The sequence below is a fragment of the Alteromonas gracilis genome (assembly GCF_002993325.1).
Classification (GTDB): domain Bacteria; phylum Pseudomonadota; class Gammaproteobacteria; order Enterobacterales; family Alteromonadaceae; genus Alteromonas; species Alteromonas gracilis.
In genome coordinates this window covers 57672-173014 of record NZ_PVNO01000031.1, presented here as the reverse complement: position 1 = coordinate 173014, position 115343 = coordinate 57672, and the positions used below count along the sequence as shown (strand labels likewise).

105 protein-coding genes (2 of these 105 cut by a window edge) are annotated in these 115343 nt (G+C 45.1%); 49 read left to right on the top strand and 56 right to left on the bottom strand.

What is annotated here, in order from left to right; genetic code table 11:
• From gspG to C6Y39_RS17395, 9 genes are all read left to right on the top strand, one after another.
• A protein-coding gene (gene gspG, locus C6Y39_RS17435; RefSeq protein WP_012520130.1) for a type II secretion system major pseudopilin GspG crosses the window boundary here: on the top strand, window positions 1-137 show its final stretch. The gene continues 301 nt to the left of window position 1, outside the view; the window shows 137 of its 438 coding nt (coding positions 302-438); the start codon falls outside the window, past its left edge; it ends in the stop codon at window positions 135-137.
• A gap of 5 nt (window positions 138-142) precedes the next feature.
• Entirely contained in the window at window positions 143-769 is a 627-nt protein-coding gene (gene gspH, locus C6Y39_RS17430) for a type II secretion system minor pseudopilin GspH (protein ID WP_105932493.1), read from the top strand.
• Window positions 766-1176, top strand: coding sequence for a type II secretion system minor pseudopilin GspI (gene gspI, locus C6Y39_RS17425; RefSeq protein WP_105932492.1), 411 nt, complete (start codon window positions 766-768; stop codon window positions 1174-1176). The genes gspH and gspI overlap by 4 nt, the downstream gene beginning before the upstream one ends.
• Window position 1177: 1 nt before the next feature.
• Window positions 1178-1804 (top strand): type II secretion system minor pseudopilin GspJ, encoded by a 627-nt coding sequence (gene gspJ, locus C6Y39_RS17420; protein ID WP_105932491.1) that lies wholly within the window; start codon window positions 1178-1180, stop codon window positions 1802-1804.
• Complete coding sequence (gene gspK, locus C6Y39_RS17415; RefSeq protein ID WP_276309309.1) at window positions 1801-2877, top strand: type II secretion system minor pseudopilin GspK; 1077 nt, start codon at window positions 1801-1803, stop codon at window positions 2875-2877. The genes gspJ and gspK overlap by 4 nt, the downstream gene beginning before the upstream one ends.
• Window positions 2877-4076 (top strand): type II secretion system protein GspL, encoded by a 1200-nt coding sequence (gene gspL / locus C6Y39_RS17410; RefSeq protein WP_105932490.1) that lies wholly within the window; start codon window positions 2877-2879, stop codon window positions 4074-4076. The genes gspK and gspL overlap by 1 nt, the downstream gene beginning before the upstream one ends.
• A complete protein-coding gene (gene gspM / locus C6Y39_RS17405) occupies window positions 4073-4552 on the top strand; it encodes a type II secretion system protein GspM (protein ID WP_105932489.1) in 480 nt (159 codons plus the stop codon). Before gspL ends, gspM begins: the two co-directional genes overlap by 4 nt.
• Complete coding sequence (locus C6Y39_RS17400; protein ID WP_105932488.1) at window positions 4549-5304, top strand: type II secretion system protein N; 756 nt, start codon at window positions 4549-4551, stop codon at window positions 5302-5304. The genes gspM and C6Y39_RS17400 overlap by 4 nt, the downstream gene beginning before the upstream one ends.
• A 93-nt stretch (window positions 5305-5397) precedes the next feature.
• Entirely contained in the window at window positions 5398-6831 is a 1434-nt protein-coding gene (locus C6Y39_RS17395) for a YdgA family protein (protein WP_105932487.1), read from the top strand.
• Between the two features lie 167 nt (window positions 6832-6998).
• Here C6Y39_RS17395 and C6Y39_RS17390 read toward each other — a convergent pair whose 3' ends face one another.
• From C6Y39_RS17390 to yrfG, 4 genes are all read right to left on the bottom strand, one after another.
• A complete protein-coding gene (locus C6Y39_RS17390) occupies window positions 6999-8048 on the bottom strand; it encodes an MBL fold metallo-hydrolase (RefSeq protein WP_105932486.1) in 1050 nt (349 codons plus the stop codon).
• A 276-nt stretch (window positions 8049-8324) separates the two neighbouring features.
• Entirely contained in the window at window positions 8325-9713 is a 1389-nt protein-coding gene (locus C6Y39_RS17385; protein ID WP_105932485.1) for an NAD-dependent succinate-semialdehyde dehydrogenase, read from the bottom strand.
• Between the two features lie 391 nt (window positions 9714-10104).
• Window positions 10105-10650 (bottom strand): inosine/xanthosine triphosphatase, encoded by a 546-nt coding sequence (gene yjjX, locus C6Y39_RS17380; protein WP_105932484.1) that lies wholly within the window; start codon window positions 10648-10650, stop codon window positions 10105-10107.
• Between the two features lie 13 nt (window positions 10651-10663).
• A complete protein-coding gene (gene yrfG / locus C6Y39_RS17375; protein WP_105932483.1) occupies window positions 10664-11377 on the bottom strand; it encodes a GMP/IMP nucleotidase in 714 nt (237 codons plus the stop codon).
• 71 nt (window positions 11378-11448) lie between these two features.
• Between yrfG and nudE the strand changes: the two genes are divergently transcribed.
• From nudE to C6Y39_RS17360, 3 genes are all read left to right on the top strand, one after another.
• Window positions 11449-12012 carry an ADP compounds hydrolase NudE gene (gene nudE / locus C6Y39_RS17370; protein ID WP_105932482.1) on the top strand — a complete coding sequence of 188 codons (564 nt, stop codon included), beginning with the start codon at window positions 11449-11451 and terminating at the stop codon, window positions 12010-12012.
• A gap of 3 nt (window positions 12013-12015) precedes the next feature.
• Window positions 12016-12861, top strand: coding sequence for a 3'(2'),5'-bisphosphate nucleotidase CysQ (cysQ, locus tag C6Y39_RS17365; protein ID WP_105932481.1), 846 nt, complete (start codon window positions 12016-12018; stop codon window positions 12859-12861).
• A gap of 126 nt (window positions 12862-12987) precedes the next feature.
• Window positions 12988-13572, top strand: a complete 585-nt coding sequence (locus C6Y39_RS17360) for a YceI family protein (protein ID WP_105932480.1) — start codon at window positions 12988-12990, stop codon at window positions 13570-13572.
• 140 nt (window positions 13573-13712) lie between these two features.
• On the opposite strand, the gene mdoH is transcribed toward C6Y39_RS17360, so the two are convergent.
• Both mdoH and C6Y39_RS17350 read right to left on the bottom strand, forming a co-directional pair.
• Window positions 13713-15704, bottom strand: coding sequence for a glucans biosynthesis glucosyltransferase MdoH (gene mdoH, locus C6Y39_RS17355; RefSeq protein WP_105932479.1), 1992 nt, complete (start codon window positions 15702-15704; stop codon window positions 13713-13715).
• Window positions 15685-17316 (bottom strand): OpgD/OpgG family glucan biosynthesis protein, encoded by a 1632-nt coding sequence (locus tag C6Y39_RS17350; protein ID WP_105932478.1) that lies wholly within the window; start codon window positions 17314-17316, stop codon window positions 15685-15687. Before C6Y39_RS17350 ends, mdoH begins: the two co-directional genes overlap by 20 nt.
• Before the next feature lie 745 nt (window positions 17317-18061).
• Here C6Y39_RS17350 and C6Y39_RS17345 point away from each other — a divergent pair.
• Window positions 18062-18616, top strand: a complete 555-nt coding sequence (locus tag C6Y39_RS17345; RefSeq protein WP_105932477.1) for an outer membrane beta-barrel protein — start codon at window positions 18062-18064, stop codon at window positions 18614-18616.
• 51 nt (window positions 18617-18667) lie between these two features.
• Here C6Y39_RS17345 and C6Y39_RS17340 read toward each other — a convergent pair whose 3' ends face one another.
• Genes C6Y39_RS17340 through C6Y39_RS17325 form a run of 4 tightly spaced genes read right to left on the bottom strand, consistent with a single transcriptional unit; the run spans window position 18668 to window position 22472 of the window.
• Window positions 18668-18901, bottom strand: a complete 234-nt coding sequence (locus C6Y39_RS17340) for a YheU family protein (RefSeq protein WP_105932476.1) — start codon at window positions 18899-18901, stop codon at window positions 18668-18670.
• Between the two features lie 55 nt (window positions 18902-18956).
• Window positions 18957-19991: a hydrolase gene (locus C6Y39_RS17335; protein WP_105932475.1), complete on the bottom strand. Its 1035-nt coding sequence runs from the start codon at window positions 19989-19991 to the stop codon at window positions 18957-18959.
• 17 nt (window positions 19992-20008) lie between these two features.
• Window positions 20009-20512, bottom strand: coding sequence for a TIGR02444 family protein (locus tag C6Y39_RS17330; RefSeq protein WP_105932712.1), 504 nt, complete (start codon window positions 20510-20512; stop codon window positions 20009-20011).
• Window positions 20499-22472, bottom strand: a complete 1974-nt coding sequence (locus C6Y39_RS17325) for an ATP-binding cassette domain-containing protein (RefSeq protein WP_105932474.1) — start codon at window positions 22470-22472, stop codon at window positions 20499-20501. The genes C6Y39_RS17330 and C6Y39_RS17325 overlap by 14 nt, the downstream gene beginning before the upstream one ends.
• A 118-nt stretch (window positions 22473-22590) precedes the next feature.
• Here C6Y39_RS17325 and C6Y39_RS17320 point away from each other — a divergent pair, with 118 nt between their 5' ends.
• Together C6Y39_RS17320 and C6Y39_RS17315 are read left to right on the top strand one after the other, a co-directional pair.
• Window positions 22591-22797 (top strand): YheV family putative zinc ribbon protein, encoded by a 207-nt coding sequence (locus tag C6Y39_RS17320; RefSeq protein WP_105932473.1) that lies wholly within the window; start codon window positions 22591-22593, stop codon window positions 22795-22797.
• A gap of 178 nt (window positions 22798-22975) precedes the next feature.
• Complete coding sequence (locus C6Y39_RS17315; RefSeq protein WP_105932472.1) at window positions 22976-24076, top strand: DUF748 domain-containing protein; 1101 nt, start codon at window positions 22976-22978, stop codon at window positions 24074-24076.
• Window positions 24077-24140: 64 nt separating this feature from the next.
• Here the strand turns inward: C6Y39_RS17315 and C6Y39_RS18825 are convergent, their stop codons facing one another.
• From C6Y39_RS18825 to C6Y39_RS17305, 3 genes are all read right to left on the bottom strand, one after another.
• Window positions 24141-24299, bottom strand: a complete 159-nt coding sequence (locus C6Y39_RS18825) for a hypothetical protein (RefSeq protein WP_167390680.1) — start codon at window positions 24297-24299, stop codon at window positions 24141-24143.
• Between the two features lie 167 nt (window positions 24300-24466).
• Window positions 24467-24715: a SlyX family protein gene (locus C6Y39_RS17310; RefSeq protein WP_105932471.1), complete on the bottom strand. Its 249-nt coding sequence runs from the start codon at window positions 24713-24715 to the stop codon at window positions 24467-24469.
• 9 nt (window positions 24716-24724) lie between these two features.
• The gene (locus C6Y39_RS17305) at window positions 24725-25657 is read right to left on the bottom strand and encodes a WD40 repeat domain-containing protein (protein ID WP_105932711.1); all 933 of its coding nucleotides are present in this window, start codon (window positions 25655-25657) and stop codon (window positions 24725-24727) included.
• A 197-nt stretch (window positions 25658-25854) separates the two neighbouring features.
• On the opposite strand from C6Y39_RS17305, the gene fkpA reads away from it, so the two are divergent.
• Window positions 25855-26640: an FKBP-type peptidyl-prolyl cis-trans isomerase gene (gene fkpA, locus C6Y39_RS17300; protein WP_105932710.1), complete on the top strand. Its 786-nt coding sequence runs from the start codon at window positions 25855-25857 to the stop codon at window positions 26638-26640.
• 264 nt (window positions 26641-26904) lie between these two features.
• Here the strand turns inward: fkpA and C6Y39_RS17295 are convergent, their stop codons facing one another.
• The gene (locus tag C6Y39_RS17295; RefSeq protein WP_183043327.1) at window positions 26905-27174 is read right to left on the bottom strand and encodes a hypothetical protein; all 270 of its coding nucleotides are present in this window, start codon (window positions 27172-27174) and stop codon (window positions 26905-26907) included.
• 174 nt (window positions 27175-27348) lie between these two features.
• On the opposite strand from C6Y39_RS17295, the gene greB reads away from it, so the two are divergent.
• The 3 genes from greB (at window position 27349) to C6Y39_RS17280 (ending at window position 32561) form a co-directional block, all read left to right on the top strand.
• On the top strand, window positions 27349-27834 hold the full coding sequence (gene greB, locus C6Y39_RS17290; RefSeq protein WP_105932470.1) for a transcription elongation factor GreB: 486 nt from the start codon (window positions 27349-27351) through the stop codon (window positions 27832-27834).
• Between the two features lie 177 nt (window positions 27835-28011).
• Window positions 28012-30381 carry a Tex family protein gene (locus C6Y39_RS17285; RefSeq protein WP_105932469.1) on the top strand — a complete coding sequence of 790 codons (2370 nt, stop codon included), beginning with the start codon at window positions 28012-28014 and terminating at the stop codon, window positions 30379-30381.
• Between the two features lie 401 nt (window positions 30382-30782).
• Complete coding sequence (locus tag C6Y39_RS17280; RefSeq protein ID WP_105932468.1) at window positions 30783-32561, top strand: C1 family peptidase; 1779 nt, start codon at window positions 30783-30785, stop codon at window positions 32559-32561.
• Between the two features lie 25 nt (window positions 32562-32586).
• Here C6Y39_RS17280 and C6Y39_RS17275 read toward each other — a convergent pair whose 3' ends face one another.
• The 3 genes from C6Y39_RS17275 to bioH form a co-directional block, all read right to left on the bottom strand.
• A complete protein-coding gene (locus C6Y39_RS17275; protein ID WP_105932467.1) occupies window positions 32587-33525 on the bottom strand; it encodes a putative metalloprotease CJM1_0395 family protein in 939 nt (312 codons plus the stop codon).
• 14 nt (window positions 33526-33539) lie between these two features.
• On the bottom strand, window positions 33540-33851 hold the full coding sequence (locus C6Y39_RS17270) for a hypothetical protein (RefSeq protein WP_105932466.1): 312 nt from the start codon (window positions 33849-33851) through the stop codon (window positions 33540-33542).
• A gap of 177 nt (window positions 33852-34028) precedes the next feature.
• Window positions 34029-34838 carry a pimeloyl-ACP methyl ester esterase BioH gene (gene bioH, locus C6Y39_RS17265; protein WP_105932465.1) on the bottom strand — a complete coding sequence of 270 codons (810 nt, stop codon included), beginning with the start codon at window positions 34836-34838 and terminating at the stop codon, window positions 34029-34031.
• A gap of 98 nt (window positions 34839-34936) precedes the next feature.
• On the opposite strand from bioH, the gene C6Y39_RS17260 reads away from it, so the two are divergent.
• Complete coding sequence (locus tag C6Y39_RS17260; RefSeq protein ID WP_105932464.1) at window positions 34937-35650, top strand: ComF family protein; 714 nt, start codon at window positions 34937-34939, stop codon at window positions 35648-35650.
• A gap of 84 nt (window positions 35651-35734) precedes the next feature.
• On the opposite strand, the gene C6Y39_RS17255 is transcribed toward C6Y39_RS17260, so the two are convergent.
• Window positions 35735-38392: a M14 family zinc carboxypeptidase gene (locus C6Y39_RS17255; protein WP_105932463.1), complete on the bottom strand. Its 2658-nt coding sequence runs from the start codon at window positions 38390-38392 to the stop codon at window positions 35735-35737.
• A gap of 161 nt (window positions 38393-38553) precedes the next feature.
• On the opposite strand from C6Y39_RS17255, the gene nfuA reads away from it, so the two are divergent.
• From nfuA to C6Y39_RS17230, 4 genes are all read left to right on the top strand, one after another.
• On the top strand, window positions 38554-39132 hold the full coding sequence (gene nfuA / locus C6Y39_RS17250) for a Fe-S biogenesis protein NfuA (RefSeq protein ID WP_105932462.1): 579 nt from the start codon (window positions 38554-38556) through the stop codon (window positions 39130-39132).
• A gap of 500 nt (window positions 39133-39632) precedes the next feature.
• Window positions 39633-40337, top strand: coding sequence for an aspartate/glutamate racemase family protein (locus tag C6Y39_RS17240; protein ID WP_105932708.1), 705 nt, complete (start codon window positions 39633-39635; stop codon window positions 40335-40337).
• Window positions 40338-40399: 62 nt separating this feature from the next.
• Window positions 40400-40783 (top strand): VOC family protein, encoded by a 384-nt coding sequence (locus C6Y39_RS17235; protein WP_105932460.1) that lies wholly within the window; start codon window positions 40400-40402, stop codon window positions 40781-40783.
• Window positions 40784-41025: 242 nt separating this feature from the next.
• Complete coding sequence (locus tag C6Y39_RS17230; RefSeq protein ID WP_105932459.1) at window positions 41026-41694, top strand: class I SAM-dependent methyltransferase; 669 nt, start codon at window positions 41026-41028, stop codon at window positions 41692-41694.
• A 126-nt stretch (window positions 41695-41820) separates the two neighbouring features.
• Here C6Y39_RS17230 and C6Y39_RS17225 read toward each other — a convergent pair whose 3' ends face one another.
• Window positions 41821-43161: an MATE family efflux transporter gene (locus C6Y39_RS17225; protein ID WP_105932458.1), complete on the bottom strand. Its 1341-nt coding sequence runs from the start codon at window positions 43159-43161 to the stop codon at window positions 41821-41823.
• A 124-nt stretch (window positions 43162-43285) separates the two neighbouring features.
• Here C6Y39_RS17225 and C6Y39_RS17220 point away from each other — a divergent pair, with 124 nt between their 5' ends.
• The gene (locus tag C6Y39_RS17220) at window positions 43286-44524 is read left to right on the top strand and encodes a polysaccharide deacetylase family protein (RefSeq protein ID WP_105932457.1); all 1239 of its coding nucleotides are present in this window, start codon (window positions 43286-43288) and stop codon (window positions 44522-44524) included.
• A gap of 77 nt (window positions 44525-44601) precedes the next feature.
• On the opposite strand, the gene C6Y39_RS17215 is transcribed toward C6Y39_RS17220, so the two are convergent.
• The 6 genes from C6Y39_RS17215 to C6Y39_RS17190 are packed head-to-tail and all read right to left on the bottom strand — an operon-like array spanning window position 44602 to window position 49192.
• The gene (locus C6Y39_RS17215; RefSeq protein ID WP_105932456.1) at window positions 44602-45189 is read right to left on the bottom strand and encodes a GNAT family N-acetyltransferase; all 588 of its coding nucleotides are present in this window, start codon (window positions 45187-45189) and stop codon (window positions 44602-44604) included.
• A 1-nt stretch (window position 45190) separates the two neighbouring features.
• A complete protein-coding gene (locus C6Y39_RS17210; protein WP_105932455.1) occupies window positions 45191-45835 on the bottom strand; it encodes an SCO family protein in 645 nt (214 codons plus the stop codon).
• A complete protein-coding gene (cyoE, locus tag C6Y39_RS17205) occupies window positions 45832-46749 on the bottom strand; it encodes a heme o synthase (protein WP_105932454.1) in 918 nt (305 codons plus the stop codon). The genes C6Y39_RS17210 and cyoE overlap by 4 nt, the downstream gene beginning before the upstream one ends.
• Window positions 46742-47950, bottom strand: coding sequence for a COX15/CtaA family protein (locus C6Y39_RS17200; RefSeq protein WP_105932453.1), 1209 nt, complete (start codon window positions 47948-47950; stop codon window positions 46742-46744). Before C6Y39_RS17200 ends, cyoE begins: the two co-directional genes overlap by 8 nt.
• 5 nt (window positions 47951-47955) lie before the next feature.
• Window positions 47956-48495 (bottom strand): hypothetical protein, encoded by a 540-nt coding sequence (locus tag C6Y39_RS17195; protein WP_105932452.1) that lies wholly within the window; start codon window positions 48493-48495, stop codon window positions 47956-47958.
• Window positions 48488-49192, bottom strand: coding sequence for an SURF1 family protein (locus C6Y39_RS17190; protein WP_105932451.1), 705 nt, complete (start codon window positions 49190-49192; stop codon window positions 48488-48490). Before C6Y39_RS17190 ends, C6Y39_RS17195 begins: the two co-directional genes overlap by 8 nt.
• A gap of 45 nt (window positions 49193-49237) precedes the next feature.
• Here C6Y39_RS17190 and C6Y39_RS17185 point away from each other — a divergent pair, with 45 nt between their 5' ends.
• The gene (locus tag C6Y39_RS17185; RefSeq protein WP_105932450.1) at window positions 49238-49447 is read left to right on the top strand and encodes a DUF2909 domain-containing protein; all 210 of its coding nucleotides are present in this window, start codon (window positions 49238-49240) and stop codon (window positions 49445-49447) included.
• 14 nt (window positions 49448-49461) lie between these two features.
• Here the strand turns inward: C6Y39_RS17185 and C6Y39_RS17180 are convergent, their stop codons facing one another.
• The 6 genes from C6Y39_RS17180 to C6Y39_RS17155 all read right to left on the bottom strand — a co-directional run bounded on the left by C6Y39_RS17180 (window position 49462) and on the right by C6Y39_RS17155 (window position 57477).
• On the bottom strand, window positions 49462-50355 hold the full coding sequence (locus C6Y39_RS17180) for a cytochrome c oxidase subunit 3 (protein WP_205664219.1): 894 nt from the start codon (window positions 50353-50355) through the stop codon (window positions 49462-49464).
• Between the two features lie 23 nt (window positions 50356-50378).
• Window positions 50379-50966, bottom strand: a complete 588-nt coding sequence (locus C6Y39_RS17175) for a cytochrome c oxidase assembly protein (protein ID WP_105932449.1) — start codon at window positions 50964-50966, stop codon at window positions 50379-50381.
• Between the two features lie 129 nt (window positions 50967-51095).
• Window positions 51096-52730, bottom strand: a complete 1635-nt coding sequence (gene ctaD / locus C6Y39_RS17170; RefSeq protein WP_105932448.1) for a cytochrome c oxidase subunit I — start codon at window positions 52728-52730, stop codon at window positions 51096-51098.
• 9 nt (window positions 52731-52739) lie between these two features.
• Window positions 52740-53903, bottom strand: coding sequence for a cytochrome c oxidase subunit II (gene coxB, locus C6Y39_RS17165; RefSeq protein WP_105932447.1), 1164 nt, complete (start codon window positions 53901-53903; stop codon window positions 52740-52742).
• Window positions 53904-54483: 580 nt separating this feature from the next.
• Window positions 54484-55110 (bottom strand): transcriptional repressor LexA, encoded by a 627-nt coding sequence (gene lexA, locus C6Y39_RS17160; RefSeq protein ID WP_105932446.1) that lies wholly within the window; start codon window positions 55108-55110, stop codon window positions 54484-54486.
• A gap of 81 nt (window positions 55111-55191) precedes the next feature.
• The gene (locus C6Y39_RS17155) at window positions 55192-57477 is read right to left on the bottom strand and encodes a sensor domain-containing diguanylate cyclase (RefSeq protein ID WP_105932445.1); all 2286 of its coding nucleotides are present in this window, start codon (window positions 57475-57477) and stop codon (window positions 55192-55194) included.
• 257 nt (window positions 57478-57734) lie between these two features.
• On the opposite strand from C6Y39_RS17155, the gene plsB reads away from it, so the two are divergent.
• A complete protein-coding gene (gene plsB, locus C6Y39_RS17150; protein ID WP_105932444.1) occupies window positions 57735-60191 on the top strand; it encodes a glycerol-3-phosphate 1-O-acyltransferase PlsB in 2457 nt (818 codons plus the stop codon).
• 229 nt (window positions 60192-60420) lie between these two features.
• Here the strand turns inward: plsB and ilvA are convergent, their stop codons facing one another.
• The gene (gene ilvA, locus C6Y39_RS17145; RefSeq protein ID WP_105932443.1) at window positions 60421-61968 is read right to left on the bottom strand and encodes a threonine ammonia-lyase, biosynthetic; all 1548 of its coding nucleotides are present in this window, start codon (window positions 61966-61968) and stop codon (window positions 60421-60423) included.
• Window positions 61968-63818 (bottom strand): dihydroxy-acid dehydratase, encoded by a 1851-nt coding sequence (gene ilvD / locus C6Y39_RS17140; protein ID WP_105932442.1) that lies wholly within the window; start codon window positions 63816-63818, stop codon window positions 61968-61970. The genes ilvA and ilvD overlap by 1 nt, the downstream gene beginning before the upstream one ends.
• Before the next feature lie 430 nt (window positions 63819-64248).
• Here ilvD and C6Y39_RS17135 point away from each other — a divergent pair, with 430 nt between their 5' ends.
• Both C6Y39_RS17135 and C6Y39_RS17130 read left to right on the top strand, forming a co-directional pair.
• Window positions 64249-64866: a trimeric intracellular cation channel family protein gene (locus C6Y39_RS17135; protein WP_105932441.1), complete on the top strand. Its 618-nt coding sequence runs from the start codon at window positions 64249-64251 to the stop codon at window positions 64864-64866.
• A 205-nt stretch (window positions 64867-65071) separates the two neighbouring features.
• Window positions 65072-66586: a YifB family Mg chelatase-like AAA ATPase gene (locus tag C6Y39_RS17130; RefSeq protein ID WP_105932440.1), complete on the top strand. Its 1515-nt coding sequence runs from the start codon at window positions 65072-65074 to the stop codon at window positions 66584-66586.
• A 16-nt stretch (window positions 66587-66602) separates the two neighbouring features.
• Here C6Y39_RS17130 and ilvY read toward each other — a convergent pair whose 3' ends face one another.
• Window positions 66603-67463, bottom strand: a complete 861-nt coding sequence (gene ilvY, locus C6Y39_RS17125; RefSeq protein WP_105932706.1) for an HTH-type transcriptional activator IlvY — start codon at window positions 67461-67463, stop codon at window positions 66603-66605.
• 157 nt (window positions 67464-67620) lie between these two features.
• Here ilvY and ilvC point away from each other — a divergent pair, with 157 nt between their 5' ends.
• Window positions 67621-69099, top strand: a complete 1479-nt coding sequence (gene ilvC, locus C6Y39_RS17120) for a ketol-acid reductoisomerase (protein WP_105932705.1) — start codon at window positions 67621-67623, stop codon at window positions 69097-69099.
• Between the two features lie 157 nt (window positions 69100-69256).
• Here the strand turns inward: ilvC and C6Y39_RS17115 are convergent, their stop codons facing one another.
• Together C6Y39_RS17115 and C6Y39_RS17110 are read right to left on the bottom strand one after the other, a co-directional pair.
• Entirely contained in the window at window positions 69257-70504 is a 1248-nt protein-coding gene (locus C6Y39_RS17115) for a multidrug effflux MFS transporter (RefSeq protein ID WP_205664218.1), read from the bottom strand.
• A gap of 139 nt (window positions 70505-70643) precedes the next feature.
• A complete protein-coding gene (locus C6Y39_RS17110; RefSeq protein ID WP_105932439.1) occupies window positions 70644-72632 on the bottom strand; it encodes an alpha/beta hydrolase family protein in 1989 nt (662 codons plus the stop codon).
• A 277-nt stretch (window positions 72633-72909) separates the two neighbouring features.
• Here C6Y39_RS17110 and C6Y39_RS17105 point away from each other — a divergent pair, with 277 nt between their 5' ends.
• Window positions 72910-74748: an autotransporter assembly complex protein TamA gene (locus C6Y39_RS17105; protein ID WP_105932438.1), complete on the top strand. Its 1839-nt coding sequence runs from the start codon at window positions 72910-72912 to the stop codon at window positions 74746-74748.
• A complete protein-coding gene (locus C6Y39_RS17100) occupies window positions 74745-78623 on the top strand; it encodes a translocation/assembly module TamB domain-containing protein (protein WP_105932437.1) in 3879 nt (1292 codons plus the stop codon). Before C6Y39_RS17105 ends, C6Y39_RS17100 begins: the two co-directional genes overlap by 4 nt.
• A gap of 66 nt (window positions 78624-78689) precedes the next feature.
• Here C6Y39_RS17100 and C6Y39_RS17095 read toward each other — a convergent pair whose 3' ends face one another.
• On the bottom strand, window positions 78690-79310 hold the full coding sequence (locus C6Y39_RS17095) for a hypothetical protein (protein ID WP_105932436.1): 621 nt from the start codon (window positions 79308-79310) through the stop codon (window positions 78690-78692).
• A complete protein-coding gene (locus C6Y39_RS17090) occupies window positions 79303-79809 on the bottom strand; it encodes an RNA polymerase sigma factor (RefSeq protein ID WP_105932435.1) in 507 nt (168 codons plus the stop codon). Before C6Y39_RS17090 ends, C6Y39_RS17095 begins: the two co-directional genes overlap by 8 nt.
• A 245-nt stretch (window positions 79810-80054) precedes the next feature.
• Here C6Y39_RS17090 and C6Y39_RS17085 point away from each other — a divergent pair, with 245 nt between their 5' ends.
• Window positions 80055-80330: a hypothetical protein gene (locus tag C6Y39_RS17085; RefSeq protein WP_105932434.1), complete on the top strand. Its 276-nt coding sequence runs from the start codon at window positions 80055-80057 to the stop codon at window positions 80328-80330.
• A gap of 40 nt (window positions 80331-80370) precedes the next feature.
• On the opposite strand, the gene C6Y39_RS17080 is transcribed toward C6Y39_RS17085, so the two are convergent.
• From C6Y39_RS17080 to proB, 4 genes are all read right to left on the bottom strand, one after another.
• Complete coding sequence (locus tag C6Y39_RS17080) at window positions 80371-81273, bottom strand: DMT family transporter (RefSeq protein WP_105932433.1); 903 nt, start codon at window positions 81271-81273, stop codon at window positions 80371-80373.
• 10 nt (window positions 81274-81283) lie between these two features.
• On the bottom strand, window positions 81284-82216 hold the full coding sequence (locus tag C6Y39_RS17075; protein ID WP_105932432.1) for a D-2-hydroxyacid dehydrogenase: 933 nt from the start codon (window positions 82214-82216) through the stop codon (window positions 81284-81286).
• An 11-nt stretch (window positions 82217-82227) separates the two neighbouring features.
• Window positions 82228-82665: an acyl-CoA thioesterase gene (locus tag C6Y39_RS17070; protein ID WP_105932431.1), complete on the bottom strand. Its 438-nt coding sequence runs from the start codon at window positions 82663-82665 to the stop codon at window positions 82228-82230.
• A gap of 128 nt (window positions 82666-82793) precedes the next feature.
• A complete protein-coding gene (gene proB / locus C6Y39_RS17065; protein ID WP_105932430.1) occupies window positions 82794-83891 on the bottom strand; it encodes a glutamate 5-kinase in 1098 nt (365 codons plus the stop codon).
• Window positions 83892-84087: 196 nt separating this feature from the next.
• Here proB and C6Y39_RS17060 point away from each other — a divergent pair, with 196 nt between their 5' ends.
• The 4 genes from C6Y39_RS17060 (at window position 84088) to C6Y39_RS17045 (ending at window position 89409) form a co-directional block, all read left to right on the top strand.
• Window positions 84088-86550 carry a M1 family metallopeptidase gene (locus tag C6Y39_RS17060; protein WP_105932429.1) on the top strand — a complete coding sequence of 821 codons (2463 nt, stop codon included), beginning with the start codon at window positions 84088-84090 and terminating at the stop codon, window positions 86548-86550.
• Entirely contained in the window at window positions 86540-87124 is a 585-nt protein-coding gene (locus C6Y39_RS17055; RefSeq protein ID WP_105932428.1) for a DUF6702 family protein, read from the top strand. The genes C6Y39_RS17060 and C6Y39_RS17055 overlap by 11 nt, the downstream gene beginning before the upstream one ends.
• Before the next feature lie 266 nt (window positions 87125-87390).
• The gene (locus C6Y39_RS17050) at window positions 87391-87810 is read left to right on the top strand and encodes a hypothetical protein (protein WP_105932427.1); all 420 of its coding nucleotides are present in this window, start codon (window positions 87391-87393) and stop codon (window positions 87808-87810) included.
• Between the two features lie 231 nt (window positions 87811-88041).
• Complete coding sequence (locus tag C6Y39_RS17045; RefSeq protein WP_105932426.1) at window positions 88042-89409, top strand: ABC1 kinase family protein; 1368 nt, start codon at window positions 88042-88044, stop codon at window positions 89407-89409.
• A 12-nt stretch (window positions 89410-89421) separates the two neighbouring features.
• On the opposite strand, the gene C6Y39_RS17040 is transcribed toward C6Y39_RS17045, so the two are convergent.
• Together C6Y39_RS17040 and C6Y39_RS17035 are read right to left on the bottom strand one after the other, a co-directional pair.
• The gene (locus C6Y39_RS17040; RefSeq protein ID WP_105932425.1) at window positions 89422-89730 is read right to left on the bottom strand and encodes a DUF6482 family protein; all 309 of its coding nucleotides are present in this window, start codon (window positions 89728-89730) and stop codon (window positions 89422-89424) included.
• A gap of 137 nt (window positions 89731-89867) precedes the next feature.
• Window positions 89868-90260, bottom strand: a complete 393-nt coding sequence (locus C6Y39_RS17035; RefSeq protein WP_105932424.1) for a hypothetical protein — start codon at window positions 90258-90260, stop codon at window positions 89868-89870.
• A gap of 370 nt (window positions 90261-90630) precedes the next feature.
• On the opposite strand from C6Y39_RS17035, the gene C6Y39_RS17030 reads away from it, so the two are divergent.
• Together C6Y39_RS17030 and C6Y39_RS17025 are read left to right on the top strand one after the other, a co-directional pair.
• A complete protein-coding gene (locus tag C6Y39_RS17030; protein WP_105932423.1) occupies window positions 90631-91491 on the top strand; it encodes a DUF3014 domain-containing protein in 861 nt (286 codons plus the stop codon).
• Window positions 91478-92062: a DUF1285 domain-containing protein gene (locus C6Y39_RS17025; RefSeq protein WP_105932422.1), complete on the top strand. Its 585-nt coding sequence runs from the start codon at window positions 91478-91480 to the stop codon at window positions 92060-92062. The genes C6Y39_RS17030 and C6Y39_RS17025 overlap by 14 nt, the downstream gene beginning before the upstream one ends.
• A 153-nt stretch (window positions 92063-92215) precedes the next feature.
• Here the strand turns inward: C6Y39_RS17025 and C6Y39_RS19000 are convergent, their stop codons facing one another.
• A complete protein-coding gene (locus tag C6Y39_RS19000; protein WP_276309308.1) occupies window positions 92216-92341 on the bottom strand; it encodes a hypothetical protein in 126 nt (41 codons plus the stop codon).
• Window positions 92342-92476: 135 nt separating this feature from the next.
• Between C6Y39_RS19000 and C6Y39_RS17020 the strand changes: the two genes are divergently transcribed.
• From C6Y39_RS17020 to C6Y39_RS17000, 4 genes are all read left to right on the top strand, one after another.
• Window positions 92477-93769 (top strand): metal-dependent hydrolase family protein, encoded by a 1293-nt coding sequence (locus tag C6Y39_RS17020; protein ID WP_105932421.1) that lies wholly within the window; start codon window positions 92477-92479, stop codon window positions 93767-93769.
• A gap of 24 nt (window positions 93770-93793) precedes the next feature.
• Window positions 93794-94381, top strand: a complete 588-nt coding sequence (locus tag C6Y39_RS17015) for a YqaA family protein (RefSeq protein WP_105932420.1) — start codon at window positions 93794-93796, stop codon at window positions 94379-94381.
• Between the two features lie 153 nt (window positions 94382-94534).
• A complete protein-coding gene (locus C6Y39_RS17010; RefSeq protein WP_105932419.1) occupies window positions 94535-94996 on the top strand; it encodes a hypothetical protein in 462 nt (153 codons plus the stop codon).
• A gap of 288 nt (window positions 94997-95284) precedes the next feature.
• Window positions 95285-96088 (top strand): DUF1206 domain-containing protein, encoded by an 804-nt coding sequence (locus C6Y39_RS17000; RefSeq protein ID WP_105932417.1) that lies wholly within the window; start codon window positions 95285-95287, stop codon window positions 96086-96088.
• Between the two features lie 51 nt (window positions 96089-96139).
• Here the strand turns inward: C6Y39_RS17000 and tusA are convergent, their stop codons facing one another.
• The 3 genes from tusA to rph are packed head-to-tail and all read right to left on the bottom strand — an operon-like array spanning window position 96140 to window position 97765.
• A complete protein-coding gene (gene tusA / locus C6Y39_RS16995) occupies window positions 96140-96400 on the bottom strand; it encodes a sulfurtransferase TusA (protein WP_105932416.1) in 261 nt (86 codons plus the stop codon).
• The gene (gene pyrE / locus C6Y39_RS16990) at window positions 96390-97031 is read right to left on the bottom strand and encodes an orotate phosphoribosyltransferase (protein ID WP_105932415.1); all 642 of its coding nucleotides are present in this window, start codon (window positions 97029-97031) and stop codon (window positions 96390-96392) included. Before pyrE ends, tusA begins: the two co-directional genes overlap by 11 nt.
• Before the next feature lie 20 nt (window positions 97032-97051).
• A complete protein-coding gene (rph, locus tag C6Y39_RS16985) occupies window positions 97052-97765 on the bottom strand; it encodes a ribonuclease PH (RefSeq protein ID WP_105932414.1) in 714 nt (237 codons plus the stop codon).
• A 283-nt stretch (window positions 97766-98048) separates the two neighbouring features.
• Here rph and C6Y39_RS16980 point away from each other — a divergent pair, with 283 nt between their 5' ends.
• A complete protein-coding gene (locus tag C6Y39_RS16980; protein ID WP_105932703.1) occupies window positions 98049-98912 on the top strand; it encodes a YicC/YloC family endoribonuclease in 864 nt (287 codons plus the stop codon).
• A 158-nt stretch (window positions 98913-99070) separates the two neighbouring features.
• Here the strand turns inward: C6Y39_RS16980 and C6Y39_RS16975 are convergent, their stop codons facing one another.
• The 3 genes from C6Y39_RS16975 to C6Y39_RS16965 all read right to left on the bottom strand — a co-directional run bounded on the left by C6Y39_RS16975 (window position 99071) and on the right by C6Y39_RS16965 (window position 105301).
• Complete coding sequence (locus tag C6Y39_RS16975; RefSeq protein WP_105932413.1) at window positions 99071-100576, bottom strand: tryptophan halogenase family protein; 1506 nt, start codon at window positions 100574-100576, stop codon at window positions 99071-99073.
• Window positions 100554-102227 carry a tryptophan halogenase family protein gene (locus C6Y39_RS16970; RefSeq protein ID WP_105932412.1) on the bottom strand — a complete coding sequence of 558 codons (1674 nt, stop codon included), beginning with the start codon at window positions 102225-102227 and terminating at the stop codon, window positions 100554-100556. The genes C6Y39_RS16975 and C6Y39_RS16970 overlap by 23 nt, the downstream gene beginning before the upstream one ends.
• 143 nt (window positions 102228-102370) lie before the next feature.
• Window positions 102371-105301, bottom strand: coding sequence for a TonB-dependent receptor (locus C6Y39_RS16965; RefSeq protein ID WP_240618938.1), 2931 nt, complete (start codon window positions 105299-105301; stop codon window positions 102371-102373).
• A gap of 525 nt (window positions 105302-105826) precedes the next feature.
• On the opposite strand from C6Y39_RS16965, the gene C6Y39_RS16960 reads away from it, so the two are divergent.
• From C6Y39_RS16960 to C6Y39_RS16945, 4 genes are all read left to right on the top strand, one after another.
• Entirely contained in the window at window positions 105827-107164 is a 1338-nt protein-coding gene (locus tag C6Y39_RS16960) for a GH1 family beta-glucosidase (RefSeq protein ID WP_105932410.1), read from the top strand.
• 17 nt (window positions 107165-107181) lie between these two features.
• Window positions 107182-108789 carry an MFS transporter gene (locus C6Y39_RS16955; RefSeq protein WP_105932702.1) on the top strand — a complete coding sequence of 536 codons (1608 nt, stop codon included), beginning with the start codon at window positions 107182-107184 and terminating at the stop codon, window positions 108787-108789.
• Between the two features lie 45 nt (window positions 108790-108834).
• On the top strand, window positions 108835-109836 hold the full coding sequence (locus C6Y39_RS16950; protein ID WP_105932409.1) for a LacI family DNA-binding transcriptional regulator: 1002 nt from the start codon (window positions 108835-108837) through the stop codon (window positions 109834-109836).
• 299 nt (window positions 109837-110135) lie between these two features.
• Complete coding sequence (locus C6Y39_RS16945) at window positions 110136-110600, top strand: nuclear transport factor 2 family protein (protein WP_105932408.1); 465 nt, start codon at window positions 110136-110138, stop codon at window positions 110598-110600.
• Between the two features lie 48 nt (window positions 110601-110648).
• Here the strand turns inward: C6Y39_RS16945 and C6Y39_RS16940 are convergent, their stop codons facing one another.
• From C6Y39_RS16940 to C6Y39_RS16930, 3 genes are all read right to left on the bottom strand, one after another.
• Window positions 110649-111290, bottom strand: a complete 642-nt coding sequence (locus tag C6Y39_RS16940) for a YiaD family glycine zipper/OmpA-like lipoprotein (protein ID WP_039221278.1) — start codon at window positions 111288-111290, stop codon at window positions 110649-110651.
• A 385-nt stretch (window positions 111291-111675) separates the two neighbouring features.
• Entirely contained in the window at window positions 111676-112878 is a 1203-nt protein-coding gene (locus C6Y39_RS16935) for a cyclic di-GMP phosphodiesterase (RefSeq protein ID WP_105932407.1), read from the bottom strand.
• A gap of 49 nt (window positions 112879-112927) precedes the next feature.
• Window positions 112928-113269 carry an MGMT family protein gene (locus C6Y39_RS16930; RefSeq protein ID WP_390609520.1) on the bottom strand — a complete coding sequence of 114 codons (342 nt, stop codon included), beginning with the start codon at window positions 113267-113269 and terminating at the stop codon, window positions 112928-112930.
• 80 nt (window positions 113270-113349) lie between these two features.
• Between C6Y39_RS16930 and C6Y39_RS16925 the strand changes: the two genes are divergently transcribed.
• Window positions 113350-113934 (top strand): tRNA-uridine aminocarboxypropyltransferase, encoded by a 585-nt coding sequence (locus C6Y39_RS16925; RefSeq protein WP_105932406.1) that lies wholly within the window; start codon window positions 113350-113352, stop codon window positions 113932-113934.
• Window positions 113935-113952: 18 nt separating this feature from the next.
• Here C6Y39_RS16925 and C6Y39_RS16920 read toward each other — a convergent pair whose 3' ends face one another.
• On the bottom strand, window positions 113953-114552 hold the full coding sequence (locus C6Y39_RS16920; protein ID WP_105932405.1) for a glutathione S-transferase family protein: 600 nt from the start codon (window positions 114550-114552) through the stop codon (window positions 113953-113955).
• Window positions 114553-114660: 108 nt separating this feature from the next.
• Window positions 114661-115343, bottom strand: partial view of a hypothetical protein gene (locus C6Y39_RS16915; RefSeq protein ID WP_146128616.1) — the 3' portion only. Its footprint extends 94 nt past the window's final position; only the last 683 of its 777 coding nucleotides appear in the window; the start codon falls outside the window, past its right edge — the gene reads right to left on this strand; it ends in the stop codon at window positions 114661-114663.

The window sequence follows — 115343 nt, the reverse complement described above, 5'->3', positions numbered from 1 at the left end:
ATCCGTGGGGCAATCCATACGCGCTTATCAGCCCAGGAGAGCTAGGCGTAGTTGATATTTTCTCAAACGGTCCAGACGGTGAACCAGGTACTGATGATGACATCGGTAACTGGAACATTAACGAATACCTGAACTAGCCTTTATGCGCTACCGCAGCAGTACATCGTTTAATGAAGCAGGCTTTACCCTATTGGAAGTCATGCTTGTACTGCTGCTTATGGGCTTGGCAGCCGGGTACGTTATGTTCAACGCCTTCGGCGCAAGCAAGTCTGATTTATTAAAAAGCCAAGCACAGCGTCTGCAAGTTATCGTCGATATGGCTAGCGACTTTGCCGTGCTGAATCAGCAGCAGCTTGGCGTGCGCTTCGAAGCTGATAAAAACCAATATTACTTTGTTTACTTGGATGACGATGATGAATGGCAGCGTATCGAGGGTGAAAAAACCTATGAGCCCTACACTTTGCCCGAACCATTTTCGTTCACATTAAATTTAGACGACCTACCATGGGACGTTGAAGACCGGCTATTTGACAGAGACATCTTTGACGAAAATTTAAGTGTTGCTAACGAGGGCGTTGAGATAGGTAAGGAAGAAGAGAAAAAGCTACCTCCCCCGCAAATACTTATCATGTCGAGCGGCGAAATCACGCCATTTACCTTATCGTTTAATTATGAAGGCGATGACGGCGACGCCCCAGTCTATTACAGCCTGCAAAACCAAGATCTACCACCTTTGGTACTTGAAGGACCGGCGGAGCGCCCATTATGAGCAGCCCCACTTCAAACGTGTCTAGTGCACTTCGTTACCAACGCGGATTAACCCTACTTGAAGTCATGGTGGCCCTGCTTATTTTCGCACTCACAGGTACGGCAGTACTTAAAGCGGCAGGTGAGCATCTCTCGAGCGTAGGTCAAATTGAAGCTGTCACGTTTGCCAACTGGGTAGCGAGTAACCGCTTGAATCAGCTTCAGCTAGATACCACTTGGCCGCCCAAAAACAATTTAAAAGGCACCATGGAAATGGCCGACCGTACTTGGTATTGGCAACAAACGGTAGCGAAAACAAATGATAACGACTTACGGGCCGTTACTGTTTCTGTAGGTGAAGACGAAAGCTACGGTAGCTCGGTCACTTCCGTCACCACATTTGTGGCTAAGCCAACGGCGGACAATTAGTATGCAGCGCGGCTTTACGCTTATAGAAATATTGATAGCCATGGCCATTTTCACGCTCATTGGCCTTGCGTCTACCGGTTTGCTCACTACGGTTATTGACAGTAACGATATTTCAGAAGAGCGCTTTGCAAAGCTTCAACTCTTGCAGCGCGCAATGATCACGATTGAGCGAGATCTTCAGCAAGCCGTACCTCGAGCAGCTCGGGTGAACGGTGAAAAGCAAGATGTTGTGATGGCCGGTGGCGAGGTTGATAATAGTGACGATGACGGCATTGGCTTCGTGCGGGGAGGCTGGCACAACCCTCAGCTTATGCTGCCACGAAGTACGCTTCAATATGTTGCCTACCGCCTTAATGAAAATAGGCTAGAACGACTATACAGCAACTATGTTGATAACGTCATTGGCTATGAACCGAAGGTACGCGTACTGTTAGAGGACATAGAAAGTCTTAAGATAGAGTTTCTTGCTACATCTAGTAACGAATCCTTAGACGAAGATAACGACCTTTCTTGGAATGAAAGTTATAAGGGAACCGCGCTTCCCCGCGCCGTGGCAATAGAGTTTGTCAGTAAAGACTTCGGAAAAATCCGCAGAGAGTTCACCTTGACCACAGGGGGAGCGTCATGAAGACTCACATCGCTTCACTCCGCTATCCCAAGTCTAAAAGTGTCAACCGCAAAGCGGTTGTTAGTGCTTTTCGCTCGCCGCCAAGTAAGCAGAAAGGCGTGGCGCTGATGATTGTGCTTATGATTGTTGCACTAGTGGCAGTACTCGCTACTGAAATGGGCACACGCTTACAACTTCAGGTTCAGCGCACAATGAACCTAAAAGATAATAACCAAGCCTATTGGTACGCCATGGGCGCAGAAGCTTTTGCACGAAAATCTATTCAGTCGTTAATGAAGGAAAGTGAAGAGGTTATTTCCATTGACCAACCCTGGGCGCAAGAATTTAAGTATCCGTTAGAAAACGGTGGCCTTACCGCTAACTTAGAAGATTTGCAGGCGTGCTTCAATCTTAACGCTATTGTCTCTGGTAGCGCGTCAGGAAACACAAACAGTAGCGGCTCCAGTAACACCACCGAAGCTATGGAAGCCTTCCACACTATGCTGCTCTCGCTTAGCGTAGATGGGCTAGATAACTTTACAGCAGATACACTTCGAGACAGTTTGGCCGACTGGGTAGATGAAGATGACAGTATGCGACCTTACGGTGCTGAAGATAGTGAATACGAGTCCAGAGAGTTTCCTTATCTTGCCGCTAACGGGCCGCTGGCATCGAAAAGTGAATTGCGTATTATTAACGGTGCATCGCCAGAATGGCTCGATGAAGTGTTACCTTTAGTTTGCGTTATACCGGATTACAATGAGTTGAAAATTAACGTCAACACGTTAGAAGAAGAAGATGCGCCATTATTAGCAGGATTGACGGGGCTAGATATGCAACAAGCCGCCAGTTTGATAGGCAGCCGCCCGCAAAACGGATGGGACGATACCAATGCTTTTTTAAGCGAGCCTTCTATTCAAGCGCTTAATTTGACAAGTACTCGACAAGCATGGTTTTCAGTTAAAACCGAATATTTTATGTTGCACACAAAAACACAGTACAACAAAGCAACCTTTAAGCTTTCCACCGTGTTTCACGCCAGCGCTGATAGTGGCGTACGTGTAGTGAACCGCGAGTTTGGGGGAACCTATTAATGGAACAATTACTGGTGCGTTTAGGCGCCAATCACACCGATCCGATAAGCTGGCTCGTTTATTCGAAAACAGAAGATGAAATCATTGCTTCTGGCGAACTTCCCAGTGCAGAAGACTTATCTACGCTCACTGAACGCGCTGGACAGCGAGGCGTTATCGCATTAGCGCCTAGTAGTGACATCTTGCTCAAGTGGGTTGAACTTCCGCCTAAAGCGGGTCGTAAAATCATTTCTGCTATTCCGTTTATGCTTGAAGACGAGCTTGCAACCGACATAAGCCAACAGTTTTTTGCCATTGGCCCAAGGCGAGGCGACAGGCAAGCGGTAGCTGTGGTCAGTCATGAAAAAATGCAAATGTGGCAAACATGGCTAAGCGAAGCAGGTCTATTTTGCGACACCATTATTCCTGACGTGCTTGCCGTTCCAGTGACGCAAGACGGATGGTCAGTGCTAACGCTTGGGGAACAACTTTTAGTACGCCAAGATACCTTTAAAGGTGTGCAGGGCGAACAAGCATGGTTACTGCCAACGCTTATCCACTTTACCGCTCAGCAAGACAGCCCTGTGGTAATTACTAATTACGCCGGCATTGATTTGAGCAGCTTGCCAAATATTGAAGAAGCACAAGCGCCGCTAGAACTACCTATGCAGGTACTGGCTAAAGAAGCAATGCAAAGTAGCTTTAACCTGTGCCAAGGCGAATACAAGATTAAACGCAAGCGCAGCGGAGTATTAAGTCAGTGGCGTGTGGCAGCCGTTCTTGCTGTGCTGGCCTTATGTACCAGCCTGATTGACAAGGGCGTTTCTCTCTACCATCTTAAAGCGCAAAATCAAGCGCTAAGCAGCGAAATTAACGCGGCGGTAAAAGCAGGGTTCCCCAATATTGGTACCTATCGCAACGTGAAGTTAAAGCTTCAAAGTGAATTAGCTAAGTTAGAACAAGGTGGCGGCGATGCCTCAATGCTCGTTATGCTCGATCAGCTAGCGCCTGCGTTTTCGGCCACTGACGTGAAACCGCAAACACTAAGGTTCGACGCGGCGCGCACTGAAATTCGCATTCAGGCTCAAGGTAAAAACTTTGAAGCACTAGAACAATTTAAACGTACCGCAGAAAACGCGGGGTTTGTAGTTGAACAAGGTGCTATAAACAATCGAGACGATGGTGTTGTCGGAACTGTGTCGGTAAGGAGTACCTTATGAACGCACTTTTAGAAAAGTATAAAGCGCTGACTGAACGCGAGCAGAAACTTGTGTTAATTTCAGCGGTTATGATTGTGATAGCGCTATTTTATTTTGTAATTTGGTCTCCGCTTAACGCCGCATTAGACAAGCAAAAGCAACTGCTTGATAACCAGCAATCCTTATTGGTTTGGGTAAAAGACAGTGCAGCAAGAGCACAGCAGTTGCGCCGCGTAAGTGGCGGTAAGCGAGCCTTTTCTGGTTCATTACCACAAGCGGTAAACCGCACTACTGCACAGCACGACATTGCCATTTCACGTATGCAGCCACAGGGCGACGAGCTGCAAGTATGGGTAGATCAAGCCCCATTCAACAGTGTTTTAGATTGGCTTAAGGCCATGGAAAACATGGGAGTGGTTATCCTTCAAGCCGATATTGCCGAGGCCGATGCGCCAGGCTATATCAAAATTCGCCGACTACAGTTAGGTAAAGCATGAAGTCGAAAGTTAGTTGGATTATAGGCGGCGTTATCGCCTTCTTATTGTTTGCTGTAGCCTACATGCCTGCTACTCAGGTAATAGGCCGCGTATCGTTGCCGAGTAATATTGCAATTAGTGGCGTAACCGGCACTCTGTTCTCAGGCAAAGCGCAAACTGTGGTAGCCAATGGCTTAGCAATTTATAACGTTAGATGGGAACTAAGCCCGCTGCACATGTTAGTGGGGAAAATTAAATTAGATCTCAAAGCGGGAAACATTCGCGATAAAAACGAGGTAGCGTTTGAAGGGCCTATTACAACAGGCCTGTTTAGCCAGAATACGGTAAGCACCGAAAATTTCACCCTTTATCTACCAGTAGACAGGGTGATTGCTCAAGTTCGCTTGCCGTTGCCAGTAAACGCTGGTGGACGCTTTAAAGTAACGCTGGACGATTTAACGTTCGGTCCTGCGTGTCGGTCGTTAAGCGGCTCTGGAGACTGGCTAAATGCGACAGTAGCGGGAACCCAAGGGCCTATTGATTTTGGCACCTACTCTGCAAAACTGCGCTGCGAGGGCGAGCATATTGGTATAACGGTGAGCGAGCCTAATCTACTTAATTTGTCTATGGATGCCATTATTCCCACCAGCATGAAGAATATTCGTGTTAGTGGTAAATTTAAACCAGATGAAAGCTTACCTGATGAGGTACAGCAGGCATCCCGTTTATTTGGCACACCTAACAACAACGGCTACATTGCTATACAGCTTTGACCCGCTCAATAGTGATAGTAACTACAGCAACGTATACGTCTTGGTATCGACTTATCAGGGCCAACTGGAACACACTCAACAAAGGATTGTAAAATGAACAAACCTCTTCTAGCCGGCGTCGGCGCCACATTAGTTGCGCTCGGCGTTGCCCCTTATTTCATTGGAAATAGCGTACAAGACAACGTCATGTCAGCTATCGACGAAATAAATCAGCAGGCAATGTATTCTGCCGACGTTCTGTCTTATAAAAAGGGCTGGTTTTCTACCACCGCTGAAATAAAGCTTGCCGTTGATTTTCAAGCATTGATAAATGCGCAGAATGCTGCACCTAGTGAAATGCCTTTTGAAGAAAACCCCAGTGTTGTTGCAACGCTTGTTGCACATCACGGACCAGTCTATTTTGGCGACGGCGTTGGTCTAGGTCGCATCCAATACTCCGTCTCTGTTGATGGCGATGAACTAAGAGAGTACGTACAGTGGGACGCTCAAAAGCCAATTTATCAAAATGACGGGGTAGTGGGCTTATTCGGTGGTTTGCACTACGCAGATGTTATTCCTGCCCTTAGCGCAACCAGTGAAGAAGAGGGTTTCACCCTGCTATTCTCGGGTTACAAAGGCGAAGCAGAGCCCGAAGGTAGTGAGACGGTATATACCTCTTTTGGTGAATCACTTAGCATTGATGCTGAAGATGTTTCAATGACATTGTCTAATCTATCAATGGACGTAAGCTATCACGGCAGTATTGTAGAAGCGTTAAAAGGCGACCTGTTTGAGTCCAAAGTAAAAGCGCTTATTGAAAGCATGGAAATCACTGGTATAGAACCAGGCACAAAAGTACAGTTAGACAACATCGCACTCATTACAGATACCAATGTAAACGAAGATGAAAATACTGCTGATGTATATGTGGAGTATGGGATTGATAAAGTCGTTGGCCCTGAGATCGAGGCCACCGATATGGTGCTTGGTGTTGCTATCAATAATCTAGACATAGATTTCATCAAAGCCTATCAAGAATTCAGCAATACCTCATTGCTATTGCCTGCTGAAGAGGTACCAGCCAAAATGATGGAGTTTGTCGAAGCAAACTTACTCCCACAGCTTAAAGCTGAGCCTGAATTAAACATAACAAAACTGAAAGCGACATTACCAGAAGGGTCATTTAATGCTCATGCTAGTACGAAGTTAGTTGGCATTGATGCGCTGCCAGGCACCATGGAAGATGTGGCTTACTGGGTAACCCATTTGTTAGCAGACGCGCAAATTACTGCCGACAAAGCCTTTGCAGAGAGCATGGCATCTGGCTACATGATGGGCCAGCTTTTAGCCACGCCACAGGCGCAGAACATGACAGAAGAAGAACTTCAAGCTGCCGTAGACCAGCAAACACCTATGATGTTGAGTACTTTTGCGCAACAGGGTTTAATAAAAGAAACTGAAAGCGGTTATGAAACTAAACTAACGTTAAAAGATGGAAAAGCCAGCGTAAACGGAACACCTATTCCGCTGCCTTTTGCCCCGCAGTAACGTATTAGCAACAGTATCAAATAAAAAATGCAGAGCCGCATGCTCTGCATTTTTATTTGTCGCGACAGTATTAGCCTTATACCAATCCGCATAGATAATTGCCCACTCAGGAGGCACTGACTAGTTTCCAAGCGAAGCGTAACGCCCGCGAGTTACCTTTGTAGCCCTCACTCGTTCAGCGTAATATTCATTAAATCCTGAGCCGCATACACACGACCCGGGGCAATAACCGTCATCGCCTCAGTGAGTGCATCGATACCGGGTTCACTTCGTTGCATAAAGTGCGACAATACTATTCGCTTAGCTTCAGAGCGCTTTGCAATGTCTATGAGTTGAGTAGGCGTCATGTGAAGATTTTTTGCTGCTTGAGGAGCAGAATCGTCAATTGCGTTATGCAGCACAAGCAGGTCAGCGTTTTTCGCAAACTTTGCAAGGTGGCCTTCTTCATCGTTAGTGTCTCCCGAAAACACGAGCTCACAGCCTTTTGCATTTACTTTCCAAGCAAGCGCTGGAATGGGACCATGATTTACCGCAATGGCTTCAATACTAACCTCATTATCTATCTTGTGGTCGAAAGGCGTTTTAAGAAACGCATTATTGACAGATTTTGGCAAAATAGCGTAGTCGTCTTTCCCTTTAATGGTGTAAGAAGATAGATACCTAAAGGCGCCTTCTTTTCCCAATAATGAGGCAATGTAATCCTCGGTTGATGGCATAACGTCGTTTCCATCAGGCCCAATTACCAATAAATCGGTATCTCGCTCCGTGAAGTACCCCCCTTTGATAAAGCTAGGCAAATCCGCCGCATGATCAGTATGTAAATGAGAAAGCAAGATAGCATTCAGCGTTTCAAATTGAGCGCCAGAAGCGCCAAACTGCACGCTACTTCCGCTTCCCGCATCAATCAAAACCCGCGCCTTTTCGTCTATCCAAATAAGATAAGCGCTAGAGCTTCGGCCGTCATCGAGTTCGGGGCCGCCAGAGCCTAATACTTGAAGCGATACGTCTTTACACAAACGCGGGGATACCTCAGCGCTCGCCGTATTATTGGCATTGTTACGCTCTTCATGCGAAGCAGAGTTTGCGTGGGCAACAGATGGAAGTGGAAGGGAGAGCACGACCGCAGTTAAAAAAGTACGTAACGCGAAACGGCGAATAACCGGTCGATTATTCAAACCAACACTCAATGTCTCTTTTTGTCTAGTTAGAGCCTTCATCACATTCTCCTTGTTTTGACGCCCAATTCTTTATACACAATTGTTTTACGAAAGGACCGTCACAGTAATGAAATTAGTTCAGCAAGATCAGAACAATTGCCTGAATTGCCATAAAGGGTAAAAAGATGAGCCGATTACACCAAGCATCGCCCAGAAATACATGATGAAAGACGCGCTTAATGATAACTGCAAAAATGAGGGGGCTAGCCTTTGCATTTTAGACACAAAAAAGGCGGGCAATTGCCCGCCTTCTAACGCTAAGTAGCTTGCTGGTGATTAGTCTGCAGTATTTTCCGCTACCATAATGGTTTTGATGTTAACGAATTCACGCATACCATAACCACCGTGTTCACGACCATAGCCGCTATCTTTTACTCCACCAAACGGTAGATTAGGCTGTGCTAACGAATAACCGTTAATATTTACCATACCTGTATCAAACTCATCTTTCGCAAGCGCAATGGCTTTATCAGTGTCGGTACTGAAAATACCGCCGCCCAATCCATAGCGCGAATCATTCGCTACTTCCATCGCCTGCTTGTCATCTCGAGCTCTAATCAAAGACGCTACTGGGCCAAATAGTTCATCATCATAAGCAGGCATACCAGGCGATACATCTTCAAGAATAGTTACAGGATAAAAATAACCGTTTGAATCTGGTACTTCTCCGCCTAGGGTTAGTGTAGCACCGGCTTCCAGTGATTTTTTTACCTGTTCGTGTAATTCGTCACGTAGATCTTCGCGCGCCATTGGGCCTAAATCTGTGTTTTCGTCAGTAGGGTCACCCACTTTCAACTTCTTACACTGCGCAACAAATTTATCTCTAAATTCATCATACACGCTATCAACTACAACAAAACGCTTGGCTGCTACGCAAGTTTCACCATTATTTATTACTCGACCTTGAATACACATTTCTACCGCGTTATCGATATCCGCATCTTCAAGTACGACAAAGGCGTCGTTACTGCCAAGTTCCATTACCGTTTTTTTCGATAAGCTTGCTGCTTCTTTCGCTACTTGTTTACCTACTTCATCACTACCAGTAAAGGTTACGCCGCGAACATGCTTATGTTTAATCAAATCGCTTGCCGTACTGCCATCTATTAACAGCGACTGGTATACATTTTTCGGGAATCCTGCATCTTCATACATTTGTTGGATAGCCTGCGCCATACCGAATACGTTTTTAGCGTGCTTAAGTACAGTCGTGTTGCCTGCCATAATATTTGAAACGCTATAACGAATAACTTGGTAAAGCGGGAAGTTCCAAGGCTGAATACCTAGAATCACGCCGATTGGCTGATAAGTGATAATGGCGCGACCACCCTCAAAAATACGATGTTCATCTTCTAAAATAGATGCACCGTGCTCGGCAGTGTAGCGACATATTTCCGCACACAGCTGCACTTCTTGCTTTCCTTGAGCCGTTACTTTACCCATTTCCCTTGTCATTAGGCTGGCTAAATCATCAATTCGCTCTTCCATTAAGTCAGCAAGGTTGTTTAACAAGTCTGCACGGGTTTCAAATGATGTACGACGCCAGTTCAAATACGCTTCTTGCGAACGCGTTACGGCTTGCTCTGCGTCTTCAGCTGACATCAAATGATAATGATCGATTTTTTCACCTGTAGCAGGGTTGTAGGTATTAATTGTCTCACTCATTGTCACTCTCCTTAATCCTTTTGGAATGAGAGTGGTGCAACTAGAAAGCCAAGGTGACAATTGAATTATTTTCAAGTTAATTCAATACCTTGCAGAGATAAAAAGAAACTGATTATAAAAAAATAACGCCGTAGATCAGAAAAGATTACTTAACGCGGTAAAGATTTCAGAGCAACGCAGTAGACGATATTAGTATCAATACATGCGGTAACACGCCGCAATTGCGAACACGTTAAGTCTCGCTGGGTGGGTGATTATCTAGGCGTACTGGTACAACAAGGTAAGTTAATCAAATATTTCGACCAAGGCTCACAATAAATCGCTATCCTTTGTGAGCGCTCAGTACTTAGCTATAAGATGCCAATTGCATAACAAAGTTATGATGCAGCGACTAATCGGTGTAGAGATCGGGAAAGTGAAATTTAGCCATGGCCAACGTTAATGCGACTTCATACACACTTTGGCGTGTGGCGTGATTCAACGTAAGCAGACCGATTGCACCACCTTTTTGCTTAACATTCGTCATATCAAACAGTTTGTCCATTACCGGCCCTAGTTCTTCGCCTCGCTGAAGCGCCTGATAAACGCTAACCGGAAGGGGCAAACTGGCACTTCTTGTTACTGACCAATGACCCTCATGGTATATAGCGACATAAGCGAATGTTGCAGGGCCATCTTCAAAAACATCCACTCCCCCTTCGATAGCCACATACCAGGCATCGGTCAACCCACCTTGGTGATGAGCTAGCATAGCTTTAACCCGATTTATCGCCCCCAAACGGGTTTCGTCCTCACTCATTGGCTGGTCTGGCACGCCACTTGGAACTGCCATACCTTGCGCATCGAAATCATGTTCTAGGGTGTCAGATAGGGTATTTAATGCAGCATTAATCTTAACAGGGTTTATTGAGCCAACATAAATTGTATCGGAGACCATTTACTTTCTTCCTTTAAAAACGTTTTTTTGCAGCATTACTCACTGGATTTGCTTCGATATCTTCAAGCATCAAACGATAATCGCGCACCGCAGGGAACTCACTAATGTTTCTATTTGGCAGGGTGCTGTCAGGATTATCAACGGCCAATAAATGTTTAATTCCGTAGGTTTTTGCCGCATTCAATATCGGCAGTGAATCATCAACAAATAACGTTCTGTTGGCATCAAACTTCACCCGCTTTTGTAAACGTTCCCATAACAGCTGAGACTCTTTGGTAACCCCAAACTCATGGGTAGAAATCAGATTATCAATGTGGGCGTCAAGCTGAGTATGCTCTATCTTGAGAGCCAAACTATTGGGATGGGCATTAGTTACCAGCACGACTTCTCTACCAGATGCATGCAGAGCATCTAGAAAAGGGATGGTATCTTCTCGAAGTGCAAGTAAATGAGCGAGCTCCCGTTTCAACGGCATAAATTCATTTTCTAAGTCTAAAGCCAGTGACTCAGCCCAATAATCTAAGCAATACCACTGTATTTGACCAAACACTGCTTCATAACGCTCTGACATTTCCTGTTGGCTTTGTGCTTCTGAAATGCCTCGCAACTCCGCTAAACGCTTAGGTAAATGGTGCAGCCAGAACTGATTATCATAATGGAGGTCCAACAGAGTTCCATCCATATCGAGTAGTACAGTATCTATTTCATTCCAGGGCAGAAAGGGCAAGCGATTTTCCTTATAATGAAGTAAGCTAATAAATTGTATACAAGTATGATAACAAAGTTGTAGCGAGAGACATGCCGAAAATTGATCCGAACAAACCGTTACCACAAATTCATTCTCGTGAAATCGTTGCCCAGAGTAAACTCTTTAGGGTAGAGCGCCTAGACTTAGAGTTTTCCAATGGTGCCACCCGTGAGTTTGAGCGCATGGCTGGGGGTAACAGAGGCGCGGTGATGATTGTGCCAATGCTAGATGAAAACACCATGGTGTTAATTCGTGAATATGCCGCTGGAACGCACTCGTATCAACTTGGTTTTCCGAAAGGTTTAATTGACCCGGGCGAAACCGCCATTGAAGCAGCTAATCGCGAGCTTCAAGAAGAAGCAGGCTTTGCTGCCAACGACCTTATTGAGCTTCATAAAGTGAGTATGGCACCAACCTTCTTTAATGCCAACATGACCATCGTACTAGCCCGCGACTTGTATCCTAAGCAACTAGAAGGTGATGAGCCTGAACCTCTCGAGGTGATTCATTGGCCTTTAGATGAAGCAGATGCTTTACTTGCTAGAGAAGACTTTATAGAAGCACGCTGCATAGCTGCGCTGTTTTTAGCTCAAAAGTGGTTTAAGGAACAATAAACTATGCCCGATGACGCCCATGCCGACCTACTAGAACTTGCAAAAAAAATTGCCGTTGAAGCTGGCGAAGCCGTATTAGAAGTGTACGACAAAGGTGAGTTTGACGCTTACCAGAAAGAAGACGAATCCCCTGTCACCAGCGCAGACTACCTGGCAAACGATATCATTAACAAGCGCCTAAAAGCCGCTACACCTGATATCCCCATTCTTTCTGAAGAAAATAAACACGCAAGTTTAGAAGAGCGAAAGCATTGGCCGCGATATTGGCTCATAGACCCGATCGACGGCACTCAAGAGTTTATTGCACGAAGCGGCGACTTTGCCGTAAATATTGCCTTGATCGAAAATAACGAACCAACCATTGGCGTTATATTTTGGCCTCCCGGACAATCACTGTATTACGCTCAAAAAGGCAAGGGCGCATTTAAGTCATCGCCAGATGGTGATCACCCGATCAAAGTGCGTAAGTTAGACGACCCTAAAAATAGCGTTGTTATGATCGCTATCAGTCGTCGTCAGTCGCGAGAAAAAGTACTCAGTAGAATGTGCGCAAAACGGGTATATCAAACCCTCCCCCTTGGAAGTTGTTCGCTGAAAGCGTGCTTTATCGCAGAAGGTAAAGCAGACGTGTTTATGCGCATTGGCATCACTGGCGAATGGGACACGGGGGCATCTCAGTGTATTGTTTCTGAAGCAGGCGGCAGTATTGCAGCTGCAAATTTTGAACCTCTCACCTATAACCAACGTCATTCGCTAGAGAACCCAGATTTTGTGGTAATGGGCGATCAACGGGTGCCATGGCAAGATGTTGTCCAGTATAATGATTTTGTAAACCCGCATCGGCATTAGCGCGTATCAAACTGATAGCGCAGCGTGCTAACCAACGTATAATAGCGTGGTAATGTTGCTGGGCCTCATTACTCTGGTCGTGGTTAAATCAAGCCAGATGGAACCCAATAGTAGAAGGAGTAACCTATGATGATTACACGTATTCGCACGTTATCGGCAGCACTGCTGACTTGTGGGCTAGCGTTCCCTGCTGCAGCTGATTGGTCAATTGACGGCGAAACCAGTGTGCTGCATTTTTTATCAACGAAAAACGCCCAAGTTACAGAAATTCATAAATTTGATAGCTTCGAGGGATCGTTGTCTGATAGCGGTAAACTCAGCGTCGCTGTGGATTTGTCGTCGGTTAATACGGCAATTGATATTCGTAACGAGCGGATGCAGGAGATGCTGTTTAACGTAACGAAATTTGCACAAGCGACCTTTGAAGCAAGCTTACCTGAATCGATGATGAATCTTCAGACAGGTGATGTAGTTAACGGAAAAGTGAACGGTATACTAACGCTACATGGTAAAGCGGTACCTACTTCATTTTCTGTGCAAGCCAGTAAGGTCAGTGACGATATGTTATCAGTATCAACGACTGCACCTACGCTTATCAAAGCTGAATCTTTCGGTCTTGCTGATGGCGTAGCTGCACTTCAAAAAATTGCTGGCCTCAAAAGCATCACAACAACGGTTCCTGTGACATTTTCAGTAACATTTGAACAGTAACAGGTTGGCAAATTGGGGGAAGAAACCCAGCTTTTGCCTGCACTACTTTCAGTTAAGGTTGTTGATGCCTAATACCAGTCCGCATAGATAAAAAAAACCGCACGTTAAGTGCGGTTTTTTATGTTCGTATTACTCAACACTTAGTGGGCGCTATTTGGTAATCTGTAACGCATAGGTAAAGGCTTTTCACCAAGCGCCTGCACCGGCATACTTTGCCATACATTATCTGGCAGTGTGGGCACCTCTGCTTTATGCTGTGTAATTGCAAAATAGTGCATCGCTACGCGTAGACGCTTGAGGGCTTTGCACTCGTAAACCTCTTGATCGATAACGAATACTCCCCACTTCCGCATAATTACGCCTAGCTTGTCACTGCTGGTTAAACGAATAACAGGCGCAGCCAACACCATGCCTACTAACACAGGTAGCAGCCACATAAACAGCGAGGGCGTAAAGTAGAATGTGGTGACTCCCCACGCTACTGCTAGACAACTCATGATTTGCGTATGTTTAATTGCAACGCTCCAAGGTACCTTACGTCCTTCACGCTCTTGCGCTTCCCACTTAACAGAATGACCAACAAAAACACTGATCACAAAATAGCTGTGGTAGAACATCATAAGGGGGGCAATAAGCACAGCCATGGCCAGTTCAACAACGGCGCCTTTGATCAATGACCACGCTCCGCCAAACTCGCTGCGACGCTTTATTAACGCTAATGCAATACCCAGCACTTTCGGTAAAAAGAGAAGCGCTGCGGTTCCCCACATCGTCACCATCATCATGTCTTGACGAGCCACTTGCCAACTTGGGAAAAGTTGATACTCAGAGACGAAAAACTCAGGTACTGACGTTGCACGTATTAACGCATCGGCCGTGCCCAACGCCAACATGCAAAATAAAATGAGTGAAGAAATATAAGCGAAAGCACCAAATAAAAAGTGCAGACGGTTCGCCATTTTAAGGCCTTTCACATTAAGCAGCCCCAAATGCTGTATATTGCCCTGCACCCAGCGGCGGTCGCGAATGGCGTAATCAACAATATTGCTTGGTACTTCTTCGTAGCTGCCTGTTGTATCGGTAAGCAAGTAGGCCTGCCACCCAGCACGGCGCAATAAAGCGGCTTCTACAAAGTCATGACTTAATATTTCGCCACCAAATGGGGCTCGCCCTTCAAGTGTAGGAAGCCCGCAATGCTGCATGAAAGGAGCAATACGAATAATGGCATTGTGCCCCCAGTAGTTGGCGCTATCGGTTTGCCAGAATGACAATCCAGTGGCAAGCATTGGGCTATATAAATGGGCCGCAAACTGTACAAAGCGACCAAAAAATGTGTTCTGGCGCACCGGCATTGGAATAGTTTGCACTAGCGCGGTATCTGGATTTTGTTCTATACGACGAGCAAGATCTTGCATCCGTTCTCCGGTCATAACGCTGTCCGCGTCAAGCACAATCATTGACTCGTAATTAGCCCCCCAGCGTTCGCAAAACTCTTTTAGATTGCCCACTTTTCTATGAAGATTTTGCTCGCGGCGACGGTAAAAAACCTGATTTGAGAACGCACCTAAGCGTTTCTTTAGACGGGTAAAAGCGCGCAGTTCAGCATCGGCCTTTTCCATATCACGGGTATCACTTAGCATGTAAAAATCGAACTGAGCGCTATTTTTGCTTTCCATCAACTCGCGAATACAGGCCTCGAACCCCACCATAATACGACGGGTATCTTCATTATACACCGGCATTACGATAGCGTGTTTCTGCGTCAGTGGCATATCAGCACTAGGCTGCGCTTGTTTTTTCCGTAAGCTAAGCGGGTCGATATTAAAAAGTTGTAGAAAGAAACCGATTATACCGGTCCAAAAAGCCATACATAGCCATGCAAACAGGGTAAGCCCTAATCCTAACTGCGCAATTTCTAAATTAGTCAGCCCATTAGGTAAAAATATTTCGTACAAACTCCAACCGGCCAGCGCCGTACTTGGAATAACCAGCATTGCCATGATGAACAAACGCATATGCTCTCCTTTTAAGATGAAATGTGATTGACGCACCGCGCCGTCACTTTTAACCTGAGGTACGGCTTTAGCCTCGTTAGATGATGTGTTCACGGGGTTATTTTGGTTGATAGACATAGTTCCAAACCTCGCTTACACGTTTACCGTCGTGCTCAATATATGCACGCATATCAACGGTTTGCTTCTCTTTAGGTTTTACGAAAAACGTGGCACGCCATTCTTGACCATCAGCAACAGGATAAAGACGCTGCTTTGAAATTGTGCCGTTAGTGCCCTGCACAATAAGTTTCATTGACTTGTCATCAAAAGACACTGAAGAAGGAGCGCTGAAGTCTACACTGAACTGTCTAGTAGTATTTAAACTGTCGTTTTTGAACTCGTCGCCGGGTAGCACAGCTTTGCCCTGACGGGTACGTACTACAGACGCGAGTTTACTTACAAATGGATTCTGCTCTACGGTCTTCAATTCATAAGCGAAGTAGAGGGACTCTCCTGACTTAAACGGCTTTTCGGGGGTCCAAAAGGCGACGATATTATCGTGAATCTCAGACTTAGTGGGAATTTCTACCACTTCTAACCGGCCTTTCTCAAAACCAGCTTCAGGTGTTACCCAAAGGCCTGGACGTAGATGATAATTGGCTTCGGCATCTAGATAATTATCCCATTCACCATCGCGTTGAAGCATCCCAAACCCCTTAGGATTTGCATCGCTTAAAGAGGTAACCTGCAAGCGGGCTGGGTTAGTAAGCGGTCGCCAAATTTCTTCATCTGCGTGAGTGACCATAAGCACACCATCGCTATCGTGTACTTCGGGGCGATAGTCATCATGACGCTTTTCAGTGTTCTCGCCATACAAGAACATACTAGTAAACGGTGCAATACCAAGCTTACTCACATCATCTCTAGCAAATAGCCAGCTTTCCACTTTTACACTAGTGTCAATATCTGGCTGAATGACAAATTTATACGCGCCAGCTACTGAGGGGCTTTCAAGACGTGCATAAATTGTTATGGGCTTACCTTCGCTAGGCTCAATTATCCAAAACTCGGTGAAATGAGGGAATTCTTCGCCTTTCGCCAACGCCGTATCAATAGCCAAGCCTCGAGCTGAAATGCCATAAACCTGATTTTTCCCCACAAGGCGAAAGTATGACGCGCCTAAGAATACCGCGAATTCATCTTTGTACTCTTCACTCTTAATTGGATAATGAACGCGAAATCCCGCAAAACCCGACTTTTCGTCGGTCAATCCAGCCAAGTTCGATGCAGAACCATCGTAGTTAAACATCTCACTATTAAACGCAAGTCGCTCTGGTTTGTTATCCCCACCAATAGTGTGAATAGTGACTGGGTATTCATATAAAAAGCCAGGGTGAAAAAACTGCAGTTCATAATCGTTCTCGCCGTGCCATAAACTTTGTTCTGGCTTAAAGCGGATCGACCGATAGGTAGTGTAATCTATCTCTTTTAACTTACTGTTTAATCCATGATCATCCTGTTCATAGCTTTGCGTTGCCGAATCGCGCGCAGCATCGATAACTGACTGTAAAACCGGTGACGTTTTTTGAGGCTGGTTGCTGTCGTTAACCTCGATTGCCATGACTTGCTGAAAATTAACGAATGCGATAACACTGGTCATCGCTAAAAGAATGCGTGATAGCACGTGTTTACGTGAATGCTTTGCACTCTTTTGTGAAACGTGGTCGAAAAATAAAACTGGCTTAGCCATTTGTCCTCTCCTTTTGAAAACAATAGTCATCCAAGTGATGGTGAACGTAAGTGTGGTTCGTCGCTTCCCAGCGGATAAGTGCACAAAACCAACGTGGTTACTTCTGCTCACACTCGAAAAGGTGCTCTACTCCTTTCCTTCAACCCTCGTGATTACCTGCTTTTTAATCACGAATTCCATGCCGAAATGGCAAAGGTGAAAATTGGATAACTCGTAGGCACATCAGCAAAAGGCGTTCCAACACGATAGTGTGAGTGCTAGGAGTGATTTTTTGCTTTTACTTACAACAATTTGCGGAAAAACTAATTTTAAACTTGGTCCAATTACTAGTGTGTAAGAACGTCCGATGACCTATACGAAAGGATAACTGTTGTTTTTTAGAGACAGTTAGTCATGCCAAAATGTATCTAGAATGCACAATCTATTAGCTTCCTTAAATCAATCTATGGCGTGCCCCCTTAAACTACAGAATATTTTTTATATTTTGATCAATTACTTATGAAAATTTCACACAAAGAATTCTGAGCAACATGCTGCTGTTGGCAAAGCCTTTGCAAAGTTTCTAGTGAACGTCATCTTGATGATTAAATCTGATGCGAGTTCTTTATGGAAAGAATAACGATGTCACAAAAGGAAATTTGTTTTTTGTGTTCATCAATCCGGCAGTTCGTAACGTCCGGTTTAGGGCGTGCTAAACACGCTTTTCAATATTAAGCGGACTGCTGAACATTTAAGGAGTTATCACATGCGCAAAGCAATCACACTTATCACGGCAGCACTGACTGCAGCTACACTTCCTCTTTCAGCTATGGCAGACAAGCCAGACTGGCGTTATGTAGAAGGTGGTTATACTAAGATGGACTTTGATGACAACGAGTCATTCGAGCCAGATGGTTTGACCGTTAACGGTAAGTACCTTTTAAACAGCAACTGGTACCTTAACGGTGAATACAGCTTCTTTGAAGAGGGTAACTTCGACTTCGATATGTTAACCCTTGGCGCCGGCTATCGTTTACCTGTAAATGCCACTACCGACGCGTATTTCGGCGCAAACTTAGAGCGCATTGACGGTGATGTAAACGACGAAACAGGCTACAGCATTAACGCAGGTCTTCGCTCAATGATTACAGAGCAGGTAGAGCTAGCGGGTGAAGTGGGTTACTACGATGTTGATGACGGTGAGGTTACATTCAGAGTAGGCGCTAACTACTATATCACCCCTCAATGGGCAGTCGGTGCGAATTACCGCATTATTGATGATTTGGATATTATGCAGGTCACTGCACGATACGCGTTTTAAGCCTCCCTCTCCTCAGGAAGGTTGCCGGGTTGCTCGACCCGGCTTTTTTGTTTATTCAGTCTCGTCACTCGGCTGAATATCTTCTTTTCTTTTTATGTCCACGCTTTCATGAAGTTCTGAGTAAACTAACACGGCTTCACCTGACTTAAGTCTCTCTAAGACTTGTTGGACTTTAACGTCTAAAGACACTTCTTCTTCGCCATAGTCGGTTCCTTCGCGCAGTACAAAAGATTCGGCCAAGCTGTAAAGCGTATCGGCTTCTAGCGCGTCGATGGGAACTATCATTAAAACTCCTCGTTAAGAACGTCGGTTGCAATTTTTACGACAAAAACATCGCGATTTAGCGGCTTACATAACTACAGGTGGAATTAACGGGCAACGCTTCGCTGACAAAGCGTTTCACACGCTCGTGCAGCCACACTTTCGGGTTCAGTATTGAGCCTTGCATAAACCCTACATGTCCACCACGCTCGCTCAGCTCTACCGTTACATTGCGGGCAAGCTCTTCTTCTTTGGGCACAATTAGATGGTTCATGAACGGATCATCAATACTATGCAGTACTAACGTGGGACAGTGAATTGCACTTAAGAAATGATAAGCGCTACACTTTTCATAATAATCTTGGGCGTCAGCAAAACCGTGAAGGGGTGCCGTGATTTTTTCATCAAACTGGGTAAAGCTGTTAATATTATCTACATCACTTTTCGTTAGCTGAATCAGTTTACGATAGTCGATGTACTCCATCTTTTTGCGCAGTGTGTCTTTCATACTGGTAAGCAGATACTTCTGATATACCCTTGAAAAGCCCTGGTTAATAGACTTTGCACACTCGGAAAGCTTGAGCGGAGAAGATATAGCAACAGCGGCCTTCAGCCATTTTTGTGCTGGATGCTCACCGAGTAACTTCAGCAACATGTTTCCGCCAAGAGAAAAACCAATAGCCACTTTGGGTATCCGTGGGAATTTCTCGTGCAGCCACTCTAAGAAAAAGCTCGGGTCTTCCGTTTCACCACTGTGATACGCTCTTGCTTTAAGATTCGGTACGCCGCTGCAGCCACGATAGTGCATCATCACCACCTGCCACCCATTGACTGATAGCTGCGCCATCATATCGTTAGCGTAATGCGACCGTATACTGCCTTCGAGACCGTGAAACATAACAACGATCCCCGAGGTTTCTTGTGGCTTAGGCCCCCAAGCGACATCGACAAAATCATCGTCAGGTAGTGTTAATCGCTCCATGTGGTAAGACAAAGGTAAACGCTTTTGAATAAAGCGCGGCCAAATCGTCTGCACATGGCGGTTCTTGGCCCATCTAGGCACCTTAAAGCTACTTTTTATAATCTTTCCATGTGAAAGCGCTGATTTACTCATTCTATTTTCTTATTCTTTTACGATAATTCTTTAATCACAAGGCTGACAAGACGACGGGCTTCAGCATTATCGCGAAGACCATATGCATTGATAAACGCGGCCACAGACGCGTTAAATACCGATCCTGTTGTCAACTGGGCTTGCCCTAGATGAGCCACTGATTGTTCATTAAAAGCAGCTACGATATCGCGCTGCTGCTGGCGCTCAAGCTCAAGCTCTTCAGCTTTCAGCGCAGCGTAAACGGCCGGGTCTGCCCCCTTGTCAGGGTGAGCCGCTTTGCGTTTAGCTCTATGAACCTTAAGTTTTTCTTCAACGGAACTTGAGGCCTCTATTACTGCCTTAAGTTGAGGCAAGTTTATAATGAAGTTGTTCTCAAGACACCAGCCTACTAGCAGTAATACGTTTACATTAACGTTGTGATTGTCTTGCAGTAAGATTGCAAGTGGCGCCATATCTCCCTTGGTGTAGCGGGACACGCTGTAGTCCCAAAACACACCTGGTTCGAGATTAAGCGATTGCATTGTCATACTCTTCTCGCTTTAGCTCAATTTGTTCTTGGGCATCTAACCAAGCCATCTCTTCCTCTTCAAGCTGCTGCTTGAGTTGAGTTTGTTTGTCGAGCAAGGCTAAAAGCTCCGCTTTTTTATCATCGCTGTAAAGGGATGTATCGCTTAAAGACTGTTCGACTTCCGCAAGTGCTGCACTGTATTTTTCCATCGCTTTTTCGTGTTTCTCAATGGCTTTTTTAAGCGGCGCGACACTTTGCCTAAACTCGGCTTCACGACGTTTTTCTTCCTTACGGTCTACTTTACGTTCCGGCTTATTTTGTACGCCGTTTTCTTGCTGCGCTGCTTTTTTATCATCGCTGTTTGCACTTTTCGCTTCGCTGTTAGCTTTGGCTTTTTCTGCTGCTTGCTGCTTTAAAATCCAGTCTCGATAATCATCTAAATCACCTGTAAAGGGCTCTACTTCGCCGCTATCTACCAAGTAGAAATCTTCACACACCGATGAAAGCAAGAAGCGGTCATGCGATACCAGTACCATGGCACCCTCAAAACCCTGAAGGGCGATATTAAGTGCATGGCGCATTTCCAGGTCTAAATGGTTTGTAGGCTCATCCAGCAACAGCAAATTTGGCTTTTGATAAACAATTAATGCCAGCACAAGACGCGCTTTTTCACCGCCCGACATGGGTGCTACAGGGGCTAACGCTTCATCACCATTAAACCCAAAGCCGCCCAAATAGTCGCGTAATTGTTGCTCTGTTGCTTTTTCATCAATACGCTGCAAATGCAAAAGCGGCGTAGCATTCGCATCCAATGTTTCTAATTGATGCTGTGCAAAGTAACCAATTTTTAGACCCTTAGCAGTATTGAAAATACCTTGCTTAGGCGAGTGTACACCAGCAAGTAGTTTAATAAGCGTCGATTTACCTTGTCCATTGCGCCCTAGAAGCCCAATCCGGCTGCCTGGCACTAAGTTTAATTTCACTTGCTGCAGTACGATATGATCATCATACCCCAGCTGAATCTTTTCCATTTGCACGAGCGGATTGGGCAACGCAGTAGGTGGGGCGAAAGAGAAGCTAAAGGGGCTAGCCATATGCGCAGGCAATAAAGTTTCCATTTTTTCTAACTGCTTAATACGACTTTGCGCCTGCTTTGCTTTACTCGCCTTCGCTTTAAATCGCGTAATAAACGAATTCAAGTGTGCTACTTTTTGCTGCTGCTTTTCATACTCTAGGTTCTGCAAGCGAATACGCTCTGCACGCTGGGTCTCATAGGCTGAGTAGTTACCCGTATAAGTAATCAATTTTTGCTGCTCTACACTTATAATTTGAGCAACGGTGTTATCAATGAAAGCTTTGTCGTGAGATATCAACAGGAGAGTGCCAGCATAGCGTTGTAACCACTTCTCTAACCATATAACGGCGTCTAAATCTAAGTGGTTTGTTGGTTCATCCAGCAGCAGAAGGTCTGACGGGCAAAGTAGTGCCTGCGCTAGATTTAAGCGCATTCTCCACCCGCCGGAAAAGTCTGTCACAGGCGCACTCAACTGGGTATTGGTAAATCCCAGGCCTGACAAAATCGTCGCCGCTCGGGATTCAACATCGTACGCGCCAGCTTGCTCTAATTGACCGTGTATTTGGCCAATTTGAACGCCATCACCGCTTTTTTCAGCGGCCTCTAGGTTAGCCTGTAATGAACGTAAATGTTTGTCGCCATCAACAACATAGTCTATCGCAGTTCTGTTGGTAGCCGGTGTTTCCTGTGCCACACTCACAATACGCCAGTCACTCGGCACGCTGCAATCACCCGCATCTACGCTTAACTCATTGCGTAATAGCGCAAAAAGGGTGGATTTCCCGCAACCATTACTGCCAATAAGCGCCACTTTATGGCCCGGAAAAACCTGCGCAGACGCGTCTTCTAGCAGCATTTTACGACCGCGCAGTAACGATACGTTAGAAAGCTTAATCATGAGTAACCTGTGATGGAACAAACTAGGGCGCGTATAATATCAAAAACTTAAGGTAAAAGCTGATCAACGCATAGTATTTCACGGTATAATAACGACGAAATTTCTTAAAGGTGTATGTATGTCAAATCGTGTAAAACGCCGCTTTGTTGCTGGAGCAACCTGCCCAAAATGCCAAGAGCAAGACACTATTTCACTTTATTATGAAAATAATGTTGAAAAGTTAGAGTGCGTAGCGTGCGGCTACAACGAAGCCCAAACCGACGAGAAAGTGAGTGCTGCAACTCGCTCAAACGAAAATGTGATAGGTGTCTTTAAACCTCACTAGCGTTCTTACCTGTTATTCGGTAAATCTTACCTCTTAAACCTTCTTGCGTGCGCTATCAACGCGCCGCAGTAGCGTTATTATTTCCTTAATGGCACGCCAATAGGGCTTTTGCTACTTCTCATTCACCATCGGCACTTTGGGTATACTTTTTGTATCCACAGGTCACAAGGAGTGAATTATGAAGCAGGTAAAAAAACGTATTGGATATAGTTTAGCGGGGTTATTACTGGCACTTATCGCCGTTCGTTTATATCTACCTTACGCCGCAGCCAATTATATCAACACGACGCTAAGTCAGTCAGACAAGTACGACGGGCGTGTTGGTGATGTTGACCTTATGCTGTGGCGCGGTGCTTACAGTTTAAAATATGTGTTGCTTTACAAAGCAAACGGCGAAGTTGAAAGGCCCTTATTTAAAGCAGACTATGTGGAATTTACACTTTCTTGGTCACAGCTTATGAAAGGAGCAGCAGTCGGCCGGGTCGTCGTCAATGGGCCCGAGATCAATTTTGTAGATGGCAACACCAGTGAATCCAGTCAATCAGGAAAAGATGAAAATTGGCTGTCTATCGCCGACCAACTTTTCCCACTACGAATAGACAAGCTGGCTATTAACGACGGAAAAATTGCTTTTTATAATCCTGATACGTCGCCTGTTATTGATATCGCTCTTCACGATATTCAGCTTGAAATAAATAACTTGGTAAACAGCGATAATCTATCCGATACGCGAGTTGCTACCGCTAAAGCAACCGGTCAAACCGCCGAACAGGGCACTATTTCACTTGATGCTAAACTTAACCCGGCCACCAAAGCCCCTACTTTTGATATCGATATACAAGCAGATAACGTGGGCTTAGTTAATTTTAAAAACCTTCTCGATACGTATGCGCCCTTCGATTTAGAAGCAGGTACTCTTACCCTAGCGGCAGAAGTTGCTTCCAACGAGGGCAAGGTTAAAGGCTATATCAAACCTATATTACACAATGTGGAAGTGTTTTCTTGGAAAGGCGATATTGAGCGTGATGGCGACGGTTTAATTGAAGGCAGTATCGAAGCCCTATCAGCGTTTGTCACCGAGCTTTTTGAAAATCAAAGTGAAGATCAGGTCGCTACCCGTATTCCTATCGAAGGGGATTTATCTAGCCCAGACACAGAGACCTGGGCAGCGTTTACTGCCATCTTGAAAAACGCGTTTGTAAAAGCGTTTCAGGGAAATGTGGAAGAAAGTATAGAGCTTGAGCGATTAGAAAAGGTAGACAACACCGCTGAGGGGTAGCAAAAGCGGTGTTCTCGCGACACCCAGCCCTAAGGGAATAGGCTGGATGATGTAAATCAAACAGTCATATGGTGCAGCTATCACCGCAATCATTTGCACCATCGCGCATGCTTTCAATCTCTTGGCTTTCTTTTTTCTCTTTTTCAGCCTGCTTTTCGGCTACTGACTGTTCTAATGAATCAAAGTCGATGCTGTCAAATGCATCCATATCAAAATCGCTCATAACTAACTCTTTAAAATTTGTGAAAACAACTCCTTAAGCGGAGCCTTGTAAATGATAGACGCAGTGTAATGCACAATAGTAAATGGCCAAAATGAAGAGTTAGCCTAAGTCATAACGAGATAGACTAGCCCCTGCGTCTTTAATGCATTGAATACATTACCCCTTTATCAATAGTGCGGAGGCGGTGTTTCTTCCGACTGTTTGGCAATATTAGAAGGTTCTATGGATCTAATACGGTCAATCACATGACGTACTTTAAAGGTTAATTCATCTAGCTGCTTTTGTTGCGAGGACAATGCATCGTTTAACGCTTCTATTGTATGCTCTTGAAACGCAAGTTTGGTTTGCAGCTCTTCAATGTACCCATTGGCACTGTCAATTTGCTGCTGTAACTGTTCAGCACTTTTGTCTGTCATGAATATTCTCTATCTCTCTCGCTGCCATTCTTCGGCGAGACCACTACTGCTAATAGACACTATATTATCATTGGGGAGGAAGGCGACGCCATACACAACTGCGGTAGGTGGCGAAATAGACTCTCTAGAGGCAACTTGGATTGACTGAATTTGCTCTCCACTTTTCAAATCCCACAAATAGACTTTTCTCGCGGGAGAGCCAGTAAGTAGGTAACGACCGTCTTTTGAAAATTCAACGTCTGTAAATATTTTTTGCCGAGAAGCAAATTTAAGGGCCGTCACTGGCTGCCCTGTTTGTACGTCCCATACTTGGGATTTACTTTGACTGTCTGCGGTAAACGCGTACCGCCCTTCATCATCTAGCGCTACTTTAGTGACGCGGGTTGGGTGAGTAAACGTATGAATTATCTGGCCCGTGTCGGTATTCCATAAGTATGCAATATAGTCATTGCCGCCAGTAAGGGCGTACTTTCCATTAGGAGAAATATCGATTGAATTGACTTTTTCTTGATGCCCAAAGAATTCTAGGCGTCGGGAAGTGCGAGGTTCGAAATACATAACCTTACCATTTGAACGGGCTACTAATATCCCGTTGCCATTGTTAGTCACAGCAACATCTCGAATAGACGCTTCATCGATACGCCAGAAGCCTTCGGGCTCTCCTGTCTCTAGGCTCCATAGGGCAAAAGCCTCTCTATCGGCAGTAACGACATACCGTTTATCTGCGCTTATGTGAACCGACATAACTAAGTTATTGCCTTCCCCTTGATGACTCCAATGAAACAAGGGTTCGCTTTGTCCTATTCGCCATACATTGACGCCGTTATTTACTCCGGAAACCACGGCCAAGGTGCCGTCCGTAGAAATATCGGCAGCATAAGCACCTTCTTCTACATGACGCCACTGCTGTATTGGCGTAGTATCAGGGACAGAACATCCCATGGAATTGCCAATAAGTACGATGAGTAACACTATTCTCTGGAACATTTGAGGCCTAAACATAATCAAATGGGTTTCGCTTTGTAAACGCTAGGTTTAACATAGCATGGATCACGCATCTTTAACTATCGTGCACACTGCCTTAGATGCAGCAGTATAGACATAGACGCATGATGATAATAATTAATGGAGACGTTTTTATGCAGAAGTCGCTCGTTGCCTTATCTACTATCGCTGCGCTAGGCCTTTTCGCTTGCCAGCCAAATACATCTGATGAGGCCGCTTCTACTAGCGCTGATAGTGCAAAAACCACTGCTGTTTCAGCAGAAGAAATGACAGATACACAAAAGCAAGCCTATGCAATGGGCGCAAGCATGGGTTTATTTGTTAGCAACCGTGCGGAGCAGCAAGAACAGCTAGGTTTAACATTAGACCAAGATGCGCTGCAACAAGGCTTTAAAGACGGCCTTAACGACACCCTTAAGTTTACGCCAGAGCAAATTCAGCAAATCGCTCAACAAGGCGAAGAAGTACTTCGAGCTAAGCAGCAAGAAATGGCTGCGCAAGCCGCTGAGAAAAACATTGAAGCAGGCCTAGCTTACCTAGAAGAAAACGGTAAGAAGGAAGGCGTAGTGACTACAGAGTCTGGTCTTCAGTACGAAGTACTTGAAGAAGGCGAAGGCGCAAGCCCAGAAGCGACAGACATGGTAAAAGTTCACTACCGTGGTACTTTGCTCGACGGTACAGAGTTCGACTCTTCATACAAGCGTGGCGAACCTGCTGAATTCCCACTTAACCGTGTTATAGCTGGTTGGACCGAAGGCGTGCAGTTGATGAAAGAAGGCGCGAAATATCGCTTCCACATTCCATCTGAACTTGCCTACGGTCAGCGCTCTACTGGCGCTATCACTCCTAACTCAACGCTAATCTTTGATGTTGAGCTATTAGAAGTAGTTAAACCTGAAGCAGAAGCACCAGCGGAATAAGCAACCGCTTTAGAAAAGAGAAAGCCGACGCATAGCGTCGGCTTTTTTGTTTTAGTGAGTCAGCGTGATCCTTGCTTACCTTTTCCCTACGAGCCAGTGGATTTTCACCACGCGCGTACCCAAATAGTAAAGTGGGTTATTCAATATGCTTGGTGCCTCGAATTACACCAGTAAGTTTAGTCTAAAATGCCATTTATTCACGGCCAAACTGCAATTTTCTTGTAACAAATTCGACTTAAAAATCACAGCTTACAACTAAAGGTTTTAACGCTGAGGAGCACGCCGCCTTTCGGTGTGCACTTTAAATGTGGCAAAGTGGTTTAACAAAGACTGCCCCACTTTATACATAGTACAGCCCAGAATTAGGTATAACACGGTTCTCAAGCTGTTTAAACGAACAACAATATCGAGTAACGCATACAGCAACAACAGCGCGCCGCTTAAAAACAGCATAAAACCAATGATAGTACCGCTAATTTGAAGAGGTTCTTTTCCCGACCTTCGGCGGTACAACACAGGTGTCTCATTGCGCATTCGCTTCCCCTACAGGTTTGACATTTATTTATACTGTGACATTCGTGAAAAGGTTTATGTTCAATAATTATTCAAACTACCCATTTTGTCACTTTTTCCGACAGCCAAAGATTGCGTTTTACCGCATTACCCACATAAAGTAGGGGTAACTAGCAGGGATACGTAAAGAACATTGTGAAAACACCGCTTATCACTCGAAAGGGCTACTTAAAGCTTAAACAAGAATTAGACTTCTTGTGGCGTGAAGAAAGGCCAGAAATTACTCGCAAAGTGACGTGGGCTGCAAGCCTCGGGGACAGAAGCGAGAATGCCGATTACCAGTACAACAAAAAGAAACTGCGTGAAATTGACCGCCGCGTTCGCTACCTTCGCAAATGCTTGGAAAACCTTAAAGTTGTGGACTACGATCCGCAGCAAGAAGGGAAAGTTTTCTTTGGTGCGTGGGTTGAAATTGAGAATGAGGCAGGAAAAGTAATGGAGCTTCGGTTAGTCGGTTATGATGAAATATTTGGCCGCAAAGACTACATTTCTATCGATTCTCCTATGGCCCGCGCGCTTCTTGGAAAAGAAGAAGACGATGAGTTTACTGTTAAAACAGAAGCGGGAGTAAAAGAATGGTGGATCAATCGAATTTGGTACGATGCAACAGACAAACTCTAACCAATGACAAACGCCACTTGTTTACCCTTTAAACATCAATGATCAGACGACTTCCCATACACGGCGGTGATATACTCACCGCTCCTATTTTCACTACCGACGCTGTGTATATAAGCCTTTCACACACCGTTTATTCGCCAGCGCCTTGCGCGAATTTTTAGTATCTTAGAGCGACTTATGATTATCAATAAAATTGCAGATGAACTTAGCGTTCAACCTTCGCAAGTAACCGCCGCCGTAAAACTTCTTGATGAAGGGGCTACCGTACCGTTTATTGCTCGCTACAGAAAAGAAGTGACTCAAGGTCTTGATGACACGCAGCTTCGTACGCTCGAACAACGCTTAACCTATTTACGTGAGTTGGAAGAGCGCCGCGACGTCATTCTTAAATCGATTGAAGAACAAGGCAAGCTCACCGATGAGCTGAAAAAAAGTATTGGCAGTGCAGACAGTAAAACGACGCTTGAAGATTTGTACTTACCTTACAAGCCTCGTCGACGCACAAAAGGTCAAATAGCGATAGAAGCCGGTCTAGAGCCTCTTGCAGATGCGTTATTTAACGACCCAAACACTGATGCTGAAAGTGCAGCAAGTGAATACGTAAATGCTGACGGTGGTATCGCAGATACCAAAGCAGCACTGGAAGGCGCTCGCTACATCCTAATGGAACGGTTTGCAGAAGACGCCTCACTGCTAGCAAAAGTACGTCATTATCTTATCGAAAACGCACATGTGAAAAGTACGGTTGCACCAGGTAAAGAACAGGAAGCTGCGAAATATAAAGACTACTTCGAGCACAGTGAGAAATATAAAACGGTACCTTCTCACCGCGCTCTTGCCATGTTCAGGGGCCGTAATGAAGGTATGCTTCACATTCAGTTGGATGCCGACCCCCAGTCAGAAGAAAAAGGCCCGTCGCACTGCGAACACATTATTGCGAGCCACTACGATATTATGCACCGCGGTCGTGGTGCAGACGACTTCCTCGCTCAGGTAGTACAGTGGACCTGGAAAATAAAGATTGGTTTACACATGGAAACAGAACTATTCAGCGCACTTAGAGAGCGCGCTGAAGAAGAAGCTATTGAAGTGTTTGCCAAAAATCTGAACGACCTGCTAATGGCAGCGCCTGCAGGTGCAAAAACCACTATGGGTCTCGATCCGGGTTTGAGAACCGGCGTTAAAGTGGCTGTGGTAGACAGCACAGGTAAGGTAGTCGCAACCAATACCATATTCCCACACGCGCCACAAAATCAGTGGGATAAGTCTATTCGTACGCTTACCACATTGTGTAAGCAGTACAAAGTCGATTTAATCAGCATTGGCAACGGTACAGGCTCTCGCGAAACCGACAAACTGGTTGGCGAAATGCTTAAAAACAACAGCGAGTTGACCGCACAGAAAATTATGGTTAGCGAAGCGGGCGCATCGGTATATTCTGCTTCTGAGCTTGCTTCAAAAGAATTGCCTGATCTAGACGTGTCCATTCGTGGGGCCGTTTCAATTGCGCGACGTCTGCAAGACCCGCTTGCAGAGCTGGTTAAGATTGAGCCTAAAGCCATCGGTGTAGGTCAATATCAGCACGATGTTAGCCAAAGTCAGTTGGGCAAATCCCTTGACCGTGTTATCGAAGACTGTGTGAACGCGGTGGGTGTTGATTTAAATACCGCATCGCCAGCACTGTTAAGCTATGTGTCAGGCCTTAACAAGACATTAGCCCACAATATTGTTAATTTCAGAGATACCAACGGTGCGTTCCCAGACCGCAAAGCACTATTGAAAGTAGAGCGCTTGGGTCCAAAAGCTTTTGAGCAAGCGGCAGGCTTCCTTCGCATTGTAAACGGCTCAAACCCACTTGATGCCTCGGCAGTTCACCCTGAAGCATACCCAGTAGTAGATAGAATTGTAGATACCACAGCTGTTGCGGTAAACGACATCATCGGCAACACAGAGTTACTGAAAAGCCTGTCGCCAGAAACCTTTACCAACGATGCATTCGGTTTACCCACCGTGAAAGACATTCTAAAAGAGCTGGATAAACCAGGGCGTGATCCTCGCCCAGAGTTTAAAACTGCCGCGTTTAAAGAAGGCGTTGAAACCATAAACGACCTCAAGCCGGGTATGATCTTAGAAGGTGTGGTCAGCAATGTGGCTAACTTTGGTGCATTTGTTGACGTGGGCGTGCATCAAGATGGACTCGTGCATATTTCCGCACTGACTAACAAGTTTATCTCAGACCCTCGCGAGGTGGTTAAAGCGGGCGATATCGTTAAAGTAAAGGTGCTTGAAGTAGATGTACCGCGCAAGCGTATATCCTTCACTATGCGTTTAGACGATACGCCATCGCAAGGCCACAATGCTGGAGGCAAATCAGGTTCAGGTAAAGGGGCTAATAACCAAGGTGCAGGCAAAGCGCAGCACAAAGCGTCTAGCCGTTCCAACGCCAACCCACGTTCAAATCAAGGTGGCGGCAACCGCAATAGCCAGCCACAGAACAGCGCCATGGGTAATGCTTTTGCCGATGCGTTTGCTAAAGCGAAAAAATAAACGTTAGCAGTTTATCGATTGCTTATCCTATCTTATAAAGGGCCTGTCAATTAGACAGGCCCTTTTTTTCACACTTCCATTTGACGGCTCGTTTTTGCTACATTAGTTCTGAGGAGTAGCTCATTTCAAAATGAAGAGTGCCAAATTAAAAACCGAAACAGTGAAAAGGTATTGGTCATACCGAAACGAAAGTTTGTTTGTTGTTCTTGTTTAGCGAGTCAGTTGATGTTTATGAAATTTCGTAACGTTTAACGAACGTAATGTCGCTCTTTTGACCCCAATCTTTTTCAAGGCAGCACTTTCGGACGACTAAAGTGAACTGGAGCCATTGACCTTTGGTGTACGAATTTTTATCTAATCGTACACCAAAGGGTCATCGGCCCTAATCAAAGGATGATGTTATGAATTTACCTGTTTCAAAAGACATGTTGAATGTCAGCGCCGACTACCCCGACCTTCGGGACCGTTATTACCAACCAAACCTCACTCCACTTAAGCCTTTTATCGACCCACCTGGTAACCTGGTCATTTTGGACCAAGGTAAAGATGGTGCCTGTACGGGCTTTGCGTTGGCGGCAACCATTAACTTCATTTATCGTCAGCAGGGCCGAAAACAAACTGTCAGCCCGTGGATGCTTTATGCTATGGCCAAGCGTCACGATGAATGGTTGGGCGAAGCCTACGAGGGTTCGAGTTGCCGAGGAGCAATTAAAGGCTGGTACAACAGTGGCGTATGTAACTACTCACTAACACAAGATATAGAGCATAGTAATGAATTCGAAATGACCCTTGCCATTGCTAATAACGCTAGCAATCACAGACTAGGGGCCTACTACCGTATTGAACGGGAAATTAGTGATTTTCATGCAGCACTTAACGAAGTGGGCGTTATCTTTGTGTCTGCCAGAATCCACGAAGGCTGGAAAGACAGTGAAGGGGACAAAATAAACTTAAGACCTGAACCCATAGGGGGCCATGCGTTCGCCATTGTCGGCTACAACGACGAAGGCTTTTGGATCCAAAACTCGTGGGGTACGGATTGGAAAAAATCAGGGCTGGCCCTCTGGCGCTACGATGACTGGGCATTAAATGTTATGGATGCCTGGGTCGTCCAGCTTGCGCTGCCTATCTCAGGTACCGGTACCTACCATCAAGCGACACGCTCTATTGCACAAGGGCTATTCAGCCGTTCGACGCCGCGCGTGAGTATTCAAGATCACTTTGTTCATTTCGACGACGGGCACTTTGATACAAGAAGCAAATATTGGAGCAACAAAAACCACGTAGATACCGTTATTGAGAAACTATCTGATAGTAACCATCGCCATGTGATGCTGTATGCTCACGGCGGCTTAAATAGCATAAAAGCCTCGGCTAAGCGCATCGCCGCAATGAAAGATACGTTTCTAAAAAACGATGTTTTCCCTATTCACTTCATGTATGACACTGGCATGCTAGAAGAGTTAAAGGATATTTTAGGTTTCAAAAATAAAGAGATTAGCAATAAAGTAGGCGCCTTCACCGACTATACAGACAGAATTCTGGAATGGGCAACACGTAAAGTAGGCGGCGCATTGTGGCGTGAAATGAAATCGGATGCGTGCACGCCTTTTACCCGTACCACGTCAGATGGTACATACTTTCTCACGCAGTTAGCCGCCTATTTGAGAGATAACCCGGATATTCAGCTACACGTTGTGGGTCATTCAGCTGGCTCTATCTTTCATGCGCACAGCCTATCAAGGCTGTTTAAAATTGATGAAAATATAAAAGTTAAAAGCCTTCATTTACTGGCACCCGCCATTAGCACTCCCTTATTTAGTGAAAAGCTCTCTGCTCTTATAGAGGGAAAAAGTATTGAGTCGACCACAATTTACAATTTATCTGAAGCGTTGGAAAAGGATGATCACGTGGCGCGCATTTACCAAAAATCGCTGCTTTATTTAGTCTCAAACGCATTTGAATCTAAACCGGAGATGCCGCTGTTAGGTATGGCCGTTTTTAATCAGCCAATTGATAACGTGACGTTTAAATATAGCGAAGGGAAAGAAGGCGATGCTACGGCTGCAACATCTCATGGCGGGTTCGACAGCGATGTAGACACCATGAACTCGGTGCTTTCAGACATTACGGGCGATTCACCTAAGTACCCCTTTACAAAGGCGATACTTGACTATTAAAGCCAGCTAAAAACATTACAGGCCTTTACGCTTGAAGCGATAAGCCTTCTCTTGATGGCGTATAGGCTTGTAAATAAGCGCTTTGAATTCGGCCAATTCGCGCCTGCATAAAATCAGATTCGTTGGCCCCAAGCCCCTGTGAAGTTGTAGTGTCTGAGAACCTAGACTGGGCCTCTAGCACCGCGTCACCAACGGCACCTGGGCTCGCTTCTGGCTGTGCGATCGTTCCATTGCCCGAAACGTTATTAGCACTCTCAGTAGAAACACCTTCTACTGAAATCTGCTCGGTAGAAAAACCTTCAGCCTGACCTTTTGCAATTTCGCTTCGAGCTTCGGTGGCCTTCTGAGAGGCTTCAGCAGCTACCTTTAAATCTTGTGAGGATGGTTCCGCTGGCGCGAGCGCGGCTGCGCGCACTTGTTCCATTTTTTTCAGCGTTTCTTCAGGTGTTTTTTCTTTTGAAACATCGATGGATACCTGACCATCGGTGACGTAACGCCTATTATCAGGGCCCGTAGTGTACTCATACTGAGGTGCACCAGCGTATTGCCCCCCTGTTGCCGCATGCGCTTGCTCGTGAACTCTTACTTCCTGATCCCGGGCTTTTAACTGTTCAATCTCAGCGGCGTCTTGTTTTTCTTGCTGCTCTTGTTGCTTATCTTGCGCGTCCTGTTTGCCTGCACTCTCATCCTGCGCGTTGTCTTTTTCTTGACCAAACACGTTTTGAAAAGCAGCTTGAAGCTCAGTTTGTACCTGAGGACGTTCATAAGTAACTGGTGCTGGCGGCTGCCCCGGGGCTTTAGCCTTATCGGTTTCAGACCCTAAGCCTTTCTGAGAGGCACCCTGTTGTGAATCTGAGGTTTGGGGAATAGTTTCCCGCTGCACGTTATCTCTGCGCGCAGATTCTGTATTTATATTTGCAGTAGGGTATGCAATGGCGTTTAGAATTGGTGTGACGATGTTCACTGCGACTTCTCCGCCTACGCCAGCACGTCAATAATAGTGCCGAGCATCTCGTCGGCAACACCGAGCACTTTGGCGGAAGCCTGTGCATTGCGCTCGCTTACATTAAGCGCAATTAAATCGTCAGTTAAACGTGAGGTGGAAGATGTTGAATTAGGTGTCGCGTTATTTATGTCAGTGTTAGCTGCGATAGGTTGAGCGGGCACAACCGCATCCTCAGCGGTACGCTGAGCAATATTCGATGCCGCTTGCGAAATGCCATCGCTTGCACTTTGTAAACCATATTGGGCGGCTGCAAACGCAGAGCCTACACCATCAATGCCTGTCATACACTACCCCTAACCTCTCATGTGCAATTATTGACCAATTTTGCGTAAATGAAAAGTCGTGTATTACTTCCCGGCAGTAACTACTTGTAAGCAGTCGATTTTTAATGACGGGGGATGCTGATAAAAAGCTTCAAACCAAAGGTAAACATTGGATTGAAGCTTTATTAAAAGAAAAGGTTAAGACGCTTTTCGCTGATAAACACCGGCGGCGAAACGAAAAAGAATGTCGGCAGTTTGCTGAGGGTGGGAAATAAACGGAGCATGCGACGCATGAGGCAAAACAACCGTATCAGCCTGAGGGTGTAGCTCGCAAATTCTATCGATACCACTAGTTGGTACAAGACTATCTAATCGGCCATACAGTCGTAAAGTTGGTGTGGTTATCCGCCCGACTTCTTGACGCATGTCTTCAGTCGACAATATACGTAAGCCTTTCTTGAGCGCTTCTTCAGCAGGGTCTGGGAATTGGGTAACCTGCTCTCTAATTGCTTTAATATCTTGCTTGGCCGTTTCACTCCCCATGGCTTGAATTGCTAAAAAACGCTCCAGTGTCTTTTGGTAATTCTTTTCAAGCTGGGACTCGAACATAGTAAGTAAATCGGCAGCTATACCCGGCCAACAGGGCCCCGCAATAAAACGAGGTGTTGAAGCAATGGTCACCAGCCCAGTAAGTTTTTCTGGGACCAAAAGCGCTAATTTCTGTGCTACCAAACCGCCTAACGACCACCCAACTAATACACATTGGTCGGGCAATGAATCAACTATAGATTGAGCAAGGGTTTCAACGTTATAAGGTGAAGGAATAATCTCAGCGTTTTCTCCAAACCCGGGAAGATCAATGGTAGTAACGCGAAAATTATCGCTAAGGTAAGGAATGAAAGATGTGAACGCCCCGCTGTTCATCCCCCATCCATGAAGAAATACCACATCTACGCCTGTACCTTGAGTACGGGTGACAAGCTCGCCGTTTGTATGCAACATTTCCATTTACACCTCCTTAGGCAGTGACGTGTTTTTGAGGCAACACGAAATGATGAAAATAGGTCAACGTTCGACAATTCAAGGAAGTTGATGGAATCAACATTATGAACCTTTCATGTTTACTATGTTATCAGGCAAGTCCTACGCCAGTATGTCACTGGTGTGAAGATGACATGTTTTTTTTCGATGCCACTTTGCATGGAAGTAATCTACTCCAATACGGACCGGTAGCAGGCCACGTCAAGCATAGCCACTATGATGCGTTGAGTGTATTAGGGCTTCATACTTGGCCCATGTCATCGCTGGTTCACCAGTTGAAGTTTACGCATTCCCTTACAGCAGGAAAAGTATTAAGTAACTGGTTTGTCCATAAAAAGCGACAGTGCACGTTATCAGTGCCCGATTTACTGCTTCCGGTGCCAATTAGTGCATGGCGTCTTGCAACGCGACACTATAATCAGGCGACCCTACTTTGTGAAAGCACAAGTCGTGAGCTAAACATACCGGTTAATCAAACATGGGCTAGACGAAAAGGCTTTAGCGTGCAGCACCATTTATCCAAAGCAGCCAGAGCGGAAAACGCAAACCGTGCATTTACCTTAACGAAACGGTGTATTGATGAACAGATAGCAGCAGTGGAAAGTAAAGCAGATGGAGGCGGGTTCACCGTCGCGATAGTTGATGATGTTCTTACCACCGGCGTGACCGTAAATACCCTGAGCAAAAGGCTTAAGCAGCGCTACCCCAATATAAGCATTCAAGTATGGGTAGCGGCGTTTACTCCGCCCCCTAAAAGCAGCCTCTATCAGACAGCCTGAGGTTAACAGGGTGTCGGCCTTGGAAAACGCAATGGCGAGACCTAGTTTCAAAAGCGCGGCATTCACCGCGCTCTTAAAACGGCTTTAGCGAATAAAGTGCGACTGATAAATCGCATTGGCCAGCATCTTGTTGGTACCGTACCAATACCCTCTAAACTGCGTATTGTCGGTAAAGCCAATGACCACACCACGCCCCATTTTTTGTGTAGTTACAGCGGTTGATTCCGCCATTAGCACTACCATTGCATTATCACTAAACCCAGCTATCAAAGGCTCGTCGGTGTAACGCGCTGGCGTCACAAAAGGTGAACTACTCGCTTCTATTATCATATTGTTAGTTTTAAACATGGGCAACGTGTCATCGTCATACCCGTAAAACAGTGGATGAGAATTATCGATGTTCGCTTCAAATACTGCACCTGCCACGAGCTTTCTGGCGTATAACGATGCGCCGTCTTTGTAACTTAATTCGCTTTCATCGAAAGCGTTATCAATACTTTCTCGGCTAACTACTTCTACATCTAACCATTTATGCTGAGCAAAATAGCGCAGCGCGGATTTCTGACCGACAATCACGCCACCCGCTTTCACCCACTCTTCAATTTGTGCTCTCTCGCTCTCCGTAAAACGATAGCTACCGCTTGGAAATAGTAGATGAGTGTAAGTTGCGCTTGGATCACTGAGCGCCCTTGTCAGGTGTTGTTGCTCAACGATACTAGGCGCTAGGCCTACCTTTGTGTCGAAGTAATGCCACATTTCACCGGCTTCGTATTCGCTGGTACCGTCACCGCCTACGATCAACACTTGCGGCAACGCCACTGGTGCCATGCTTCGGCTGCCTAAGTCATTTCCTGTGGGAGTTAACCCACTGCGTAAACTAAACACAGGTACCTGAAGTTGCAGTTGCGCTTCACGCAAAATGGACGCTAAGTTTTCAGGCTGACCCAAGCCTTTCGGTACAACAATACTGCCTGGCTGAAGCTCAACGTTTTTCCCGTCATATTTAATGGCAGAGAACGCTTCTTCACTGCTTCGCACTTTTACACCTGCTTCCAATAAGGTTTGCAGCATGGCTGGGGCATAATAATGCTGCCAAGAGAATGCGTAAGCATAAGCGTCAGGATGAATATCATTAGGTGCTGCTTGGGCTAATGCGGTGTCGTCACTTAACTCAAGGCTTCGCACATCGCTCTTGTCTAAAGGCGCGTAGTCTAAATTGAAGGCGAGCGCTAAATTCCACGTTGAAACATCGTAAAACGTGTTGTTTTCGAACGACGTTTGGGTAGAAAAAATAGATTTAACTAAGCGGTATTGAGACTGGCCAGTAGGAATATATATCGCTTTTCCTGCACCGTAACGAACTTTGTCTGCCTCAAAGTTTTTTGTTAATACTTTATATTCAATGTGATGTTGTTCTAGTAGCGCGATAAAAGCATTAAAGCGAGCAGTATCATTCGATGCACTTACAACAAACCCAGCTTGTGCATCTTGCTTAGCTAACGACTGCGTGCTCTTAACAAAACCCGATTGGTAGTCAAGAATTGCAGCCTTATTTGCAAGTGCGCCTTTGAAAGTGCTTAGCGAGGTAGTGATTTGGTTCGCTATGGTATCTTTAAACGCCAGCTTGCCATTGATAGAGTCCTGCAGGTGACCTCGTGAACTGGCTTGCTCAAACAAAATACCTATGCTGCCGTGTAAATCTGGATATGTAGACCCTTTTCCTGCATAGAAGTCGTCAAATGCTTCTTGGGTGAAATATAGCTCGCCTTGTTCATCGAACGCAGCAGCATGATATTGCGCCAGTGCCTCAGTAAGGGTGACGTTCTCGTCCGGCGTTAGCGGATTTTTACGCGAGCGTACGCCAGGCTGAAAAAAATAGGTGCTGTCTGTGCCCATTTCGTGAAAATCGGTCAGTACATGCGGGCGCCACTTGTGAAACTGTTTAATGCGCGCTTGGGATTCTGGGTGCGCCAGTAATAGCCAATCGCGATTCAAATCGAACCAATAATGATTTGTGCGGCCCGAAGGCCACCCCTCATCATGTTCACGGTGACGACTGTCAGAAACCAGCTGCTTACCCTTGTGCATGTTAGCCCATTGAGCAAAACGGGAAAGTCCATCAGGGTTGAAAGACGGATCAAATAGCACAATATTATTGCTTAACAAGGCATCAATTTCTTCACCTTCGGCGGCGGCTAAATAGTAAGCCAGCGCTAGGGAAGCATTGGTACCAGAAGGCTCGTTACCGTGGATACTGTAGCCCATGTAAAATATCAGGGGAGCATCGCTACCGACTTTTTTACCGCTTTCCATGGCATCAATGTGTTGCTGTCTCATAGCTTCAATATTGTTTCTATTTGACGGCGCGGTGATCGTCATCAGCAAAAGCGGACGATTTTCATGAGTGCGACCGGTTTCTTCAATGGAGATGCGGTCAGAGATTTCGGCAAGTAGCTTCATGTAATTCACAACTTGATCATGTCTTACATGCCATTCACCAATGTTAGCGCCAAGAACAGATTCAGGCGTTGGAATAGCCGGATTATAGGTTACGGTATCAGGTAAGTATGCTGTCACCGGCCGACCGCCTACATCAGGTGCAATAGTAACAGCTGATGCTAACGCTGGCTGGGCCACTGCTTGGTGACTGGTAGTTGCTCCGAATGTAATAGTACCTAGGGCAAATATTGAAGCGAGTGATAATGGGTGGTTTCTGGCGGAGTTTTGCAATTTCGCTAACATAGCGCTTCCCGTCTTGTTGTTATGGTTGAGAACACGTTGCGCTTTGCAACGTTCCCAACAAATTCGATTTACTGGAATAATTTATTTAATTAATACCTGACTGTTTTACTCAGGTAAATTTGATACAATAATCCAAATTTCAAAATATGTAGGACTTGCTGATGATAACTATATCAGAAGAAGCCCAGGCTCACTTCGTAAAACTGTTGAGTAAACAAGAGTCTGGCACGAATATTCGTGTATTCGTCGTAAACCCAGGCACTTCATCGGCAGAGTGTGGCGTGTCCTATTGCCCGCCAGACGCTGTTGAAGAGACGGACACCCGTTTGCCGTTTAATGGATTTGATGCCGTAGTCGATGAAGAAAGCGCGCCGTATCTAGATGAAGCAGAAATTGACTACGTTACCGATCAAATGGGCTCTCAGCTAACGCTTAAAGCGCCTAACGCAAAAGCGCGTAAAGTAGCAGACGATGCACCGTTGATTGAAAGAATTAACTATATGATTGAGTCGGAAATCAATCCACAGCTAGCAAGCCATGGAGGCAACGTTGTGCTTACTGAACTAACCGAAGATGGTTACGCCATACTGCAATTTGGTGGCGGCTGTAACGGCTGTTCAATGGTAGACGTAACGCTTAAAGAAGGCATTGAAAAGCAAATGGTTGAACAGTTTGCTGGCGAGCTCAAGGGCGTGCGCGATGCAACTGAACACCAAGCTGGCGAGCATTCATACTACTAAGTAGAGTTTAGCTAGGCCCCTCTAGGTATTCTAACCTATGCAGACGCAAGACATTCATAAAAGCTGGCAACGATTCAAAATAGGCTTAACTATTTTCGTTGTCGGCGTCTTGCTGCTATTTACATTAAGCCATATACACACATCGCTATATGTTCTCAGTATGACCGTGCTATTTGGTGGTTTTGTCATTGCCATGTTTGGCTATATCGGCATTTTTCTAGCGCGTTTTTCGTCTTTGAAAAATAGGAAGCCGCCCCCCAAATTCTGACTTCACGTTCGCTTTACCTGTCTGCCTCCCGTAAATACGTGCGATAAACGGCGATTAACGACGTCAATTTTTGCGCCGCGTATCACGCTAAATTTGTGTAGCCCCCCTCTAAAATAACGTTCTCTACGTTTGTTCAACCCACAAATTATCTTATCGCGCCAGTAGTCAAAAATGGATGTTAACGTTAGATTAGAGATCGTGCTAAGTATCTAAAAATGGAAGGTGGCCTGTGGTGAAGACAATAAAGAAACTTGGCCTACTCGGCGGTATGAGTTGGGAATCTACGGTAAGTTATTATCAAGCGATAAACCGCGGCGTAAATGCCCGACTTGGCGGCCTGCATAGTGCACCGCTTGTGATAAGCAGCGTTGATTTTGCACAAATAGAACAGCTTCAGCATAAAGGAGAATGGGATAAAACTGCTGACATTCTAATTCGCGAGGCAAAGCATTTAGAAACGGCGGGTGCAAAGGCCATATTAATTTGTACCAATACCATGCACAAAGTTGCAGCTGATATTGAGCAAAATATCTCTGTTCCTCTTATTCATATTGCTGATGCCACAGGGCGCGTGTTAAAGCAAAACAAGGTTAAAAAAGTTGGGCTGCTAGGTACGCGCTTTACCATGGAGCAAGACTTTTATACCTCTCGCCTTGAAACGCTTTTTGGCATTCAAATTGTCGTTCCTGATGATCAGCAAAGAAACACGGTTCATAACATTATTTATGAACAATTATGCAAGGGCGTGATTTGTGTTGACTCCCGTAACGCGTATATTGAAGTAATTAACGCGCTTGCTGATAAGGGTGCTGAAGGTATTATTCTAGGCTGTACTGAAATCGCGTTATTAGTTCAACAAAAAGACACCAATGTTAGGTTGTACGATACGACGGCTATCCATGCCTCAGCAGCGGTAGATTTTGCGTTAGCCGACTAAATCGCGTGTAACTTAATTTTGATAAAGGGGTTTTGCCCCTACCATTTTCAGAGGACACAACTATGTTTAGCCACGTTATGTTAGGTGCGAACGACCTTGAAGCTTCAAAGAAATTCTATGATGCCATTTTAGGCGTACTGGGCCACGAGCCCGGCGTTTATGACGAACACGGACGCGTATTTTACTACACGGCAAAAGGTATTCTGGCGCTTACAAAGCCGATTAATGGTGAAGAAGCCACGCATGGTAACGGCACAACGCTAGGCCTTGCAGCCCGTTCACCAGAAGTGGTGGATGAATGGCATAAAGTGGGCAGCGAGAATGGAGGAATTCCATGTGAAGATCCTCCTGGCATTCGTGGTAGCGGCGAGCGCCAACTTTATCTTGCTTATTTACGGGATCCGGCCGGCAACAAACTCTGCGCAACGCATATCGTAAAGAAGTAACGATTACTGAGCCTGCTTAAGAAGCTTACAGCAGGCTATTCACCTCATGTAGCGATCTATTCGGGTTATATGAAGTAAATAAGCATAGGCGTGGTTATTGGGTAGATCTATTCCCTTGGTGAGTCTCGCCTTCTACTTTTCTTTTCTCTACACTACGCACTACGCACTTCGCACTTCGCACTATACATTTTTGCTAAATAAATTACCCTTGAACCTGTAAAAGCGCAGCTTATAGAGGGCATATGACACCTGAAGAAACTGGCAAGGCCTACGACACTATTACACATCTTTGGACTCGCCCCGAGTTTAATCATGAAAGCGGCATGCGTGCTTATAAAAAAGCGCTGTCATTTTTACCCGACGCCTCATTGGGAACGTTCGATAAAGCGGTAAGCGAAAGAATAAATGAAGATGAAGCACAGAAAAAAGTCTACGCGCTAGATATAGGCTGCGGCTGTACCAACCGTTTTATTCCCATTATCGAAAAAACAGGACTAACCTACGAAGGCATTGATGTTTCAAAAGACATGCTGCTCATTGCAGCATCACATTTACCCACCCATACCTTTTATCATGATGATATTTGTACATTTACACTATCAAAACCCTATCTGTTTATTAGTGCTTGGGATAGCTTTTGGCATATTCCCTTAACGCAGCAAGAGCCATTACTGAGAAAATTAGTGAGGCATTTAGCCGACGAAGGAGTTTTGCTTTTAAGCTGTGGAGGCACAGATGAAAGCGGGCAATACACGAACGAAGTAATGGGGCCAAAAGTCTACTACGCCTCGCTTGGACTGCATCGATACTTAGAAATATTGATAGATGAAGGCTGCTTTGTTCGTCACGTTGAATTTGATCAGCATCCAGAGCTTCACGCCGTTATCATGGTGCAAAAGAGAAACGTTTAAAAAATTCAATCCTACAAACGATTGAAGTATTGGCAATTGCTTGGGGCGTATTTAACACTGCCTACCTCATTTGAAAGAACGCGTTTACTAACGCGCTGCGACATTTTTTTATTTCGCTTATCAGCTTTATGATGTTGTTAGCTCATCGCGTTTGTCTAAACGGTAAAAACTTAACGCCAGAGTCACACCGCGGGATAGCAGGAAGGCAAGGAGAGCGTACCACAGGCTGACGTTACCCTGGTGCTGCGTGAGATACCACACAGGGAAATATACACCTAACGCACTAATTATCATGGTATTTCTCATTGCGCTGGCTCGGGTAAGCCCAACGAAGACACCATCATACAAAAAGCACCAGTGCGCCAACAATGGGAGTAAAACCATCAAACCAAGGTAAGGTAACGCTGCTTTTACAATATCATCATGCTCGGTAAGAAGCTGAATTATGGCTTCACCCCCCGCGTAAAATATCAGGCTGTAGATGAGGGCAAAAGCACTCGACCACGCCAGTCCTTGATAGGTACGGCGTTTAATCTCTGCTTTATTTGAAGCACCTTTAGCTTCACCCACCAGCGCTTCAACGCCATAGGCAATACCATCAAGCCCCAGCGCAATTAAAACAAAAAACTGCATGAGTATGGCATTAACCGCCGCCGACGTTTCGCCATAGCGAGCACCTTGAATGGTAAGAAACGCTAAGCAGCCTTGCAATGCTAAATTCCGTAGCAGCATGTCACCGTTTAGCTTCATCAGTACTTTTCGAGCTGCACGGTTGAACCATGACGCACTTACCGTTACACCGCCAACCTGCTTAAACGCTACTGCTAACGCCATAATTGCCATAGTATATTCAGCGATTACACTCGCCAGCGCAACGCCAGCCACCGACAGGTTAAACCCGAACACAAACACCACATCGAGTGCGGCGTTTAACAAATTTCCCACGATTTGTATCGCCATAACGCTGCGCGTTTTTTGCTGGCCAACCAACCATCCCACCAATGCAAGATTAAGCATGGCAGCCGGCGCGCCCCATACTCGCGCTGAAAAATAACTTTGAAGGTGAAGGGCAACTTCGCTGTTGGGTTGAGTTAACGTTAAGCCTAAAGAAAGAATTGGAGATTGAAGAGCAAGCACGGCTCCCCCCAATAGTACGGCTACTGCAACCGTTTGCCACAATACTTTTGCTGACTCAAAGGTGTTGTTCGGCGAGCCCTTAGCCTGTGCACTAAGCCCTGTCGAAGACATGCGAAGAAACCCGCAAACCCAGTATATTTGCGTTAAGATAAGCGCGCCTACCGACGCCCCCGCAAGCATTGCAGGTAGCGCCATATGTCCCAATACTGCGGTATCCACTAACCCTAAAAGTGGCGTGGTAATATTCGCTAGGATCATGGGAAGCGCTAAAGCCAAAAGACGAGTATGATCATCAAAAAATGAGCGCTGAGTTACTGGGGCACGGGACATAAATGATCTCAGTAGGGGTTGGTTTCGCTATATACTATCAACCTATGCAACAGCATAAGTGAAAGGCGTACTTGTTTGACCAAACAAAAAAGACTGACCAAGTCGCCTTGTTTGGAAGTTTACCATGCTATCGAATTTAATCGGGCACTCAGTGGATGATGATATGAAAACCAACACCTTGATTCAAAATAAAGCGAAGAATCGCATTAATCTAAACGTCTTATCTTCGATGTTAGTGGGGGTTTTCAGCGCGCTGTTCTTCGAGTCTAGCTTTGCTTCAGGTGCTGAAGAATATACCGCTGCAAATCCTGTTTCATCTATTAAATCCAATATACAGCATGAGGGAGGGACGAGCAGCAAGCCTAGTATAAGTACCGTACCTAACGCCGCGATTTTACTTTATCACCACGTTTCTTCGTCCACGCCAGCCAGTACCAGTATTTCACTTGAGGCTTTCAAATCTCACATGGAATACTTAGACGCTCACCATACAGTTGTGCCACTGCAAGATGTTGTTTCAGCGATACAACACAATACTACACTGCCAGAGAAAGCGGTCGCTATTACCTTTGACGATGGATACGCAAATATTTTAGAAAATGCGCATCCCATACTCGCTGACTTGGGCTTTCCGTATACTATCTTCATAAACCCTGATGAAATTGGCGTAGGCCCGAAGCAACTAACATGGGAGCAGGTTATTGCTATGCACAACGACGGTGTCGTTTTTGCCAATCACACCCTAGATCATTTGCATATGCTTAACGGTGAGCAAGAAATGGACGAGCGTGCATGGCTCGACAAAGTATGGCAAAACGTAGAGAGCGCTGAGAAGAAAATAGAAGACAAATTGGATAGTAGCCTTAAATATCTAGCGTATCCGTTTGGGGAGTACAATACGGCACTCGCTAACAAGCTTAAAACTGAAGGTTACATTGGGTTCGGTCAGCACTCAGGAGCAGTAGGCCCAACGAGTAACATGCAGGCGCTTCCGCGTTTTCCGGCGGCAGGCCCATATGCCAATCTAGCGACACTAAAAACTAAGTTAAATAGCCTTGCTATGCCGGTAACGCACAGTTCACATGAAAACCCTCGCATGACAACACGAAACCTATCATCACCGATCAGCTTAACGATAAACAGTGACGACGTGCGCCTTGCCCAAGTGAACTGTTTTTTTGGTGGCGATACCATAAAGACAAGCGTTGAAGGCAGCGTGCTTTCTTTTAATTTGAGTGAAACACTTCCGGTGGGACGTTCACGGGTGAACTGTACGGCGCCGTCAAAAACACAAGCAGGGCGCTATTATTGGTACTCAACACCTTTTTTCGTGGCAGACGAAAAGGGTAATTATCCTGACTAGGGCGCAATTATTAGCGAAAGTAAGACTAGGTGCGAGCGCGTATTATAAAGCCCGCACTTATATAAGAAAACGTTTACCTATACAGGCTTGGCAAATCGTATAAAGCCTTTGTTTATCGACTCTTCTTGGAAGTTATGATGCTGGTAAAAGCGAATAGCCGGAATGTTCGACACTTCAACATCTAGCACCAGCTTACGCTTTTTCAGCTTGTCCGCCCTTTCATGCATGGTATCTATTAATCGAGAGCCTACGCCGCTGCGCTTCGCGCTTTCGGCAACAGAAAGGTGCCCAATCATTAACTCACTCGTTGTGGGAGGGGTAAGATTTACAGCAACCGTTTGATTGCGCATTAGGACCGTCATGGCTTCGTCAAGAGTAAAATATGACGTGATACTATCAAGCGTCGCTCTATCGAACGCAGCCCCTAGCTTACTATGCCATGAAGTGACAACACCCAGTACTTCACTGCCTTTACTAGCCACCCAGTGGTTCTTGAAACCGTACTGGCCACCGCCTAACTCCCAAGCGTGAGCAAGATAGCCATCGGCTGTTTTATTTTTATTGTGTCCGAAGATAGACGTTAACAATGACTGTGCCGCGTTCAATATAAGCGGCGTAGTTTGCGCAGCATCAGATGCTATGCCTTGCCTGATTTTGATTTCCATATTACTGCTTCGAAATAATTACTGGCATGTCTGCCAATATTTGCTGAGGATCACTTACCGATAGCTTCCCTGGCTCTCTTTTTGGTTTAAATCTTCCTATCACCCTAGCTTCAGGGTCGACAAGTACAACAGAAGCACTGTGATCAACTAGATAATTGGGGTTGTCGGTGCTTTCTGCGATAGCATACATCATTCCCAAATTGCGAACGAAGGGAAAAAGCGCCTTGTGCTCACCGGTTACGGCGATAAATTCCTCATTAAAATAGTTTACGTACTCTGCAAGTCGTTCTACTGAATCGCGTTTTGGATCTACCGATACAAAAACAACTTTAATAGGTTGGACACTCTCTAGGGCTTTTAGTTCAGGGTATATACCGTTCAATTCAGCCATGGTGGTAGGGCAGATATCAGGGCAAAAGGTATAGCCCACAAACACAAGACTCCATTGCCCTTCCAACGATGCGTTATCGAAAATGTCGCCATCATGTGACGTTAATTCGAACGGCGTGATTTCACGAGGTTCAGGATAGGCTTGAAAGTATTCAGGTTGGCTTTCAACAGATGGGGGCGCGATATAAAGCGCCCCGACGATGCCCGCACATAATGCTAAAAATGCAACAAGGCCGACGATAGTTCGTTGATTCATAAACTCAATGGTACATAGTGATCTAAGAGTAGTACAACAAACAATACCATGAGATGAATAATTGAAAACCTAAAAGTTTTCATTGCAGTTTCAGGTTGCGCATCGAATTTAAGTTTTAACGCATAATACAAAAAACCAATATTGAGAAGACTCGAGCCTATCAAGTAAATAAGGTCGCTCATTCCTGTCAGATAAGGAAGTAAACAAACAAGCCCTAACAAAACGGTATACAGCAGAACTGAAGTTTTAGTAAAGGCAACGCCATGGGTTACCGGCAACATAGGCACCTTGGCCTTGGCGTAGTCTTTTTCTCTGTGAATAGCCAGCGCCCAGAAATGGGGTGGAGTCCATGTAAAAATGATGAGTACGAGCAGCAATGCGTGAGAGTGAACTTCTCCTGTTACCGCGGTCCACCCCAAAAGAGGAGGAGCAGCCCCCGCTAACCCACCAATAACGATGTTTTGTGGCGTAGCGCGCTTTAGGTACATTGTGTATATGAACGCATAGCCGACCAAACTGGCCAAGGTTAACCACGCTGTTAGCATGTTTACGAAAAGAGCAAGCACAACAAAGCCCAATACTCCCAAGGTGCCAGCAAACCATAGCGCGTGGTTAATACTTACCTTGCCTTTAGCTACCGGTCGGTTAAAGGTACGCGCCATTACACTATCAATCTTATGATCTACAACATGATTAATAACTGCTGCAGAAGCTGACAGCATGCCAATGCCTAACAAACCACATATCAGAATTTTCGCATTGACCCAGTTTGGCGTGGCTAAGCACATACCCACAAGGGCGGTTAATAGTAGCAGCATAACCACATTAGGCTTAGTCATCTCATAATAATCACGCCACGTTACGACCTGATGTTGGCGAGATGTACGAGCGTGTAGCGAAACCGATTTAGCCATAGAAACCTCCTGGAGCTCTAGGGAGAATATGAGAAGACGTTGACCCAGCAATAGCGTTAGGTGTCGATGCGTCCGTTCTGAATGCGCCAGCACTATGCAAGGGGCGTGAACCTGATAATGCATGACTATTTTGTCTACCACTGTTGAGGGCACGCGTATGCTGTGTCCTTGTCACTAGCGTAAAAATTAGATTTATCAACGATAGAAGCAGTATCGCAGCCACCGCGTTGTGTAAAACGGCTACGGCGAGTGGCAACATGAAGACTACATTGCTGATACCTAAAGCCACCTGTGTGAATAGCGCTAGTATCATAAATGCACTTACATGTTTTTGTTTTGATGTAGCGTAGCGGCTTACTAAAACACTAATCCCCAAGGCGAGTAAATACACAAAGGTAATGAGAGCACCTAATCTATGAACAATATGCATAGTGACTCGCTCACCATAATCATGAGCGCCAAATTCATAGTTTTGTGCATCAGGAACGCTAAAGGCTCCGGGGATATCGATACGCTCTTGCCAACCACTCTCACAAACAGGCATCTCTGTGCACGCAAGTGCGGCGTAGTTAGCAGAGGTCCACCCCCCAAGCGCAATCTGCGTTATTAGAACGCCTGCGCCAATAAAAGCTGCAAGTTTAAGGGATGACTGAAATGAATTAGCTTTCTGTGACGTATCTGAGGCTGCCTTTTCGATTGGGACATCGTTTAGATCCAAATGGTATGCTTCGTAAGTGCGATTGCGTAAACGTAAATAAAGCACAAAAAGACAGGATAGAACCGAAAAGCCTCCCAGTAGATGCCCCATTACGACGACAGGTAACAAGTTGAGCGTTACTGTCCACATGCCAAGGGCAGCTTGAAAAATTATTAACCCAAGTAAAAGCAGAGGAAGCTTCACCGGCGTGCCTTTATGACGCTGTCTTACTGCAATGATAGCAATAGCCAACACACAAAGCCCTAGGGTCCCTGCGAAGTAACGATGAATCATCTCATTCCACGCTTTGAATGCCTCGACAGGACGCTCTGGATAGGCTGCGTTTGCCTGAGCCACTTTCTCTTCACTTAAGGGCACGGTAAGGTTGCCGTAACATCCAGGCCAGTCGGGACAGCCAAGGCCCGCATCGGTCAAACGTGTATAGGCACCTAAAATTATGACAACCGCCGCAAGGAAAATACTAAATAGTGTTAACTTCTTCATAGCGATTACCCTATGCGTGATAATTTCAAGAGCTTTCTCATGTCGGCCAGCATATTGCGACTTTCCATCACAGCATCTTTTCTATCATCCCTAATCTCGTAAAAGAGCATGGCATTATTCTGCGTATCTACAATGTAAACACTGCTTGAGGCAAGAGAGGTGGGTGTGGTAACCATCATTGTCTCAACGAAAGGGTATTCACGTAAGGCAGCTATTGCACGTTTATCACTGGAGGATGTGGTGACAACTAGTGCTTGAGCACGGTCAGATTCCTTTCCCAGTGCCAGCCACACTTGATTAATGCTAAACAGTGCATTCTCACATACGGCATCACACTCGTCTGGCATAACGTAGAGCAAACGCCATTTAGGATCTGCGTCGTCAAGTAAAGCCCCCATATCAATAGTGGGCGACAACAGTTGCCCCTTATTGGTAGCGCCTTTGGTAAACCAGTCATTTTCTAGTGCTAGCTTTGCCAATACCACCGGCAAAACAAACACTGCCACCATAATGATTAAGGTTTTCTTTGAAGCAGTATTACTCATAACTTCGTCCTTTCTTACTAATTGCATAGCCGCCGATGGCCGCTGCCGCGATGGCTAACCCAAACCATTGAACGGCGTAACCAAGGTGCTTTTCTGGAGACATTACAACGGCTTTGTATTCGCGAACATAGGCGGGATCAGGCGTTGTAAGGTGAAGAATAAACGGTAAAAACTTTCGCTCTAGCGCACTGCCAAGTGCAGAAAAGTCTATGTGTTGAATAAGTGTTGGACTAGTAGAAAGCGACATATTCGTTTCTCTCACCAGCGGGTTTTCGCCAGGCACACTAATAACGCCTTCGAACGCCCGTGTTTCACTCGATAAACTTATGTTCGGTAGGGTTCTTACTAGATCTGGCGCTGGTAACCAGCCAAAGTTGACGAGCAACCATCCCGCGTTTGTATAGACCGGTGCCAAAACATCAAAGCCAACGCGCTGATTGTGTATCTGATTATCTAAAAAAAGAACGTGATTACCATCGAGCTGCCCCTTCACCGAGACAATAATGTCACGAGGGTCTGAATGCGTCAGCGCTGCCTCTAAACTCAAGGTTCCATTACTTTGCTTTTGCGCTATGCTAGCTAAACGTTGTTGCTTTTGGACCATGCGCTCAAGTTGCCAGTATCCCAAGCCGCACATAGCTGCCACACTAATACCCGTAAGTAACCAGGGTATAAAATGGCGTGGGCGAGAAAACATGATTATCTGGCTCCGTGGCGCATTAGAATAAAAAAAGAGGTCAGTATGCTAATAAAAATCGTCCTTATTGCTTTAGTGCTATTTATGATTGTGAACTTGTTCATGGCAATGCGAGTTATGATTAAAAATGACACGACAAAAGGCCCCATGAGTAAATACATTGGTCGACGTGTCCTCACTTCTGCCATCATTGTCATTCTTATCCTTATCGCTATTGGTACAGGCTTGATTACCCCAAACCCAAGACCTTATTGAGTCTGGGGGTTTTTTTATAGCACGTAGACAAAGATGTAGAGCATTACCCACACTACGTCTACGAAGTGCCAGTACCAGCTCCCCGCTTGAAACGCGAAATGGTTGTCTGGCGAAAAGTGCCCCTTTAATACCCTGAAAAACAGTACGATCAGGATGATGGTACCCAAGGTGACGTGCATACCATGAAACCCAGTGAGCATAAAAAAGGTGTTTCCGTAAATGCCTGACTGAAGTGTTAGCCCTAAATCGCGATAAGCATGGATATATTCCTCTACCTGAAGGAACAAGAACCCACACCCAAGTAAAATCGTTATGCCAAGCATTAAAGTTAATTGCTTACGTTTATTTTGCTCCAACCCTACGTGCGCAAAATGCAGCGTAACTGAAGAAATAAGCAGAATGACAGTATTTATAGTTGGAAGACCTGCGGCACTCATCTCTTGTGTGGTAATGCCACCAGGTGTAGTAACAAGGGGCCACATCGCCTCAAAGGTTGGCCATAACACTTCGTTGGTCATGGCATTGTTTGATGCTCCACCCAGCCATGGCACAGCAATAAATCGCGCATAATAAAGTGCACCAAAGAACGCGGCGAAGAACATGACTTCGGAGAATATAAACCAGCTCATTCCTTGTCGATAGGAACGGCCCAACTGATCGCTATAAAGCCCCGCCATCGATTCATCGATTTGATTTTTAAACCAGCCAATCAACATTACGAGCAAAACCGCGATACCTGCTAAAAGAATATAACCTCCATAGCCGGCCTCACCTTTCGTCGCTTCAACCACAAAGTTGCCTGCGCCTACGGCGATAAGGAATAACGCAACGGCTCCTACAATTGGCCAAGGGCTTTGCGCGGGTACGTAATATTTTTGGTAGTCGTTATTCTGAATTTCGGACTGCATTTTTTTCTCCTTACCCCTTGCGCCTATTCACCGGCAGACGGTGCTGAAGTCATAAAGGGATTCGGTGTTGTCGTTAGGTCACTTGCTCGCGCTGTGACGTCATAGAGTGTGTACTGCAATGTAAAAAATGTAATATCTTTTGGTAGCTGAGGGTCGACGTAAAACTGCATGGGCATATACGCTTCACTCCCTGCATCCAGAGGCTGCTGGTTAAAGCAGAAGCATTCGGTTTTGTTTAAGTAGAGTGCTGCCATACCAGGAGATACAGAAGGAATCGCTTGCGCCACAATATTACTCGACGCCGGGTTTCTCACGTAGAAAGAGACAGTATTGAGTTCACCAGGATGAACTTTTACGCGTTTGGTTTCAGCACGAAATTCCCAAGGCATTCCAGAGTTGGTTCGGGTTATAAACTCGACCGTGACTTCCCTAGATTCATCAATTTCTACTGATTGGTAAACCGCTGCGCTTCCCTCTGTCTTGCCGTTAATCCCTGTCACGTCGCAAAACACATCGTAAAGGGGCACCAGGGCGAAGCCGAAGCCAAACATGCCGATGACAATCGCAACTAGCTTGATCACCATTTTGTTATTTGCACTTTGTTGTGACATCACGCTACCTCCGGTTAAATCCAAAGGTGAGGGCAATTAGACGTGTGAAAAAACTATCTAATTACTCCACCATTTAGACAGTGTGGATTGTTATCCACACTGCCCACATTCATAGCAACAACTGCCTGCTTATTTCACAACGGGCGGTGTTTCGAATGTGTGATAAGGAGCAGGCGATGGAATCTCCCATTCTAGACCTTCTGCGCCATCCCATACTTGTGACGACACGGCCTCCCCCTGCTTCTTACACGCCTTGATAAGTAGCGCCAAGAAGATCAGTTGAGAAAGGCCAAATGCAAAGCCGCCCAAGCTTATCCATTTATTGAAGTCGGCGAACTGCAGAGCATAATCTGGAATACGGCGAGGCATACCTGCCAAACCAACAAAATGCATAGGGAAGAAGAGGACATTTACTGAAATGAGCGAGCACCAGAAATGCCATTTCGCAAGTGTGGTGTCATACATTTTCCCTGTCCATTTAGGCAGCCAGTAATAGACAGCAGCCATAATGGAAAAGACAGCACCTGTTACCAAGACATAGTGGAAATGAGCCACAACGAAATACGTGTCGTGGTATTGGAAGTCAACGGGCGTAATCGCAAGCATTAACCCTGATAAACCGCCAATAGTGAAAAGCACAATAAAAGCGATAGCGAACATCATCGGCATTTCAAAGCTTAGAGAGCCGCGCCACATTGTTGCAACCCAGTTGAACACTTTTACACCTGTCGGCACAGAAATAAGCATGGTGGCAAACATGAAGAACATTTCCATGTACACCGGCATCCCCGTCGTAAACATATGGTGAGCCCATACAATAAACGATAACAGTGCTATAGACGCGGTAGCATAAACCATCGACGCATAGCCAAAGAGCTGCTTTCTAGAGAAGGTAGGGACTATTTGAGAAATAATGCCAAACGCTGGCAGAATCATAATATAAACTTCAGGATGCCCAAAGAACCAGAATATATGCTGGAACATAACAGGGTCGCCACCACCAGCAGCATCGAAGAAACTCGTGCCAAAGAACTTATCAGTTAATACCATGGTTACCGCCCCCGCGAGCACCGGCATAACCGCTATAAGTAAAAACGCAGTTATTAGCCATGTCCACACGAACAGGGGCATTTTCATCCACGTCATACCCGGTGCACGCATATTAAATATGGTAACGATTACGTTAATCGCTCCCATGATTGACGAAATACCCATAATATGAACAGAGAACACGAAAAGCGCCGTTGAATCCCCGCTATAAGTGGTTGAAAGCGGAGCGTAAAAAGTCCAACCAAACGCAGGGCCGCCTCCCTCCATAAAGAGCGAGCTAAGCAAGATTAAAAACGCACCCGGTAATATCCAAAAACTCCAGTTATTCATTCGGGGCAGTGCCATATCTGGCGCGCCAATCATCATTGGAATTAACCAGTTAGCCAGTCCTGTGAAGGCGGGCATCACCGCCCCAAATACCATGATAAGCCCATGTACCGTGGTCATTTGATTAAAGAAATTCGGCTCAACTATCTGTAGACCTGGTTGAAAGAGTTCGGCTCGAATGACCATCGCCATCGCTCCACCCACTAAAAACATAATAAAAGCAAACCATAGGTAGAGCGTGCCAATGTCTTTGTGATTAGTGGTAAACAGCCAGCGAGTTATCCCCTTTGGAATGTGATCGTGGTGTTCATGGTTATGCTCATCATGCCCGTGGCCAGCGTGGGGCGCAGCGGTATCTGGCGAGATAACTTCAGTTGCTTTGCTCATGATCTGCTCCTAGTTTCCGTTTGCCACAGCGTTGACATCTTTGGCCTGAACCATATCTCCGGTATTGTTTCCCCATGCATTTCGTTCATAGGTAACCACCGCCGCTATTTCTTTTAGGCTAAGCATTTTGTTAAATGCCTGCATCGCCGTACCCGATTTACCGTGAAGCACGATATCAATATGGCCTTTTTGATCTTCAAGGGCCATTTTGCTGCCCTTTAACGCAGGAAATACGCCTGGCAAACCTTCACCGTTAGGCATATGACAGGCGGCACACGTCGCGTTATAGACGCGCTCGCCCTCTTTCATCAACTCATCCATTGACATGTTCATTGAAAGTAATCGCTGTTCTTCTTCTTTCGCCAGACGAACCTTTTCCTCTTGTTCACCCATCCATTTATCAAACTCAGCCGGCTCTTTGGCGATAACTACAACCGGCATATAACCATGATCTTTTCCGCAAAGTTCTGCGCACTGTCCGCGGTAAATTCCCGGTTCGTTTACTTTCGCCCACGACTCATTGATGAACCCGGGATTTGCGTCTTTCTTCACGGCGAAGTCAGGTACCCACCAAGAATGAATCACGTCGTCAGAAGTAATAAGAAAACGAACTTTTTTGCCCGTAGGAATGACAAGCGGGCGATCGACTTCCAACAAATAGTTATCTGTTTTTTCAAATTTGTTTTCGATTTGTTCCCGCTGAGTAGCTAGAAGTGAATAGAATTCGACGTCGCTATCCATGTACTTGTAGTGCCATTTCCACTGCGACCCCGTTACTAGCACCGTCATATCAGGTTCAGTGGTATCCTCCATGGCAATGAGGGTGTTCGCTGCGGGAACCGCCATAAAGATAAGAATGAGAAAGGGGATAACTGTCCATGCAATTTCCACCTTTACATTTTCATGAAAATTTGCTGGCTTGGCGCCTCGAGATTTTCTATGTAAATACATAGAAACAAACATTACGCCAAAAACCACTACCGCAATGCCGACGCAAATGAAAAACATCAGCATGTGAAGGTCATATACTTGGCCACTAATATCGGTCGCGCCGCGCCTCAAGTTCAATGAAGAAGCTTCTTCTACCGTTTCCTGTGCGAAAAGCAATGAAGAGAAAAGCAAAGCTGATATGGTTGCACACCACTTTGCCACTATGGTCGTTTGTTGTTTCACTCAGCACCTCCGTAATGGTAGGACTGAAGACGCTTTCTTTGAGCGCGATACCCTACCAAATGAATTGCGAACGCTTGACCCTTCACCTCAATTTGTAAAACAAATTTAGAGCCATTGTTATTATTTTGTTAATCTCTGTATAAGAATTGCTCAATAATGTCGCGCCGTCTAGTCTTTTCTATTAAAAATTTAATGAAACGGTCAAAATTTAATCATTTGAGAATCACATAGCATGAGATAAGGCGAGTAACGTTGAGGCCGCCATAAATTGATGGGCGTTTAAATTAAACGCTCATTTTGAACACGGGGTCGGCGCTCATTTTTTTCTAAATGCCTAAAAAATAGGAAAGTATTTAGCGATTAAACATCACTTTCAAACAGCGCTCGAATTCGGAATTGACTGTTTCTACAACAAATAGCAATTTCAATGCCGTCGAAACTCATCAAAAGTAGGGCAGTAATGCTGAGTAATTTTACCAAGACATTAAACCCTAAGTTGCCAAAACGGTGAGTGGGGAGGGGATAAAGAGGCATAAAAAAAGCGGCTAATGCGCCGCTTTTAATCAAAGTTGCTAAAACCTTACATCCAGTCTGCGTTTCTAATAACGCCCACCGCGATACCTTCAATGGCAAACGGCTCGTTAGCGAGATCAACCTTAATTGGCGCAAACTCTTCATTTTCAGCATGTAGCAATACTTCACGGCCTCGTCTTTCCAAACGCTTAACCGTAACATCTTCGTCTACACGGGCAACAACAACCTGACCATTGTGAACATCCGTCGTGCGATGAACCGCTAGCAAATCTCCATCTAAAATACCGATGTCCTTCATGCTCATGCCGTTTACACGAAGTAAAAAATCGGCCTGAGGCTTGAACAACGCGGGGTCTACCTTGTAATGCGATTCGACATGCTCTTGCGCCAGAATAGGCTCACCAGCGGCAACGCGCCCTATAAGCGGCAGACCTTCTTCCTCAGCCGCTTCACTCTCAAGAGGAATATTTAGCTTAATGCCTCGGGACGTGCCCGGAAGAATTTCTATCACGCCTTTTCGCGCCAGCGCCTTTAAATGTTCTTCAGCTGCATTAGCAGATCGGAAGCCAAGTTGACGAGCAATTTCAGCACGGGTAGGCGGCATACCCGTTTCTTGCATAGTTGTCTTGATTAGTTCTAAAACTTCAGTTTGTCGAGCTGTGAGTGGGCGCATAAAAGACCTGTCTGTTCATACAGTTCCTGTAAGTATATACACCTAAAAGCAAATAACAAGCACTTGCCTTGTCTTTTGCCCTTAACTCACCCAAACCACCTTGTTTCTTCCTTTTTCTTTCGCTAAATACAGTGATTTGTCGGCATCAGATAAAAGCGAGCTAAAGTCTACGCCAAACGTATCCTCGATAAATGCGGCCCCAATACTAATAGTTAGGCTTATTTTGTCCGATTCGTAGGTGAGCGTACTTTCCTCAACAGCAATACGCAAAGCCTCTAATTGGACATGTATTTCTTCTTTGGTTTCACCAAAAACGACGAGCCCAAACTCCTCCCCACCAAGCCGCGCCACCACGCCAGGCGCCTGATTTTGTTTAGCAATCTTACCCGCAATCAAAATAAGCGCTTGATCGCCAGCATCGTGCCCGTAAGTATCGTTAACCTTTTTAAAATGATCCACGTCGATGATGGCAACGCAACCACTGCCATGCCTTTGTGACACCTTATTACATTCATCTACAAAAGCACGGCGGTTGTACAACCCTGTTAAAGAGTCGGTCATCGCTAACCGGCGCAGCTTTTCTTCTGCAATAGCTCTTCCTTCTTCTAGCTCGACTGCATAGAAAAGCCCTGCAAGGGCGTCTAACAGGGGCTGTAAAAACTCAGCATCTTCGACGGTATAAACGTCAAACTTGTTCGCCAGCCCAATCATTCCCACCACTCTGTCTTTAATCTTTATCGGCAATCCTAAAAATCGACTTATTCGCGGGTGGCCTTTAGGCACACCTTTAGAGTTAGGGTGACTTCCCGATACATTACTAATGGTCACTTCGCCCGTCACAATGGTGGTTCCGAAAAGATTATTGAAATTACTAAAATACAAATTTCGCTTTTTGTATTCATTATATTGAGTGAAGCTACTGCTATCCCACACTATTTCGGATATGGCATGTATGAAAAGCCGTGACGTTTCACCCTCTCCCTTCATTTGACCTATAAATGCGAATTGGCTGTCAGAAATATCAATTAATTCAGGCAGTACTGTTTGGCAGGCCAGGGTCAAATCATTATTTTGTAAGTATGACGCTCGGGTCTTATTGATAAACTGAAGTAACTGGGTCTTTTTCTTCTCGTGAAGCTCTCGCTCCATCCTCTCGGTAATATCGCGATGAATGCCTGCAATACGGACTGGCCTTCCTCTTTCATCAGTCTCTACCGTTTTCCCGTAGCTTTCCACCCAAACCCATGAGTCATTAGTATGTTTCATACGAAACGTCGTATTAAAAACACTTGTTTTGCCTTTCAAATGATCGTGAAGCATTTTTTCTACATTAACGTAGTCAGCAGGATGAATAAGCTGTCGAAAAAAACGCGCGCTGGTATCGTAATATTCATATTCAATACCAACAATATCGCACCATCGCTTATTTACTTGATTGACGTCGGCGGCTAAATTCCAATCCCATGTACCTAATTCCGAAGCTTCTAACAATAAACGCATTCTCTGGTTTGTCTTATTCAGCTTATCTTCGACGTATTTTTGGTCGCTCGTATCAAATAGAAATGCCTGTACGGAATATAACGCACCATCCTCTCTAAAATTCGCAGTCGAAATCATACTCACCCAAATAGTTCTGCTAGGCGTAGTGATTTGTAAACGACATGAATGAGATTCGACCCCTTCCATGTGTGCCTGCATAGCAAAGGTAAACGCATTATCCGCTTCCTGTGTTATAACATCGCTAAGCTCAACCAAGCCCTCGAGCAAATCGTGGGCTGAAATGCCCAACACTCGTTCACTGTTATTTGATATATGAACTAACCGCAGTGAGGTGTCGTATCGCCATGTCGCTAAAACAATAGGAGACTTTTCTATTAGGCCATGCTCTCTCTTTAGGGCTTCATGTTCTCGTGAAAGAGATATGTGCTGACTGACTAATGCACCCACTCTTTCTAATAACTTCAGACGTTTCTCGTCCATCTCCCGCGGCTTACTATCAATCAGGCAGACCGCGCCAACCACTTGGTCATTTATCCTTATCGGTGTCCCCGCATAAAAACAAATATTCGGTTCGCCAGTAACCAAAGGGTTATCTGAAAAACGGGGATCTTCTTTGGCATTGCACACGACAAGTTGTTTTTTTTCGTCTACCACGCGGCTGCAAAAAGCATGCTCTCGATTTATACGAGCTAAATCTGTACCGAATTTGGCTTTAAACGTTTCTTCGTATTGACCTACAATACCGATAAGCGCTATCGGAACTTGATATGCCTCAGCAAGAATCGCCATTAGATCATCTAAGTCCAAAGGTAATTCACTGTTTAGCATGAAATCGTCAATGGTTTTTAAACGAGTTTGATCGTTCACTACGCGTAGCTCATTAATTTTTACCTATATAAAAAGTAGTAACAGTGACTCGGTATAGCAACAAAATACGGGGCATTATGGGTAGTAAAAAAGTATAAGCGGAGTAGTGAAAAACGTTTACTAAATAAAAGGAGGACAAGTTTTTGAACTTGTGCGCTATGATCTAGTCATTACAGCAATGAAAATGGCATATCGCGAGATCGTGAAGCGATTATGTTACACTTCACCCGTTTTTATTTCATAGGATTACACAATTCATGTCGTGGATGCGAAAAGCCCTCCTGTCGGTATTTCATTATCCTGTTAAGTTACTGGTAAAAGCCCACAGTATCCCAGTAAACGTTGAGACCGAACTTGGAATAGATAAAAGCAAGCCGATTGTTTATCTTCTTCCCTCAAACTCAGTGACAGACCAGCTCGCATTGAGAATGTCGACCGAAGCATTAGGTTTACCTAGCCCAACCGAAACGCTCACGCTAGCGGGCAGGGAATATTCATCGACATTGTTTCTGCGAAAAACCCAACCCATTTTTCGCTCATCACCGAAAGATACGGGTATCGAAGAGGTTTTTACTGACCTTTTTCATTTGCACAGAGACCATGAAAACCTGGATTTGCAGGTCGTGCCTGTATATGTAACGTGGGGAAGAGCTCCCGGTCGTGGTAATCCAGGCTTGAGTGACTTGATCACAGAAGCCGCAGCACCAAGCTGGCTTCGCAAGTTATTCATCGTGTTATTTTTGGGCCGAGATAACTTCATCAACTATTCCAAAGCAGTGTCAGCACGAGCGATGTCTAACCAACATGGCAGCGACCAAAGTATTGCTCACAAACTTGTACGAGTAGCAAGCACTCACTTTCAGCGTAAACGCCAAAGTATGACTGGCCCAACGTTGTTAGAGCGGCAAGAACTAAATAATAGTGTGTTGGGTTCTGATGCAGTTCGTCGAGCCATTGCTGAAGAATCACGAAGCAAGAAAGTGTCTCACGATAAAGCAAAAGAGACAGCTCAAGGCTATATCACAGAAATCGCTGCAGATTACCGTGAGGGACTTATCAGGTTCGGCGATAGGCTGCTCACCCGCATTTGGAACAAGATATATAACGGTATTAGCGTAGGTCATGCAGACCGTATTCGTGAGCTTGCCGCAAACGGCCACGAGATCATTTACGTGCCCTGTCACCGTAGCCATATGGACTACTTGTTACTGACTTACGTGATTTATCATGAAGGTATGGTAACGCCACACATTGCAGCGGGTATAAATCTCAATTTTTGGCCTGTGGGCAAAATGTTTCGTCGTGGCGGGGCGTTCTTCCTACGGCGCAGTTTCGCAGGTAACAAGCTATACACTGCCGTATTTAGAGAATATTTAGAGTTACTGTTCAATAAGGGTTATTCAGTAAAGTATTACCCAGAAGGTGGCCGCAGCCGCACCGGTCGTTTGATACCGCCGAAAACAGGCATGCTAGCCATGACCATTCAAGCTATGCTTAAAGGGGTTAATCGCCCAGTCAGCATCGTGCCTGTTTACATTGGCTACGAAAATGTAATGGAGGTAAAGAGTTACCTCAATGAACTTAAAGGCTCTAAGAAGAAAAAAGAGTCTAACCTTCAGGTGTTCTCAGCCATTCGCAAGCTGAAAAACTACGGCCACGGTTATGTTAACTTTGGTGAACCAATCGCGCTTAACCAGTTTCTCGAGACTCATGTGCCAAACTGGCGTGACTGTCGCGATGCTGAACCTGAGAAAAAGCCTGCGTGGTTAACGCCAGCGGTTAATGAATTAGCAAACAACGTTATGACTCGCATAAACCGCGCTGCTGCGTTAAACGGTATGGCGCTAACCTCGCTGTGTTTGTTGTCTTCAAAAACTCAAACTATGAGCGAGTCTGAGTTAAAACAAGCCATCGGCGATTTTATGGATTTGTTCAAGGCTGTACCCTTCAGTGAAGATGCAACAATCCCAGAATCGACGGCTGAAGAATTGCTGCGCGATACGCTAAAACTCGGTCGCTTTGATATAAAGGAAGACGATTATGGCAGGCTAATTAGTCCTCAGCCTAAATCAGCGGTTTACCTTACCTATTATCGAAATAATATTTTGCACTTGTTTGCGATTCCAGGCTTGATTATGGCGTCTGTTTTCGCGAAGAAAGGGGCAACAAAGAACGAAATACTGCAGCTTATTGCAGCGCTTTACCCTTTATTGCAAAAAGAACTGTTTTTGCACCTTACCCAAGATGAAGCCCTTGCCCATACCGATGCACTGGTCACGGCTCTGTTAGATAATGGGCTTTTACGTCAAAAAGAGGGAGAGCTTCTTCCTCCGGATGCGCACTGTAAAGAATTCCATTCAGCATGGCTGTTGAGCCGTTGTATGCAGGAAACATTGCAGCGTTATGCCGTAGTACTGACTATTCTTGATAAAGAAAAAGTAATAAGCCGTAGCGCACTAGAGCGCGAGAGCAAGCAAGTTGCAGAGCGCTTGTCTGCGCTTTACGGGCTAAGCTCACCAGAGTTTTACGACAAGAATGTACTGTCTAGTTTCATTGGTGCACTTAAAGAAAACCATTGGTTAGATTCTGAAAAAGATGGCAGCCTCAAATACTCAGAAGAGTGTGAGGCCCTTCGTCAAGACGTCATGGCCCTCATTTGGCCTGAAATGATGCAGCACTTAGAGAACGTAGCGCTAAACGGTTCGGCTGAGTAATACTGTTCATGAGAGATATTCGCTTTTAAAAACAAAAGCCCATGTAGAACATGGGCTTTTTTATGCGGCATATAAGGGTATTTTGCTTTCAGTTTCTCAAAATAGCGTTAATTAGCCTATCCTTGCTTAACATAATGCCGCTTTGCATCGCTCCTCGGTAAGCCTGGGCTTAACGTGAAACAATGCAAAGCGAAAACGGGCTCAGCCAAGCATTTACTTAGCAATATTTCTAGGCAGGTTGAGACAAGAAAAAGCGATAAGCCGGATTATCTGTTACCTCTTCTACCTTGTAACCAAGTTCTGCGACGTGCTGGTTAAAGTCGTCACGGCTCTCAGGGGCAATATCAAATCCAGCTAAAACTAGGCCTTCTGCTGCGCCATGGTTGCGATAGTGAAACAGCGTAATGTTCCATTGTTCGCCCAATGTGTTTAGGAAATTCAGTAAAGCACCGGGTCGCTCTGGAAACTCAAAACTAAACACTTGTTCGTTGAGTATGGTTGGCGGGCGGCCACCTACCATATGTCGAACATGAAGTTTTGCTAATTCATTGTCGGTTAAGTTAACGCAGTCGTACCCTTTACTTTCTAGGTCACCTTGCAGCGCAGCAAACTCTTGCTGTCCGCCTTTAAGCTTAACCCCCACAAAAATGTGCGCTTCGCTTTCACTTGCATAGCGATAGTTAAATTCGGTTATCGCTTTAGCCCCAACGCACTCGCAAAACTGTTTAAACGCACCTTTGGTTTCAGGAATTTTAACCGCAAATACCGCTTCTTTTTGTTCACCTAGCTCACAGCGTTCAGATACATAGCGAAGTGTATGAAAGTTTATGTTTGCACCACACAGAATACCGCCTAGCTTTTTGCCATTAAGGTCATGCTGCTTGGCATATTTGCGAATTGCCGCCACCGAAAGCGCGCCCGCAGGCTCAGCAATAACCCGCGTATCATCGAAGATATCTTTGATTGCGCCACAAATTTCATCGTTAGTAACGGTGATGGTTTCGTCCACTAAACGATTACACAGGCGGAAGGTCTCTTGCCCCATAATTTTAACGGCAACGCCATCGGCAAAGATGCCGACGCTTTCGAGTTCAGTAGGCTCACCTTGTGCTTTTGCCTTAATAAAACAAGCCGACTCTTCCGACTCAACCGCAACAATTTTTATGCTTGGCTTTAATTGCTTTAGGTACACCGCAATACCCGCGGCTAAGCCACCACCGCCAACGGCAATAAACAAAATATCAAGATTTGGGTTTTGCTCTAGTAGCTCTCGTGCAACCGTACCTTGCCCTGCAATAACATCTGGGTCGTCGAAGGGCGGTACGAAGGTATAACCGTGGGTTTTACATAGTGCTTTGGCATGATTGCTTGCTTGGTCAAAGCTGGTGCCGTGCAATACCACATTGACGTTTTCACCGCCAAAGCGGCGTACTGCGTCGACCTTGATATCGGGTGTGGTTTCCGGCATAACGATGGTCGCCTGAATGCCTTTCATTTTTGCACTATACGCTAAGCCTTGAGCATGATTGCCCGCTGATGCGCCTATAACGCCAGCTTGCAGCTGTTTTTCGCTTAACGAGCAAATACGATTATAGGCACCGCGCAGTTTAAAGCTTTTTACTGGCTGCTGATCTTCCCGTTTTAGAAAGATTTCATTACCAAGTTCAGCCGAAAGCAAAGACATATAAGAAAGCTCACTGGCCACAGCCACATCATAAACGGGGGCAAGCAAAATCTTCTTTAAGTACTCGTGATCGCTAACGTGTGTTGCTGTCATTACAAATTTTCCAGCTTACTGACATCGCGCACAGCACCCTTATCGGCACTGGTTGCTAACGCCGCAAAGGTTTTAAGTGATGTGGAAACTTCACGCACGCGGTTTTTAGGTTTCCAAGGCGTATCGCTTGCTTCCATTTTTGCGCGACGTTCTGCAAGTTCTTCATCGCTTATGGCGATATTGATACTTCGGTTAGGAATATCGATTTCGATTTTATCGCCATCTTCAACAAGACCAATACCACCGCCGCTAGCGGCTTCTGGTGAGCAATGTCCGATAGACAAGCCGCTAGTGCCTCCACTGAAGCGCCCGTCTGTTACCAAGGCGCAGTGCTTACCTAACCCTTTAGATTTCAAGTATGACGTTGGATACAACATTTCTTGCATGCCCGGCCCGCCACGAGGGCCTTCATAACGAATAAAGACCACATCACCCGCTTTTACTTCGTCGCCTAAAATACCTGCTACCGCATCGTCTTGGCTTTCATAAATACGGGCAGTACCGTTGAATTTTAGAATAGACTCGTCCACACCTGCGGTTTTAACAATGCAGCCATCTTCGGCCAAGTTTCCATAGAGCACAGCAAGACCACCTTCTTGGCTGAACGCATTCTCGACAGAGCGGATGCAGCCGTTTTCGCGGTCGTCATCGGCTTCATCCCAGCGACAATCTTGGCTAAAGGCTTTAGTTGTGCGAATACCCGCAGGGCCCGCGCGATAAAAAGTAATCGCGTCTTTGTTTTCTGGGTTCGTGATGTCCCATTCGCTGATAACGTCGGTAAGCGGTTTACCTAAAACGTGATTAACATCAGTATTCAGCAGGCCCGCCTTATTTAGCTCGTTCAAAATACCTAGCACGCCACCCGCACGGTGTACGTCTTCCATGTGGTATTTTGGCGTAGAAGGCGCCACTTTGCATAAATGGGGCACTTTACGAGACAATCGGTCAATGTCTGCCATAGTAAAAGGCACTTCACCTTCCATTGCCGCTGCGAGCAAATGCAAAATGGTGTTTGTTGAACCACCCATTGCAATATCTAAGCTCATGGCATTTTCAAAGGCTTTAAAGTTTGCAATATTGCGTGGCAAAACGCTTTCATCATCATCGCCATAATAACGCTTACAAAGCTCAACAATTTGCTTACCCGCTTGTTTGAACAAGCCTTCGCGGTCGGCATGAGTAGCCAGCATAGAGCCGTTACCCGGCAGTGATAAACCCAACGCTTCAGTTAAGCAGTTCATAGAGTTAGCAGTGAACATACCAGAGCATGAACCACAGGTAGGGCAGGCCGAGCGCTCAATTTCATCGGTATCAGCATCGCTTACCTTATCGTCGGCAGCGGCTACCATTGCATCTACTAGATCAAGCTTAATAATCTGATCGGAAAGCTTAGTTTTACCGGCTTCCATAGGGCCGCCCGATACAAAGACAACCGGAACGTTAAGACGCATAGACGCCATTAACATTCCCGGCGTGATCTTGTCGCAGTTAGAGATACACACTATGGCATCAGCGCAGTGCGCGTTTACCATATATTCCACTGCATCAGCGATGATTTCACGAGAAGGGAGGCTGTACAGCATACCGCTGTGCCCCATGGCGATACCATCGTCTACCGCAATAGTGTTGAACTCTTTCGCTACACCACCGGCCTCCTCGACGCTGCGCGCTACCAGCTGACCGAGGTCTTTAAGGTGAACGTGCCCCGGTACAAACTGCGTAAATGAGTTTGCAATTGCAATAATAGGCTTTCCAAAATCAGAGTCTTTCATTCCAGTTGCGCGCCATAACGCGCGAGCGCCGGCCATATTTCTACCTTGCGTGGTAGTTGCAGAACGTAACTTGGGCATAAATCCTTCCCGTTAATTTAAGGTCTAGGTTTAAATGCTAGACCTTTTTTGTGAAACTTTGAAAAAACAGTGGTAAACCAGTCTTGCGTTGGGTCGTTCCAATACGCGCTGTTTTACTCGTAATTGCGTGTCATAATGATGATGTGTTAAATCATCTTAGGTCTTTCAAGCGAAGGGCGACAAAGCATGACTACTAACTTATTGGTAGCGCTTTGTTTTTTAATAATATATTTGACTTACAATACCGCTTTCCATTGGCATTATAAAAATGAAATGTTGTTCGTAAGAGGTTATGGCTTTACCCCTTATATCAACACACGTTTAAACGACGTGTTGTTATTGGGCAAAGAAATAGCATGAAATGTACGGTTCGATCAAGTTTTTGCGGTAGAAAAAGCGAGTTCTTAAGGGCAGTAAAAGGGTAGAAAACATGTTCGATTGGTTTCATTGGCTTAACTTAGCGGGTGTTGCTGTATGTGCAATTTCCGGCACCCTTATGGCCTATCAGAAGCGTATGGATGGGTTTGGCGTGGTGGTCCTCGCTAGTGCTACCGCCATTGGCGGAGGTACGCTTCGTGATGTGATGTTAGATGTTCCCGTATTTTGGATTGCCGACACAGATTATTTATACACCACGCTTATTGCCGCTTTTATTCCTATCATATGGCTGCGAATAAGCCCTCGCTTTCCCTTTCACTACCTGCTAATCGCCGACGCTTTTGGGCTCGCGTTATTCAACGTAGTAGGTATAGAAAAAGCCTTAGCCAACGACACCGGTATGGCGGTGGCAGTTGCTATGGGCACCATTACGGGCGTGTTTGGTGGTTTATTACGAGACGTTATCTGCCGCGAGGTACCGCTCGTACTAAACGGCGAGCTGTATGCGATGACCTGTATTGCGGGCGGCATTGTTTACGGCATAGGCTTACAGTTTGATCTTGCAACACAGTGGTGCGGTATCGCCGCCCTTGTTACAACCGTATTGTTTAGACTCGGCGCCATGCGTTGGCACTGGCAGCTTCCTGTTTTCTACAACGACCATCACTAGCACTTAGGTTGCCTTTGCTAAATATGGTGTTTTCGAGCTGTGCTTAGCGTCTTCCTTCCGTAATTCCCGCCGTAAGTACAGTTACATCTTTCTTCCGCTCTCACTAGAGTTTACCCAATTCGGACGAGAGCGAAACATTTGCGTCTTGCCGTTTTTGATTTTCATTATCTATAACAATAAGCATACAGAAGAGGGTTGCTTACCTATGGGAATGGCTGTGGTTAAAACCTTTGCAGGGCAGGGCGTGTCTGCACCAGAGGTAAGTGTAGAAATTCACCTGGCTAATGGCCTACCTGCTTTTCAACTGGTCGGCATGGCAGAAACCAGCGTAAAAGAAGCACGAGAGCGGGTACGCAGCGCTTTAATCAACAGTGGCTTTGAATTTCCCGCCAAACGAATAACGGTAAATTTAGCACCTGCAGATATTCCCAAATTCGGCGGGCGATTCGACCTTCCTATCGCCGTAGGCATTTTGGCCGCCTCGGGCTATATTTCAGATATCAGCTTATTAAATATCGCCTTTGTCGGCGAGCTTGCTTTGAATGGTGAAATCAAGCCCGTCAATGGCCTTATTCCAGTGGTAATGGCGGCCGCTAACGAAGATATTGCGCTGGTGTATCCAGGTGATAATGATGTTGAAGCCGCGCTGGTTTCCCATGCAACCCGCTTTCCCGCGTTTGACTTGCTTTCTGTTTATGAACACCTTACCGGCAATAAAAAGCTCGCAAAGGGTCAGCCTTTTACCTCACATTCACCGGGTACCTCTAATACCGGATGGGATGACATTATCGGCCAGGAACAGGCTAAACGGGCCCTAATTATTGCAGCTAGCGGGGCTCACAACCTATTGATGGTTGGCCCTCCTGGTACGGGAAAGAGCCTGCTCGCTAGCCGAATGCTGTCCCTATTGCCGGATATGAGCGAAGAAGAAGCGCTGGAAGTCGCCGCCATTCATTCGGTTAAAGGCGAAAAGCTGCATGCTGAACGATTTCTCACGCGCCACTTGCGCTCGCCACACCATACAAGTTCCGCCGTGGCATTAACTGGCGGCGGCTCTAACCCTGTACCGGGCGAAATATCGCTGGCCCATAACGGTATTTTATTTTTAGACGAACTTCCCGAATTTGGCCGCAAAGCGTTGGATGTACTGCGCGAACCACTTGAAACTGGCGACGTGCACTTGTCTAGAGCTTCAGGAAGTGCGACGTATCCGGCCAATTTTCAGTTGGTAGCAGCGATGAACCCAAGCCCCACAGGCGATATTGACGACAACCGGCTGACACCACAGCAACAGCTTAACTACTTAAACCGGTTATCGGGCCCGCTTCTTGACAGAATAGATATTCAAGTGGAAGTGCCTCGACTGCCTGATTATGACTTACCAGAGCGTGGTAATAGGCCAGATGACTCTCTGCACGCCACACGAGAACGGGTTATCGCAGCTAGGTATAAACAAGAACAACGTCAAGGAAAGCCAAACGGTGCGCTGCATGCTGGAGAACTGGCAGATATTTGCCTTCTTGATGAGGCTGATTTGCGCTTTCTTCAAGCTGCGGCGAAGCAACTCAATTTGTCTATGCGGGTATTCCATCGCACGTTAAAAGTCGCCAGAACTATTGCGGACCTTGAAGATGAAAAAGCGGTATCGCGAGCACATATTGCAGAGGCATTGGGCTATCGCGCGCTTGATAACCTTATTAAACAGTTAAGTACGAGCTAATTACGGTTACGCCATATTAAACGTTAAGCTGCATAAAAGCGTTAATAAGCGGCTCGTTTTGTTTATCTTGCAAGCAGCACAAGCCAAGGGCGTAGGGCTCTATATCTGCTACTGGAATTTGTGTTACTGCGTTGGCCATACTGGAGTGATCAAGTACCACTTTAGGTACAAAGCCTACACCGCATTCTAGTGCCACCATGCTTACGATAGCTTCGTTACCACCTACATACGCATATACGTTAGGGCGAATGCCATGTTCAGCAAACCAGTGGTAGGCAGTGCGGCGCGTAGGGCCCGTTTCAGGCATGATAACTTGGTGTTTGGTCCAATCTAACTGATTCAGCTGAGTCAATCGCCACTCTCGCGGGGCTATAAGTACCAAAGGCACATTGTCTAACGCGGTAAAATGTAAATCCGTGGGCATATCAGGCGTGTAGATAGCAATAGACAGGTCGCACTGTTTACCTTTTACTTTTTCAATCGCAAGAGCAGGGTCGCCTGTGATCAGGCGAATATCGACGCCTGGGTGCTGCTGCCTGAACTGCCTTAGCATAGCAGGCAAATGACTTTGACTGGCCGTCACCGAGCAAAATACGCTGAGTTCACCCTGTAGTGCGTCGTTATCTTCTTTTAAATCTACTTTTAATTGCTGCCATTCTTGCAATGCTTGTTTAGAAAACGACAGGAGCTTGTGGCCGCTATGGGTAAGCGCAACTTTGCGGTTATCACGTTTAAATAGGCTACAGCCCAACTCGTCTTCAAGGCGCTGTATCACACGGCTAAGGGTAGACGGTGATACATACATGGCCTCTGCAGTAACACCAAAATGTAGGCTAGTGGCCAAGTGGTTAAAGAGTTGAAGACTACGAAAATCCATGAACATTTCACTATTTGCAATATTATCTTGCAAATATATCATTTTCCAAAACAAAAGAAATCTTTTAGTCTCACTACCAAGTCGTCATAGACGAGGTCTGTCAACGCCAAGGTCGGTGTTTGATATTGACAAAAATGAATGTTGTTCGGAAATTTTTATGGCTAATTATTTCAACACCCTGTCACTTCGCCAGCAGTTAGACCAGCTTGGCCGCTGCCGTTTCATGGCACGCGATGAATTCGCTGACGGCTGTCAGTTCTTAAAAGGCAAGAAAATTGTCATTGTAGGCTGCGGCGCGCAGGGCCTTAACCAAGGCCTGAACATGCGTGACTCAGGGTTAGATGTTTCTTATGCGCTGCGTCAAGCGGCCATCGATGAGCAACGCGACTCTTACAAACGCGCTTCAAGCAATGGATTTACTGTTGGTACATATCAGCAGCTTATTCCAGAAGCTGATGTAGTTTACAACCTAACACCTGATAAGCAGCACGCAAGTGTGGTAGAGGCAGTAATGCCGCTTATGAAAAAAGGTGCAACGTTAGGTTATTCACACGGCTTCAACATCGTTGAAGAAGGCCAGCAAATTCGTAGCGATATCACAGTAATTATGTGTGCGCCGAAAAGTCCAGGCTCTGAAGTACGTGAAGAATATAAGCGTGGCTTTGGTGTACCAACACTAATTGCTGTGCACCCAGAAAACGACCCTGAAGGTAAAGGGTGGGAGCAGGCGAAAGCACTTGCTAGTGCTACCGGCGGTGACCGCGCAGGCGTACTTGAGTCATCATTTGTGGCTGAAGTTAAATCTGACCTTATGGGCGAGCAAACCATTTTATGTGGTATGCAACAAGTTGCAGCGGTACTTGCGTTCGAGAAAATGGTTGATGACGGCATTGACCCAGGCTACGCAGGTGCGCTTATTCAGTACGGTCTAGAAGCCATTACTGAAGCACTTAAGATTGGCGGCGTTACTAACATGATGGACCGTCTTTCAAATCCTGCAAAAGTAAAAGCGTTTGAGCTTTCTGAGCAGCTAACTGATTTACTTCGTCCGCTATTTGAAAAGCACCAAGACGACATCATCAGCGGTGAGTTCTCTCGCACCATGATGGAAGATTGGGCAAATGGCGATGCGAACCTACTTAAGTGGCGTGAAGAAACCGGTGAGACCGCGTTTGAAAACGCACCAGCTTACGAAGGTGAAATCAGCGAACAAGAATTCTTTGACCACGGCATCTTGCTAGTTGCCATGATCAAGTGTGGTGTTGAGGTTGCGTTCGACGTGATGGTTGAAGCTGGAATTCTGCCTGAGTCTGCGTACTACGAATCACTGCATGAAACACCGCTAATTTCTAACACAATCGCACGTAAGCGTTTGTATGAAATGAACGTGGTTATTTCAGACACAGCAGAATATGGAAACTATTTGTTTGCCAACGCAGCAATTCCGATTTTGCGTGAAAAATTTATGCCTACCATTGATACCAGCGTTATCGGTAAGGGTTTAGCGGCTACTTCAAATCAAGTAGAGAACAAACGCCTTGTTGAAATTAACGAAGCCATCCGTTCACACGGTGTGGAATCAGTAGGTAAGACTTTGCGTGGCTACATGACTGACATGAAAGCCATTGTAGTGTAAGACAGTTGTTAGGACAGTTTCTGTCGTTAGGTGCTTAACTAAGCCCTCTTGCCCGACCATTTTGGTCGGGCTTTTTTATGCCTGTCAATAACTGAGCGCTGCTCTTACCTATGCTTATACACACCACAATTGTACTGGCAAACCGCTATAACATATTCTAGACCGCACTTTCACGAACCCGTTCAGCAAAGCGAACTGATGCGTAAGCCAGCGCAAAAAAGATTAGAAAGCCCCAACCTATTGGCATCAAGTTCCCATCCAAAAAACTATCGACAACAAGCGCTACGGGAACCGAGAACAAGCTTGAAAAGCAGCCAATAATTGCGGCACCCAAACCTGCCATATCGCCTAGCGGCTGCATGGCCATTGCGTTTAAATTACCAAATAAAATACCCACAAAGAAAAAGCCAACAAACATAACAGCCACGGTAGGAATTAATGGCGGCAGACCATCGTAGGCAAACAGCAGCGCTAAATACACCACCGCAAAAGCGTTCACACCTTTAAGGGCAAATCGACAGAGCTTACGCATACCAAACCGCATGACCATTTTACCGTTAAAGTAAGAGGCAAGACCGATAGAAAAGGCAAGGGTAGCGAAGATATAGGGGAACCATTCACCTACATTGTAAAACACGGTAAATATGGTTTGTGACGCGCTTAAATACGCTAAAAACGCCCCAAAAATACAGCCCATGGCAAAGGTGTAACCCATCACTTCTGGGTGGGTCAGAATAAATTTTGATGATTTAACAAAGTGTGCCCGCGAGAACTTCCTACGCCTCGCCCGTGGCAGAGTTTCCCCCTGGCGAGAGAAGAACCAAATTCCAGCCATAGTAGCGACCACCAAAAATAAAGTGAATATATGGAACCAAGAGGTTAGTTCCATCACGGTTTGGCCGATAATCGGCGCCAACATGGGGACCAATATAAACACCATCATGATAAACGACATGACCTTTGCCATGGCATCACCCACGTATAAGTCACGAATAATGGCCATTGAAGCGATACGAGGACCAGAAACACCAAACGCTTGAATAACCCGCCCCACCAGCATGGTCTCTAAGTTGGTGGCCAGCATGCACACAAAGGTACCAAGGGCAAAAATACACAGGCCCACCAGAATAGTTAGACGACGGCCACGGCTATCCGAGAATGGACCAAAGAACATTTGTCCAAACGCCATACCTAAAAAGAACACGGTTACAATCAAATGAGTATGATGCGCCTCCTCGACATTTAGTGACTCACCAATTTGGATAAGTGCGGGCAGCATAGCATCTATGCTAAGCGCAACTAGCGATGTCATGGTCGCCATTAACGCAACAAATTCAACAAGGCCAAGGGCGGGCTTTTGCACAACTGCCGTATCTTCAGATACGCCATTAGATGTCTGGGGCATAAAGTCTCGAATATGAAATAGAATGAGGGAAATTAAAAAGGCGCGAAATAATCGCGCCTTAGCAAGTATACCTGAAACCTGGTCAAAAAGCCGTCAGTTTAAATTTGCTTGTCTCAAATACTGCCACGTTTAACGGGTATCATTCGACGGTAACACCAGCTTTCACCCCATTGTCCTTTGAAACAGGTTTTAAATACTGATCTAAAAACATATCCATTTCTTTGAAAAATAGGTGTCGGTTACGTTGGATAGACAGGTGATGATCGCCACTTTCAAGTTCTACATACTTAAAGACTTTGTCATAGTCTTCTAATTGGTCAGCCATGTAGCGGCTGTGAAGAGGCGGAACGATGCGATCTTCTTCGCCGTGCACGAGTAGAATAGGCGTCTTAATGCCTTCCGCATTGTAATAGGGCGAGCGCGCTTCCAAATCATCAAAATCATCGCCAATCTGATTTTTAACAAATTCATTATTGAGGAAGCGGCGAGAGTGAATGATGACATGTTTAAGTGAGCTTACACCTGCAAAACTTACGGCGCATTTAAATAAATCGGGGGTTTTGACCGTTGCCATCAACGCCGCATAACCGCCGTAACTTGCGCCAACAATACACATATTATCTTGTTCAGCATGCCCTTGTTTTACCATCCAGTTCGCGGCGTCCGTGATGTCGTCTTGCATAGCCAATCCCCAGCCTTTCATTTGGCTTTGTGCAAAACTATATCCATACCCCCTTGAGCCCCTAAAATTTGGTCTAAGGACCGCATAGCCTTTTGACGTGAAGTACGCAGTCCAATAGTCGAAGCCGCTGAAATCTCGTGCACCCGGACCGCCATGAGGGTGAATGATCGTTGGAAATGGGCCTTCGCCTTTTGGTAAGGTCAAGTATGCTTCAATCTTAACGCCATCCCTCGCCTCGTACTCTATAAGGGTATGCTCAGATAACTTTGTAGAATCTATTTGACTGTATTGCTGAAACAGCACGTCCAGTTTACCTTTTTTTCGATCGCCCAATAAATATACGCCAGGCAACACGTCAGACTCTGAATAAACGATATATCGCTGCTCATCGTCGCTAAAACTCACCAAGGTATTGTCGTAATCGGGTAGCCCTTTATCAATACCATTTTGTAAGCCAACATAGCGCTCATCCCAATAAAAACGGCCGTCATGTCGCACACCGATAGCATCTCGCGTAACAGGTGAGTAAATAAGGCCACCGTCTACATCATACCCGTCATCGGCAAACACCTCTGTTCGCTCATTAGTTTTAAGATTTAACGTATACAATGCGCGATAGTCGTCTTTATAGCCTTTGAAATAGAGTATATTGGGGTCTTTCGCAAAGCCCACAGGGTACTCACCTTTTTCGGTCATGGCGTTATAGGCAAATAAGGTTCGCCAATCGTCTCCCTCTTTTAAGAAAACTTCACGTTCGCCAGTATCATAGTCAAGTGAAATACCAATACGTACGTTACTTTGTTGATCTGTAAGCCAGTCTCTAATGCGCTTTTTTCCGCGAATAATGCGACTTACACTACCGTTATTAACGTTAACTTTATATACAGAAGGCAACCCTAATACCTCAGCATCTAATGCGATTAATACATGGTCTGGGTCATCCGGCAGCCAGTCGATAACGTCATCATGGAACTGTGGAATGTGAGTTGGATTTCCAGCGCGGCGCTTTATTCGTTCCCATTCAACCATATTGAATGCGCCACCCTCGCCGTCGAATTTTATACTTAGTAAGCGAGTGTCGTGCACTTTTGTCGTGCCGCGTCGGGTTTCATAGCGAGCGCTGACCACTAGGCGTTCATTATTCACCCAGTTGTACCAATTTATTTTAACTCGCTCATTGTCAGAGCGAAGCAAGTAATGCTTCTCCCCCTTTTCTAAATCAAAGGTCGCAAGCATGGCAAACGCTTCTTCTTGCTCAACATTCTGCACAAACGCGATTTTTGTACCATCAGGCGAAAGTGACGGCGTCCAGTATGTGGGCAAGGAACTAAAAGCTTCGTATGCAGATTCGCCCTCGCTAGGCTCTGCGCCTATTAAGGACAAAGGCAAAGCAAGCAAAATGGCGGCAAAAAGTGAGATAGATAACTGCGTCTTCTTGTAAGACATAACATTCCCTTGTTGTTTTTTATTTTTATTGGAACTTAGTTCAAAGGTTAGCTTCGAACTAAGGTAAAACGCGAGTATACAAATTTAGCGAAGAATGTACAAAAAACGTGCTTCATTACGTTCATGCATTGGATGTGACCGTAATTATTTGATCTCTCGTCGTACTTTGGGGATACAAATTGCAATTGTGATACTATTAATCGCGTACATTACACGGACTTTACCATTTAGCGGTATGCGTCTTAGCCTAGCGTTACCTTAAGGATTTAGCCTTTTCATGCCTTCAATTTGGAGCAGGCTTGCCAATTTGCAAGACCAACCTTTCCGACAATTTATAACGGGAATGCACAAATCTATTTCTTTTTCGGTATATGGATTTGTGTGTATTTTCACGTGCTTTATGTTGCCGGTGGCTTATGCTCAAGAGCCGATTTCCTATAACATACAAGGCGTAGAAAACGATAAGCTGCGCAACAATATTCAGCTTCATCTAAATAACCTAGATGTAGAAAAGGCGCTACTTACCGACCCTTATTGGCAAGACGAAGTGGGTGAAACCGTTGCGACGGCAGTTCAACCCTATGGATATTACAATAGTGAAACGAAAGTCGTTATAGAGAAAGATGACAAGGTCTCGGTAAAGATTACGTTAAATGCACCTTTGACTATCAACAAAGTGACCCGTGAGATAATTGGCGCTGGCCGTGAAGACAAAGCTTTTAGAGATCGCTTTAATTCACTAAAGCTCAAAGAGGGCGATGTACTCAATCAAACTATTTATGAGTCGTTCAAGTCCTCCATGTTCAATTATGCTCTCTCAAACGGGTATTTTGACTTCCACTGGCAAGCTACTCGACTGGATTTGGTTCGTGATGAAAAACAAGCCAACGTTTTGTTGATAGCGCAAAGTGGCCCTCAATATCAATTTGGCGAGCTTAAGTTTGTTGGTGAAGACAAAGCAAAAGCGATTATCGCGCGCCTCAAACCATTTGAATCAGGAGACGCTTACTCGTCTGCTATTCTGTCTGATTTTAATCGTCGTTTAAATCAGTCGGGATATTTTAATCGGGTTATCGCCAGACCTGTGGTGAGTGAAGCCGATGGCTTACTTGTGCCGGTTGAAGTATCGCTTCAACACAGGCCTACCGACTCTTTTAATGTCTCCCTTGGTGCGGCCACAGATACTGGCCCAAGAGTTCGCCTTGGCTGGGAGCGCCCATGGGTAAACAGTAAAGGGCACTCAATTTCATCTGATATATTTATCTCAGAGCCCGAGCAGTCTGTTACTGCAGACTATCGCATTCCCATGAAAAATATCACTCGTGATTACGCCAGTATCGAAGCGGGTTATCAGTTTATTGAGTACAGCAACACTTCTTTTGAAAGTGAAACCCTTTCATTATCTGCACATCGCTACTGGCAGAAAAACGATTCACCATGGCAGCATGATGGCTCTGTAACGTACTTAAGAGAAACTTACGACCAAGGTGAGCTTAATACCAACACCACTTCACTTGTCTTGCCGGGCTACTCGTTAACTTATCGCGAAAAAGACAGCGATCTTAACATCAGCAACGGGAGCTATATTCAGATGTTGGCGCAAGTTGGCAGAGAAGGCTATGGCTCAGATATTAATTATGCAAAAGCTCTCGTCGAAGCTATCTTCATCCGAACATACAGTGACAAACATAGAATTACGTTACGCGGAGAACTTGGGGCAATTAAGACAAACTCTTTCAGTGAAGTTCCTACCTCGCTGCGCTTTTACGCGGGAGGTGACCAAAGCGTTAGAGGTTTTGCATTCCGTGACATATCGCCTAAAGAAGAGCTTATTAACCCAGAATCTGGCGAGCTTAGTAAGGAATCAATCGGCGGCAAATACCTAATGACATCGAGTATAGAGTATGCATATACCGTAGCCGATAATTGGCGAATAGCGGCGTTTTTAGACGTGGGAACGGCTGCAAATGACATAAGTGACTCTCTTGCTTATGGTATAGGGCCTGGCGTTCATTGGCTTTCGCCTATAGGTGCAGTTCGAATTTATGTTGCTTGGGGGCGATCACCAGAAGAAAATGACTGGCGCGTGCATATTATGTTAGGGCCTGAGCTATGAGAAAACGTACGCTCTCTACTATTTTACTCTCTCCCGTTTTTTTATTAGTGGCCATATATGCTCTGCTGATTAGCCCATTAGGTGGCCCAACGGTTAAGCTGCTGGCAAATACGTTCGTTGATAATTTATCTATAGACGCAATAGACGGCGGGTTTGCAGATACCCTTGAAGTTCATCACCTTAAATGGGAGAACCCTCAGTGGAAAGTTGAGGCGCAATACGCCTTTATCGACATTACCTGGCGCTGTTTATTTGAACCTAGGGTTTGCTTAAATGAATTAACACTCGAAAATGCGACGCTAACTCAGCGTTCAAGCGCACCCGCAGACGAAAACGAAACATCGCCTAACGATAAACTTGAATTGCCGTTACCCATTGATATTGGATACTTAGCGCTTTCAAATATCAAACTTGCCTTGCTTACCACCACAATTGAGATTGACGAGTTAGAGCTGGTTGATTTTGAAGGAAATAAAGCGCTTGTACTAGATAGCCTAGCCACTAAGGGCATTCGTATAGCTTTATTAGCGAAGGATACAGAGGGGGGCGCGTCAACTGCTTCTGCCAACAATACACAGCAATCTGCCCCTAAGACAGCGTCTCAAAGCCCTGCTCCCAAAACCGGAAAAGCAGAAGAAGATGCAGCGAATACTGATAGCGCATTGCCCACGTCTTACTCTTTAAATTACGAGGTACCTGAACTACCAACCATCGCTACGCCTATTCCGCTTTCGCTAGGTACGCTGCTTGTAGAAGACCTGCAGATCATTCAGGGAGACAGCCAACAGCAAATTTCACTCATATCACTGCTAGAAACCCACTTCAAAGAAAGCAACGTTGCCATTGATGAAATAGCCGTGATACACAGCCAAGGTGAAGTGAAGGGAAAGATGAGCGCCACACTTGACGGTAACTACCCACTAGATGTTGTTGTAGATGCGAAGACGAAGGTAAATGATACACCACAAAAAGTGAAACTAGCAGCCTCTGGTGCGCTAGATAACTTAACACTGTCAGTCTCTTCCGAAGGAGCGATAACGGCAAATGCTAATTTAATAGCCAATATGTTAGATAGCAATCTGCCCATAGAATTCACCGCAAACTGGCCAGAGCAAGCCATACCCCCAGTGGAAAATGCCTCATTGAAAGAGGGTCAACTAACCCTTACTGGCACAATGGGCGACTATGCGCTAAAAGGCAATGGCGCGGCAAGTTTACCCGACATTGGGGATGTTCCGGTGTTTGTGGATGTGGTGCTTAAAAAGAACAATATTTATGTTAACCAAGCCAACGTGAAAGCATTAGAAGGCAGCTTAACCAATACAGGCACCCTGTATTTAAATGAAAGTATTGCTTGGGAAGGCAAAACAACGCTAAAGAATGTGTCGGGTCGACAGTTCAGCACCTATGCTCCTGAAAAGCTGAACGGCGCAATCGACAGTATTTTGCAATACTCCGAGCGCGGCGGCCTGCACATGAGCTTAAGAGATTTGAATATCTCTGGTGTCCTGCAAGGTAGACCACTTAAAGTGAAAGGCAATGCAGTATATGCAGGTCCCAGTGATTTGTTTGTCACAAATATCAATATTGTTCAAGAAGACGAACTGGAAAAAAATGCCATTCGTGCAATTGCTCAGGTACTTAATAAACGGCACTTAAATGCTGATATCGCAATTAACGTAAATGCCATTGATAGCCTTTACCCCGACGTTTCTGGTGCAATTAATGGCAATATAAAGGCGACGGGCCCTTGGCAAAACCCACGCGCAAACGGCACGCTAGCCCTTTCAAATGTGACCGTATCGCCGAATATCAATGCTTCGGCTGCACAACAAGGGCCGTTAAATGGCGACATAACTATTGACGGAACCTATTCCGACCACAAGGCCGACATTGACCTTGCGGTACCAAACAATCATATAGCGCTTTCACTCAAAGGTGCATGGTCGAACAACCATTGGGTGGCTGAAATTAGCGATACGGCGTTAAAACTTGCGAATATGCAGTGGACATTATCAAGCCCATTTAGCGTTGATATCGGCACCGCACCGACAACAGCAAAGATTGGACAGCACTGCTGGACGTCGCGGAAGGAAGGCGAACTGTGTATTTCAAACATAAACTATCAAGAAGATAAAGCCAGCTGGGATGTAACAGCAACCGCACTACCGCTAGGATTATGGGCAAATGAGTTAGCGCCTACCGTCGTTTCAAGTCCGTCGGAAGCAACACTGACGGTTAAAACTAAAGGCAGCTACTCCGCTAAAGACCCTATCGATGCAACTTTTACCGCTTCAATGACCTCTGCAGCTTGGCAATTAGGGGAAACGAGGCCTCTTTCGCTCACCATCAACTCCATTGAAACCAAAGGAAATATTAAGCAAGGTCAGCTTGAGTCCACGTCTCTTATCTCTAGCCAAGATATTGGTGATGGTACGCTTTCACTAAATACGCGCCCTTTTGACGAGCGAATCCCCCTTGATGGTAAGCTGGTGATGGAGGGGCTAAATGTAGCGCCTTTTAAGCCAGTTTCCCCTGCAATCAGAACCCTTACAGGTTTGCTCAACGGCAATATTACGCTCAGTGGATATATTGACGACCCTGCGTTAAACGGTGAGCTTACGGTTTCAAACGGTGCGATTGATATTCAAGATACGCCGGTTTCTTTGGCAGATTGGAACCAAAAAGTGACGCTAAATAACCAAACCGCCACGCTAGATGGCACCTTTGTATTAGGTGGGGGTGAAGGTGCACTAACCGGTGAGCTAGATTGGTCTTCCGAGCCCAGCGCTAACTTCAATCTAAAAGGTAATAGCTTCGAAATCAGGCAACCTAATGTGCGACTAAGAGTGTCACCTGATATTGATATTGCCGCTACCCAAGAGCGAGTGGATGTAACAGGTGAAGTAAATATTCCATGGGCGAGAATTGAAATAGAGTCATTGCCTGAAAGTGCAGTTTCGCCGTCAAAAGACGTTCACTTGCGTGGAGAACCAGAAAGAGAAGAGCCGTTAGATATTGTTCACGCCTCGGTTATGGTGAATATCGACAAGAACAAAACCGAAGAGGTAAAGCTTGAAGCCTTTGGGTTAACAGCAAGCTTATTCGGTGGAATTAAAGTCAATACGCAGCCAGCTTTAGTTGGCTATGGTGACTTACAGATCATTAATGGCCGCTACAATGCTTACGGTCAACAGTTAATAATCCAAACCGGTGAGGTACAGTTTAACGGCCCTATCGACCAACCTTTGTTGCTGGTGGAAGCCATTCGCGACCCAGCTAAAACCGATGACGACGTAATTGCAGGTATACGCATAGATGGAGCAGCCGACTCACCCAGCATTAACTTATTTTCTGAACCCGCGATGGATCAACAAGGTGTGTTGTCTTACTTATTAACAGGCTCAGGCCCCAATGCTTCGGGTTCATCCGACCCCAACTATGCAGCATTACTTTTAGGGTTTGGTCTGTCAAACACCAAAACCTTAACGGGGCAAGTAGGCAGTGCACTTGGCATTGATGACTTCAGCTTAAGTACTAACGAAGACTTGCTGTCGGTAAGAGGCCAGATAAATAAACGACTATCAGTAGAATACAATGTAAATGTGGGTTTGCGAGATAATGATGCTAATAGCTCCTTAAGGCGCAGACAGCTGCCTCCAGACTTAGCGATGCAGTACCAACTCTTACCAAGTCTTTATTTAGAGGCCATTCAAACTACATTTGAGAACGAGTCTGAATTTGCTTTAGACCTCTACTATGAGTTTTTCTTAGGCGATAATAGAACCCGTAAAGATGAAGACGACGGTGAAGCTGACGAAAAGAGTGAGAGCGCGGAACAAAATGAAGCGGTGAGCACAGAGTCTGACAACTAGACGCTCTTAACTATCTCCTTGTTTGCAACACCTGTTTCTCACAAAGTGCCACTTCTACAGCAGCGTTTAACGCCGCTGCGCCATACTTTTCAGCGTTTCGAATTGACGTTCAAAGCGCTTCTGTCTTTTGTGTGCCCACACATACCATATCAACATTAGAGTACTCATTGACGTGATGATGATGACCATCCTCATTATTTTTTCTTGAGTTAGATCTCCGTAAAAATAACGCTCTAACAGAAAGCCATATCCAAACAGTACTGCGGTCCATGCTGAATGCTTAGTAATAAAAGCAATTTTCACATTATTCTTAATTTGCTTTGTTAACTGCATGAGGTGATCAGCGGTTTGGCTATCTTTTGAAAACGCTGCCACTCGCCTTAGCCATAGTTGGTAGATCAGTAAGGGTAGGGCGGCCAGTAGCATAAAAATAAAGATTGAATGTGCGACAAAAGTGAATTTTTCCCATGTATCAACCAAGACGTAAATTGCTGGGATAAACGCTAACGAGTCGACCACCATATACCAACGCTGCTTTATCCTCTCACTCTTAAGATTGGCTTTTACTTCATCTAAATTAATAGTGGTAACAGGTTGAGCTTGCCATAGCGCAGATAATGCATCGTTTGGCTCATTTTTAACGGCTTCTGAGGGTATATTCAGTTTTTCATTATCTGAATTATGCATGCGGTTGCTCCTGCATGATACTGTGTTTGGCGCGTTTTAATATCACCCCAACATGGTTTTTAGTCAGGCCACATACGTCTGCAATTTCATCGTAACTTAAACCCTCAAGAGAGAGGGTAAGCACTTGTCGTGGCTGCAGAGGTAGCGCCCGTACTGCGCGCAGTAAGCGCTCAAGTGACTGGTGTTGACTGGACACTTCTTCTGGTGAATTGGTCTCACTCAAAAATCCATCAGACCCCATGTTATCGTGGTCATACTGGTGTGTATCTAGGCGCTTCACTTGGCTTGCTACGTGAGTCACTGCGCGGTTGTGGGCTATTTTCAAAATATAAGTTTTCACGCTGCTGTCGCCTTTAAAGCGAGACAATCCCTGCCAAACGGCAATAGCGATCTCTTGTAATAATTCTTGCTGCATTGCCTCGTTGGCTTCATAGCTGTTGGCTACGCGGCTAAGTAACGCCCCGTATCGCGCAAAAACATCCTCAAACTCCTGCACCAACGTTACATCCCTAATCGCAAAAATTGTTGTTATTTTATTATGTTACTTCTATCAGTCTGCCCAAACCCGTTTTTATTACAAACTTTTTCTTAAACGCTGTAATTTTTTTGAACAGCGTCTGACTACTTAAAATAGAAGTGGAAACTGAACATGCATAAACGCGCTTTTTGATGCTACAGCCCAAAAAGCTCACCAACTGTAGTAGCAAATTTTAAAAATCTTTAAATTTGGATGAGGAAAACATTATGTCTACGCTAAGTTTAGTATTGTTAATTGGCAGCATCACGTCGCTTGTGCTTTTGGCAAGCTACCTAGACGCAAAATTTCAGTGGCGGTTAAACGATTGGATGAACGGCGAGTGCAGCAACCCGTTTGTCAAAAGCGTGACCGATAAACAGCAGCAGCGTTTAGAAGAGAAAGATGCACAAATTACCGCTTTGATGGCGCGTATTGAAACCCTAGAAACTATTGTTACTGAGCCAGCTTATGAGCTAAACAAGAAAATCAACGCGCTCAAATAAAAGGTTATATCGAGGTCTGTGGTTCCTTGTTTTACAGGCTCTAGCTCGACACCGGTGGGCGGCGCATAAAGCGGGGCACTTTTCCCATAGCAATGGCGTTACCCACCAGTACAATAATAACGCCAATCACAGATAACACGCTCCAAGTATAGCCTTCAAAAAAGGTAGAAATAACCAGCGCAACCATAGGGTATACCAGCACAACGTAGGCAGCCTTGTCAGCGCCCATTTGTTTTAAAAGCTTCATATACGCCCCAAACGCGAATACTGAGCCAAAGACCGCTAAGTACAACAGTGATAAATAAAAGGCGGTATCGGTTGGAATAATTAGCTCACCAGGCATCGCCAAAGAAGTGATAAAGAGCAGCACCATGGCATAACTCATTGCATAGAAGTTCATTTGGATCACGGGCGTGCCCGAAGTCAAAATACGTTCTGAAATGACATTGCCCGTTGAAGCGCAGAAAAAACTCACAAACGCTATGGCAAGACCAGTAGCAAGAGCAGCATCCATCGTTACCTTGGAAAACTCGGGTACAAACAAGCATATAATGCCTGCTAGACCAAACGTTGCGCCAATAACTACTTCTTTTCTAATAGGCTCTTTTAACCACCAGCGACGAAGCACCACGTTAATATAAATAATGCAGGAGCTCATCAACGCCAACAGCGCGCTGATAATGTGTGCCTGTGCCATATACAGCAAGGTGTAGTTTAAACTGTATAGAAAAAGCCCCACCGCGGCCATTTTCACATGAACATGTAACGGCAGCTTAAGCGGCAAACGCCTAATAACACAGTAAATTCCTAAACAGGCCGACGCCAAAAGATAGCGCAGTGCTATAGCAAAAGTTTCAGAGGTGTGCCCTATTTGATACGTGATCGCTATCCAGGTCGAACCCCAAATTAAGCAGCATAATGCAAATAAGGTCGCGTTATTCATAGCTGCGTTTTTACCCCAAAAAATCGGCTAGATGAGCAATGGCTCTGTCGAGCAACGTTTGCCTAGCGCCATTGCCAATCCACGCATTATGTGGCGTCACCAGCAAATTAGGTAACGCCTCTTTAAGCAATATATGATCAACAGGCGGAGGCTCCACACTTAGCACATCTAGGCCCGCGCCACCAATATGGTTGTTTTTAAGCGCATGATAAAGCGCTTCTTCATCAATAAGCCCGCCGCGGGCCGTATTAATAAGGAAGGCCGTTGGCTTCATTAGCGATAACATATCGGCATCAATGAGTTTATCGGTATCTTCCGTCAGCGGACAGTGAAGGCTTATCACGTCAGCGTGGGGTAAAAGAGAAACTAGGCTAGGCCGAGGATCGTCTTTTTTGCCGGGACGAGCAGCAATACTCACTTTCATACCCATAGCTTTGAACAATGCTTCTACACGCTTACCAAGCTCGCCGTGGCCTACAATCACCGCGTGCTTACCCGCAAGTTCTATCACAGGATGGTTCAACAAACAGAAATGAGATGAAGCGGACCACGCCTGCTTGCGCACATCTTGCTGGTAAGCCACAAAGTTTGTGGCCAAATTGAGCGCTAAGGTTAACGTGTGCTGGGCTACACTGTCGGTGCCGTAACCTTCTACGTTTTGCACGGTAATACCAGCGTGTTGGCAATAATCATGATCGATATTATTCATGCCGGTGGCTGTCACACCGATATATCGAAGCTGTTTCGCCTGCCGGAGATCATCTGCTCGTAACACGACCTTATTGACCAGCACAGCATCGACACTCTGAATACGCTTACTCACATCTTTCATTTGAGTCTGATGATAAAGGGTAACATCGGCATTAAGGTTGTCGAGCGCACTTGTATCGAGGCTAGACAAATCCATAGTTTCGGCATCAAGAAAGACAACTTTTTTAACCATTACAGCGCTACCTACATGACTTCAACGATGGATTCGAGGGCGGCTTTAATACTCACTGGAATAGGGATAGCTTTGTCAGATTTTCGGTCCACAAACACATGCACAAATTGGCCGTGTGCTACCCTGCGTTTGTTGTCTCCTGCATAAACAGACAAACCGTATGTCACTGAACTTCTGCCAATTTTTATAACGCGCAGCCCCACAAAAATATCCTCTGGATACGCTGCCGGCGCGATGTACTGACATTGACTGCTCACCACATAGGCCACTGTTTGCCCGTTGTGAATATCTAACCCACCTTCCTCAATTAAAAAGCGGTTTACTGCGGTATCAAAGAAGCCGTAATACACAACGTTATTGATATGTCCGTAAGCGTCATTGTCTTGCCATCGCGTAGCTATCGTGACTTTGTAAGGGTAGTCTGCGAGTGTTGGTGTAATATCAGTCATGATTATCCCTTTGCGTTGTGCGTTTTCGCGGTTTCATTGGTATTGAGATTTGAAGGTTCATGGCACTTTATGCGTGTTACAGAACCATACTGCTGGGCACTCTACACAAGCGCCGTTATTCAAGCAGGTTAATACAGCACCATGTCGTCGCGATGAATAGCGACATCACTCGTTTCATAACCTAACACACTGGCGATATCTTTCGACTTTTTCCCTTTTATAAAGGTTAAGTCTTTTGCGTTATACAAGCAAAGTCCCTTGGCGATGATTACGCCTTCGCACATCACCTCTACCGCATCACCTTGTTCAAAGTGCCCCGTCACATTGATAATGCCGGAAGGTAATAAAGACGCCCCCTTAGCTACCAAAGCTTGCTTCGCGCCATTATCGACTTCAATTTGTCCCGCTGTTTTTAGCGTATGGGTAAGCCATAAACGACGAGCGCTTGCCGGTGAACTACTTGCAGTGAAAAGCGTACCAGGTACTTTACCTTCAAGCAGCGCGTCAAAGGTTTCCCCTTTTCTACCATTTACAATAAGGGTTTGAATACCGCTACTGGTACACTTCTCTGCCGCCTCGATTTTCGTACGCATACCGCCTGTACCCACCGAAGTGCCAGCACCACCTGCAAGACGATAAATTGTACTGTCTATTTTATCTACCTGAGGAATTAGTGTCGCAGTTGGGTCTTTTCTTGGGTCTGCGGTAAATAAGCCGTCGATGTCTGAGCAGATAATTAAGGTGTCAGCTTGGGCTACCAATGCTGTGTAGGCACCCAAGTTGTCGTTATCCCCCACCTTAAGTTCGTTCACCGCTACGGTGTCGTTTTCATTCACAATGGGTAACGCATTGTGATTCAAAATTTCGCGCAAGGTATTTTTGATATTTACATAGCGCGTTCTATCTCTTAAGTCATCAGCCGTTAGCAATACTTGCGCGCAGGGGAAATCGAAAAATCGCTGCCAGTTTGCCATCATCAAGTTCTGACCTATGGCTGCCATGGCCTGTTTCTCTGCAATAGATGCATTGTGACGAACCTTCACTTTACTTCTGCCAGCCGCGACGCTTCCAGATGAAACCAGAATAACGTCTTTTCCAGCTTCACGGCTGGCGGTAATAAACCGAGCGAGAGACAGTAAATAACGACCACTGCATTCATTACCTTCTGGCGCAATGAGCGCGCTGCCTACTTTTATAACGGCACGTTGCCAACTAAAACGGTTCATAAAGGGGGGAAGAAAAAAGAAAACAAGGCATTAAGAATACGACAGTTAAAGCGGGAAACAAAACGTTCTATTACAGTTTTTTTGCGTTAAAACATGGTTAGTTTACGGTCAAAAAATTGGATTGTGCCGTGCATACTTATATACTTAAATGCGTTATTTTATAACAATTCTAACTTACAAGTTGCAAGGAAACTGCATGAGCACCGCAAAACGACACTTTTTCTGGCTAGCGCCAGTTTTGTCTATGCTGATTTCTCTTCCGAGTGCCGCCGCTATAAAACAAACTAAAGGCGATTTCGAAGACAAATTCCGTCAGCTAGACGAAGTTCTACCTACTCCGAACGTTTACCGCAACGCGGCAGGTGAGCCAGGCCATCAATACTGGCAACAGCAAGTAGATTACGATATTGACGTAAAACTACTTGAAGACAAGCGCCGTATTGAAGCAAGCGAAACCATTACTTACCACAACAACTCGCCAGACACGCTCAAGTATTTGTGGATCCAGCTTGACCAAAACAAATTCCGCGACGATTCGATGTCGGCGCTTACTACCACGTTTGGCGGTATCGGTAACCGTGGGCCGGGTACGCAAGCTGCTAGCGGCGATGCGCCAGCTAAGCTAAGCATGGGTGCATTGCGCCGTCAGCAGTTTGTTGACGACAACGAGCTGGGCTATACCATTTCTCGTGTTGAAGACAAAGCGGGCAATGACTTACGTCACACAGTAGTTGGCACCTTAATGCGTGTTGACTTGGCTCAACCGTTGAAGCCAGGCAGCAAAGTTACGTTCGATATCGATTTTGCGTTTAACATTGTAGAAGAAGACGCTGTTTCAGCTCGTGCAGGTTACGAGCACTTCCCAGATGACGAGCGCGAGGGTGGCAACGACATCTTCTTGCTAGCCCAGTGGTTCCCACGCCTAGCTGCCTACACTGACTACGAAGCTTGGACCAATAAAGAGTTCATTGGCCGTGGTGAATTCACGCTAGAATTTGGTAACTACGAGGTAGATATTACTGTACCTGCGGATCACATCGTATCTTCAACGGGCGTACTTCAAAACCCAAAAGATGTGCTGACTAAAACACAGCGTGACCGTCTGAAAAAGGCCGAGACCGCTGACCGCATCGTATTCATTGTTTCCCCTGAAGAAGCCATTGAAAACGAAAAAGAGGGTACGACTAAGCTTAAAACTTGGACCTTTAAAGCAGACAACGTACGTGACTTTGCATGGGCGTCATCACGTAAGTTCGCGTGGGATGCACGCGGTTACCAACAAGGTGGTGACACTCAGCCATTAGTTATGGCAATGTCTTTCTACCCGAAAGAAGGTGGCGAGCTGTGGCAGAAGTATTCAACGGAATCCATCATCCACACCATGGATGTTTACAGCCGCTTCAGCTTCGATTACCCATACCCTGTTGCTCAGTCTGTAAATGGCCCGGTTGGCGGCATGGAATATCCCATGATCACCTTCAACGGCCCGCGTACAGAACTTCGTGACGATGGTTCACGCACTTATTCCCTTGCTGAAAAACGCTTCCTTATTGGCGTAGTTATTCACGAAGTAGGGCATATCTATTTCCCTATGACGGTAAACTCTGACGAGCGTCAGTGGACATGGATGGATGAAGGCCTTAACAGCTTCCTAGACGGCGTTGCTGGCCGCGAGTGGGACCCAACGATTCCATGGGGCGTTGAGCCGCGTGATATCACAGGCTACATGAAGTCTCAGACACAGGTGCCAATTATGACCCAGTCTGATTCAGTACTTCGCCTTGGCCCAAATGCCTACACTAAGCCAGCGGTAGCACTTAACATTCTTCGTGAAACTATTCTTGGCCGCGAGCTTTTCGACTTCGCGTTTAAAGAATACGCGCAGCGTTGGATGTTTAAACGCCCAACTCCGTCTGATTTCTTCCGCACCATGGAAGAAGCATCAGGCGTAGATCTAGACTGGTTCTGGCGCGGTTGGTTTTACACCACAGACCACGTAGACATTAGCCTAGACAGCGTATACAAGCTGCGTTTAGACACTGAAGACCCAGATATTGACTTTGCTCGCGAACGCGAAGCGGAAATGGAAAAACCAAAATCACTTACCGATATTCGCAACAAAGAAGAAGGTAAAAAGCTTTGGGTAGACCGCTTCGAAGATATCAGTGACTTCTACGACGAAAACGACCGCTATACCGTAACTAACAAAGAGCGTAACAAGTACAAGAAATTCTTAAAAGATCTTGAGCCTTGGGAGCGTAAAGCGTTCGAGCGTGCGGTGAAAGAAGATAAAAACTACTACGTGCTAGATTTCAGCAACAAGGGTGGTTTGGTGATGCCGATTATTCTTGAGCTAACCTTTGAAGACGGCACGAAAGAAGAAATGCGTATTCCAGCAGAAATCTGGCGTCGTACGCCTAAAGCGGTAAGCAAACTTATTGTTACCGACAAAGACAAAGAGTTGGTAAGCGTAACCGTTGATCCGCACTGGGAAACAGCAGACGTAGATGTGGAAAATAACCACTACCCACGTCGTATCATTCCTTCGCGTATTGAAGCGTATAAAAATAAACCGCGTAACACTTACGAGTACCGCGACCTTATGCACGACTCAAAGACCGAGCTAAAAACCGATGACGAGGACAAAGATGACGAGTAAGTTGTCTTTGACCCGTTTGCAGCAGAGCGCTAATGCTCTGCTCGCAAGCGTAAGTGCATTCGCTATCATGGCTGCACTATTTGTTAGCGCTGTTTCATACAGCAACGTCGCTCACGCACATCAAATAAAAGCTGCAATTACGACAGTACTGTTTAATCCCAGAACAGAAAATATTGAAGTGATGCACCGCTTTAATTTGCATGATGCTGAACATGCGGTTAAGGCGTTGTTTGATAAACATGCGGATATTATGGATGACGTGGACACCCAGCAACAATTTGCTGATTACGTTGCCCATCACTTCGCAATTTTAAATGCAGCGGGCGAGCCGTTAAAGCTTGCTGATGTGGGCTTTGAAGTTGAAGGTAAGCACTTTTGGGTTTATCAAGAAACCGCTGAACCGCCGGTACTTGAAGGCATTAAAATTCGCCACGATGCATTACGCGATTTGTGGCCGAAGCAAGTGAATACATTGAATGTAGAAGGCAAGGGGGATATTAAAACCCTGACTTTTGCTGATAGCGTAAACTTGCTAGAAGTAAGCTTCAAAAGCCAGACTAGCGACCATCACTGATACCTAGCAGTATTAAATTATAAAAGGTCCACCCGCTTTCACTGTTGTATAACTATGAACGCAGGTGGGCTTTTTTTGTTTGCAGTTTTAACCATTACCCCTGTGTTTTATCTATACTCATTCGTTTAATTTGAGTGCTAAATAGAAGCCAAAACCATGGCCACTACTTTCCATGTGAGACCGAAGTCTTATAGTGGTTTTTGCAATCATGCTCTATCTTGGATGTGGATAAAAATATTACTGAAAACCAGTTAATGAGGTAAATCATGACCAATAGCACTGCAACAACGTTGCCTTCACAGGTCAAGAAAACCCAATCAAGAAGCGAGCGCAGTGAGCGAAAAATGCGGTCCGTAAATGCGGCACTGCGTGCCGAGCAAGCGCAAGACGCTAAGCAGTCACAAGATGCTAATGGTTCAATGAATACACAAAGCAACGCATTTGCGGATAATAAAAACGTAATGTGGGTGTTACTCAGTGGCGCTATGGCTCTGACTTTTGTCGTCATGCTATTTTTGCCAGATACCGGTATGGGCGGCGGCCTTATATCCACCTATGCGGCAATGCTATGGTGTGGTTTCTTTGGCGCATCGCTTTGGCGATACAGAGCGGCAAATGGCTGGGCCGGTTTCGCTTATGGAAGCGTAGTTGGCTTAATTATTCAGTTCATTTCTCAAATCATCTAGGGCATGGTGACCATTGCTTCCTTTTTTCGCAGTGGTTGCTTTACGCACCAACAGCAAACAAATAGCTCTCGGGATATAACAACGCGTGCTGACGATAAGGTGAATCATACTTAATTATCACCGGTTTACACGATCCAGAATGCTAATCTTTGAGTATTAATACTGTAATACCAATCCGCATAGAGTCATGCATGTTCTTGTCTCGCCTCTTAACCAAACCAGAGTGAGTTTATGGCAGAGAAACCTGATTCTGTTGACAGTCCAGCACCACGCCCTAGCAAAGCTATCCCTTCGTCGCGACTCTCTCGCATCGGTCGTTTAGGCGCTTTGGCCGGGAAAATAGCAGGGAACGTTGTAAGTCAAGGTGCGGGTCAACTACTGCGGGGGGAGAAGCCTGCACTGTCTTCGCTACTCCTTACGCCTAAGAACATTTCAAACATTGCAGACCAGCTTGCTAGTATGCGTGGAGCGGCCATGAAACTTGGCCAACTAATATCAATGGATGCCGGTGATTTTTTACCTGGAGAGCTCGCTGTTATTCTAGGTAGATTGCGAGAAGACGCCGACCCCATGCCTAAAGATCAGTTGATAGAAACATTGAGCAAAGCATGGGGTGAAAAATGGCAAGACGATTTACTCTATTTCTCATTCGCGCCCATTGCTGCCGCGTCTATTGGTCAGGTTCACAAAGTGATTACCATGGACGGCACAATGTTAGCGGTTAAGGTACAATATCCCGGCGTTAGAAAGAGTATTGATAGTGATGTTGACAATGTTGCTTCCCTTATAAAACTAACGGGATTAGTGCCTAAATCCCTTGATATAGGCCCGTTGCTCGAAGACGCTAAAAAGCAACTTCATCAAGAAGCGGATTATGAGCGCGAAGCCCAAATGCTAGACCGTTATCGTAGACTGGTTCAAGAGCATAACGCTAATTTGCAGCTTGGTTCAGCCTTTGTTATTCCAAAAACCTACTCGCCCCTTACCAGCGATACGGTATTGGCGATGGACTTTATAGAAAGCCAAAAATTAGAGGTTTTAGAGCAAGAGTCTCAAGAAACAAGAAATGACGTTATGACAGCGTTGATGACATTGTTTTTTCATGAAATATTCAACTTCAAGCTGCTTCAAAGCGACCCCAATTTAGCCAACTATCGGTTTAAACCCGACACCAAGGAAGTGGTATTGCTAGATTTTGGCGCCACGCGAGAAGTGCCTGATTCGATTTCTACAGCGTACCAATCTTTGTTAAATAGCGCAGCTCAACGCGATAAAACTGCCATGCAACAAGCGGCATTATCGATTGGATTGATTGATGACAGTCATTCTCAAGAGCAAGTAGAGGCGGTACTTAGTATTGGTATGGAAGCCTGTGAAGCTATCAGGCATGAGGGCCCCTACGATTTAGGACAAAGCGATCTGATTTCTCGACTTCACGAAAAAGGGATGACGCTTACCATGGAGCACAACTTTTGGCACACGCCACCGGTAGACGCGTTGTTCATTCACAGAAAACTGGGGGGATTGTTTCTTCTCGCTAAACGACTGAAAGCCCAGGTGAACATGCGTAAAGCCGCCAGCATATGGCTTAAAAGTTAAGCGGCAAACATGCTAATAAGGCAAGTCCATACTGAAAGGTAGTGCCATTTGCTCTTTACTTTTCGGAGGATTTCCAATCATCTCATCGTAAGGCGTATCGTGCTTCATTACTGCGTGTTGAACATGACAGTGCGCAAAGGCTTCACGTATGTGCCCAGCACTGAAAAAGCGCATAGGTTTATCTTTCTTGTCGTAAAGCATGCCGCTTTGATTACCAATTGACAGATAGACCAGATACACATTCATTTCATAAGATTGAACTTCTAAGTATTCGATAACCGTTGGCGTATCTTCTATATCCCGAAAATAAAATTTATGCATTATCTACCTCTAGAACAAAGCTTGCACGTTTGTGCTTTCTACCTCTATGCTTTTTATCTTGTTCAGCGGTAATTCGTTATCTTCTTTTTATGTCACCGTCAAAAACACGCTATCGATAAAAAAGCTTCATATATACGCTAAGCAATGTTTTCGGGTTCATTTGATAAATTAAAAGGCCGTCTATGGTTGCGATGCCGCACCGCATTCGCTAAAACAAACAAAGAAACTATCGATGACGCGCTGTATAGTGTTGCCGCCATGCCCATTCCAGAGGCTATCCACAAAAGCGGAAACACGAGTAATCGTGGTCCTTCCATTGCAAGCGCGAGTTTAGCTCTAGATAAAATAAACCCATTTTGAATACTCATAATCACCACAGTAACAACCGCGATTAATTGATGTTCTGCGCTCAAGCTAGTCATACTAACAAGTAGATAGGCAGTGATAACAAGCATGATTAAATACTGCAAAAGGCTATAACGCTTTACGGCGAAGTGGAGTTTTGGGTGATATTGCTTAATTTTATTCACGCTTAATTTCCTGCAACTTACATTGAACACTTTCGCGCCCTCTTTTCTGTCGCCTCGCTATAAATATCGCAGATAGCAGACGTTTAAGGTTTGCGAATCAACACATTAGTACATAAATAGATTTTGTTAAACAATTGTTTTAAAAACACCGCACTTGTTTACATGTTAAGAAGACTTAAGCTCCGCAGAAATCGGGAATATTCCCTAATTTTCTTTTTAAACAAATCGAAAACTGACTTTTTCACGTTAAAAAGATGTTCTAAATAAGGAATTTGCAACGTTTGGGAACAATTCTCTTGATTGATTTTCTAAATTTAAGTGTTATGTCTGGTAGTATTATCCAAAGGATATTTTTTGTAGCGGAGTCATTATGAGCGAATCGTCAGAAAAGAAATCGTTAGGCCCACATTTTATTATTGTTGGCATTCTTCTTATCGTAATTCTGGCCGTAGTTTTTTGGCCCAGCGAGGATGAACCAGAGACAGTTATCAATCCTGAGCCAGAAGTCACTGAGCCAGAGGTAACCCCTTCCGAAGAACCGGAAATCTTTGAACCGTCTCAACCAGCACCAACGGTGGAGTTGGAAGAAAAAGACGAAGTAGAGCCACTTCCAGAACCTGTGGAGCCAGACCCTGAACCTCTTGATACTAGCGATCCTGCAGTAAAAGCCTCTTTAATTGAGAGTTCTTCTGCCGATGAAGAAACGGTAAATCGCATGCTAGTAAACGAAGGGCTTATTCAGCGCTTCGTGGTATCAGTAACAAATTTAGCCAATGATGAAATGGCCCCTAATCATCAGTTGCTTACGCCTCCCGAGCAGAATTTCCGTGTATATTCTCAAGCGGGCAAACAATGGATTGATGCGGCAAGCTACAAACGATACACGCCTTATGTAGACATGTTGGAATCGTTCAATAACGAAGCGCTTCTCAACATTTACGGTATATATAAAGACGATATCCAAGCTAAGTTTTCAGAAATTGGTAACCCCAATGAAGATTTCAACGAAGTGCTACTACAAGCTATAGACCAGCTTCTGGATACACCTGAAGTCCCTGTTCCAGTTGAGGTGTATACAGACTCAGTAGCTTACAAGTATGCTGATGAGCGTTTAGAAAACTTAAATGAGCCTCAGAAGCAACTGCTTCGCACTGGCCCAGATAATATGCGCCGCATCAAAGCAAAGCTTCGCGAGTTAAAGCTTATGGTGGAAGAACGTGGATCTAACTAGGTTTCAGCAGCAATTAAAGGGCACGTCTTCAAAGACGCGCCCTTTGCCTCCTGTTGAAAAGTGGGATCCTGACTTTTGTGGCGATATCAATCTTACCATTGCGTTAGATGGCCGATGGTTCTATGAAGGAAGCCCTATTGGGCGTGCAAGTCTTGTTCAACTTTTTGCATCCGTCTTGAAACGGGAAGGGGACAGTTACTTTCTCGTTACGCCCGTTGAAAAGGTGGGTATTACCGTAGAAGACACGCCTTTTCTTGTCACACAGTGGGAGAAAACGACAGATCAAAAGACAGGTAGCGAAGTTTATCAATTCACAACACAAACCGGTGATGAGATAAAATTAGAATCAGCCCACCAGCTTGAGCTTCGGGTGCCGCCAAAGGCGATACAAGACCAACAAGCAACCCCAATTCCTTATATATGCGTTCGCAGAAACCTATGGGCTAGGCTACATCAAAATGTTTATTATCAACTTCTTGAGAATGCCTCCGAGCAACAAAATGATGCGCTAACATCTTTTTATATAACGTCGAATAGACAACGCTTTGTACTCGGCGAAGTACAGAAATAGCAAAATACGCAAAAAAGTCGTGTAAATAGATGTAATACCAATCCGCATAGATAATTACCCACTCAGCGAGAGTTAAAATGTTCGTAATCGCGGCGTGTTACCGCGGATATAGTGGTTCTACATCAAGGTGACACAACAAAGAGTACGGACATTTTAAACTCGCCCTTCGGGAAGGTCTGGCAAGCTTCCTAGCTTCATTCTGGGAATTTGAAAGGGAAGAGCCATTCCTGCATTCCCACGCTTCGCTAGGAAACTTGCCAGCGCCTTCTGAGTGGTCACTTATCTATGCGGACTGGTATAAAAGGTTACTCATCAGCGAAAAGCAGCCGTTAGTAGCGCTTTGCTTTGCGTTATAACAACGAGTGAATTACATTCGATATAGTCTATAAAACAATCAACAAGAAGACCTATATCATGAATAAGCCCCTTATTTCGTTAGCAGTAGCCAGTGCTCTAATGTCATCGTCTTTGTGTGCAACCGCAGCAACGTTAATTCATGCGGGAAAAGCATTTACAGGCACCTCGAAACAACTTCAAGATAACATCACTATCATTGTCGATGGCAATACCATTTCATCTGTGAAGAAGGGGTTTATTCAAGCCCAAGAAGGCGACACGGTTATTGATCTGAAAGACTCAACCGTCATGCCAGGTCTGATGGATATGCATGTGCATTTATCGTCGCAACACGGCGGGCCTCAAACCTATCTAGAACGATTTTCGCTGAATGAAGCTGACTACGCATTACGGGCAGCTAACTATGCTGAAATAACCCTTAACTCAGGTTTTACCACCGTTAGAAATCTTGGCGATGGTCACAATGAAACCGTTGCATTGAGAAACGCAATTACCAAAGGATACGCATCAGGGCCACGCATTTATACTGCGGCCAAATCTATTGCGACAACGGGAGGACACGCCGACCCAAGTAACGGTATGTCGCACTTACTACGGCCTGACGTTGGCCCTAAGCAGGGCGTGGCCAATGGCGAAGTAGAAGCCCGTGAAGCAGTGAGAGCCCGTTATCAAGACGGTGCAGACCTTATAAAAATTACCGCGACAGGAGGCGTGCTCAGCGTTGCTAAAAGTGGTCAGAACCCACAATTTATGACAGACGAGTTAGAAGCTATCGTAGACACCGCGAAAGACTACGGTATGACAGTCGCGGTGCATGCTCACGGAAAAGAGGGGATGAAGCGAGCTATTGAGGCGGGTGTTGATTCCATCGAACACGGCACTTTTATGGATGATGAGATTCGAGCCCTTATGAAAAAGCATGGCACGTACTACGTACCGACGATTTTGGCCGGAAAGTTCGTTGCTGACAAAGCGAAAATAGACGGTTTTTTTCCTGAATTAGTTCGCCCCAAAGCCGCTGCCATCGGCCCCCTTATTCAAAATACTTTCGCTGAAGCACACAAAGCGGGTGTAAAAATTGCTTTTGGTACAGACAGCGGTGTGTCGGCCCATGGTGATAATGCTCAGGAGTTTTCGCTAATGGTAGAAGCGGGTATGAAACCTGCTGATGCATTACTCAGCGCGACCGTTAATAGCGCTAAACTATTGGGTATTAGCGATATTTTAGGGTCGTTAGAGCAAGGCAAGTTAGCTGATATCGTAGCAGTACCGGGCAACCCGCTTGACGACATTACGCTTATGGAGAAGGTGTCTTTTGTAATGAAAGATGGTGTTATTTATAAGCAATAAAGACAATTTAGCAGTAGGGATTACATGGCACTCGGTAAAAAGGTTAAAGACAAAACCAAAAAGCTCATCGACTCTAAACATATGCTTAAAGGTATTACGTTAGCATCATTTTTAGAATCAATCATAGTGCCTATTCCCCTTGAAGCCGTCATGGTTCCCTTGATGCAGGCAAGACGTGAGTCGCTTTGGAAAATCGCACTCATGGCAACGATTGGCTGCGTGATCGGAGCCATTTTTGGCTACGCCCTTGGTTATTACCTGTTTGATATGATTGGACAGTGGTTAATTGACACGTTTTTCAGCCAAGATCAGTTCGAGAATGTAAAACAGAACATGCAAAGCCAAGGCTTTTGGTTTGTTATGACGCTTGGTATTGCCCCTATTCCCTTTCAAGTTGCCATGCTTGCTGCAGGCGCAACCAAGTTTTCGCTACCTCTGTTTCTTTTAGCGACTGTTATAGCAAGAGCAATACGTTACTTTGGCCTTGCTATTGTGGTGTATTACGCTGGAGATAAGGCCGAACAACTCATTAAACGCTATAAAATGAAAGCCGTGATAGTTATCACCCTCGTCGTGCTTCTTTTATGGTGGCTATCTAACCTAATCGCGTAATTACCATCGCGCTTCGGGTCTTTCATCTTGCAATGCTTACCGTTTGATTTACAGCTTCCCTAAAAAAGTAATTAATCGGATAGATTTTTTGAACTTTACATTTGATAATGATTCTTATTTGCACTAATGTAATAAAAAACAGGAGGTGCTTTTATGAATACTCAGCGTCTATGTCCAGTCTACAAAAAGTGGCTGCTATTAAACCCTTCAGATGCACGTCAGCATCGCCTTACCATGCAGGCGCAGGCCCAAAAGGCACGTCAGCAGGGCAGGCTGGAACACGCACGAGAGCTCGGTTACCAAACTTTTGAGGCCGCGAAAACCATCCTGTGCGCGCTGCAACCCATTTCGACTGACAAGGAGAGGACAGTTCAAGAAGATATACTCGCATTTGGCACCATGGGTATATATCTGTCGTCCTTACTTATCGAAGCGCAAAGAAAGCGTGAGGCTCATGCTATATTACAAGAGTGTCAGCAGCAGCTAATCGCAATCTTACCTCTTCATGCTACCCGTCCATCCGTCTGCAAACTTATTACAGCAATACAGCAAACCCTCGAGCATGTTTATTTACCTAACGAGGTTAGTCAGCCTATGTATCAAACACTTCATTGAGCGAACGATAAAAAGGGGGAAAACAATGACACCAAACCAACATTCAAATGACGAAGGTTTTGTTTCATTGAACGTCAAAGCCTCAGTATTACAAAAAATGTTGAGCGGAGAAGTGTTGCACATGACAGATATCCACTGCACTTGCGCGCGTAGTAAACGAGTTTTACAAAAGCTGTTAATACAAGCGGCGGCGAACAGCCTAGAAAGTTAGCGTAAAAGCGGAACACAATTTGATACATCACTTGAAAGTAATTTACTAATTTTGCTAAAAAGTGATGAGAGGGAACTGTGAAAACTTCGTTTAAATGGAAGAAAGTGACAGCTAAAGCGGGCTATAGCGCTAAGACTGTTATGTATGTAATGCTCGGTGTCTTCATCCTGACTTCAGTACTGAACACGCTGAATCGTGAAAAAGCCTCCCAGTCCAATGTGTTTATTACATTGAAGCAGCAGCCCCTTGGCCAGATCTTCTTATGTATTCTTGTGATAGGTCTTGCGTGTTACGCCTTATGGCGCTGGCTTCAAATTTTTATTGAAGACAAATCAGAAGACGACAGTCTTTTTATTCATATCATTAATAAACTTTTCTTTTTTGTATCAGGTGCTTTTTACTTTGCCGCAGCATATGCGGGAGGGAAAACCTTACTCGAAATACAAAGTAGTTCGTCTTCACGAGGCAATAGCAAAGAGGTCAGTGAATACTTACTTCAGTACGAATGGGGATTAATGGTTGTGGCAGCTATTGGTGTATGTATTCTCATTTTCGCGGTCGTGCAGTTTAAACACGCTTACACAACCGATTTTCTAGAGAAGTTCTCGTTGTCCTCATTGAGTCAGCGTATAAAAAAATGTGTAACGGTAACTGGCAGACTTGGCTATACCGCTAGAGGCGTTATTTATTCACTGGTAGGAGGCTTTTTTATCCTTGCCGCCTTATTAAGTAACCCGTCAGAAGCCGGTGGCCTACAAAAAGCGCTCGAAACCTTGATGAAGCAACCCTTTGGGCCTTATATTATCGCGGCTGTGGGAGTAGGCTTTATCATGTTTGGCCTTTATTGTGCACTTGAAGCAAAGTATCGAAAGGTAGAGTAAAAAGGCGGAGAGTCAGCCCATCTGATCTTTCTATTTGTATAAAAAAGGCGCTTAATCGCGCCCTTTCTTGATGACATATTGATATGGCATAGTTTCAGTTTGAGACGCAACGAGCGTGTGGTCCATAAAGCGGCAAAAGCTCGGAATATCTCTAGCTGTTGAGGGGTCGTCTGCCGTAACTGATAAGGTGTCCCCATCGGCTAACTTGCGAATGTTCAAGCGCACCATCATAACTGGCTCCGGGCAACGCAGTCCCAAAGCGTCTAGATGTTGGTTAGCCTGATTAAACGCGATATCGAAATCAGATGCCATAGTTTTCACGGTAGGTGTTAATAGCGCTAATCTCGCTATCAAAACCGCCTTTTTCAGCCAGATAAGCGACGACATCGGCAAGGGATACAATAGAGATAACCTGAGTGCCAAAATCCCGCTCTACTTCTTGGATGGCAGATAATTCACCGTTACCGCGTTCTTGTCTGTCTAACGCAATCAACACACCTGACAAACTGGCTTGCTGCTGCTCGATTAACGTCATCGATTCGCGAATGGCCGTACCAGCGGTGATTACATCATCCACCAGCATAACCTTACCTTCAAGTGGACTTCCCACCAAGTTGCCGCCTTCGCCATGGGTCTTTGCCTCTTTGCGGTTAAAGCAATAAGGCACATCAAGGCTATGGTGGTCGGCCAATGCTACAGCGGTAGTGGTAGCAATAGGTATCCCCTTATAAGCTGGACCAAAAAGCACATCGAACTTGACGCTTGCATCCATTAGCGCATCAGCATAAAAGCGCCCTAGCTTGGCTAAGTCTCCACCTCGATTAAATAAGCCAGCATTAAAGAAATAAGGGCTTATACGACCTGACTTTAGGGTAAATTCGCCAAATTTTAATACGCCACGTTCAATGGCAAACTCGATAAAATCACGCTGGAACGCTTTCATGATGACCTCTTAATTACTGTTTACGCTAGTGCAGCTTTTTGAATATCGAACAGTTCACGTAACCCGTGCTTACTAATTTTCAACATTTCATCAAGCTCTTCAAACGAGAAGGGTTCACCCTCAGCAGTACCTTGAACCTCAATCAGTTTACCCGTTTCAGTCATCACGATATTCATATCAGTTTCGGCTTCTGAGTCTTCCGTGTACTCTAGATCAGCAATAGGCGTACCTTCATAAATTCCAACCGAAAGGGCGGCAATCATATGCTTAAGTGGGTTAGTTTTGATAATGCCTTTTGCACGCATAAATGTAAGGGCATCAACAAGCGCAACACATGCACCAGTGATTGATGCCGTGCGCGTGCCGCCATCTGCTTGAATAACGTCGCAGTCTAACGTAATGGTGTTTTCGCCAAGTAATTTAAGGTCAACCGCTGCACGTAGCGAACGAGCAATAAGACGTTGAATTTCAAGGGTACGGCCGCCTTGTTTACCGCGAGCGGCTTCACGACCACTGCGGGTATGTGTTGCGCGCGGAAGCATGCTGTACTCAGCTGTGATCCAACCTTTACCTTGGCCCTTCATGAAACGTGGCACACCTTCTTCTACCGTCGCATTACACAGCACTTTAGTGTTACCGAACTCAACAAGAACAGAGCCTTCTGCGTGGCAAGTGTATTGGCGAGTAATAGTAACAGGGCGAATTTGACTGGCGGTTCTGCCGCTTGGACGCATAGTGTTCTCCACAACGTAAATGCTAAAAGGGGTAGTCAATTTCAGATTTCTCAGCGTCGAAAAAACGATTGAAAATCGGTAAGTGAAAAAGAGCTACGAAATTAGGTGTAAGTATAACGCATTACCGTTAAGCGTTGAAAACGAACTTTGCATGTTTACATATTGAAATTCGCAAATGTGGGGTAATATACAAACTACAAAAAAACCTGCCCCAGTTTTTGACGTATACAACACGACGTTCGGGTTGTTTTTGCAGGCTTTTATAAAGAGTTTAAGGATATTTATGATTTACAGCATGACGGCGTTTGCACGCGTAGAAACAAAAAAAGACTGGGGCTCGGCAGTGTGGGAAATACGCTCAGTCAACCAACGCTTTTTAGAAACCTACTTTCGCCTACCAGAACAGTTCCGCTCACTAGAGCCGGTTTTACGCGAGCGTTTTCGCAAGAAATTAGCCCGAGGCAAAGTAGAATGCGCACTGCGTTTTACTGCAAACGATGCAGCTGTAACCAAACTAAGTTTAAACGAAGAATTGGCTAAGCAGGTACTTCACGCGGCGGATTGGGTTCAATCCCACGGCCAATCAACTGGTGTAAATCCGCTAGATGTTTTGCGCTGGCCTGGCGTGATAGCAGCTGAAGAAGCGGATATGGACACCATTCACGGTGATGTTATGGAAGCATTCGACCAAGCATTAAACGACTTTATTAGTGCTAGAGCTACAGAAGGCGAAGCCCTAAAAGGCATGATCACGCAACGCTTGGACGCAATTGAAGTAGAGGCTGAAAAAGTGGCCGCTCGTATGCCTGAAATCATGGTGTGGCAGCGAGAAAAGGTGCAAGCCCGCTTTGAAGAAGCAAAGGTAGAGCTTGATGCTGGCCGATTCGAACAAGAAATGATTATGCTTGCTCAGAAAGTAGATGTAGCTGAAGAGTTAGATCGCCTAAACGCTCACGTTAAAGAAACCCGCAATATCCTTAAAAAGGGTGGAGCAGTAGGCCGTCGTCTTGATTTTATGATGCAGGAATTTAACCGCGAGTCCAATACATTGGGCTCAAAGTCCATTAGCACCGACATCACGCAGTCTGCGGTTGAACTTAAAGTGTTGATTGAGCAGATGCGCGAGCAGATCCAGAATATTGAGTAATTAAAAGCAGATTCAAACTCATTCAATAAATAACACCAAACCCAGCTTTCTAGCTGGGTTTGATACTTCTGTAGGGCGTTTGGTAGCTCGTCGGTTACGAGCTGCTTGAGTCACTGTTGACGCGCTACCTGCCGCCAACATCTAACGCTTCTAATAACTCATCTCAGATACTGTGTTAAGAAGGCCTCGTGCGAGGGGAGTTTAGCTACGTGATTATCCACCTGCTGCTTTAATCCTGCCATAAACTGCTTAAGTGACTGTTCACTCATTTCATCGGCAACACGATGATACTGGCTTGGTGTCATGCCTTGGCCCATTAGCACTTGGGTCCAGGAATCAACGCGAAAAATATCTCCGTCATCTAAAAACACACGTCCGGACTCGGCGAATAAAGCTAATTTATGCTTAAGTGACGGCGGAATCTCCATGCGTTGGCATTGCTGCCAAAAAGGGCTATCCTCGCGCTGTGTCACCTTGTAATGCATAACAATAAAGTCGAGTATGGCCGACATTTCGCTATCGAACTTATTGTTGTATTCATCGATTGCGCTTTGGGTAATGCCATCAAAAGGAAATAAACGCATTAAGCGTATGAGACCTGTCATGATTAGATGAATACTGGTCGACTCTAAAGGCTCAATAAAACCACTGGATAGCCCTAGCGCCACACAGTTTTTATTCCAACCGCGCCTGCGTTTTCCAGGCGTAAAACGAATCACTCTCGGCTCATTAATGGGTGCGCCTGTCACTTGCGATTTAAGTGTATTGATGGCGTCTTCATCGCTCATAAATCGGCTACAAAATACCAATCCGTTGCCCATTCGCTCTTGAAGAGGTATCTGCCAACGCCAACCCGCTTTGTGTGCCACACTTTTGGTGTATGGCACGGGTGGGGCAGTAAGCTCAGTTTGCATGGCCACCGCACTATCGCAAAAAAGATAGTGTCGCCAATCGTCGTAACCGGTGTGAAGGGCTTGTTCAATAAGCAGCCCTTTAAAGCCCGTGCAGTCTATGAAGAAATCACCATCTATGACTTCATCGCTTGCTAATCGAAGGGACTGGATGTTGCCTGATTGCGGGCATACTACAACCTCTTCTATGTCTCCTTCCTTGTGAGTTACCCCAGCATCACACGCTAAAGACTTTAAAAATCGACCGTAGGCAACAGCATCAAAATGATAGGCAAAGTTAAGCGGCATGGCTTCTGATGTGGCGAACTTGCTCTGCTTAGCGGCAATAAGTTCCGGGCAATAATCACCAAATTCACCACCAAATCCGTATTCTTTAGCCCTCAGCCAAAAATGGTGAAACTCGCCAGCCCAACACTCTCTTCCGGTTATACCAAAAGAATGAATATAGCTGTGACCTTGTTCACGCCAATTTTCAAACTCAATACCCAGTTTGAACGTGGCTTGTGTGGCACGCATAAATGCTTTTTCGTCGATGCCAAGCAACTTGTGAAATGTTCTAATCGGCGGAATAGTCGCCTCGCCCACACCTACAATACCAATATCTTTCGACTCGACTAACGTAACGTTTATTGACTTACCCAAAAGCCGTGACAACGCCGTTGCCGCCATCCACCCTGCAGTACCGCCACCCGCAATAACAACGTTCTTAACGGGCGTTTGATTTCTACTGCTATCTAAACCCGATACGGTCATAAGAGGTGTCCTTTTTATCTGAAGTATTTTTTATGTCATTACAACTCGAAGCTGAAGCATGTTCTTTCTTTTCACGTTGAGCAAGCGAGGGCACGTGTTGTTTTTCGTTGTTGTAGCGCTTTGCAATATCATTGAGCAAAACTCTGTTAGACGGCAATCCCTGCAGATAAGCGTTTTTAGTTTGTTGTAACGTTTCGCGAATGTGAACTGCTTTACGCTTATGCTCTTCATTTAGCCGTAAAGGCGATGTAGAAGAAGAAAAGCCCATTCCATACAGTACATACTGGTAGCTAGCAGAGGGGAAAATCTCTTCGTTCTCGATAAGATCTAAGCGTGAAGGGCTTTGATACTTCCACAGTTCAAGCAATTCAGCGAGGGAATCGGGTATAGACGCCTTATCTCTTTGCGCTAACCAATACGGCTCTTCTCTATCGCTTAAAACATAATGTAGTTTTAGAAAGTCGATAACGCGCTGCCAGCGATATGCAAAGCGCGTGTTGTAGCGCCTACTGACGATTTCCATATGTGCTTTATTTTGCGGAAAGGCCTCACAGAGCATACGTAAGCCAAGTTCGACCATGGCAATGGCTGATGCTTCAAGCGGTTCAACAAACCCCGAAGACATACCTAAGCTCAAACAGTTTTTTACCCAAAACTGTGATCTATAGCCAGGCTCAAAGGAGAGTGTACGAAAAGAAAGCTCTGCATCATGTGCACTAGGGTAGCGTTCACGAACGTAGTCAATCAGCACCTGCTTTGCTTGCTCTTCGTTTGTGAATTGAGAAGAGTAAACTAGTCCTACACCGCGGCGGTGCTGCAACGCAATATCCCACGTCCACCCACAGGTTTGTGCAGTGGCCACTGTGGTACTTTTTATTTCAGCATCTTCGTTTGAATAAGGCACTTGAAGCGCAACGGCGCGATCATTGAGCATTGTGCGCTTAACGGGTATCCAGGGAATAGTAAAGTGTCTATCGATGAGCAGGCCGCTGTGGCCTGAACAGTCAATAAATAGATCGCCAACTATTTTTTTCCCGTCCTTTGTTGATACGCTTTCAATATCTCCGTTTTGATGAGAGTGAACACTGTCAACATGACCAACGACATGGGCGACATTTAACTTGTCTACGCAATGATTTTTTAACAGCTCAGCAAGCTTTGTGGCGTCGAAATGGTAACCGTAATTGAGCACATGGGCGTAGTCCGGCGTAGCAATTTGCTTGGGCGCCTTGCCTGCGGCACACATGGCGGCTTGTAACGAAAACACATCTTCGTACGATGTGTTTGGTGCGATTGCTTTCCAACATGTATAAATATCGAGCTCGTTGTAGCCTGTTGGAACAGTAAAAGGATGATAATAGCAGTGCCCGCCTTTACGCCAATTAACAAAGCTGGAGCCTTGCTTGAAAGCGCCATGACACAGGGTTAAGAATTCCGTTTCACTAATACCAATATCAAGAAGGGTATCGCGCAGTGATGGCCAAGAGCCTTCGCCCACACCTAGAGAAGGGATGTTGGGTGACTCTATCAAGGTAACGGTGTGATTCGCGCTTAGTTTTGCGGCAAGTATCCCTGCTGCAAGCCACCCAGCCGTACCACCACCGACAATGACAACCCGATGCATACTGCTATGATTTTCGTTATCACTCATACGTTAAGAACCACGATATGCCCCAATGCACTTCTACAAATATGTTCAGTCGATTTTCTGGTTGCTATTCAATCAGCACTATGACAAAAAAACCCGCTAAAGCGCAACTCTAAGCACTTTAGCGGGTAAACACACCCCAATCGTTAAAACTTGTAGCGAACTCCCAGTGCATAGCGAGCGCCAAGCTCATCTAATTTCCACAACATAGCACTTGTTCTGCCGTGTCTACGGATATTTTCGTCTGTGATGTTAATCCCTTCAAATGACACCGTAAGATCTTCAGTGATGTCGTAAGAAACATTGAAGTCTATTTGTGAATAGTCTTCGGTATAGCCCGGTTCATTAATGTACTGAGAGGTTGTATCAAGGAACTTATCACGCCAGTTGTAGGCAATACGCGCTTGCAAAGCATCTTTCTCATACATCAAGATGAGGTTTGCTGTGTCACTTAGTCCCACAAGGGCAAACTGAGTTATCGATGGATTTGCGTCATTATCAAAACCAATATCACCTTGCACTGTAGTGTAGTTAGCCAGTACCCCGAAGCCGCTATCACCAAAGAAGTGCTGCGCAGCAAGTTCGAAACCGTAAATATTCGCCGCTTTGTTGTTAACAGGTTTAGAGTTAATGAAGGTAATCAACGGATCTTCGCTATTGGGCAGCACATCGAATTGCTGCTCAAACTGCTCGTCAGTCAACGAGTCATACTCGATACCGTTTTCCATCGCAGCAACCATGTTAAACAATGACGTGTCATTAATTGGAATACCACGCGCCTCTAATTCAGCGCGAGCCGCCTCTGCACGCGGTCCATTGGTAACGTCTCTCAAGCCAACGATATTTTCTTCAACTTGTTCATTACCGATAAAGTTCTTAACACGCTTATCGTAAAAACCAACCGACACATAGCTTGTCTCATCGAAATAATATTCGAATGAAAGATCAAGGTTGTCTGACTCTAATGGTATCAGCGATGGGTTACCTGAACTCGCGGTGGCGGTAATGCTGTCAGTAAGAATTGTCGGCCCGCTTTGAGGCGATACTGTCGCAGCGGCGCTCAAGTTGTTGTACGTGGGTCGCGCTATTGTCTTACTGTAAGAGAATCGCGCAATCATGTTTTCAACAACTTCGATATCGAAATCTAATGCAGGAAGTACATGGTCGTAACTTGATTCAACTTCAACATCTTCCATATCGCTTCCAAAACGGACGTTGAAGTCATTATTACCTTCCCACGCGATGCCGCTAGGTAAACTTATATTTGCAATTGAAGTTACATCGGTATTTTCGTAGCGTACACCTGCCAACAGGTTGTACTCCATGCCGTTTAACTCGCCAGATAAATCCAATTCGAAATAAACCGCTGTTATGTCTTCTTCAATAGTACGGTTAGTTGCAAACGGGTTGTTGGCAAGAAAATCAAAACCGTATTCTTGAGCAGCGAATGCACCAATTTGCGCAACACTACCGGTAAAGCCCTGAGAGAACATCCCCTCAGTATTGAAATCGCTAAACTCACTTGCCAAATCCAGCGGTGTTAAAGAACCAGCAGGAAGCTCACCCGGGTTCTCAATTCCCCAGTTGCCCATGGTGTGGCGGGTTAGAGATTGGAGCGATGTGCTCTCCATTGAGCGTGACTCAATACCAAAGTTAATACTTCCGGTATCCATAACGTAAGAGCCATCAAGACGAGCTTGAGTAATTTCGGTGTCTTGCGACGAGAAATTCATGTCCAATATCGATGTACCTACGTCATCTTGGTCAAGCACGCCATTACCGTTAAGATTATCACGAGCTTCATCGTCAAAATCGACGAACATAATAGGGAAGTCGCCTCTGAAATCGACACCTTGCCCTTTAACTACGTTTGCGCCTAAACCAAGATTTGTCCACGTTCCATAGGGCGCATCTGGGCGTCCTTCTGCCGTCGAATTATGAAGGTCGAAGACTAGAGTTAGCTCGTCATTTACGAAGTACTCAAGGTTTAAGCCGATCGACTTGTTTTCGTTGACTTGGTTTAGTTCTTGAAGCGCCAAACCTAGATCACGAGGTAGCAAATCTCGGCGTTCTTGAGTGATTAATACCGGCGTTTTTACCGTTTCATCATCAAAGGTTAGTTCGGTGAAGTACCTATCATCCATCCATATCGATTGCTCGGCTCGAGCTTCATATAAGTCTTGCTTTGAATAGGTGTAATCAAGCGTGGCCGTCATTTTTTCTGAAGGAGCAAACTGGAACGTTAGCTGTGCATTCGTTCTTTCACGCTCTCGGTCTGCCATGTAATAACGTAAATCTGAGGGAATGGCGAAAAGCTGTCCCATGGCTGGTGCGTTGTTCAGCACAATTGGGTCACCACTATCTGGGTTCGCTGGATCAGGTGATTGCGGCACCGTGCCATCAAATGGATTTACGCGCCACTCGTTCACAAACGCACCTTGTGCAGCACTGTCACGCTGTTGGAATGAACCGGTAAATGTTACGCCAAAGGTATTCTCATCATTAAGGTAATTGACAAAGCCTGAGACTTCGGGCGTAACATCATCACCTACACGGTTAGTGGTATCATGCAGTGCTTTTGCGCCTACACTTGCTGTAATGCCATTGTCAGATGCTTGAAAGGGACGTGCTGTTCGTATATTTACCGTAGCCCCAATACCCCCAGTTGCAATACTCGCTCTACCTGTTTTGTACACTTCAACCGCTCTAACACTTTCAGAAGCAAGGTCAGAAAAATCGAAGGCGCGAGAATTTGCTGCTCCGCCACCACCAGGTAACGCAGAACCAGGCATCGTACGTCCATTCAGCGTTACCATATTAAAGTCAGGTCCAAAACCACGCGCTGTGACTTGGCTTCCTTCACCATTATTCCGACTAATTGAAATACCAGTGATACGCTGTAGTGACTCTGCTAAGTTGGTATCAGGAAATTTACCAATATCTTCTGCTGAGATGGCATCAACAACACCAGCAGAGTCACGCTTGATACCCATCGACTCTTGAACACTACTTCGTATACCTGATACCTGAATAACTTCTATGTCTTTTTCTGTTTCTTGCGCCGTCGCAGATGACATCACGCCGCTACTCAAAGCGGTCCCGAGTATCAATGACAAACTTGCTGCGATCTTGCTTTTATTTGGTGTTGTTTGTGTCACGGTCTATCTCTCTTTAATAGTGGCTTTTATGTGTGTTGTGAACCTTACGCGCCGCCAGAAAGGGCTTTCCCAAAGAGAAACTAGAACACCCAAACGTAAGAAAGCGCTTTCCGAACATTAATTCAACGAAAGTTTAAGATCAACACATTTTTTACAATTAATTCACAGGCAACAACTATATCGAGAACACCAAACTTCTCATAAGAAAACCAAAAACAATTAAATTCAATACTTTATAAGAAATATAAAACCCTATTAGATTCCGGTAATAGTCATAGAAATATTATCATTCACTTAGTTCCATTAACGTAAAAATGACATAAATGCGAGAAAGCGCTTTCTAATTGTTTTTTATTTGTGCTATAAACCGATTTGTTATTTCAGATTCATTGTACTGCCAGCATCCGTTTAGAATTTGTGCAGTAAGAAAAAGGTTATCAACATATGAACAGCATTTCGCTTCCCGCAGGCAGTCCCTTACTCAAAAATTCGTTTCTTTATGGAACTGCCACGTCAAGTTTTCAGATAGAAGGGGATGTCGATAACCGTCTCGAATGTATTTGGGATAGATTTTGTAAACGGCCTTCAGCCATCGCTGATCACTCCAATGGCGATGTCGCCTGTGATCATATTGCTCGCTGGAGAGAAGATTTCGACATTTTGTTAGACTTAAATGTAGACGCTTACCGTTTCTCTATTTCTTGGCCGCGCGTTATCACTCAAGAAGGTGAGCTAAACCCAAAAGGCGTTGCCTTTTATAAAACGCTAGTCGATGCGTTAAATGAAAAAGGCATTAAGCCATTTGTTACCCTTTATCACTGGGATCTCCCGCAGCACCTGGAAGATAAGGGTGGGTGGCTTTACCGACAAACTGCTTTTGCATTTGAAGACTATGTTGACAAAATAACGCAGGCGTTAGGCGAGTCCGTTTTTTCCTATGCAACGTTCAATGAACCTTTTTGCAGTGCTTATTTAGGGTATGAAATAGGCGTACACGCCCCGGGCAGAACGGGAAGAAAATACGGAAGAACTGCGGCTCATCACATTTTGCTAGCACACGGCCTTGGGATGAAGGTGCTTAGAAAAAATGTCCCAAATAGCGAAGCCGGTATAGTATTGAATTTTACGCCATGCTACCCCGCCACACAAAAGAAAGAAGACCTATTAGCCACCCGCAAAGCTGATGACTATATCAACCAATGGTATATGCAGCCTGTAATGGAGGGAAGCTACCCCGAAGTGTTATTTGATATAGACGAAGCGGATAGACCACCAGTTGAAGCTGGTGATATGGAGACAATCTGTCAGCCCATCGATTTCTTAGGGGTAAATTTCTACACGCGATTACACTATTCTGCGCCCAAAGAGAAAGGCGCATTGTATTTCGAGCATCCTCATCAAGGTCCATTGACCGATATTGGTTGGGAAATCTATCCAAAAGCGCTTTATGATTTACTTACTTCATTAAACGAACGATATACGCTCCCTCCCATTTTTATAACTGAAAATGGTGCTGCAATGGCAGACGAACTCAAAGATGGACTTGTTAATGATGTTGATCGGGTTGATTACTACAATGCCCATTTAAACATGGTACACAACGCAGTGATTGATGGAGTAGAAGTGAGTGGTTACTTCGCATGGAGCCTTCTTGATAACTTCGAGTGGGCGGAAGGATATGAAAAGCGATTTGGGCTAGTTTTTGTGGATTTTGAAACGCAAAAGCGTACGCTTAAACTTAGCGCCAATGCTTATAAAGCGCTCATAGCAAGTCGAATATAACAACAGTGGAAATAGCAATGAACCATAAGCTGACATTAAAAGAAAAAGTGGGTTATGGCATGGGCGACGCTGCGGCCAATTTAGTTTGGCGGGGCGCACTTGCATATTTGGCGGTATTTTATACCGATACGTTCGGTATTACAGCCGCTGCAGCTGCGATGCTATTTCTTGTCGTTCGTCTTTCTGACGGTGTGACCGATATTATCATGGGAATGATTGCTGACAGAACCCAGACTAAGATGGGAAAGTTTCGCCCTTGGATATTAGGCTCCACTCCTTTTCTTGGCCTTTTCATGGTCCTTTGCTTTACCACACCTGATCTCTCGTATTCAGGCAAACTCATTTACGCTTACCTGACCTACATCGGACTAACCTTAGCGTATACGGTTAATAATGTACCGTATTCAGCGCTAATGGGCGTGATGACCAGCGATGATAGAGAGCGTACGAATTTGTCCGGCTTTCGCTTCGCTGGGGCATTCTTTGGTGGACTGCTTGTCATGGGATGCTTGCCTATGCTAGTAGACTATCTAGGTCAAGGAAACAATGCTGTAGGGTACCAATATACTATGTGGTTATTTGCCACGTTGCTGGTCATATTGATGTGTGTAACGGTCTTTACCACGAAAGAGCGTGTTACGTTGCAACAGGTTTCAGAGCCTCGAGACACTAAACAGGACTCTCCAAAAACAGAGACAGGTACCCAAGTAGCGCCCGCTCCTCGTTCACTAACATCTGAACTCATCGACTTGGGAAAGCAACTACCGTTAATTCTCGTTCCTCTTTCAGCAATAACCGCCTTCTTTTATTATCGAGACGTTTTAACTGGGGCAATCTTCATTACTGTTATAGCGCTTACTACTATGGCAATTAAACGGTTAACTCGCCGACCGGAAGCCGAGAACACCCGTTCTCAGCAGGATATTATCGACCTGCTTTCCAATAAACCCTGGCTAATTCTGTTAGGAATGGGTTTTCTAACCATGATGTTTAATGGCATCAAATATGGCGTTATCGCGTACTATTTCAAATACTACATGGGCAATGAGCTACTCACAGGCTACTTTTTCATTTCACTGCTGGTGGTGTCGATTTTCGGCGCATTAGCAACGTCCAAATTAGCCGCTATGTTTGGTCGCAAGAAGCTCTTTATTATCGCTCTGATAGCAAGTAGCGTGTTGACCTCTGGCATTTATTTTGTTCCTCAGAAAAGCGTGAGCGCTATATTCATTCTAGGTTGCAGTGCCGAGTTTTTTGCAGCCATATTACCTACCTTATTTTTCTCTATGCTAGGAGACTCGGCAGACTACAGCGAATATAAGACTGGCCGACGAGCCACCGGACTCGTTTACTCTGCAGGCTCTTTTGTTCAGAAGACAGGGGGAGGCTTTGCAGGAGCGCTCGTCTTGTTGGTATTAGGAAGCTATGGCTATAACGGTCTTGATATCTATACAATTAATCAAACGCTTCCAGGAATGAAGTCTTTAATGAGCTGGATACCAGCGCTATTTGGCTTTGCTGGCGCGGCGTTAATTTGTCTATACCCGTTAAATGACGAAAAACAAAAAGAAGTTACACAAGCTTTGCTCTCTCGACGTAGCGAACAACGGCCGATAACGGCATAATACAAAAACTTGAAGTAATTGTTAAAACGAACGGGGTGTTATCACGTGCCTACTATTTACGAAGTTGCCGAACGGGCGGGCGTTTCTTTATCAACGGTATCTCGTGTCTTAAATGGTAAGTCTTCGGTAAATAAAGCTTTGAAAGAGCGGGTTGACCAAGCAGTTAAAGAACTTAATTATCGCCCGAATTCCGTAGCGCGCTCGTTAGCGAACAGTAGGACAGACAGTGTTGGCGTACTCGTTCCAGAACTAAATGCACCATTTTTTGGTGATTTAATGCAGGCTGTAGAGTCCACATTACGCGCACAAGATAAGCATGTCATCATAACGGTAGGGCGCAACTGCTTAGAGACAGAAAAGGATGCGGTAGATTTCCTCATAAGCCGTAATTGCGACGCATTAATCATGCATGCTGAGGCATTATCTGATGACTATCTTTTGGATTTAAATCAGAACAAGCTACCTATCGCGTTGGTAAATCGAAAAGTTGAAGGACTTCCAAACGCGTGTATCACGTTGGATAACGAGAAAGGTGGTTACCTAGCAACTCGGCACTTACTAGAATTGGGTCATAAAAACATTGCTTACATATCAGGACCCGCTTATAAAGCAGATGCCTGTCTGCGTTTAAAAGGGCATGAACGGGCGCTTATTGAAGCAGGGTTAAGTGTAAACCCTCAACTTATATTTAACGGTAATTATTCAGAAGAAGATGGAAAAATCGGCCTGTTAGAATTAATGGCGCGTGATTTGCCTTTTTCTGCACTTGTTTGTGCTAACGACTGGATGGCCTCTGGCGCTATAAGCTGCGCTAGAGACTTAGGAATGAGCCTACCACAGGATTTATCGATTGTAGGTTTTGACGATGTCGTATTCGCACATCATGTTTTCCCAAGATTAACCACCGTAAGTAACCCTGTTGCTGACATGGCAGAAATGTCTGCTAAATATATTTTAAATAAGGTATACGGACAGGATCACAACGTTCAGCATTGTTTTGAGCCTTCGCTGGTTGTCAGGGAATCTACGATCAATTTTGAAAGTTGACGCCCTTCGCTCAACTACCTTGTTGTTGAAACGGCCCGTTTTGCCTAAAAGGTTAGCTCAGCATCATCACATTGAATGCAAACGATATGTCTAATCTACTTTTTACACACTACACTCTGGAAAATTCTTTTCCTTTGCGAACGTTGTTTCATGTGAAACATGGATTTGGTTAGCCTAAATATAATGCTAAATGGCTTCCAATTAGCCGATAATTAAATACCTAAACATATTGTAAGTAACACGCTCACACTACGTCTAAAAACATAAAAATAACAGCGATATGTCATCGAGGAGAAACAATGAAACATTTAGCGGCAATGTTTATGTTAATGGTATCACTTTCAGCTGCAGCAGACGGTGAGCTAGCGACCGTTGATGAGGTACTTAATTCTTTACATGAAACAGCTTCAACTGCTAGCTTCGAAAAGTATTTTGCGCTGTACGATGATAGTGCTGTATTTATTGGTACAGATGCGTCGGAAGTTTGGAGTAAAAAAGAATTCAAAGCCTATGCAAAACCGCATTTCGACAAAGGTCGGGGCTGGACCTATCTTCCAAAAGATAGAAATATTTACTTTTCACCGGATAAAAACGTAGCGTGGTTTGATGAACTTCTCGACAACGAAAGTCTTGGCGAAACACGAGGTACGGGGGTTTTAGTTAAGAAAGCAGGAAGTTGGAAAATAACCCAGTATCATTTAACCATTCCCATCCCAAACGAAATTGCGGATGACGTGGCAGAACAAATTAAAGCGATAAAGTGATGAAAGCCCCACTGTTGGGGCTTTCTAATTCAAGGAACACCCGACCTTTTACGTATTAGACTGGGTCAGTGGTTGAATTTCCATTTCAACGCGACGGTTCATTGAACGATTCGCTGCGCTGTTATTCGGCACTTTGGGTGCGTATTCACCCATACCAACCGTAGTAATACGGGTAGGATTTACTGAATAGTTAATCAACAGATTCTTAACGGCACCAGCACGACGCTCAGATAGGGACTGATTGTACTGCTCAGAACCCGTATCGTCAGTATGACCTTTAATCATCAATACTGTTTTTTCGTAGTTATTAACCACTTTTGCTACGTCCTGAAGAACAGGGTTGAAGTTTGGACTAATACTAGAGCTGTCGGTAGCAAAGGTTATATCTCCTGGCATGATAAGGCGAAGATTGTCGCCCTCGCGTACAACTTGAACACCAGTGTCAGAGAGCTCGGTTCTAAGCTCCTCTTCTTGCTTATCCATATAATTACCAATTGCGCCACCAGCGATTGCACCTACGGCAGCACCCCAAGCATAACGACTCTTATCATTATCGCCCGTTGCTTTGCCAAGTAGTGCACCAACTACAGCACCGATTGCAGCGCCTTTTTGTGTATTGTTCGGATCCGTCGCACAGCCTGCAACCGTTAAAGATGCAGCAATTAAACTTACAGCGAGAGTCTTTTTCATAACGTCCTCTTCTCTAATTTAAAAGCTCAAAAATGAAGGATTTTCTATTACAACAGCATCATCAAGAGCTCTATTTTAAAAATGTTTTACTAACCTTTAATTAAGCTTAAGCAGCAAAAAGTGTTCCACTCCCCCTATGCGATGCGTAACATTTCAATTTGATACAATCTACACAAGCCTAATAGTCACTAGGAATTTCTTTTATAAAACAACGGCAAAGGGATACATTTGGTTATTCTATCTGGGCGATATGATAGAATGCTTAACCTGAACACACGCTAAACGAGCTGGAGAAATAGCAAAGAATATTAGATGAAGGGGTTGGATAAGATAACTCTATTTATGTAAATCCTACAATTCGTTGCTGAAAAGCAACGCTTTACGTTCACCCTACAGAAACCGAGCGTTCAAAAAATCCATTTACATCAATTTTATAATCAGACGCTATGACTGCTTTAACTATGCTTACGGTTTTGTCTACCGAGAGGTCGATATCTCTTGGTGTAAGGTAGTGGCTGTTGCGGACTGAATAAAACACTTTGACGAGGGGAGTAAGCGGAGAGTCCTTCTGCTCTAAAACCATTGCGAGTCTCTCATTTGAGAGCAATACAAGACTGCCCACTGGGTAAACCCCTAGACACATAATAAATTGTTGAACCAGCGCTTTATCCAAACGGAAAGGAGCATCGCTCATCAAAATTGCGAATGCTTTTTGGCTCGACATGCCTGGCTTGTATACACGATCAGCAGTAAGTGCATCATACATATCCGCAATAGCTAGCATTCTACCCGCTTTACTGATTGCATCGCCTTGCTTACCCGCAGGATACCCTAAACCGTCTAACCGTTCGTGATGCTCGCTGATTGCTTGAACTAGTGGGGCAGCAATGTCCATAGTTTCAAGATAGTCAACACCATGTTTAACATGCCCTTTCATTACTTCCATTTCGCTCTCAGTTAGGCGTCCAGGCTTGTGAAGAATTTCATCCGGTATCTTGATTTTACCCAGATCGTGAAGAAAGCCTGCATAAGATAGATCTTGCATTTCCTCTTCTGACATCCCTAAATATTTACCAAAATTAGCAAGTAAAATAGCGACATTGAGAGAATGCTCTAAGAGATAGTCATCTTTTTCACGAATTTTTGTTAGGCAAAGCAAAGCATCTGGGTTTCTGTCTACAGACTCTACCAGCTTATTAGAAAAAGCTTTTGGTATACTTGTGTCAAACGGCGTTTCTTTTTGCACGTTTTCAAGTAAAAGCTTTTGAATGTCTTTACCTTGCTGATGTAATTTAGTCGCTCTGTTCAGCTCTTTTTCCAAAGACACTGATTTAATGGGGGCTAAGATTTTTTCAGCAGGCTCGTTTTCTACACTGTTTGAAGATATCGAGGAAGAGCTTTCACTCACTTTAAAGCTTTTATCTGTATCAATGGCAAGGGTTTTCACACCCCGTTTTTTCAGTGTATTTACAACGTCTGTAGAAGTGACTTTTCCCTGACTTTTAACCGTCAACGCGCCTTTCTGCTCAAGTATTTGATGAACAAACATTCCAGGCACTAACTGATCAATCGTGATTTTTTTTATCATTGTAAACGTAGTTTACCTTATCTAATGACTCTTTCATGAAAAAGAGGCATCAGTACTTCAACTTTGCCAATATTGTATGTAAATCTGGAGACCAAGCGAACTTCTTCATATTTACTCGATTATTGTTCACATTCACTCCCTCAGAAAGTAAACGTTCTCGCTGCTCTTCAGCGTGGTCAGAGCCGACAGGGAATGCTATTTTGCCATCAGCTCTCAGAACTCGATGCCAATTGCAGTCTACTTTAATTTCCTGCAAACACTTTCCCATCAATCTAGCTCTGCCCGGAAGACCAGATAGATCAGCTAAAGCACCATAGCTGATAACGCTGCCTTTGGGTACTAAGGAAAGCGTCTTTTCAACACGTAATGTTACTGCTTTATTAACCATCATGTATATTAGTCTAACAGTTAATTACTTACTGTATTTAGTATACTTTACCATTGCTATCGTAAGGATTAAAAAGTCAGATTATGCGCCTGTATTGTGATCGCTGTGGCTACCCCAAGAACACCTGTATTTGTGACTATATTAATGAGATTAATGTATCTCTCAATATCACCGTCATCCAGCATGACAAAGAGGCTCAGCACGCGAAGAACACCGTTAAACTTCTCTCTCTGTGTATCCCTGATACGCGAATTGTGTTGGCTAACAACTCTTACGACATGACGACTTTATCAAAGCAGTGTAATGATAAACACTGTGCACTCATTTACCCTAGCGAGGCAAGTATAGCTATCGAGAACATTACTGATAGTACAGCCAATGAAATTAAAACATTAATACTTATTGATGGAAGCTGGAAACAAGCCTTTGGAATCATTAAAAAAAACCCTTGGCTAGAAAACCTCCCTGCGTTTCATTTTAGTGACGCCCCTGTTTCAAACTATCTTATTCGCCACACGTCAGTTGATAACGCCCTTTCAACACTTGAAGCTACAGCTTACGCCATTAACTGTTTAGAAAAGACCGATGTAAGTGCGCTATACAAGGCTCAGACAGCATTACAGCAGAATTGGCGAGGACCGTTAGACCATCGCCGAAAGTTGCCGTAAACCAGCGTATAGCTAATCCTACGCATTCATAGGAACAAAACCTTTTTGATCCTTTATCAGTTGTATCCAATTTCTAATAGCTGGATACGCAGAAAGGTCAAATCCCCCCTCATGGGCAACATGGGTATAAGCAAACAAGGAAATATCCGCAAGGCTTATAGTATCCCCCAGTAAGAAGGGCGTTAAGCTAAGTTGATGCTCCATGACGGCAAGCGCTTTATAACCGCCAGCTTGTTTAGCGTCATACTCAGCTTTTTTTTCAGCAGGAAGCCCTAAATACACGTTTATATATCGAGCAACAGCAATATAGGGCTCATGACTATATTGCTCAAAGAACTGCCACTGCAATAGCTTTGAAGATTGATAAGGCGAAGAAGGCACAAGCGGGGTGTTAAAAGCAATATAATGCATTATGGCATTAGATTCAGATAGCACTCTGCCATCATCTAACTCAAGCAAGGGGATTTTGCCATTGGGCGATTTTTCTAGGAAGGAGGGGGCTCTTGTTTCTCCTTTCATGATATCTATGTCTACCCATTCGCAGGTTTTTCCCAACAAAGATAAGAGGAGCTGTATTTTATAGCAGTTTCCAGAACGTGAATCACCGTATATCCGCATGAGAAAGGTTCCATTCAATAAAAAATAAAGAGTCCTACATTTTTATCGTTCGTACAAGAATATACTGAAAAATCAAACGTCATTTAGCCCACTATGTCTGAGCGTTTCTTAATTACAGTACTTCTCTTTTATGTAGAGTAACTCCTCGATTTCCTGACTTCTCTCGTAGACTACGCTCTCTTTAATTAACTTATCAACTCTTTTGTCGATGTCTTTTGCTAACGCATACTTAACCTTCCCAACGATAAGCGCAATGTAAACAAAGGGAGCAAACAGAAAAGAGACTATTAAGGTAAGCAGAAAAATCAGGGTGGCTATATCAAAAAAATGAATTGGTTGGTTTATCCAAAAAACTGGGATAACAGCAAGTACCAAACCAATCGTAGCTAAAGTTATCATTGCCATTTTCATAACGCGACTGTAAAGCTTAAGCTTATCGACCAAATCGATGTCTCCACCAAATAAAATCTTCCAAGAGTATCTATTAACTGTAATTAGTTGTAGAACGAAGAGAGTTAGTAATAGCCAAAAAGGTATGGCTCCTACCGCAACGATAAATACTTCTTTTTCGTGGAGCCTAACTAATAAGCCTTCAGAAAGCATGTACAAAAGAGGCATTATAAAACTTACTGCAACTGACAAAATCAAATGCTTCGCGAACTGTTCTGATAGCTTCTTTCGATGTAGCCAAAACTCATCTCGCTTTCCGATAACATTCAGCATTGAATACAGATTTTTAGCTGCCTGTTTTTGAATAACTCTAATGGAAAAAAGAAACACGCCACTTAATA

Coding starts and splice junctions, on each gene's coding strand:
- gspL (WP_105932490.1), top strand. CDS start 2,877: ATGGAACAATTACTGGTGCGTTTAGGCGCCAATCACACCGATCCGATA.
- C6Y39_RS16980 (WP_105932703.1), top strand. CDS start 98,049: ATGATTTACAGCATGACGGCGTTTGCACGCGTAGAAACAAAAAAAGAC.
- cysQ (WP_105932481.1), top strand. CDS start 12,016: ATGCCCGATGACGCCCATGCCGACCTACTAGAACTTGCAAAAAAAATT.
- C6Y39_RS17190 (WP_105932451.1), bottom strand. CDS start 49,192: ATGTTTTCTCGCCCACGCCATTTTATACCCTGGTTACTTACGGGTATT.
- C6Y39_RS17220 (WP_105932457.1), top strand. CDS start 43,286: ATGCTATCGAATTTAATCGGGCACTCAGTGGATGATGATATGAAAACC.
- C6Y39_RS17060 (WP_105932429.1), top strand. CDS start 84,088: ATGAGCACCGCAAAACGACACTTTTTCTGGCTAGCGCCAGTTTTGTCT.
- C6Y39_RS17285 (WP_105932469.1), top strand. CDS start 28,012: ATGATTATCAATAAAATTGCAGATGAACTTAGCGTTCAACCTTCGCAA.
- C6Y39_RS16945 (WP_105932408.1), top strand. CDS start 110,136: ATGAAACATTTAGCGGCAATGTTTATGTTAATGGTATCACTTTCAGCT.
- ilvC (WP_105932705.1), top strand. CDS start 67,621: ATGGCTAATTATTTCAACACCCTGTCACTTCGCCAGCAGTTAGACCAG.
- C6Y39_RS17010 (WP_105932419.1), top strand. CDS start 94,535: ATGAATACTCAGCGTCTATGTCCAGTCTACAAAAAGTGGCTGCTATTA.
- gspJ (WP_105932491.1), top strand. CDS start 1,178: ATGCAGCGCGGCTTTACGCTTATAGAAATATTGATAGCCATGGCCATT.
- C6Y39_RS17045 (WP_105932426.1), top strand. CDS start 88,042: ATGGCAGAGAAACCTGATTCTGTTGACAGTCCAGCACCACGCCCTAGC.
- C6Y39_RS17195 (WP_105932452.1), bottom strand. CDS start 48,495: ATGAGTAATACTGCTTCAAAGAAAACCTTAATCATTATGGTGGCAGTG.
- C6Y39_RS16930 (WP_390609520.1), bottom strand. CDS start 113,269: ATGATGGTTAATAAAGCAGTAACATTACGTGTTGAAAAGACGCTTTCC.
- C6Y39_RS17320 (WP_105932473.1), top strand. CDS start 22,591: ATGTCAAATCGTGTAAAACGCCGCTTTGTTGCTGGAGCAACCTGCCCA.
- C6Y39_RS17335 (WP_105932475.1), bottom strand. CDS start 19,991: ATGAGTAAATCAGCGCTTTCACATGGAAAGATTATAAAAAGTAGCTTT.
- C6Y39_RS17310 (WP_105932471.1), bottom strand. CDS start 24,715: ATGACAGACAAAAGTGCTGAACAGTTACAGCAGCAAATTGACAGTGCC.
- C6Y39_RS17350 (WP_105932478.1), bottom strand. CDS start 17,316: ATGGCTAAGCCAGTTTTATTTTTCGACCACGTTTCACAAAAGAGTGCA.
- C6Y39_RS17215 (WP_105932456.1), bottom strand. CDS start 45,189: ATGGAAATCAAAATCAGGCAAGGCATAGCATCTGATGCTGCGCAAACT.
- C6Y39_RS17360 (WP_105932480.1), top strand. CDS start 12,988: ATGATGATTACACGTATTCGCACGTTATCGGCAGCACTGCTGACTTGT.
- bioH (WP_105932465.1), bottom strand. CDS start 34,838: ATGGAAATGTTGCATACAAACGGCGAGCTTGTCACCCGTACTCAAGGT.
- C6Y39_RS17115 (WP_205664218.1), bottom strand. CDS start 70,504: ATGCCCCAGACATCTAATGGCGTATCTGAAGATACGGCAGTTGTGCAA.
- nudE (WP_105932482.1), top strand. CDS start 11,449: ATGCCGAAAATTGATCCGAACAAACCGTTACCACAAATTCATTCTCGT.
- lexA (WP_105932446.1), bottom strand. CDS start 55,110: ATGCGCCCACTCACAGCTCGACAAACTGAAGTTTTAGAACTAATCAAG.
- C6Y39_RS16965 (WP_240618938.1), bottom strand. CDS start 105,301: ATGTCATCTGCGACGGCGCAAGAAACAGAAAAAGACATAGAAGTTATT.
- C6Y39_RS17180 (WP_205664219.1), bottom strand. CDS start 50,355: ATGCAGTCCGAAATTCAGAATAACGACTACCAAAAATATTACGTACCC.
- yjjX (WP_105932484.1), bottom strand. CDS start 10,650: ATGGTCTCCGATACAATTTATGTTGGCTCAATAAACCCTGTTAAGATT.
- C6Y39_RS17390 (WP_105932486.1), bottom strand. CDS start 8,048: ATGAAGGCTCTAACTAGACAAAAAGAGACATTGAGTGTTGGTTTGAAT.
- ctaD (WP_105932448.1), bottom strand. CDS start 52,730: ATGAGCAAAGCAACTGAAGTTATCTCGCCAGATACCGCTGCGCCCCAC.
- mdoH (WP_105932479.1), bottom strand. CDS start 15,704: ATGTCTATCAACCAAAATAACCCCGTGAACACATCATCTAACGAGGCT.
- C6Y39_RS17325 (WP_105932474.1), bottom strand. CDS start 22,472: ATGATTAAGCTTTCTAACGTATCGTTACTGCGCGGTCGTAAAATGCTG.
- gspH (WP_105932493.1), top strand. CDS start 143: ATGCGCTACCGCAGCAGTACATCGTTTAATGAAGCAGGCTTTACCCTA.
- C6Y39_RS17400 (WP_105932488.1), top strand. CDS start 4,549: ATGAAGTCGAAAGTTAGTTGGATTATAGGCGGCGTTATCGCCTTCTTA.
- C6Y39_RS16935 (WP_105932407.1), bottom strand. CDS start 112,878: ATGATAAAAAAAATCACGATTGATCAGTTAGTGCCTGGAATGTTTGTT.
- C6Y39_RS17030 (WP_105932423.1), top strand. CDS start 90,631: ATGAGCGAATCGTCAGAAAAGAAATCGTTAGGCCCACATTTTATTATT.
- gspI (WP_105932492.1), top strand. CDS start 766: ATGAGCAGCCCCACTTCAAACGTGTCTAGTGCACTTCGTTACCAACGC.
- C6Y39_RS16970 (WP_105932412.1), bottom strand. CDS start 102,227: ATGAGTGATAACGAAAATCATAGCAGTATGCATCGGGTTGTCATTGTC.
- C6Y39_RS17110 (WP_105932439.1), bottom strand. CDS start 72,632: ATGTCTTACAAGAAGACGCAGTTATCTATCTCACTTTTTGCCGCCATT.
- C6Y39_RS17200 (WP_105932453.1), bottom strand. CDS start 47,950: ATGAAGAAGTTAACACTATTTAGTATTTTCCTTGCGGCGGTTGTCATA.
- C6Y39_RS17340 (WP_105932476.1), bottom strand. CDS start 18,901: ATGATAGTTCCCATCGACGCGCTAGAAGCCGATACGCTTTACAGCTTG.
- C6Y39_RS16920 (WP_105932405.1), bottom strand. CDS start 114,552: ATGCGGATATACGGTGATTCACGTTCTGGAAACTGCTATAAAATACAG.
- C6Y39_RS17230 (WP_105932459.1), top strand. CDS start 41,026: ATGACACCTGAAGAAACTGGCAAGGCCTACGACACTATTACACATCTT.
- C6Y39_RS17075 (WP_105932432.1), bottom strand. CDS start 82,216: ATGGTTAAAAAAGTTGTCTTTCTTGATGCCGAAACTATGGATTTGTCT.
- C6Y39_RS17345 (WP_105932477.1), top strand. CDS start 18,062: ATGCGCAAAGCAATCACACTTATCACGGCAGCACTGACTGCAGCTACA.
- C6Y39_RS17270 (WP_105932466.1), bottom strand. CDS start 33,851: ATGACAGGCATTGATGGTGTAGGCTCTGCGTTTGCAGCCGCCCAATAT.
- C6Y39_RS17095 (WP_105932436.1), bottom strand. CDS start 79,310: ATGCATAATTCAGATAATGAAAAACTGAATATACCCTCAGAAGCCGTT.
- C6Y39_RS17055 (WP_105932428.1), top strand. CDS start 86,540: ATGACGAGTAAGTTGTCTTTGACCCGTTTGCAGCAGAGCGCTAATGCT.
- C6Y39_RS17210 (WP_105932455.1), bottom strand. CDS start 45,835: ATGAATCAACGAACTATCGTCGGCCTTGTTGCATTTTTAGCATTATGT.
- C6Y39_RS17185 (WP_105932450.1), top strand. CDS start 49,238: ATGCTAATAAAAATCGTCCTTATTGCTTTAGTGCTATTTATGATTGTG.
- fkpA (WP_105932710.1), top strand. CDS start 25,855: ATGCAGAAGTCGCTCGTTGCCTTATCTACTATCGCTGCGCTAGGCCTT.
- C6Y39_RS17130 (WP_105932440.1), top strand. CDS start 65,072: ATGGGAATGGCTGTGGTTAAAACCTTTGCAGGGCAGGGCGTGTCTGCA.
- cyoE (WP_105932454.1), bottom strand. CDS start 46,749: ATGGCTAAATCGGTTTCGCTACACGCTCGTACATCTCGCCAACATCAG.
- ilvD (WP_105932442.1), bottom strand. CDS start 63,818: ATGCCCAAGTTACGTTCTGCAACTACCACGCAAGGTAGAAATATGGCC.
- C6Y39_RS17295 (WP_183043327.1), bottom strand. CDS start 27,174: ATGCGCAATGAGACACCTGTGTTGTACCGCCGAAGGTCGGGAAAAGAA.
- C6Y39_RS16940 (WP_039221278.1), bottom strand. CDS start 111,290: ATGAAAAAGACTCTCGCTGTAAGTTTAATTGCTGCATCTTTAACGGTT.
- C6Y39_RS17255 (WP_105932463.1), bottom strand. CDS start 38,392: ATGTTAGCGAAATTGCAAAACTCCGCCAGAAACCACCCATTATCACTC.
- pyrE (WP_105932415.1), bottom strand. CDS start 97,031: ATGAAAGCGTTCCAGCGTGATTTTATCGAGTTTGCCATTGAACGTGGC.
- C6Y39_RS17020 (WP_105932421.1), top strand. CDS start 92,477: ATGAATAAGCCCCTTATTTCGTTAGCAGTAGCCAGTGCTCTAATGTCA.
- C6Y39_RS16925 (WP_105932406.1), top strand. CDS start 113,350: ATGCGCCTGTATTGTGATCGCTGTGGCTACCCCAAGAACACCTGTATT.
- proB (WP_105932430.1), bottom strand. CDS start 83,891: ATGAACCGTTTTAGTTGGCAACGTGCCGTTATAAAAGTAGGCAGCGCG.
- C6Y39_RS17050 (WP_105932427.1), top strand. CDS start 87,391: ATGACCAATAGCACTGCAACAACGTTGCCTTCACAGGTCAAGAAAACC.
- C6Y39_RS17015 (WP_105932420.1), top strand. CDS start 93,794: ATGGCACTCGGTAAAAAGGTTAAAGACAAAACCAAAAAGCTCATCGAC.
- plsB (WP_105932444.1), top strand. CDS start 57,735: ATGTCGTGGATGCGAAAAGCCCTCCTGTCGGTATTTCATTATCCTGTT.
- nfuA (WP_105932462.1), top strand. CDS start 38,554: ATGATAACTATATCAGAAGAAGCCCAGGCTCACTTCGTAAAACTGTTG.
- C6Y39_RS18825 (WP_167390680.1), bottom strand. CDS start 24,299: ATGAGCGATTTTGATATGGATGCATTTGACAGCATCGACTTTGATTCA.
- C6Y39_RS17135 (WP_105932441.1), top strand. CDS start 64,249: ATGTTCGATTGGTTTCATTGGCTTAACTTAGCGGGTGTTGCTGTATGT.
- C6Y39_RS17315 (WP_105932472.1), top strand. CDS start 22,976: ATGAAGCAGGTAAAAAAACGTATTGGATATAGTTTAGCGGGGTTATTA.
- ilvA (WP_105932443.1), bottom strand. CDS start 61,968: ATGACAGCAACACACGTTAGCGATCACGAGTACTTAAAGAAGATTTTG.
- C6Y39_RS17100 (WP_105932437.1), top strand. CDS start 74,745: ATGAGAAAACGTACGCTCTCTACTATTTTACTCTCTCCCGTTTTTTTA.
- C6Y39_RS17175 (WP_105932449.1), bottom strand. CDS start 50,966: ATGTCACAACAAAGTGCAAATAACAAAATGGTGATCAAGCTAGTTGCG.
- C6Y39_RS17280 (WP_105932468.1), top strand. CDS start 30,783: ATGAATTTACCTGTTTCAAAAGACATGTTGAATGTCAGCGCCGACTAC.
- C6Y39_RS17330 (WP_105932712.1), bottom strand. CDS start 20,512: ATGCAATCGCTTAATCTCGAACCAGGTGTGTTTTGGGACTACAGCGTG.
- C6Y39_RS17070 (WP_105932431.1), bottom strand. CDS start 82,665: ATGACTGATATTACACCAACACTCGCAGACTACCCTTACAAAGTCACG.
- C6Y39_RS17260 (WP_105932464.1), top strand. CDS start 34,937: ATGAACCTTTCATGTTTACTATGTTATCAGGCAAGTCCTACGCCAGTA.
- C6Y39_RS17395 (WP_105932487.1), top strand. CDS start 5,398: ATGAACAAACCTCTTCTAGCCGGCGTCGGCGCCACATTAGTTGCGCTC.
- rph (WP_105932414.1), bottom strand. CDS start 97,765: ATGCGTCCAAGCGGCAGAACCGCCAGTCAAATTCGCCCTGTTACTATT.
- gspK (WP_276309309.1), top strand. CDS start 1,801: ATGAAGACTCACATCGCTTCACTCCGCTATCCCAAGTCTAAAAGTGTC.
- C6Y39_RS17080 (WP_105932433.1), bottom strand. CDS start 81,273: ATGAATAACGCGACCTTATTTGCATTATGCTGCTTAATTTGGGGTTCG.
- C6Y39_RS17040 (WP_105932425.1), bottom strand. CDS start 89,730: ATGCATAAATTTTATTTTCGGGATATAGAAGATACGCCAACGGTTATC.
- C6Y39_RS17385 (WP_105932485.1), bottom strand. CDS start 9,713: ATGAGTGAGACAATTAATACCTACAACCCTGCTACAGGTGAAAAAATC.
- C6Y39_RS17085 (WP_105932434.1), top strand. CDS start 80,055: ATGTCTACGCTAAGTTTAGTATTGTTAATTGGCAGCATCACGTCGCTT.
- tusA (WP_105932416.1), bottom strand. CDS start 96,400: ATGGCATCTGATTTCGATATCGCGTTTAATCAGGCTAACCAACATCTA.
- C6Y39_RS17305 (WP_105932711.1), bottom strand. CDS start 25,657: ATGGGATGTTCTGTCCCTGATACTACGCCAATACAGCAGTGGCGTCAT.
- C6Y39_RS17235 (WP_105932460.1), top strand. CDS start 40,400: ATGTTTAGCCACGTTATGTTAGGTGCGAACGACCTTGAAGCTTCAAAG.
- gspM (WP_105932489.1), top strand. CDS start 4,073: ATGAACGCACTTTTAGAAAAGTATAAAGCGCTGACTGAACGCGAGCAG.
- C6Y39_RS16975 (WP_105932413.1), bottom strand. CDS start 100,576: ATGACCGTATCGGGTTTAGATAGCAGTAGAAATCAAACGCCCGTTAAG.
- C6Y39_RS16960 (WP_105932410.1), top strand. CDS start 105,827: ATGAACAGCATTTCGCTTCCCGCAGGCAGTCCCTTACTCAAAAATTCG.
- ilvY (WP_105932706.1), bottom strand. CDS start 67,463: ATGGATTTTCGTAGTCTTCAACTCTTTAACCACTTGGCCACTAGCCTA.
- C6Y39_RS16955 (WP_105932702.1), top strand. CDS start 107,182: ATGAACCATAAGCTGACATTAAAAGAAAAAGTGGGTTATGGCATGGGC.
- C6Y39_RS17105 (WP_105932438.1), top strand. CDS start 72,910: ATGCCTTCAATTTGGAGCAGGCTTGCCAATTTGCAAGACCAACCTTTC.
- C6Y39_RS17225 (WP_105932458.1), bottom strand. CDS start 43,161: ATGTCCCGTGCCCCAGTAACTCAGCGCTCATTTTTTGATGATCATACT.